Genomic DNA, 113,739 nt, shown 5'->3' with positions numbered 1-113,739 from the left:
ACCTGCTGGCCGCAGACCACGCTGGCCGAGGCGCCGTCCGCCGGCGTGCCACCGGCGCAGAGCAGCGGATCGTCGTAGCTGCCGGCGGTGTAGGTCAGCGACTGCGGCTGGTGCAGGTCGTAGAGCGACGGCGCCCGGAAGCCGGTGGCCAGCGAGCCGCGCAGCAGCCACTGCGCCGAAGGCTGGAAGCGCAGGCCGAGCTTGGGGTTGAAGGTCGAGCCGAAGTCGCTGTAGCGGTCGTGGCGCGCGGCCACCGTCAGGTCGAGCGAGCGGGTCAGCGGCACGCCCAGCTCGGCGAACAGCGCGTTCGAGTGGCGCGAGCCGCGGGTGTCGCCGTCCGGATCGAGCCCCAGTCCGGCGAGCTGGCCGGCGATGTCGAGCGTCTCGAAACCGGCCTGCTCGCGCCGGTGCTCGACGCCGACGGCCAGCGACAGCGGGCCGGCCGGCAGCATCGCCAGGTCACCGGCCAGGCGGGCGTCGATGAAGTCCAGGCGGCTTTCACCCCGCTGCACCGGCGCGACCACCTGGGCCGCCTCGATCGCCGCCTGTCCGGCCGCGGACTGCGCACCGAAGGGGTTGATGCTGCCGTTCCAGAGGCCGGCCTGGATCAGGCCGTCGTCGACATGGCCACGCCGCACGGACTCGGTGCTGCGGCTGACCGAACGGCCGACGGCCGCGCGGTAGTCCCAGGACGACTCGAGCTCCCCCTGGAGCTCGAGCAGGGCCCGGTCGGCCGTGCTCAGGTGGTGGTTGGTGCGCGGGCCGGCCGGCACCATGCGCCAGGCCACCAGCCCGCCGGGCACGGTGGCGTCGGGGTCGCCGCTGGACAGGTCGGGGATGGCGTAGGAGGCCGCCCCGGCCGGGAAATAGGGGCTGCTGGCCGGGAGCCAGTGGTAACCGGGGGCCGGGGCGATGCGGGTCGTCGCCTCGCTGCGGGCGCGCAGGTATTCGGCGTTCAGGCGCAGGCCCGGCGCCAGGCGCACGCTGCCGCGCAGCAGGCCGGTGCTCAGCTCCTGGCTGGGCAGGTTGTCCACGTCCCGCGAGTAGTCGTAGCGGCAGGAACCGCCGGTCTCGTCGGGCACCGAGGCCGGGGGTGCGCAGGCCGGCAGCGACGGCTCGTAGCCGTCCAGGTCACCCGGAAAGCTGAAGCCGCTGGTGCCGTCGGTGATGCGCCCGTCGAGCACGCCGGTGGCCGAGAAGCTCCGCTGCGACGCGGACAGCGCCCGCTGGCGGCGGTGGTCCAGCGCGCCGAAGATCGTGTAGCCGTCCTCGGCCAGCGAGCCGGTACCACCGGTCAGGCTGAAGCGGCGCACCGCGCCGCCGCCCTGCCCGGCCTGCTGCGCGTCCGCGCTCAGCTCGATCCCGGAGAAGCGGTCCTTGAGGATGAAGTTGACCACGCCGCCGACCGCATCCGTGCCGTAGATCGGCGAGGCGCCATCCCGCAGGATCTCGATGCGGTCGACCGCCGCCAGCGGGATCGCGTGCAGGTCGACCGCGGCCGAGTCGAAGGCGTGGGCCGCGAGCCGGCGGCCGTTGAGCAGCACCAGCGTCTTGTCGGCGTTGCGGCCCATCGGCGCGCTGAGCCCGCGCAGGTCGACCTCGGACTTGGCACCGGTAGAAAACCCGACGGAGCGGCCGATGCCGATGGCCGACTGGTTCTGCGTCACGTGCGTGAGCGCCTCCTCGGTCGAGGTGACGCCTTCGCGCAACAGGTCGGCAACGCGGATGATCGTGACCGGCACATGGGTCTGCGCCCCGACCCGCAGCAGGGACGAGCCGGTGACTTCCACGCGCTCGAGGGTCGACTGGGCGGCCGCCGGCGTGGAGTCGAACAGGGCGGCCAGCGCCAAGGCCAGCAGCAGGGGGCGGCACGTTCCCTGTGACGTGCCCTTGTTGTCGATGAGTACCATCAAGAGATTCTTGAGGCACGTCTCGACACGTGTCCAGTGCGTGTTGATTTGTTGCCGTCGGGAGTCGCCACGAGGGCCGGTGTCACGCAGGTGACAGCGCCAAATCGTTGCCCCGAAACAACAGGCACACCATCACTCGAGCTTGAAGCCCACGGTCAACGTGGTCGTGACCTGGGCGTCGCCCGCCCCGGCCGAGCAGCGGAAACGCCGCACCGCGCCGACGACCGGGCGGAAGTACTCGCGCGGCCCCGACAGGGCCTTCACGTCGACCACCTCCTGCCCGCGCACCACCAGCTGCACCGTCACGTCGCCGTCGATGCCGACCCGGTCCACCACACCGGCCAGCGCCGACTGCAGGATGTCCTTGTAGCCCGGGCAGACCAGCGCGACCTCCTGGCGGCTGACGGCCGGCGCTGGAGCGGGTGCGGGCACCGGGGCCACGGCGGGCCGGCTCTCGGCCGGGCGCTCGGGGGCCCGCTCGGGTGCCCGTTCCTGCACGATCGCCTGGACCACGGGGGCCGGCGCGGCCGGCGGTCGCACGTCGGGCGGCGGCACCACCGGCGGCAGCGGTGCCGGTGGCGGCACGGGCGCACGCTCGGTGACCCGGACCTCACGGGGCGGCGTGGGCGGCTTCAGCTCGGGAGGGGGTGGTGGTGGAGGCGGGGGCGGCTCGCGCCGCTCGGTGATGATCGCCATCTCGATGGGCTCGCGCACCCGCTCGACGACCTGGCGGGCCAGGCCCGACACCAGGGCCCAGAGGACCAGCGCATGCAGCAGCAGCACGGCGGCGATGCCGGCCCAGCGGCCGGGGGTGTTGACCCGGGGTCGATAGTCGAGCGCCATGGGATGTCTCGGGCTCAGCGGCCGGTGGAGGAGTCGGAGCCGATGACACCGAGCTTGCGCAGGCCCTGCTCGCGGGCGGCGATCATCACGGTGACGAAGGTGTCGTAGCGGGCGGCCCGATCGGGCCGCAGGTGGACCTCGGGCGGCACCGGCCGGGCGGCGGCCTCGGCCAGGCGCCGCACCAGCTCGGCCCGGTCGGCCACCGCCTCGCCCTGCCAGCGGATGGTGTCGTCCGCCTCGATGTCGATGCGCACCACCTCGGGCTCGACCCGCACCGGCGGCGGCGTGCCCACCGGCATCTGCAGCTCGACCGAGTGCAGCTGGATCGGGATGGTGATGATCAGCATCACCAGCAGCACCAGCATCACGTCGATCAGCGGCGTGGTGTTGATGTCCATCATCGGTTCCGGATCGTCGCCCTCGGCGTGTGCGCCGGGGCCCAGGTTCATGCCCATGGTGGCGTCCTGTCTGCGGTCAAGGCCGGGGCGGCGGTTCGGTGACGAAGGCCAGCTTGGCGATGCCCGCGCGCTGGCAGGCCTGCACCACGCGGCCGACGCCTTCGTAGGCGCCGCTGCGGTCACCCCGGATGTGCACCTCGGGCTGGGGCTGGCGCAGCGCCACCGCCTTCAGCCGCTCGAGCAGCGCCTCGCTCGACGCCAGCCGGGTGTCGAACCAGTACAGCCCGCCCTGGGCATCGACCGACACGACGATGTTCTCGGGTTTCATCGCCCGCACCTCGTGGCGCTCGCGCGGCAGGTCGACGGCGATCGAGGTGTTCACCACCGGGATGGTGATCAGGAAGATGATCAGCAGCACCAGCATCACGTCCACCAGCGGCGTGGTGTTGATGGTCGCCATCACCTCGTCGTCGTCCGACGAGAAGGGGCCGGGGGTCATCGCCATCGGCGGTCGCCCTGCTGCGGTCGGTGGCCGGCCCGCCGCTCAGCCACGGGGGCCCTGGGCCAGCAGCACCGCATGCAGGTCGCCGGCGAAGCCGCGCACCTGCTCCATGGCCAGCTTGTTGCGGCGCACCAGCCAGTTGTAGCCCAGCACCGCCGGCACGGCCACGGCCAGGCCGATGGCGGTCATGATCAGCGCCTCGCCCACCGGGCCGGCGACCTTGTCGATCGAGGCCTGGCCGGCCACGCCGATGGCCGTCAGCGCGTGGTAGATGCCCCAGACGGTGCCGAACAGGCCGACGAAGGGCGCGGTCGAGCCGACGGTGGCCAGCAAGGCCAGGCCGTCCTGCAGGCGCGACTGCACCCGCTCGATGGCCCGCTGGATCGACATCTGCATCCAGTCGTTCAGGCCGATGTGGGCCAGCAGGCCCTCGTGCTTGCGCGTGGCCTCGAGCGCGGCCTCGCCGATGAAGCGGAAGGGGCTGTCGGCGGCCAGCGCCTCGGTGCCCTGGCGCACCGTGCCGGCCTGCCAGAACGAGTCCTGCGCCTCGCGCGCCTGGCGCAGCAGGCGCGACTGCTCCATCAGCTTGGTGATCAGCACGTACCAGCTGCCCAGCGACATCAGCGCCATGATCAGCAGCACCGCCCGGGCCACCAGGTCGCTGCCGGCCCACAGCGCGGCCACGCCGTAGGGGTTGGCCACCACGGCCTCGCCGGCCACCTCCACGGCGGAGGCCGCCACCGGCTGGGCCGCGCACCAGCCGCTGCAGACGAGCAGGCCGCTCAGGGCCAGGACAGGGACGAGGCGACGGGAGAAGGAACGGGGCATGGGCACGATCGATGAGGTCAGGACATCCGGCGGCAGGCGGTCGGGCGCGCGGTGCGCCCGCGGCCGAGGGGGCGAGGATAAGGCATGGCCGCGGTGCTTCAGGCCGGCGCTTCAGGCCGATGCGTGCGGCAGCGCCTGCAGCAGCGCATCACGCTCGCGGCGAAAACGCGCCGCCTCCTGCGTCAGCCAGGCCGCGACCCGTGCGGTGGACGGCATCGGCTCCACCACCGAGATGAAGTGGTAGGACGCCGGCGAGCGCACCGGCGTCGGGAACGGCGCCACCAGGCGGCCGCAGCGCAGGTCGTCGTGCACCAGCGCCGCCCGGCCCATCGCCACGCCCTGGCCCGCCAGCGCCGCGCCCACGGCCAGCTGCGACAGGTTGAAATGGCGCCCGGCCGCCAGCGGCAGCGCCGCCGCGCCGACCTGGCCCATCCAGTGGTCCCACTCGTGGAAGGCCCCCGCGCCGTCCCAGGGGCTGGTGTCGTGCAGCAGCATCGAGGCCTTCAGGTCGGCCGGCGAGCGCAGCTCCGGGTGGGCGGCCAGGAAGGCCGGGCTGGCCACGGGCAGCAGCCATTCGTCGAGGAAGCAGGTCGCGTCCAGGTCGCGGTAGTCACCCAGGTCGAAGCGCACGGCGGCATCGACCGCGTCACGCACCATGCGTTCGTGGTCCAGCAGGTGGAACTCGCCGATCACGCGCAGCCCGACCTGCGGATGGGCACGGAAGAAGTCGCCCAGGCGCGGCGTCAGCCAGCCCATCGCGAACGACGGCGCGCAGCTCAGGGTGGTCGAGCGGTCGTCCGGCGGGCGCCGCAGCCGGTTCAGCGTCGCCTCGATCGCCTGGAACGACTCCTGGAGCACGGTGCCCAGCCACTGCCCCTCGGGCGTCAGCGCCAGCGAGCGGGGCGTGCGCAGGAACAGCGGCCGCTGCAGCCACTGCTCCAGCTGCTTGACCTGCTGGCTGACCGCACCCTGGGTCACGCACAGTTCCGCGGCGGCCTTGGTGAAGCTGCCGCACCGTGCCGCAGCATCGAAGCACCGCAACCATGCAAGCAGCGAGGGCGACATCCCGACTCCATGAGTTTCACTAATCCGTGGGTCAGTATAGATCCGTTGCCCGACCGGCGGCGCACGCCCACAATCGGAACCGAACCGAAACCCGACACGAGCCCCATGCCCCGTTTTCCCGCCACTGGCCCCGAGACGCCCGCAACTGCCGACCACACCGAGCCCGGATGCGGCTGGGTCACGGACGGCGACCCGCTCGACCTGGACGCGCTGCGCCAGGGCCGGCCCCTGCTGTGGTGCAACCCCGGCCTGCAGCCGGAGCAGCCGCCAGCCATTAGTCTGGCTGATATCGAAGCGGCGCAGCGGCGCCTGCGGCGCTTCGCGCCGCTGCTGGGCCGGCTGTTTCCGGAGCTGGCGGCCTGCGGCGGGGTGGTCGAGTCGGCGCTGCTGCCGGTGCCGCGGCTGGGGCAGGCGCTGGGCCTGGCCGACGATTTCGGCCGCCTGCTGATCAAGGCCGACCACGGCCTGCCGGTGGCCGGCTCGATCAAGGCCCGCGGCGGCTTCCACGAGGTGCTCGAGCACGTGGAGCGGCTCGCGCTGCAGGCCGGCCTGTTCGAGCACCCCGACAGCGACCCCCTGGTGCTGCTGGACCCGGCGGCCCGCGCGCTGCTGGCCCGGCACACCGTGGCCGTGGGCTCGACCGGCAACCTGGGCCTGAGCATCGGCGTGATGGCCGCCGCGCTGGGGCTGCAGGCGCAGGTGCACATGTCGGCCGACGCCAAGGCCTGGAAGAAGGCCCACCTGCGCCGGCGCGGCGTGACGGTGATCGAGCACGACGGCGACTACGCCTCGGCCGTCGCCGCCGGCCGCCAGGCCGCGGCGGCGGATCCGCACACCCATTTCGTCGACGACGAGCGCTCGCGCTCGCTGCTGCTGGGCTACGCCACCGCGGCCCTGCACCTGCACGGGCAACTGCTCGAGCTGGGCGTGGTGGTCGACGCCGAGCACCCGCTGCTGGTCTACCTGCCCTGTGGCGTGGGCGGGGCGCCCGCGGGCATCACCGTCGGCCTGAAGCACCTGTACGGGCCGGACGTGCACTGCTTCTTCATCGAGCCCACGCAGTCGCCGTGTTTCCTGGTCCACCTGGCCTGCGCGCCGGACGGCGCCGGGGCGCCGAAGTCGGTCTACGACCTCGGGCTGAGCAACCGCACCGAGGCGGACGGCCTGGCCGTGCCGCAGGCCTCCGAGCTGGCGGGCGGGCTGATGGCCCCGCTGCTGTCGGGCGTGGGCACGGTCGACGACGACACGCTGTTCCACCACCTGTTCCTGGCCCGCAGCACCGAGGGCCTGAAGATCGAGCCCTCGGCCGCCGCCGGCCTGTCGGGCCCGGGCCTGCTGGAGCACACCGCCGCCGGCGCCGCCTGGCTGCGGGCCCGAGGCCTGCAGCCCCACCGCACCCGGGCCACCCACCTGGCGTGGAGCACCGGCGGCCTGTTCGTCCCCGAGGACGACGACCGGCAGTTCCTCGAGCGGGGTCGGCGCATCGCCGACGCCTCGACCCATTCCCCAACCCTCTGAGATCGGTCACACCATGAAACTCAAGCTGCTGCTGGCCTGCTGTGGCGCCGTCCTGGCCATGATCACCTCGGCCCCGGCGAGGGCCGCCGGAGCCTATCCGGACAAGCCGATCCAGCTGGTGATCCCCTTCCCGCCCGGTGGCGCGACCGACGTGATCGGACGCATGCTGGGCAAGGTGCTGGCCGACCGGCTGGGGCAGAGCGTGGTCATCGAGAACCGGGCCGGCGCGGGCACCATCGTCGGGGCCGGCTACGTGGCCAAGGCCGCGCCCGACGGCTACACGCTGCTGGTGAGCTCGGGCACGACCTTCACCGTCAACCCGGCGATCCAGCCGCGCCTGCCCTACGACCCGGTGCGCAGCTTCGAGCCCATCGGCCTGGTCGGGCGCACCGGGCTGATCCTGCTGGCCAACAAGGACGTGCCGGCGCGCACGCCGCGGGAGTTCGTCGACCTGGTCAAGGCCGCGCCCGACCACTACCTCTACGGCTCCTACGGCAACGGCACCACCTCGCACTTCGCCGCGGAGCTGATGCTGCGCGCCACCGGCCTGAAGATGGCGCACGTGCCCTACAAGGGCAGCGCCCCGGCCATGGTCGACCTGATGGGCGGCCAGATTCCGTTCACCGTCGACACCGTCGCGGCCGCGCTGCCGCAGCTGCGCAGCGGCAAGATCAAGGCGATCGCGCTGACCACCGCGCGGCGCTCGCGCCTGCTGCCCGACGTGCCCACCTTCGCCGAGGCGGGTTACGCGGTCGACATGGACACCTGGCTGGTGGTCGCCGCCCCGCGCGGCCTGCCGCCGGCGGTGAAGGCCAGGCTGGAGAAGGCGCTCGCCGACACGATCGCCCTGCCCAAGGTGCGCGAGGACCTGATCGCCAGCGGCTTCGAGCCGGCCTGGGGCAATGGCGCGGCCGCCAGCGCGCTGATCGACAAGGAGCTGCCGCTGATGCGGGTCATCGCCCAGAAGGCCAACATCCATGTCGACTGAAGCCCGGCCGGCCGACGCGGACCGGCCGACGCTGCCCCCGGCCGCGCGCCCCGGCCTGCCGGCGGGCGAGGTGGACACGCCCGCGCTGCTGCTCGACCTGGCGGCCTTCGAGCGCAACCTCGACCGCCTGCAGGCCCGCGCCGACGCGGCGGGCGTGCAGCTGCGCCCGCACGCCAAGGCGCACAAGTGCCCGGACATCGCGCGGGCGCAGATCGCCCGCGGGGCGGTCGGCGTGTGCTGCCAGAAGGTCAGCGAGGCGCTACCCTTCGTGCAGGCCGGCATCGGCGACATCCACCTCAGCAACCAGGTGGCCAGCCCCGCCAAGGCCGACCTGCTCGCGCGGCTGGCCCGGCACGCCCGGATGAGCGTCTGCGTGGACAGCACGCGGCAGATCGACCTGCTCGCGGCCGCGGTGCGCACCCATGGCAGCACGCTCGGGGTGCTGGTCGAGATCGACATCGGCCAGGGCCGCTGCGGCGTGGCCGACGCGCCGGCCGTGCTGCGGCTGCTGGAGCACCTCGAGCGCGCCGCCCGCCAGGGCGCCGGCCTGCACTTCCGCGGCCTGCAGGCCTACCACGGGGCGATCCAGCACCTGCGGGACGCGGCGCAACGCCACCAGCAGGCCGCGCTGGCGGCCGCACGCGCGGCCCGGGTGCTCACCGCGCTGCAGCACGCCGGCGTGGCCTGCCCGGTGGTCACCGGCGGGGGCACCGGCAGCGTCGCCGCCGACCTGGCCAGCGGCCTCTACACCGAGGTGCAGCCCGGCTCCTACGTGTTCATGGACGGCGACTACGCGCTCAACGAACCCGGCCCGGCGGACCAGGCGCTGCGCTTCGAGCACAGCCTCTACCTGGCCTCGACCGTGATGAGCACGGCCGGCGGCACGCACGTGGTGCTCGACGCCGGCCTGAAGTCGCTGGCCACGGACTCCGGGCTGCCACGCGTGTGCGCGGTCGGCGGTGGCGCCACCGGCCACCGCTACCTCGCCGCCAACGACGAGCACGGCATCGTGCAGCCGGCACCGGGCGCGGCCACGCTGGCCGAGGGCGAGCCGCTGTGGCTGGTGCCCGGCCACTGCGACCCCACGCTCAACCTGCACGATCAACTCGTCGGCTGCCGCGACGGCCGCGTCGAATGCATCTGGCCGATCGCCGCCCGGGGCCTGAGCCGCTGAAGCGCGCGGCCGCATCCTCCCCTTCCCCACGACCTCGCCTTGCCCGCCCAGGACACCGATCCATGACCCCCCAGGACCTCGTCGCCCTCCCCGCCACCGAACTGCGCCGGATGATCGGCGCGCGGCAGATCTCCCCGGTGGAGCTGCTGGACGCCTGCATCGCGCGCATCGAGGCCATCAATCCGCTGGTCAACGCCATCACCGCCACCTGCTTCGAGCGGGCGCGCGACGAGGCCCGCGCGGCCGAGCAGGCGGTGATGGACGGGCACCCGCTCGGCCTGCTGCACGGCCTGCCGCTGGGCGTCAAGGACCTCGAGGCCACCGCCGGCCTGCTGACCACGATGGGCTCGCCGCTGTGGCGCGACCACGTGCCGGCGCAGGACAACCTGCTGGTCGCGCGCCTGCGGGCGGCCGGCGCCATCGTCACCGGCAAGACCAACGTGCCCGAGATGGGCGCCGGCGCCAACAGCCGCAACGCGGTCTGGGGCGCGACCGGCAACCCCTTCGATCCGAACCTGAACGCGGGCGGCTCCTCGGGCGGCTCGGCCGCGGCACTGGCGCTGGACCTGCTGCCGGTGTGCACCGGCTCGGACACCGGCGGCTCGCTGCGCATCCCGGCGGCCAAGTGTGGCGTGGTGGGCTTCCGCCCGTCGCCCGGCGTGGTGCCCAGCGCACGCAAGCTGCTGGGCTGGACACCGATCTCGGTGGTCGGCCCGATGGGACGCACCGTCGCCGACGCCTGCCTGCAGCTGGCGGCATCGGCCGGCCTGTCGGTGAGCGATCCGCTGTCGCATGCGCTCGATCCGCTGTCCTTCCTGAACCCGGAGGCGGTCGACCTGGGGTCGCTGCGGGTGGGCTGGACCGAGGACTTCGGCGCCTGCGCGGTCGACGACGGCATCCGCCAGGTCTTTCGCGACAAGATCGCGGCGATGGCCCCGCTGTTCGCCCGCTGCGAGCCGGTGCGGCTGGACCTGGGCGAGGTGCACCGCTGCTTCGACGTGCTGCGCGCCGAGAGCTTCGTCGCCGGCCTGCACGAGGCCTACCGGCGCGACCCCGACAGCCTGGGCCCCAACACCCGGGCCAACGTCGAGATGGGCGCGGCCATGAGCCTGCTCGACAGCGCCTGGGCGCAGGCCGAGCAGAGCCGCATCCTGGCGCGCTTCCAGCCGGCGTTCGACGATTTCGACGTCATCCTGTCGCCCACCACGCCCGTCTCGCCCTTCCCCTGGACCCGCCTGAGCGCCGACACCATCAACGGCGAGGCCCAGGAGAACTACTACCGCTGGCTCGCGCTGACCTACGTCGTCACGCTGACCACCCACCCGGCGATCAGCCTGCCCTGCGGGCTCGACCACCGCGGCATGCCTTTCGGGCTGCAGGTGGTGGGGCGCTTCCGCGCCGACCACCACACGCTGGGCGTGGCCCACGCGATGGAGCAGGCCTTCGCCGGCCACGCCGACCTGCGCCGGCCGCGCCCGTCGATCGACACGCTGCGGGCGGCCGAGCCGGCGCTGACCTCCATCGTCACCGCGCCGCCGATGCAGCCGCCCGTCGGTGGCAGCGGCGCCCCGCAGGCCCGGGCGTCGGCCGTCTGATGCACGAAACGATCCACCTCGTGACCCGAGTCCTGCCATGAGCCTCCACGAATTCGCCGTCATCGGCGCCGGCATCGCCGGCGCGTCGATCGCCAGCCACCTCGCCGAACAGGCCGACACCGTGCTGGTCGAGCGCGAGACCCAGCCCGGCTACCACACCACCGGGCGCTCGGCCGCGCTCTACATGGCGACCTACGGCACGCCGGCGATCCGGGCGCTGACCCGCGCCAGCCGGGCCTTCTACGACCAGCCGCCGCCGGCCTTCGGCCCGTCGGCGCTGCTCAGCCCGCGGGGCGTGGCCCATGTGGCCGCCCCCGGACAGCGGGAGCGGCTCGAGGCCTTCCACCGCGAGATCCAGGACCGTGGCGCCCCGGTGCGCTGGCTGGACCACGACGCGCTGATGCAGGCCGTGCCCTGCCTGCGGCCCGAAAGGGCCGTGGCCGGCGTGTTCGAGGACGGCGCCAGCGACATCGACGTGCATGCGCTGCACCAGGGCTACCTGCGCCAGTTCCGCCAGCGCGGCGGCCAGCTGCGGCTCGATGCGGGCGTCACCGCGCTGAAGCGCATCGACGGCGTCTGGATCCTGCGGCTGGCCGATGGCGACCTGCTGCAGGCCCGCACGCTCGTCAATGCCGCGGGCGCCTGGGCCGATGTCGTCGCAGGCCTGGCCAGCGTGCCGTCCATCGGCCTGCAGCCCTGCCGGCGCACCGCCTTCACCTTCGCGCCCCCGCCGGGCGTGCACGTCGGCGACTGGCCGGCGGTCGCGGGCATCGACGAGAGCTACTACTTCAAGCCCGATGCCGGCCAGCTGCTGGGCTCGCCGGCCAATGCCGATCCGGTGCCGCCGCACGACGTGATGCCCGAGGAGCTCGACGTGGCCACCGGCATCCACCACATCGAACAGGCCACGACCCTGCAGATCCGCCGGCCCAGCCACTGCTGGGCCGGCCTGCGCTCCTTCGTGCCCGACGGCGACCTGGTGATCGGCCACGACCCGCTGCAGGAAGGCTTCTTCTGGCTGGCCGCCCAGGGCGGCTACGGCATCCAGAGCGCCGAGGGCGCCGCCCGCCTGGCCCTCAGCCTGCTCAGGGATCGCCCGCTGCCCGAGCCGCTGCGGGCCGAAGGGGTGGACGCACGGGCGCTGTCACCCGCGCGGCTCCAGCGCCACGCGCCGGTGCGACCGGGCTGAGCGGGCGCGCACCCGACGCGCCACCCCACGGGTCAGGTCAGTCGGCCTGACCCGTGGCCACCGCCGGGTCCGGCAATTCCTGGCCACCGCGTCCGCCGCCCGCCCCCTCGATCACCAGCAGCACCAGCTCGGCGGCATCGGTCTGGCCGGGCAGCCGGCGGGCGCTGAACCGCAGCGTGCGCGGCGGCTGGCCGGCTGCCGCCAGCTCGATCGGGCGGCGCTCGAGGCCGCCCTCGCGCGGCAGGTCCTGCTCCAGCAGCGTGTGCAGCGCGGGCAGGTCCCACTGGCCGGCCCCCAGCGTGTAGAGCCCCTGGCCGACGGTGGTGTCGCGGCTGCCGCCGAAGGCCCGGTGGTAGGCCTGGTTGACCGACACCACCCTGTGCTTGCCATCGAGCACGATCAGCGGATCGTGCACGGTGTCGACGATGGCCTCGGCCAGGTCACGGGCCTTGCGGACCGCGATGGCGGCGATGCGCTCGGTCACGTCGGTGAAGGTCATCACCACGCCGTCGATGACGTTGTCGACCGTGCGATAGGGCTGGATGCGCGCCAGGTACCAGGTGCCCCGGGTGCTGCGCAGCTCACGCTCCACCGGCACGAGGGTGTCGAGCACCTGCGCGGCATCGGCCAGCAGGTCGTCGGCCTCCACCTCGCTGCGGATGTCGGCCAGCGGGCGGCCCACGTCGGTGGGCACGAGGCGGTAGACCCGGACCGCCTCGCGCGTGAAGCGGCGGATGTGCAGGTGACGGTCCAGGAAGATCGTGCCCAGCCGGATGTTGTCGAGCAGGTTCTTCATGTCGTCCTGCATGCACGCCATCTGCTCGATCTTGATCTGCAGCTCGGCGTTGACGTTCATCATCTCCTCGTTGACGGACTGCAGCTCCTCCTTCGAGGTCTCGAGCTCCTCGTTGGTGGACTGCAGTTCCTCGTTGGTCGACTGCAGTTCCTCGTTGGCGGACTTGAGCTCCTCGTTGGAGGCCTGCTGCTCCTCGAGCATGGCCTGCACGCCTTCCTTGGCACGCGCCAGCTCCCGCTCGAGGGCCTCCACACGCAGCACTTCGGCCTTGGCCGCGCCACGCGGGCGGCGGGCCTGGCCGGGCGTGGCCACGCCCCCCTGCGCCTGGAAGCTGACCAGCAGCAGGCTCTGGCTGTTGTCGGCGTCGGAGATCGGCCTGACGCTCAGGCGGATCACCTGGCTGTCGCCGTCGGAGCGGACCGCGAGGTCACGCTCGAGCAGCGGCAGGCCCTCGCTGACCACACGCATCAGGGTCTCGCGCAGCTCCAGCTGCAGGCCCTCGCGTGCCATCTCGACCACGCTGTGGGTCGGATGCCCCGGGGCCGGACGCAGGAAACGGCCGGTCTCGCCATGCACGTAGAGGATGTTGCCCTTGAGGTCGGTCATCACCGCCGCCGGGGCGAAGGCCTGCAGCAGCGCACGCCGCGTGATCTCGGCGAGCTGCGGCTCGCGCACCCGGCGCGCGACCTCGGGCGCCACCGCAGCGGTGCTGTCGCCGGCCCAGGACAAGCCGCTGCTGAGCAGCGCCCGGGTGGAGGCCGCGGTCGGCCGGGCGCGGTAGAACTTGCACTTGCGGTCGATCGGCTCGAACAGCTCGATGTGGTTGCCGATGCTCTCCGAGGGCGACAGCATCAGCACGCCCCCGGGCTTGAGCGCATAGTGGAAGGCGGGCACCAGCCGGTTCTGCAGGTCCGGCTCGAGGTAGATCATCAGGTTGCGGCAGGCCAGCAGGTCCAGCCGGGTGAACGGCGGGTCCTTGATCACGCTCTGCTCGGCGAACACCACCATCTCGCGGATCTCCTTGCGCACCCGGTAGCCGGCCTCCTCCCGGTTGAAGAAGCGGCGCAGCCGTTCGGGCGAGACGTCCTGGGCGATGTGGGGCGGGTACAGCCCGGCACGCGCCACCGCGATCGCCTCGTCGTCCAGGTCGGTCGCGTAGAGCTGCACCTTCATCGACGGGTGGGCATCGGCCATGACCTCGCGCAGCACGATGGCCACCGAATACGCCTCCTCGCCGGTGGCGCAGCCGGCCACCCAGACGCGCAGCACCTGGGTGGCCGGCTTGCCCTCCAGCAGGCCCGGCACGATGTCGTTCTTCAACACGACGAAGGCCTGCGGATCACGGAAGAAGCTGGTGACGTTGATCAGCAGCTCGCGGAACAGCGCCTTCAGCTCGGCGGGGTGCTCCTTCAGGAAGCGGGCATAGACCTCGACATCCTCGATGTTGTGCTGCGCCATGCGCCGCTCGATGCGGCGCCCGACGGTGCTCTTCTTGTAGAGCGAAAAGTCGTGGCCGGTGCCGGTGCGCAGCAGCGCCAGGATGCGACCCGGCCCGCCCTGGGCCACCAGCGCGCCCGCCGGGGTGACGGTCTGGGTGATGTTCTGGGTGATGGCCTGGCGGATCGGCAGCGGCCGGGTGCCGGTGCGCAGCGCCAGCGGCATCTTCTCGATGCCCAGCACCTGGCTGGCGCAGCCGGCGTGGATCGCGCTGGCGGGCATGCCGTCGTAGCGGGCGGTCGACGGCTCCTGCACCAGGCACAGCCCGCCGGCACCGGAGATCGCCCGCAGGCCCAGCGTGCCGTCGGTGCCGGTGCCCGACAGCACGATGCCCGCGGCCGCCTCGCCCTGGTCATCGGCCAGCGAGCGCAGGAAGGCGTCGATGGGCATGCGCTGGCCGCGCGGCTCGCTGGGCAGGCTCAGCTGCAGCACGCCATGGCAGATCACCATGTCGCGGTTGGGCGGAATGACATGGACGCGGTCCGGTGCCACCGGCATGCGGTCCTGCGCCTCGACCACCACCATCGTGGTGCTGCGCTGCAGGATCTCCGACAGGATGCTGGCGTGGCTGGGGTCGAGGTGCTGCACGACCACGAAGCCCATGCCGCTGTCGGCGGGCATCACACGGAAGAACTGCTCGAGCGCCTCGAGCCCGCCCGCCGAGGCGCCCAGCCCGACGATGGGGAAACGCGCGGGCGCAGGTGCGGGTGCAGGCGCCGGCAGCAGGACCGGTGCCGCCGCGGAGGACGGCACGGTGGCCGGTGCGACGGTCGATGGCGCGCCCGCTCCGGCGGTCTTCGCGCGGCGGGTCCGGGGGACGCGGCCTGCCGCTTCGGATGTCGGGTTCCTGCTCTGGTCTGTCACGCCTGTCCTCTCGGCCGCCGAGGGCCGGGTCTGTGCACGGCCACGGCCCGCCCGGGCCGGCGCCATGCCGATCATCGTGCCCGGACGGCCCGGGCGCCACCGCGTGCGCCAGCCCGGGAAGCTGCACCTTGCGCAGGCTCAACGGCGGGCCGTCGAACACCGCCGAGCATTGTGCGCGCCCCGCCGGAGATCCCGACCCGAGGGCCGTCGAGCCCATGGCCTCCCGCGACGAGGCCCGCGCACGTGCACGGCAGGCCGCCGGCGCCGCGGGAGCGCCGGCCCGGTCGCGCGCGCACCGGCTCACCGGGCAGCGGCCGACGACGGGCCACCGGCACCTGAATTCCGACCTGGGAGAGACGACACCATGACCCTGCTGTTCACCGATCGCACCGAAGCCGGCCGCCTGCTGGCCGAACGCCTGAAGACATGGCGGTGGACCACCCCGGCGGTGGTGCTGGCGCTGCCGCGAGGGGGCGTGCCGGTGGGCGCCGAGATCGCCCGCGCGCTGCACCTGCCGCTGGAACTGCTGCTGGTGCGCAAGATCGGCCTGCCGTGGCAGCCCGAGGTGGCAGTGGCGGTCGTGGTCGACGGAGAGCCCCCGGAAGTCGTCATCGACGAGGCGCTGCAGCACGAGACCGGGGTCGATCCGGACTACATCGAGTCGCGCATGGTGAAGGCGCTGTGCGAGATCGACCGCCGCCGGGCCCTGTACCGGCAGGCCGGTCCGCCGCAGGCGGTGCAGGGCCGCACCGTGATCGTCGTCGACGACGGCATCGCCACGGGCACGACGATGAAGGCCGCACTGAAGGCGCTGCGCCGTCACCACCCGGCCTGGCTGGTGCTGGCGGTGCCGGTGGCCTCGTCGCGCGCGCTGGACCGGCTGCGCCAGGACGCCGACCAGATCGTCTGCCTGCATGAACGGGCCCGCCTGGACACCATCGGCAGGCACTACGCCGATTTCCACCCGGTCCACGACGACGAGGTGCTCGCTGCCCTGGACCGCTGCACCGAACAACCCGAGCTGTCATCCCCCTGAGACTCGGGCCGGGCGGGAGGCGGGCCACCCGCCCTCGAGCCCCGGCAGCGGCACACGCGCCGTCACCCGCTGGGCGCCATCGGCCTGCTCGTGCAGCACCAGCCGGGCCCCCAGATGATGCACCTGATCGCTGAGGAGGCGGATCGGCTCGCTGCCCGGGTCGGCATCGATCGGCACCGGCCCGCCCGCGCCGGTGTCACCGACGGTCAGCACCAGTTCACCCACCTGGCGGCTCAGGCCGATACGGACCTCGGCCACACGGCGTTCGCAGGCCATGTAGGTCAGCAGGTCCTGCACCAGCCGGTAGAGCGCCACCGAGGTGCGCTCGTCGAGCAGCGGATCGACATCCTCGAGCTGCAGCGTGATCACGAGACCGAGCCTGCGGGCAGTGTCACGGGCCAGCCAGTCGATGGCGGCGTTCAGGCCCAGGTCATCGAGCATCGACGGGCGCAGGTCGCTGCTGATGCGGCGCACCGTCGCCATCGCGTCGTCGAGCACGCCCATCATCGCGTCGATGCGGCTGACCTGGGCCGGACGGGCCTGGCCCGGGCGCAGGCCGGCCAGATCCATCTTCACGGCACTCAAGCGCTGACCCAGGTCCTCGTGCAGCTCCCGCGAGAGGCGACGGCGCTCGGCCTCGCGCCCTTCGGTGACGGTGGAGGCGATGCGCCGGTCCATCTCGGCGCGCTTGCGCTCGGAGATGTCGATCATCGTGACCCGCAGGGACGCGCCCCGCCCGGCGTCGGGTGGCACGGGCAGACAGTCGAGCTGGCCATGGAAACGCTCACCGCTGCGCGACTGCAGGAGGAGCTCGATGCGATGCGGCCCCTTCGACCGCAGCGACTGCAGCAGATGGAGGTGCCAGCGATCGCCGTCGGCACAGGCGACGAACTTCGCGAAACGCCGCCCCAGCACGCGCTGTCGCTCCTCGCCCAGCAGCGCCACGCCGGTGAGGTTGGCCTCGATCACCATGCCGAGTTCGTCCAGCGTGAAATACCCCACCGGCGCGAAGTCGTACAGATCGACCAGCCGGTCACGGGCCGAGGCCAGATCGAACTGTGCCCGCCGCAACTCCTCGTTCTGCATCTCCAGTTCGATCTGGTGCACATGCAACTCGTGGGCCAGCGCCCGGTTCATGTCGGCGACGCTGGATGCCATCGGGCCGGACGATGGCAGTGAATTGCCCATGACTTGATCCATGAATTGAATGACCACCACCCCTTTTTTCATTATTGACCATGCCCCCAGCCGCCGCTTGATTTTCTGCAACGACCTGATGACGGTCGCGTTCGGAAAAAACTCAAATACGATTCGGAATATTCCGAATGCATGCCGGCAATTCCGATCGGAATTCAGCGCGCACGCCGATAGCCATCCTGGACTTGGGGCCTGAAACTTCGACACATCGGGAAAATCACCGAACACGATCAAAAACACTTCTGGGCTGGAGAAAACGATGGAGCAGGGATTGGGATGGCACGGCGATTGCAAAATGCACCCGCTGGACGGAGGCATCAGGCCGATCGGCAGGAATGATTCCGTCAGTCTGGTGGAATTGCTGAACCTGATCGATCACGACGCCGACACGACGTCGATCGACGGCTCCCCGATCGGGCTGCGCCGCGTGCGCTCGGGCATGGCGCTATACCACGAAGGCGCCGCGGTCGAGGCGATCTACTTCGTGCGCTCGGGCACCTTCAAGACCTTCAAGACGGCGGAGGACGGCTACGAGCAGGTGCTGTGCTTCACCGGCCGCACCGAGGTGCTGGGTTTCGACGCGGTCTGCGGCGGCCAGCACCCCGATTCGGCCGCTGCCCTGGAGGAGTCCAGCGTCTACGTGCTGCCGATCGCCCACCTCTTCACGCTGGCACAGCGCTTCCCGGTGCTGGAGCGGGCGGTGCTGCTGGCGGCCAGCGCGCAGATCACGCGCCGCGGCGAGATCGCCGAGGTCATGGCCGCCGTCTCGGCCGACGTGCGGCTGGCGCGCTTCCTGATGCAGCTGTCGCAGCGCATGGCCAGCTACGGCCAGTCGCCCCGCCGCTTCCACCTGCGCATGGGCCGGCGCGACATCGCCAGCCACCTCGGTCTGGCCCACGAGACCATCAGCCGGTCCTTCGGCGCGCTGGCGACCGCGGGCTGCGTGCGCGTGAGCAACCGCGAGATCGAGATCCTCGATCTCGAGGCGCTGCGGCAATACGCCCGCTGCACCCGGGCACGCGTGGACGAGCCCGGCCGCGCGGACCGTGGCGCCCGCTCCGCGGAGCGAGCGGGCGCCGCGGAAAGCACCGGCACCATCCGGCACTTTCTGCAGTCGCCCGGCCGGCGCAGCCATGCGGCCTCGAGGACCAGCAACACGCCGAGGGCCGCGCGGGACGCCGCCGTGCCCTGAGCCCACCATGCCGATCAGCGATCACCGCGGCAGGATCGCCGCCGACCAGCGAGCCCCGCTGGCCACCCCCGCCAGGCCGCAGGCCGGACGGCGACCGGGCCCAGCCCCTCGGGCCACAGGTCCGGTGTGCCTGTCGACGGGCACGACCGGGGTGCATTGAGCGATGGGCAAGCCACTGCAGCAAGCGACACCAGGCCAGCGGGATCCGCCCCGGACTGGCGACGCCCGCCCGGTCACGCATCCGGTGCTGGTGCGGCCGGGTCAGGCGCGGCCCGCCGAAGCCGTCGAGGCCACGCCGCTGCGGACCCTGCACACCCGCCTGGCCGGGCGCATCGAAGCGATGCTGGACCGCCTGCCCTGCACGCTGGCGGTCCGCTGGCCGGGCGGGCGCCTCGGCGGCTCGATGGCCGACGTGCGGCTGACGCTGCACGACCGGCACCTGCTGATGCCGCTGGTGCGGGGCGACATCGGCCAGGTCGCTGATGCCTACGTGCGCGGCGCCATCGACATGGTCGGTGCGCCACGGGACGTGATGGCGGTGGCCGCGGCACTCGTCGGTGACCCGGTCGAGCGAGGCCGCACGGGCACCTGGTCCGGCTGGCTGGCCCACTGGCGTTCACGCTGGCAGCACCACCGGCAGCGTGATGCACGCAACGTGCGCTTCCACTACGACGTCTCCGACGCCTTCTTCAGCCTGTGGCTCGACCCGCTGCGGGTCTATTCCTGTGCCTATTTCGAAGACCCGGCGATGACGCTGGCCCAGGCCCAGCAGGCCAAGCTCGAGCATGTCTGCCGCAAGCTGCAGCTGCGGCCCGGCCAGCGGCTGCTCGACGTCGGTGCCGGCTGGGGCGGCCTGCTGCTCTGGGCCGCCGAGCACCACGGCGTGCGGGCCCTGGGCATCACGCTGTCGCAGAACCAGCACGCCCATGCGACGGCGCTGATCGCCGCGCGCGGCCTGCAGGACCGGGTCGAGATGCGGCTGATGGACTACCGCGACCTGCCGCAGACGGGCGAGTTCGACGCGGTGGCCTCGGTGGGCATGTTCGAGCATGTCGGGCGGGCCCGGCTCGGCGGCTACTTCTCGACGCTGGCGCGGCTGGTGCGCCCCGGCGGGCTGGTGCTCAACCACGGCATCACCGCCAGCAGCCTGCGCCACACCCAGCTCGGCGGCGGACTGGGCGACTTCATCGACGAGCACATCTTTCCCGGCGGGGAGCTGTCGCACGTGGTGGTCGTGGCCCGTCACCTGTCGGCCAGCGGCCTGGAACTGCTCGACGCCGAGAACCTCCGGCCCCACTACGCCCGCACGCTCTGGGCCTGGTCGGACGCGCTGGAGCGCCAGCTCGACGCCGCCCGCGCCACGGCCGGCGACACCACGCTGCGCGCCTACCGGATGTACCTACCTGGCCGGCTGCGCGATGGGCTTCGAGCAGGGCTGGCTGTCGCTCTACCAGCTGCTGGCCGCGCGGCCCGACGGACAGCTCGAGCACGGACTGCTGCGCGGCGCCCAGAGCGACTACCCGTTCAACCGCCGCCACATGTACGGCTGAAGGTGCCGGCAAAAAAAAGGTCCGTCCGCTGTGCAGCGAGACGAACCTGAACATCCCGACATGGCCTGCGGACAGTCCACCACAGACATCCACACTTCCACAGGCCCCGGGACACCACCAGAGTCCTCATGTCCCTCGAACTGTTGCTCCTCCAAGGCCTTCAGTATCCCGACCCCGACCGGGCACCCGATTGAGAGCGCTCAAGCCAGGCCCGATCGACTCGCCCGGCCCCCGCGTGGCCACGCATTGCGCACACTCATCCGGGCCGTGCACGGCCGCTCGCATCATGCGCAGGATGCTCTGGCGAGCGGCGCCGGAGCCGTGCCCGTCTGCCGCAATCCTGTCCATGAACGACACCGATCCCCAACGCACCGGCCTGGCCGCCGAGCCCGATGCGGGTCCGTCACGCCACCGGTCGGCCATCGGCCATGAAATCGGCCACGAACCCGAGGTGGAAGCGGTCCCCCTGGTGGCCGGAGATGCCTTCATCGCCCTGGACCTGCAGCGTGACTTCCTGCCCGGCGGGGTGCTGGCCGTGCCAGGGGCCCATCAGGTGATCGAGCCGGTCAATGCCTGCATGGCCGCCTTCGCCCGGCTGGATCTGCCGGTCCATGCCAGCCGCGACGGGCATCCACCGCAGCATTGTTCGTTCCGGGAACAGGGTGGACCGTGGCCCGCGCACGGCATCGCGGGAGCCGCCGGCGCCGAGTTCGCCGACGGACTGCGCCTGCCCCACTCGACCGTCGTGATCTCCAAGGGAGGCGATGCCCGGGTCGACGCCTGTTCAGCCTTTGACCGCACCGGCCTGGCCACGCGGCTGCGTGCATGCGGCGTGAAACGGCTGTTCGTCGCGGGCGTGGCGACCGACCGCTGCGTGCTGCAGACGGTGCGGGCCGCGATCGCCGAAGGTTTCGAGGTCGTCGTGGTGAGCGACGCCATCGCCGCCACGGGCATCACGCCGGGGGACGGCCAGCGGGCCGTCGTGCGCATGCGCACGCTGGGGGCGATCTTCGTCACCAGCCACGGGATCGCGCCGCGCCGGCCCGTGCGCGTCTGAGCGTGGCGGGGCCATGCGGGTGCACGGCAGGGGCAGATCCCGGGAACCTTGCGGGGATGAGCGATCGAAAGAACACGCACAGCAGCCCGGTGCACCCGGAGCAGGCCTTCGATGAAGGCGCTGTCACCCCACACGTCAAGGAGGTCAAGCGAGATGTCAGCCAGCCTGAGTTTTGAAGTCCCGGTCGGTCCGTCGCGTGTCACCGTGTTCGTCTCGGATGCCACGCTGCGGGCCCGCTTCGACGGCGCCCAGGAGCGTTCGGCGCTGCCCGATCTGTACCGCCGCCACCGCCAGAGCCTCGAGGAGGCCGCCATCCGGCGCGTCCGGGCCGGTGGGAGGCAGCCGGTGGTGCTGCGGGTCACCGACCTGCAGCCGTGATCCAACCGGAGGCGACGCAGGGCAACACCAGCAATCCTGATGCGCAGGGAGCCGGCATGCGATGGCCGCGCGGACTCCCGGCGTTCGTCGGGAAAGAGTCGCCCGAAAAGAAAATCTGCCGGATGTCGCAGCGCGAAAGACAATGGATTCCTACCGGTTGCAGTTCTGCGCAGATCCGCAATGACTCATCGCTGCAGATGACCGCCAGGACGGCACCCGGGAAAACAGCGGGGTACCAAATATTACCTTGCCGAAGATCCATCAATTCCGGCAAATCGTCGTCGACCCGCTGAGCATCAAGAGGTCATATGCCGCTGCTAGAGCAGTCAGGCGATCCGCTCGACATCAGGAATACGATTACAATATTTACATTCAGCACGAAGCTGATCCTGCAACTGCCCATACTGTGGAACATCGACATCAAGCAGTTTCACCATGACGGTTGGACCATTTTCCGCTCCAGCATGCGAGCAATGATGGCACCGACCTCCGACTGCTGTTCGCCGGAGCGTTGATGAACGATGTACCGCCACTGGACAAGAGCCTGAATCCATTTGAAGTTTCACTGGGCAACATCATGCAGACGGCTCACGAGGCCATCGTGATGGTCGATGCGGGGCAGACGATCGTGGCGCTCAATCCGGCGGCCCAGCGCCTGTTCGGTCGCACCCAGGACCAGACGCTGGGGCTGCCGCTCGAATCCCTGATTCCACCCGAACACCGCACGGACCATGCCGCGCTGGCGCGCCGTTTCATCGACTCGATCGACATCGAGCTGCAGATGGCCCCACGGCGACTCGTGCATGCGCTGCACGCCAACGGGGAACGGTTCCCGGTCGAGGTCGCCGTCTCGCGCGTCGAGATGGCCGACGCCGGTGGTTCACGCCGCTATTTCGCGGCCTTGATCCAGGACCTCAGCCCGGTGCGGGCGCTGCAGGCGGAGGTCGAAGCCCTGAAGCAGCGCCTGAAGGCCGTCTTCGAGCTGGCCCCCGTGGCCCTGTGGATCGCCGACGGCGACCGGGTGGTGTTCGCCAACCGTGCCGCGAGCCGTCTGCTGGGCGTCGAGGCGGGGGAGGCACTGGCCGGCCGGTCGATCTACGAACTGCTGCAGGAGCCATTCCACGAGGCCCTGCGACAGGGGGTGCGGCAGGTGCTGGGCGACCTCGGCAGCCAGGCCATGGTGCCGGGGCAGCTCCAGCGGGCGGACGGATCGCCCTGCGAGGTCGAGATCGCGCTGGCCGCCCTGCCCGACCACGGCAGGACCACCGTGCAGATGGTGGTCTCCGACGTCACGCGGCGGCAGGCGCAAGCCAAGGAGCTCGAGAAATCGCGGCAGGCCCTGCGCCAGCTGTCGGGCAACGTGCTCGAGGCGCGCGAGGAAGAGCGCGGACGCATCGCCCGGGAACTGCACGACGAGCTGGGCCAGCGCCTGACGGCCCTGAAGATGGACCTGTCGCACATCGACCGCAGCGCCAGCGACCAGCGGGTCTGCACCATGCTGACGATGATCGACGAGACCATGGCCTCGGTGCGCCGCATCGCCAGCGACCTGCGCCCGCTGATGCTCGACGACCTGGGGCTCAACGCCGCGATCGAATGGCTGGCCTCGGACGCCTCGCGCCGGCTGGGCATCGAGGTGCAGGTGCAGCTGGGCTGCAGCGACCTGCCGACCGAAGAGCGGCTCGTCATCGCGATCTACCGCATGGTGCAGGAGGCCCTGACCAACGTGGGTCGGCATGCCCGGGCGAGCCGGGCCCGGATCGAGCTCCAGCGTCAGGACGACCATCTCGTCCTGACCGTCACCGATGACGGCGTCGGACTCTCTGCCTCGGCACTGCAGCGCGAGGGCTCCTACGGACTGATGGGCATGCGGGAACGGGCCCACATGCTCGGCGGCGAGTTCCACATCGGCAACGTCGACGGTGGTGGCAGCCAGGTGAGCGTGCGGCTGCCCCTGCCCCCCCCGCAGACCACCCCGCCTCCGAAGGCAGCGAGCCCCTCCCCATGAGCGCGACATTCGACCTCTCCCAGTTGCGCATCCTGATCGTGGATGACCACACGATCGTGCGCGAAGGCCTCAAGCGCATCCTCGAGGCCACGGGCACGCCATGGCGCGTGCTCGAGGCCGGCAGCGGCTTCCAGGCGCTCGACCTGATGCGGCTGCACGAGATCGACCTGGCCATCGTCGACCTGTCGATGCCGGGCATGAGCGGACTCGACCTGATCAAGCGGCTGCGCGGCGAGTACCCGCGCACCGGCGTGCTGGTGCTGAGCATGCACGCCGAGGAGCAGTACGCGCTGCGGGCCTTCAAGGCCGGCGCGAACGGTTACGTGACCAAGGACAGCGCCGCGGCCGAACTGGTCAACGCCGTGCACAAGGTGGCCAGCGGCGGCGCCTACATCACGAGCAGCCTGGCCGAGCGGGTGGTGCAGCAGCTCAACGGCGCGATCGACGCGCCGAGCCATGCCGGCCTGTCGGACCGGGAGCTCGAGGTGCTCAGGGGCATCGTGGCCGGCCAGCGGCTGACCGACATCGCCGAGGACCTGCACCTGTCGGTCAAGACGGTCAGCACGCACAAGAGCCGCATCCAGGAGAAGCTGCAGCTGCCGACGATGGCCGCCCTGATCCGCTACGGCATGGAGAACAACATCGCGTCACCGGACCGCGGCACGGGCGGAGACACCGGACCGGGCGAGCTGGGCCCGCCCTGAGCGAGGCGATCAAGCGGTGTCGCGGGCCGGTGCGGTGACTCCCGCACGCGTGGCCCTGACGGCCTTCACCAGCTCGCGTCGCGGTCGGGCGTGGCGCCGATGCGGTGGATCGACAGGTCGGCGCCTTCGTACTCCTCCTCCTGGGACAGGCGCAGCCCGACCAGCGTGCGGATGAGACCGTAGACCAGCAGCCCGCCCGCGAACGCCCAGGCCGCGATCGCGACCGTGCCCACCAGCTGGGCCGACAGGCTCACGCCACCCAGCCCGCCCAGCGCCTTCTGCCCGAACACGCCGCAGGCCATGCCGCCCCAGACGCCGCACAGGCCGTGCAGCGGCCAGACGCCCAGCACGTCGTCGATCTTCCAGCGGTTCTGGGTCAGCGTGAACATCAGCACGAAGATCGCACCGGCCACCCCGCCGACCACCAGCGCCCCGGCCGGATGCATCAGGTCGGAGCCGGCACAGACCGCCACCAGCCCGGCCAGCGGGCCGTTGTAGGCGAAGCCCGGGTCGTTGCGGCCCAGCAGCACCGCCACCAGCGTGCCGCCGACCATCGCCATCAGCGAGTTCACCGCCACCAGGCCGGAGATCTTGTCGATCGTCTGCGCGCTCATGACGTTGAAGCCGAACCAGCCCACGGCCAGGATCCAGGCCCCGAGCGCCAGGAACGGAATGCTCGACGGGGGGTGGGCGCTCATCGCGCCGTCCTTGCGGTAGCGGTTGCTGCGCGCGCCCAGCAGCAGCACCGCCGCCAGCGCGACCCAGCCGCCCACCGCGTGCACGACGACGCTGCCGGCGAAGTCGTGGAACTCGGCCCCGGTGAGCTCGCGCACCCAGGCCTGCACGCCGAAACGCCCGCCCCAGACCGCCCCTTCGACCAGCGGGTAGACCCCGCCGACGATGACCGCCGTGGCCAGCAGCTGCGGGCCGAAGCGGGCCCGCTCGGCGATGCCGCCGGAGACGATGGCCGGGATGGCCGCTGCGAAGGTCAGCAGGAAGAAGAACTTGACCAGCTCGTAGCCGTTCTTCAGCGCCAGCTGGTCGGCCCCGACCATGAAGTCCACCCCGTAGGCGACCGTGTAGCCGACGAAGAAGTACACGATCGTCGAGATCGCGAAATCGACCAGGATCTTGACGAGCGCGTTGACCTGATTCTTCTTGCGCACCGTGCCGAGCTCGAGGAACGCGAAACCCGCGTGCATCGCCAGCACCATGATGGCGCCCAGCAAGATGAACAGGGCATCCGTGCCCTGCCTGACCTGATCCATGATCGATGTCTCCATGTGCAGATGGCGCCGACATGGCGCACCACGCACCACTTCATCGCCAGAAACGCACCAAGAAAGCAAATCGAATGCCTGAAATCGGGCGCACCATGGCCCGCCACCAGCCCTGGACGCCCAATATTCGGGCAGAACATGGCCCAATGACGGTGCATACAGGCTGAGCCGCACCAGATCAATGCACGCCTGTGGCGTCTGCGGCAGGCACCGTGCGGGCCAGGCGGGTCCACGCCGGATCCACGCGCCGGCCCTGTGCCACCAGCCACGGGCCGTGGCTTGGCCGCCCGGCTACAGGATGGCCCGCAGGGCCTGGGCGGCCTCCTGCAGGGCCGGCAGCAGGCGCTGCAGCGCACTGCCCTCCGGGTAGGCGTGGGCCTGGAAGGTCATGCTCAGCGCGCCGGCGCAGCGGCCCTTGCGGTCGGTCAGCGCCACGGCCAGGCCGCACAGGCCCAGGTCGACCTGCTGCTCGGTCAGGCCGTAGCCCAGCTGCCGGGCCTGGGCCACCACCGCCCGGAAACGCTCGGCGTCCGTGATGGTGTGGGTGGTGAAGCGGCCAAAGTCGTGGGTGGCCAGCCACGCGTCGAGCGCCGGCTCATCGAGGGTGGCCAGCACCGCCGCCCCGGGCGACACCCCGTGCGCGGGCACCCGCGAGCCCACCTGGAAGCCGATCGAGATGATGCGCGGCGAGTTGCTGCGCACCAGGTAGACCACGTCATGGCCATCGAGCACGCTCAGGTTGGCCGTCTCCCCGGTCTGCATCGACAGGCGCTGCAGGAAGGGCTGGACCAGCCGGGGCAGGCGCGCTGCCTCCAGGTAGCTCTGGCCCAGCCGCAGCACGCTGGGCAGCAGCCAGTAGTGCTTGCCGTCGGTGTCGGCATAACCGTAGTGCACCAGGCTCATCAGGTAGCGGCGGGCGGCCGTGCGGGTCAGGCCGGTGCGCTGCCCGGCCTCGGTGGCCGTCATGCGCGGGTGGTCGTCGGTGAAGGACTCGATCACGCGCAGGCCCTTGCCGAGCCCCTCGATGAGCAGCGAGCGGTCGATGTCCGGGCGGGGGGTGCGGGTCATGTCTCAGGGAAAACCATTGGTTCGATCGATCAGCGATTGTCCACGATCGATGATCGATCGCTGACGCACCAGGCACCCTGGACCCTCCCCCTGCGGCGTCCTACATTCGCGCGCTTGCCTTGATCCAGATCCAGGCCACCCGGTCGACACGACCGCCTTTTTTCCTTTCACCCGGACCTCTCCATGGCCAGCCTCACAGAGCACGAACCCGACGGCGAGCACCAGACCAAGAAAGCCACCGCCAGCGGCTGGATCGGCTCGGCGCTGGAGTACTACGACTTCTTCATCTACGCGACCGCCGCGGCGCTGATCTTCCCGCAGATCTTCTTCCCCAAGGGCGATCCGAAGACGGCCATCGTCGCCTCGCTGGCCACCTACGGCGTGGGCTACGTGGCCCGCCCGATCGGTGCCTTCTTCCTGGGCCACTGGGGGGACACCCACGGCCGCAAGAACGTGCTGGTGCTGTGCATGTTCCTGATGGGCTTCTCGACCATCGCCGTGGGCCTGCTGCCCACCTACGACCAGGTCGGCCTGTGGGCGCCTGCCATGCTGGTGGTCCTGCGACTGATCCAGGGCTTCGCCGTCGCCGGCGAGATCTCGGGCGCCAGCTCGATGATCATGGAACACGCCCCCTTCGGCCGCCGCGGCTTCTTCTCCAGCTTCACGCTGCAGGGCGTGCAGGCCGGCCAGATCCTGGCCGCCGCCGTCTTCCTGCCGCTGGCCCACTACATGGAGCCCGAGGCCTTCAACCGCTGGGGCTGGCGCATCCCCTTCCTGCTGAGCTTCGTCGTGATCGTGGCCGGCTACATCATCCGCCGCGAGGTCCACGAGACGCCCGCCTTCACCGAGGTGGAAGCCAAGGCCACCGTGGTCAAGGCCCCGATGGTGCAGGCCGTCACCGAAAGCTGGCGCGACATGCTGCGCGTGGTCTGCATGGCGCTGATGAACGTGATCCCGGTAGTCACCTCGATCTTCGGTGCCGCCTACGCGGTGCAGCCCGGCTACGGCATCGGCTTCAGCAAGGACGTCTACCTGTGGATCCCGGTGGCCGGCAACATCCTGGCCGTGATCGTGATCCCCTTCGTGGGCAACCTGTCCGACAAGATCGGCCGCCGCCCGCCGATCATCGTCGGCGCGCTGGCCTCGGGCCTGCTGTCGTTCGCCTACCTCTACGCCATCAGCATCAAGAACGTGCCGCTGGCCGTGTGCATGTCGCTGCTGATGTGGGGCATCGTCTACCAGGGCTACAACGCCGTGTTCCCCAGCTTCTTCCCCGAGCTGTTCCCGACCCGCACCCGCGTGTCGGCCATGGCGATTTCGCAGAACCTGGGCACGCTGGTGACGGCCATGCTGCCGGCCGTGTTCACCGCCGTGGCGCCCCCCGGTGCCGACAACATCCCGCTGGTCGTCGGATCCATCACGCTGGCGGCCACCGCGCTGGCGGCGCTGGCGGCCTTCTCGGCCCGCGAGACCTATCGTGTGCACATGCACGACCTGGGCAACCCGAACGCGCTGCCGGTCAAGAAGGCCGAGTACGACCGGATGCGCAAGCACTCGGTGGCGAACTCCCAGTCGTTCAAGTCCTTCACCTGACCGGCACGCGCCGCCCGTCCCCCTCCTCCAGCCGAGAACCGCCATGCGTCGTTCCATTGCCACCGTCTCCCTGTCCGGCATGCTGCGCGAGAAGCTGCAGGCCATCGCCGCCGCCCGCTTCGACGGGGTCGAGATCTTCGAGAACGACCTGCTGCAGTTCTCCGGCAAGCCGGCCGAGGTGCGCTCGATCGCGGCCGACCTGGGCCTGGCGATCGACATGTTCCAGCCCTTCCGCGACTTCGACGGCAGCACGACAGCGCAGGTCGCGCGCAGCCTGGAGCGGGCCGAGCGCAAGTTCGACCTGATGGACGCGCTGGGCACCGACCTGCTGCTGGTGTGCTCGAGCGTGCAGCCCGATGCCCTGGGCGACACCGAGCGGCTGGCCGAGCAGTTCGCCCGGCTGGCCGAGGCCGCCGGGCGGCGCGGCAAGCGCATCGCCTACGAGGCGCTGGCCTGGGGCACGCAGGTCAAGCTGTTCTCGCAGGTGTGGGACGTCGTGCGCACCGTGGACCATCCGGCGCTGGGCATGACGCTCGACAGCTTCCACACGCTGGCCCTGCGCGACGACCCCGCGCCGATCCGCCAGATCCCGGGGGACCGGATCTTCTACGTGCAGCTGGCCGACGCGCCGTGGGTCAACACCGACGTGCTGACCCACAGCCGCCACTACCGCTGCTTCCCCGGCCAGGGCGAGATGGACGTGACCGGCTTCGTCTCGGCCATCGTCGACGCGGGCTACACCGGCACGATCTCGCTGGAGATCTTCAACGACGAGTTCCGCTCGGCGCCGGCACGCGCCAACGCGGTCGACGCGATGCGCTCGCTGCTGTGGCTGGAGGAGCAGGTGCGCCTGAGCCGCCCGGCCGAGCCGGCAGCACCGGTGGCGCTGTTCAACCCGCCCGCGCCCCCGGCGCTGGCGGGCTGGTCCTTCGTCGAGTTCGCCGTCGACACCGACGCGGCCACCCGCCTGGCGACGCTGCTGGGCACGCTGGGCTTCGTGCACATCGGCCGGCACCGCAGCAAGGACGTCGAGCTGTTCGGCCTGGGCGAGGTGCGCATCGTGCTCAACCGCGAGCAGGAATCGTTCGCGCGCAGCTACTTCGACCTGCACGGCACCTCGGCCTGCGCCACCGCGCTGACCACCGCAGACCCGCAGGCCGCGCTGGTGCGCGCCGAGGCGCTGGGCTGCACCCGCTGGAGCGGCCACATCGGCCAGGGCGAGCTCGACATCCCGGCGGTGCAGGCGCCCGACGGCAGCCTGCTGTACTTCTGCCCGCCGGCCGACGATGCCGGCCGGCAGGCCTTCGAGGCCGACTTCATCCTGGACGTCGAGGCGCTGCGCCAGCTCGGCACGCACGCCCCCACCCGCTCGGCCCGCATCGACCACCTGGTGCAGGCCGTGCCGGGCGGCCAGATCGACCCGTGGGTGCTGTTCCAGCGTGCGGTGCTGGGCCTGCAGCCGCAGCGCAGCACGGTGCTGCACGACCCCTTCGGCATCATCCGCAGCCGCGAGATCGAGTCCGCCGACAAGGCCGTGCGCACCTCGCTGATCGTCTCGGAGCGCGAGAACACCGCGGTCTCGCGCTCGGTGGCCCGCTTCGGCGGCGCTGGGGTGCAGCAGGTGGCCATCGAGGTCGACGACGTGATCGCGACCGTGGCCGCCCTGCGCCGCCAGGGCGCGGCGATGCTGCCCGTGCCCGGCAACTACCACGACGACCTGGACGCCAAGTACGCGCTGGCGCCCGACTTCCTGGCCGCGCTGCGCGACGGCGGCGTGCTCTACGAGCGGGATGCCCAGGGCGGCGAGTTCCTGCACGCCTATGCCGCGCCGTTCGACGACCGCTTCGAGTTCGAGTTCGTCGAGCGCCGCGGCGGCTACGACCTGTACGGCTCGACCAACTCGCCGGTGCGGCTGGCCGCGCTGGCCGAATGGCGCACGGCCCACGCCGTCCGCTGAGACCGGCCGGGCACGCCGGAGCCGACAAGGGCCTGCGGGCCCTTGCTTTTCACCCAACATTTCCATTACATTGGAAACATGGAATGCGGCAGCATGACGCAGGCCGCAGGGCTGAAGGAGCACCGACCATGAAACGATTCCATGTCCACACCCACGTCGAGGACCTGCAGGCGAGCATCGCCTTCTACTCGAAGCTGTTCGCCGCCGAGCCCGCCCGGGTCGAGGCCGACTACGCCAAGTGGATGCTCGACGATCCCCGCCTGAACTTCGCCATCTCCACCCGGGGCAGCCGGCCCGGCATCGACCACCTCGGCTTCCAGACCGACAGCCAGGCGGAGCTGGCCGAACTGAAGACCCGCGCCGAATCGGCCGACCTGGCCCTGCAGGAGGCCGGCGAGACCACCTGCTGCTACGCCCGCAGCGACAAGCACTGGATCATCGATCCGCAGGGCATCGCCTGGGAACACTTCCACACGCTCGACGGCATCCCGGTGTTCAGCGAGACCCCGGCCGACGCGGACGCCCCGTCGGCCTGCTGCCCGCCACGGGCGCCCCGGGGCCAGCCGGTGGCCATCGCGGTGACCTGCGGCCCGTCGTGCTGCTGAGGAGCGATCCATGACCGAACGGATCCGCAACGTGCTGTTCATCTGCACCGGCAACTCGGCCCGCTCCATCCTGGCCGAGGCGCTGCTGAACGACCTGGGCCGCCACGCGGGCTGGCGGGCCTTCTCGGCCGGCAGCCACCCCCGGGGCGAGGTCCATCCGCTGGCGCTGAAGACGCTGGCCGATCACCACCTGCCGACCGACGGCTGGCACAGCAAGGGCTGGCAGACCTTCGCCCAGGCTGGCGCCCCGGAGATGGACTTCGTCTTCACCGTGTGTGACCAGGCGGGCGGCGAGGCCTGCCCGGTCTGGCCCGGCCAGCCGGTGAGCGCGCACTGGGGCCTGCCGGACCCCGCGGCCGTCGAGGGACCGGATGCCGTGCGGGAGCGGGCTTTCCTCGACGCCTTCGTGACCCTCAGGCGCCGCCTCCAGCTGATGCTCGCCCTCCCCCTGGCCGGCCTCGACCGGCTGGCCCTCCAGAAACAGGTCCGTGACATCGGACGCCAGTGACCCCATGACGACCAACATCCTCATCCTGTGCACCCACAATTCCGCCCGCAGCGTGCTGGGCGAAGGCATGCTCAACCACCTCGCGCGGCAGCAGGGCCGCGACGTGCGGGCCTACAGCGCCGGCAGCACGCCCAGCGGACGCATCAACCCCCACGCGCTGGCCGCGCTGGAGCGGGCAGGCGTGGACGTCGGCGAGGTGCGCAGCAAGAGCTGGGACGAGTTCACCGCCGTGGACGCCCCGCGGATGCGCATCGTCATCACCGTGTGCGACAGCGCCGCGGCCGAGACCTGCCCGTGGTGGCCGGGCAGCCCGGTGCAGGTGCACTGGGGCTACGCCGATCCGTCGAACGCCCCCGAGGCCGACCGGCCCGCCGCCTTCGAGCGCACCCGACTGGCCATCGCCGAACGCATGCAGCGGCTGCTGGCCCTGCCGCTGGAGTCGCTGGACGACCGCGAGCTGCAGGCCCGGCTGGAGGCGCTGGCCGCCTGAACGCGGCAGCGCGCCACCCTGGGCCGGATCAAGGCGTCCGGTGCGCGGCGGGCTTATCGTCGGGTTGCGGGCCACCGCCCGGCCGCCGCACACCACCAGGAACGACGCCATGAACCTACCGGTCCCCTCGCCGCTGTCGCTGCTGCACGACGCCCCGCCTTTCCTGTTCTTCACCGGCAAGGGCGGTGTGGGCAAGACCTCGCTGGCCTGCGCCTGCGCGCTGGCCCTGGCCGACCGCGGCCGGCGCGTGCTGCTGGTCAGCACCGATCCGGCCTCGAACCTCGACGAGATGCTGGGCCTGGCGCTGACCGACCAGCCCCGGCCGGTGCCCGGCGCGCCGGGGCTGTGGGCGATGAACATCGACCCCGAGGCCGCGGCGCAGGCCTACCGCGCCCGCGTGCTCGAGCAGATGCCGGCCGACAGCGGCGAGCCGGATCGGCAGGCCGTGCGCGAGCAGCTCTCGGGGGCCTGCACCACCGAGATCGCGGCCTTCGACGAATTCGTCGGCCTGCTCGCCGGGGATGCCGCGGCTTACGACCATGTCGTCTTCGACACCGCCCCCACCGGCCACACGCTGCGCCTGCTGAGCCTGCCCAAGGCCTGGACCGGTTTCCTCGAGGGCAATGACCGCGGCGCCTCCTGCCTGGGCCCGCACTCGGGCCTGAAGATGCAGGAGGCCCGCTTTCGCGCCGGCATGCAGTCGCTGGCCGATCCGGCCCGCACGGCGATCGTGCTGGTGACACGGGCCGACGTGGCCGCGCTGCGCGAGGCGGCCCGCTCCCACGAGGAACTGCTTGCACTCGGCCTGAACCACCAGCGGCTGGTGGTCAACGCGGTGTTCCACGCCTCGCTGGCCGGTGACGCGGTGGCCGCGGCGCTGCAGGCCGGCGGCGAGCAGGCGCTCGCGACCATGCCCGACTCGCTGCGGTCGCTGCCGCAGGACCGGGTGCCGCTGCGCACCTTCGACATGGTCGGCCTGCCCGCGCTGCGGGCGCTGCTGACCCCCGCGGGCGACCCGCCGGTGGTCCGGCCGCTGCAGCGGCCTCCCCCGCCGCAGGCCTTGTCGCTGAGCGCGCTGGCCGACGACCTGGCACGCCAGGACCATGGTCTGGTGATGGTCATGGGCAAGGGAGGCGTGGGCAAGACGACGATCGCCGCGGCGCTGGCGCTGGCGCTGGTCGAGCGTGGCAAGACCGTGCACCTGTCGACCACCGATCCGGCCGCCCACCTGGCCACGACGCTGGAGGGCCGGGTGCCCGGTCTGCAGGTGGGCCGCATCGATCCGGTGGCCGAGACGCAGCGCTACATCGACAAGGTCATGGCCGGCAAGGGCCGCGACCTGGACGAGGCCGGCCGGGCGCTGCTGCTGGAGGACCTGCGCTCGCCGTGCACCGAGGAGGTGGCCGTCTTCCACGCGTTCTCGCGCACGGTGGGCGAAGCCCGCAGCGCCTTCGTTGTGCTCGACACCGCCCCGACCGGCCACACGCTGCTGCTGATGGATGCCACCGGCGCCTACCACCGCCAGATGGCCCGCGAGTTCGGCGCCGGCACCCGGCTGGTGACGCCGCTGATGCGGCTGCAGGACCCGGACTGCACCCGCGTGCTGCTGGTGACGCTGCCGGAGACCACGCCGGTCTCCGAGGCCGCCGCGCTGCAGGACGACCTGCGACGCGCGCAGATCGAGCCCTACGCCTGGGTGGTGAACCGTTGCCTGCTGGCCTCGGGCACGCAGGACCCGGTGCTGGGCGCGCGGCTGGCCGGCGAGGCCGCCCAGATCGAGCGGGTCACGCAGGGCCTGGCGCAGCGCACCTGCCTCGTGCCCTGGACGCCCCGCGCACCGGTCGGCGTCGCGGCGCTGCACGAGCTGGCCGCACCGCCCCGCGCCGACTGAGCGCCCGGACGGTGCAGCCGACACGTCACACGGCGGCAGGGCCACCGTGGCGGGCGCCGTGACCGCACGCCTGGTGGCCCCACCCCTGACGGCACACGTGCCCTGCACCCGGCAGGCCGCACCGGGCGATCAGGGCGGCAGGCGCCGGCGTCCGTCCACGAACACGGCCAGCTCCCCCGGGCCGAGCGCCTGCCACGACTCGTTGCAGGTCAGCGGCTGCGTGACCACCACCGCCACGCGGTCGGTCGGCGTGGTGTGGGCGGCGAAGTCCACGGTCACGTCCGCATCCTGCAGCTGCGCGGTCGGGAACGGGTGGCCACGCTCGACGTAGTGCAGATGCGTGCTGCAGTGCGCCCACAGGGCCTCGCCGTTGCTGAGCAGGAAGTTGAAGGTGCCGTGGCGGGCGGGCCCCGCGGCCAGCTCGGCCAGGGTCTGCGTCAGGTGCTCGACGCTGGGCAGGCTGGCGTGGTTCTTGGACAGCTCCTGCATCAGCCAGCAGAACGCCCGCTCGCTGTCGGTGTCGCCGACCGGGCGGAAGGCCGCGTGCAGCTTCGGAGCGAAGTCCACCAGATTGCCGTTGTGCGCGAACACCCAGTAGCGCCCCCACAGCTCGCGCATGAACGGGTGGGTGTTCTCCAGCGCCACCCGGCCCTGCGTGGCCTTGCGGATGTGGGCGATGATGTGGCGGCTGTGGATCGGATAGCGGCGGATCATCTCCGCCACCGGCGACTGCCGGGCACTGACCGGGTCGACGAACAGCCGCGCGCCCGCGCCCTCGAAGAAGCCGATGCCGAAGCCGTCCTTGTGCTCCTGGGCACGATGGGCGAAGCCGGTGAAGCTGAACACCAGATCGGTGGGGGTATTGGCGTTGAGACCGAGCAGCTGGCACATGCCGGGAGTGTGCCTCATGGGACGGCCTGCCCGGGCGCCCATCAGGCCTAGAAAGATCGTGCTCTCACCCGATGAACGGGCGGCTGTGCAGGCCTCATGGCCCGGTCACTGTCCTGGGCTGGACAACCAATCGACCAGCGTGGCGACACGAATCCGCGCGACGGGCGGACGACACCACCGTCACCGGCAGCGATCTCCGGACGGACGATGTGTCGCCGCGGCCAGATCACAAGGCGAAGGTGGACACGCCCGGCACCGCCGCGATCACCACCACACCGACCAGCAGGGCCACCAGATAGGGCCAGATCGCGGCGATCACATCATCCGGCTTGGCATCGCCGATGCGGCAGGCGATGTAGAAACCCACGCCGATGGGCGGCATCATCAAGCCCACGTTCATCGCCGTGACCACGACCATCGAGTAGTGGATGTCGTTGATGCCCAGCTTCTTGGCAATCGGGAACATGATGGGCGCCAGCAGCAGCACGGCCGGCAGGCCTTCAAGCAGGCAGCCCAGGATCAGGAAGACCACGATCGTGACCCCCATGAAGGCGATCCAGCCTCCCGGCAGCGTGGTCAGGAACACCGAGAGGTGCTGCACCACACCGCTCTGGGTGATGGCCCAGGCCATTGCCGAGGCGGTGCCCAGAATCAGCAGGATGGCACCACTGAGCGCGGCGGTCTCGACCAGCATCGCGTAGATCTTGCGCAGACCGATGCCGCCGTAGAGCACCTGCCCCACCAGCAAGGCGTAGAGGACGGCGATGGTGGACACCTCGGTGGCGGTGGCCACGCCGCCGCCTACGGCGCTGCGGATCAGGAAAGGCAGCACCAGCGCGGGAGCGGCGATGACCAGCAGGCGGCCGATCAGCGCCGCGGTCGGGCGCCGGGCGCCCTCGGTCTGCTCGTGGCGGGCCTTCCAGCGGGCCAGCACCAGCAGCGCACCCAGCAGCACCATGGCCACGAAGAAGCCGGCCTGGAACAGACCGGCGATCGAGACCCCGGCCACCGAGCCCAGCACGATCAGCACGATGCTGGGTGGCACGGTGTCGGCCATGGCGGCACCGGTGGCCAGCAGGGCGATCATCTCGGGTGGCTTGTTGCCACGCCGCTTCATCTCGGGGAACAGCGCGGGCGCGACGGTGGCCATGTCCGACACCTTGGAGCCCGAGATGCCCGAGACGATGAACAGCGAGCCCAGCAGCACATAGCTCATGCCGGCCTTGACGTGGCCGATCAGCGACGCCAGGAAGTCGACGATGGCCTTGCCCATGCCGGTGGCATCCAGCACGCAGCCCAGCATCACGAAGATGGGCACTGACACCAGCACGAAGTTGGCCATGCCCTCGTCCATCCGTCCGACCACCACCACCAGCGGCACGTCCGACGAGAAGGCCAGGAAGCTCATCACCCCCAGGCCGAAGCAGAAGGCGATGGGGACGCCTGCCGCCAGGCTCAAGGCCACCACGCCAACCAGGAAGATGACCAGGTTGAGCAGCCCGAGCTGCATCCACTGGGGCTTGAGGCCCAGGCACAGCATCGCCACGCCCGCCACCAGCACGACCGCGGCCAGCAGCTGCGGCCAGCGCACCGTGCGCAAGGCGTGGATCAGCACGATCAGCAGCATCAGCGCCACGCCGAAGACGATGGCCGCCACCCGGACCACGTTGGGCAGGCCCAGCGTGGGCGTGACGACGAACCACTCCTCGCGTGCATGCTCGATGGCCGGACCGATCAGCGCCAGCAGGAAGGTCGCCACGCAGACCAGCGAGAGTGCCTGCACGAAGGTGCGCAGCCGCTCGGGCAGCATGTCGACGAACAGCGTCAACCGCAGGTGCTCGTTGCGCTGCATCGCGATCGCCGCGCCCGACATGGCCAGCCAGATGAAGGCGATCGAGACCACCTCGTCGATCCAGTCGATCGGGCTGGAGAACATGTAGCGGGAGACCACGCCGCCGAGAAGAAGGCCGATGATGGCAAGCATCAGGGCTGCAGACAGGCCCTCCAACGGCCACATCCAGCGTGACGTGGCGTGGGCGCCCAGCGGAACCGCCGTCCCTCCATCCAGGTCGTCGGGCAGTTCGGGGATGACGGAACTAGCGTGGGCCATGGGCCTTCCTTCTTCTACTTCGGGTTCTGCGCGCGCCATGGGCGCGATTTCTCTCGGTGCGGGGCTGGTGGTCAGGCCAGGTCGCCAGCGTATTTCTCGAGCTTGTTCCAGGCCTCTTCACCCAGCTTGTTCTTCCACTCGGCATAGAAGCCGGCACTGCGCAGCAGGGTGCGGAAAGGCGTGGTGTCAGGGCGGTTGAAGATGATGCCGGCCTTCGCCAGGCTGGCCTCGGCGTCCCTGTTCAGGCGCGCGATGTCCTCGCGCTGGCGAAGCGCTGCGGCGTTCAGGTGGCTGGCCAGGGCCTCCTGCACTTCGCGCGGCAAGGCCTGCAACTTTCGGGCATTGCCGAAGATGAAGTGGCCGTCCCAGGTGTGGCCGGTCAGCGAGCAGTACTTCTGCACTTCATAGAGCTTGGCGCTCTGGATCAGCGCCAGCGGGTTCTCCTGGCCATCGACCACCTTGGTCTGCAGCGCCGAGTACAGCTCGCCGAAGGGGATGGCTGTGGGCGACGCGCCCAGCGCCTTGAACATCGACAGCCACATCGGGATGCCGGGCACGCGGATCTTGAAGCCCTTCAGGTCAGCCGGGCTGTTGATCGCCTTGCCGGCGGTGGTGATGTTGCGGTAGCCGTTGTCCAGCACCTTGTCGAAGGCCTGCAGGTTGACCTTGGCCATCGCCGCGCGCACATGGCCGCCGAGCTCGCCGTCCATCGCCGCCCAGACGGTGGCGTAGTCCTTGAACGCGAAGGCCACGCCGTTGATGCCGGCGGTGGGCACCAGGGTCTGCAGGTTGGTGCCGGCGGTGGACATCATGTCGATCGCGCCCGAGCGGGTCTGCGAGATCATGTCGGGCTCGCTGCCCAGCTGGCTGGCGGGATAGACCTGCAGGTCGACCCGGCCGCCGGTGTCCTTCTTCAGCAGCTCGGCCGCCTCCTTGATGCGCAGGGTTCCGGGGTGATCGGCCGGGAAGGCGGTGCCGTACTTCAGGGTGATCTGCGCACCCTGGGCCCGCACCGGACTGAAGACCGAAGCCCCCAGGCCCAGTGATGCAGCGAGCGATCCAAATTGTCTGCGGTTCAATGCCATATCAAGTCTCCAGAGTGGTCGGCGCGGTGCCGCGCCTGCGGGGTTGATTCAGTGGATTCAAGGGGCCGAGGCCAGCAAGGCCTCGGTGCCTCCGGACTGCAAGGCGGCCAGGTGCCGGCCCAGCCGGTGCGCCAGCGCGTCGGGCCAGGGCTCGGTGCCGAACACCGGGGCATGGCTCAGTGCAGCCCGGGCGAGCGCCTCGGGTGCGAGCGTCTGGCGCAGCACGGCGACCAAGGCTGGGGCGCCGGGATCGCTGACCGTCAGGCGCTGGCCGTGCTCGGCATGCCCCTGCAGCAGGTAGTGCATCCAGGCCGCCAGCGCACGCTCCAGCCACGGGCAGCTCGCACCCTCGGCCAGCCGCTCGCGCAGCGTGGGCAGCCAGCGCACGGCCACCTTCTGGGTCCCGTCCATTGCGATCTGTTCCGTGCGGTGGGCAAGGGCCGGGTTGTCGAAACGGTGCAGCAGCTGCTCGCAGTAGGTCGCGGCGTCGAAGCCGGCCGGCACGGTCACGGACGGCAGCAGGTCGTTGAACATCAGGCCACGCACGGCGGTCCGGATCAGCGGATCGGCCATCGCCTCGGCCACGGTCTCGCGGCCGCGCAACTGGCCGAGGTAAGCGATCGCCGAGTGGCTGCCGTTGAGCAGGCGCAGCTTCATCGCCTGGAAAGGGCGCACATCACCGGTGAGCAGCGCGCCGGCACGCTCCCAGGCAGGACGGGGTCCGGCAAAGCGGTCCTCGATGACCCACTGCGTGAAAGGCTCGCAGACGATGGCGGCTTCGTCACGCAGGCCCAGCCGCTGGCTGGCCCAGTCCAGCGACCCGGTCGTGGCTGCCGGCACGATGCGGTCCACCATGGTGTTGGGAAAGGCGATGCTGCCGTCCGTCAACCGCCCCCGCAATGCCGGGCAGGCTCGATCGGCATATTGGAGCAGCAGCTGCCGCAGCTGGTCTCCGTTGGCCGCCATGTTGTCGCAGCAGACCACCGTGACCGGCGCCGTGGCGGGGCGTCGCGACAGGCCGGCAGCCAGCACGCCCAGCGTGCTTCGCGGAGCGGCAGGATGGCGCAGGTCGTGCAGCAGGTCGGCGTCGTCCAGGTCCAGCTCGCCGGAGGCCGGCTGGAAGCTGTAGCCCTTCTCGGTGACGGTGGAGGTGATGACGTGCACGCCCGGATCGGCCAGTGCGGCCAGCACCGCTTCACCCTGCTCGGGCGCGAACAGCGCCGCTCGCAGCGCGCCGACGACCTGGGTGCGGGCCTGCTCGGCATGGCGCTCGGTCACCGACCAGAGCTGGTCCTGGGCGCGCAGCACGTCAGCCAGACGACGGCCGCGCAGGTGCACACCCACAATCCCCCAGCGCAGGTCGCCTTCGTTCAGCACCGCCTCGGTGTAGAGCGCCTGGTGAGCCCGATGAAAGGCGCCCAAGCCCAGGTGGACGATTCCATTGCGCAGCGCATCCCGCTCATAGCGGGGCATCTGCACATCAGCCGGGAGGCGCGCACTGGTGGAAGAGGTCAGTATATTCAAGGTGGACTCGCTAACTACCATGGTGCCATGGCAGATTTGCAGTCTATGGAAGACACATGACCCAATATGTCAGTAAAAACCCGGGGATTGATGTCAATCTTTGAATTAACTACCATGGCAGAACAGTGAGAACCATGACCAAAGCACCTCTTGCCACCGATGCCATCCTGCTCACCGCCCTGCGCGGCCTGAGCTTCGATCCGGAGCGCTCGTACACCCAGCAGGTCTACCAGCGCCTGCGTGACGCCATCGTGCGCGGCACACTGCCGCCACGCTTCAGCCTGTCGGAGGCGACCATCGCCGCCACGCTGGAAGTCAGCCGCACTCCGGTGCGCGAGGCCCTGGTGCAGCTGGCCGACGAGCAGCTGGTGCAGATACAGCGCAAGGTCGGCACGCTGGTCGCGCCGATCTCGATGAACCGCCTCGACGAAGGCCGTTTCGCCCGCAGCACGCTCGAATGCGCCAGCCATGTGCAGCTGGCGCAGACCATCACGCCCGTGCAGCTAGACGAGTTCGCTGGCATCGTGGACCAGCAGCGCAGCGCGGTTGCGAAGGGCGAGGTGGGCGAGTTCTTCCGACTCGACGAACTGATGCATCGCAGGCTCTTCGAGTTCGCCGGGCGCCCGCATGTGTGGGAGATGCTGCAGCCGATGAAGCGCCAGTTCGACAGAGTGCGCTGGCTGCTGCTGGATGGCGTGGCCGACCACGCCCAGCTCGCCCTGGCCGAACACGAACAGATCCTTGCACTGATGGCGGCCCGTGATGTCGGCCGCCTCGGCGCCGCCGTGGCTGGCCACATCGACCGTGTGGGCCGCCAACTCCCGCAGGTGCGTCAGCGTGCGCCTGACCACTTCGTCGACTGAACCGAGAGACTGCCCCGTGAAGATCGAACGCCTCGAAACCATCGTCACCTGCCCCGGCCGCAACTTCGTCACGGTGAAGATCACCACCGACGAGGGCGTCTACGGCCTGGGCGACGCCACGCTGAACGGCCGCGAGCTGTCGGTGCGCAGCTACCTGGAAGACCACATCTTCCCGTGCCTGGTGGGGCGCGACCCGCGCAACCTCGAAGACATCTGGCAGTACCTGTACCGGGGCGCCTACTGGCGCCGCGGGCCGGTCACGATGACGGCCATCGCCGCCATCGACATGGCGCTGTGGGACATCCTCGGCAAGCTTGCCGGCATGCCGGTCTACCGCCTGCTGGGCGGCAAGAGCCGCGACGGCGTGATGGTCTACGGCCATGCCAACGGACGCGATCACGCCGAGGCGATCGAGGCGGTTCAGCAGCACATCGAGGAAGGCTACAAGGCCATCCGCGTGCAGTCGGGCGTGCCGGGCATGGACAAGGTCTACGGCGTGGGCAAGGCCAAGGGCCACTACGAGCCGGCGCAGAAGGGCCTGCCACCCGAGGAGACCTGGGACACCGCGCTCTACCTGCGCCACACGCCCGAGCTGTTCCGCAAGGTGCGTGAGGCGGTGGGGTTCGACCCGCACCTGCTGCACGATGCGCACCACCGCCTCACGCCCATCGAGGCCGCACGGCTGTGCAAGGACCTGGAGCCCTACCGCATGTTCTGGGTGGAGGACGCCACGCCGGCCGACAACCAGGAGAGCTTCCGCCTGATCCGCCAGCACAGCACCACGCCGCTGGCGGTGGGCGAGGTCTTCAACTCGATCTGGGACTGCAAGGACCTGATCAAGGAACAGCTGATCGACTACATCCGCTCGACCATCGTGCACGCCGGGGGCATCACCCACCTGCGCCGCATCGCCGACTTTGCCGCCATGTACCAGGTGCGCACCGGCTTCCACGGCGCCACCGATCTGTCGCCGGTGACCATGGCCGCGGCGGTCAACTTCGGCCTGTGGGTGCCCAACTTCGGCGTGCAGGAGTTGATGCCGCACAGCGAACTGACCGACGAGGTCTTCCCGCACAACTACCGCTACGAGGACGGCTACCTGGTGATGGACGAGGTGCCCGGCCTGGGCGTGGACATCGACGAGGTGCTGGCCGCCAAGCACCCCTACGAGCGGGCCTACTTGCCCGTGGCCCGCCTGCGCGACGGCGCGATGTGGAACTGGTGAGCCGCCCCGCCCCGAGCACCCTGCCCCTCTTGCTGAAAGACTGATCCCATGCTGAGCATCGTCGTCGACGAACCCAACAGCCTCGCCGTGCGCGAGATGGCCCTGCCCGAACCCGCCGCCGGTGAAGTGCGCGTGCGCGTGCGATTCGCCGGCATCTGCGGCTCTGACCTGCACATCTTTCACGGCCAGAACCCCTTCGTGTCCTACCCGCGCGTGATCGGGCACGAGTTCTTCGGCCGCATCGACGCCGTGGGGGAAGGCGTCGATGCGGCCCGCATAGGCGAACGTGTCACGGTGGACCCGGTCATCAGTTGCGGGACCTGTCATGCCTGCCGCATCGGCCGGCGCAACGTCTGCAGCAACCTGAACGTGCTGGGCGTGCACCGCCAGGGCGGCTTCAGCCAGTATGTCTGCGCACCAGCGGACAATGCCTACCGCATTCCAGACAACGTCAGCGCCACCTGCGCCTCGATCATCGAGCCCTTCGCGGTGGCCGCCAACGTCACGGCACGCACGGGTGTACTCAAGGAAGACATCGCCCTGATCTACGGCGCCGGTCCGGTGGGCCTGAACCTGCTGCAGGTGCTCAAGAAGGTTCACGGCATCAAGGTCTACATCACCGACCGCCTCGATGAGCGCCTTGCACTGGCCCGCACCTGCGGTGCCGAGGAGGACGAGGTCATCAACACCACCGACATCACGCTGGCCGATGCCCTGAAGGCACGCGGCGTCGTCGGCGGACCGACCTTGATCTACGACGCGGTGTGCCACCCCAGCATTCTGGAGGAAGCCGTGCGCATCGCGGCCCCGGCAGCACGGATCGGCATCCTGGGCTTCTCGCCAACGCCGTCAGCCATCCCGCAGCAGGAACTGACCAAGAAGGAGCTGTCGCTGCATGCCTCACGACTCAACTGCGCGATGTTCCCGACCGTGATCGACTGGATCAGCCGTGGCCTGGTGCAGCCGGAACACATCATCACGCACCAGATCGACTTCCGCAACGTCAAGGAGGCGTTCGAGCTGGCCGAGCGCAACCCTCGCTACAGCTGCAAGGTACTGCTCGACTTCGGTTTCGACGAGACCACGAATGCCTGATCACGCCGGACTCGACGTCGTCACGGTCGGCGAAGCGATGGCCTTGCTGATCGCGCAGCAGGCCGGTGCGCTGGAAACCGTGCAGTCCTTCGCCCGCGCCACCGCCGGGGCCGAACTGAACGTGGCGGTCGGCCTGGCGCGCCTGGGCCTGCGCGTGGCCTATGTCAGCCGGCTGGGCGACGACAGCTTCGGCCGTCACCTGCGCGCCTTCATGGCACGCGAGGCCATCGACATCGGCCACGTAGCGACCGATCCGCTGCAGCCGACCGGCTTCATGCTCAAGTCACGGGTCACCGACGGAGGAGATCCGTCCATCGAGTACTACCGCCGAGGCTCCGCAGCCAGCCACCTGGGACCGCAGGACTTTCCGTTCGCCGCCTGGCACCGAGTGCGCCATGTCCATCTGACCGGCATCAGCCCGGGCGTGTCCGAGAGCCTGCGGGAACTGGTGTTCCTGATGGCCCGCACGGCCCGCCAGGAAGGCCGCACCGTCTCGTTCGACCCGAATCTTCGACCACGCCTGTGGCCTAGCGAAGCGGCGATGCGCGACACGCTGAACGCGCTGGCGGCTCACGCCGACTGGGTGCTGCCCGGACTCGCCGAGGGACGCCTGCTGACCGGAGCCGACAGCCCGGAGGGCATCGCCGACTTCTACCTGGCGCGAGGCACGCGCGTCGTCATCGTCAAGCTCGGGCCTGCCGGCGCCTACTACGCCGACAGCCAGGGCCAGTGCGGTACCGCGGCCGGCGTGCCGGTGCCATGCGTGGTGGACACCGTGGGCGCTGGCGACGGCTTTGCGGTCGGCGTGATCAGCGCCCTGCTCGAGGGCCGGCCCCTGGCAGAGGCGGCACGGCGGGGCAACCGCATCGGCGCACGCGTGGTGCAGTTTCCTGGCGACTGCGACGGCCTGCCGACCCGGCAGGAACTTCAGCTCGAGGCGCTCCGCTGAGCGGAAAATCGACAGGGGCCGGCCGCCTTCTGCTCCAGGCTCAGCCGATGAGCTGCCAAACCAGTCCGGCCACGCCGCTGGCCAGCACGACGGGGATCACCCCGGTCCTGAAGCGCAGCAGCGCCAGCGCGGCGGCGGCGCCGATCACCGCGCCGGCCCATTCGAAGCTGCCGGCGAAGCCCCGGGGCCAGAGCACGTGGAAGGCGAAGAAGACGGCGAGGTTGACGATCACGCCCACCACGGCCGCCGTGATGCCGGTCAGCGGCGCGGTGAACTTCAGCTTGCCGTGCGTGGACTCGATGAACGGTGCGCCCAGGAAGATGAACAGGAAGGACGGCAGGAAGGTGAAGAAGGTGACGACGCAGGCCGCCACGATGCCCGCCTGCGGCAGCGCCTGAGGCCCGAAGAGCGCCTGGCTCCAGCCGCCCACGAAGCCGACGTAGGACACCACCATGATCAGCGGGCCCGGCGTCGTCTCGCCCAGCGCCAGGCCGTCGATCATCTGCGGCGCGCTCAACCACTGGAAGTGCTCGACCGCCCCCTGGTAGACGTAGGGCAGCACGGCGTAGGCGCCACCGAAGGTCAGCAGGGCCGCCTTGGTGAAGAACCAGGCCATCCGGGTGAGCACCGCGTCCCAGCCCAGCGCCAGCGTCAGGCCGCCGATGCCCAGCGCCCACAGGCCCAGGCCGAACAGCAGCGCGCGCAGGAAACGGTCCCAGCGGAAGCGGGCGTGCTCCGGCGTGGGCGTGTCGTCGTCGATCACCGCCGGACCACGGGATCGGCCGGACGAGCCATGGCCGCCGCCGACGGCGAACTTCTGCGGGGCGACCCGGCCGCCGACGTGGCCGATGAGGCCCGCGGCCACCACGATCAGCGGAAACGGCAGTTCCAGCGCGAAGATGGCCACGAAGGCCGCCACCGCGATGCCCCAGAGCCAGCCGTTCTTCAGCGTGCGCGAGCCGATGCGCACCGCCGCCGAGACCACGATGGCCGTCACCGCCGGCTTGATGCCGTAGAGCACGCCGGCCACCGCCGGCACATGGCCCCAGGCCATGTAGATCCACGACAGCGCGATCAGGATCAGCAGCGAGGGCAGCACGAACAGCCCGCCGGCCACGATGCCGCCCCAGCCGCGGTGCATCAGCCAGCCGATGTAGGTGGCCAGCTGCTGCGCCTCGGGGCCAGGCAGCACCATGCAGTAGTTCAGCGCGTGCAGGTAGCGCCGCTCGGAGATCCAGCGCCTGCGCTCCACCAGGTCCTCGTGCATCAGCGCGATCTGCCCCGCCGGCCCGCCGAAGCTCAGGAAGCCCAGGCGCAGCCAGTACACGAAGGCTTGCCAGAACGTGGGGGCGACGGGTGCGGTGTCGGTGTGCGGTGCGTGGTCGGTCATCAGGTCGTCCCGGGGTCTGGTGCCAGGCCGGCCAGCACCGTGTCGAACAAGGGCAGCGCGGCGGCCAGCAGCGCATCGTCGTCGGCGTGCAGCGCCTGCAGGCCCCGCACCAGCAGGTCCAGGCCCGGGGCCTCGTCCTGCGGCGGGCCGCCCACGTCGAGCACGTGAACCAGCGCGGCCAGGCGCCTCAGGCCGGGCTGCGCCAGCAGGTCGAAGGCCTGCGCCACCACCTCGAAGGTCACCTGCTCGCCGACATGCGTGAAGCGGGCCCCGTCCAGGTCGAAGGTCAGCGCGTCGCGTGGCGCCTGGCGGGCATCGGCGAGCCAGACGAAGGTCGGCCGCCGATCCACGAAGCGGGTGATCAGCCAGGCCGTGGCGATCCGGTCCACCCACGGACGGGCACGTGTGGCCCAGGTGCAGCCCTGGTAGTGCGCCACGTCCAGCAAGGGCACGGCCTGCCCGGTGGCGACGGGCTCGCCGGGAGACCAGCGGCGCTCCAGTGCGGCCTGCAGCGCCGTCAGTCCGGCCCGGGCCTGCTCGGCAGGAGCGGCCGGAAAAAAATCGCAGGCCAGCAGGCCTTTCAGTTGCTGGTCCAGCTGGCGCAAGCCCCGCCGGGCCTCGGCCTCGGGGGCGGCGGACAGCAGCGAATGCGCCGCCTTCAGCGCCTGCTGGAACTCGGCGTAGTGCCCGGTGCGGTCGAACAGCGCACGGAAGACCGCCTCCTGGGCCTCGTCACGCGCGGGCACCTCCAGCAGGTGGGCCTGCGCACCGGCTGCGCGGATGGTGGCCTCCAGCGCCGGAAACGCCGCGGCCGAGCCGGCCTGCAGCGGCAGGATGTAGACCCCCTCGCGCAGCGTGGCGCAGTGGGTCGCCTTGAGCGCGCGCCAGACCTTCACCCGCAGCCCGCTGGGCGAGGTCGGCAAGGTGGCCGTGAGGATGAGCCATGACGTCATGAAGCAATCATCTCATGGAGAGACAAGTGTTCCATGAGTATTAAAGTCTGTTGCGCTCACCCGTTGCCAATGCTCACGTGGTCGTGATGCGACACGAGTCCCCACTCAACACACTGCCAGCTTGAATCCCTGCACCACCCGAGCCAGCTGATGCGCTTGTTGCCGCAGACTCTCGGCGGCGGCGGCACTTTCTTCTACCAAGGCGGCGTTCTGCTGCGTCACCTGGTCCAGTTGGTTCACCGCATCGCCCACCTGCTCGATGCCCTGCGACTGCTCCGCGCTGGCTGACGTGATCTCGGACACCAGATCGGCCACCCGCTGCACCTGCGTCACGATGACCTCCATGCGTTGCCCTGCACTGACCACCTGGTGGGAGCCGACCGAGACCTGTTCCACGCTCGCCGTGATCAGCCCCTTGATCTCGCGCGCGGCTTCGGCGCTGCGTTGAGCCAGCGCACGCACCTCTGCGGCCACGACCGCAAAACCTCGTCCCTGTTCACCCGCGCGGGCCGCCTCGACGGCGGCATTCAAGGCCAGGATGTTGGTCTGGAACGCAATCCCGTCAATGACACCGATGATGTCGTTGATGCGCTGACTGGACGCCTGGATCACACCCATCGTCTGGACGACCTCGCCCACCATCTGGCCACCAGATCGTACGGCGTCACTCGCCCCCAGAGCCAGTTGATTGGCCTGACGCGCGGTCTCGGCGTTCTGGGTCACGGTCGAAGACAGCTGCTCCATCGAAGCGGCCGTTTGCTGCAGGTTGCTGGCCTGCTCTTCCGTGCGCTGGCTGAGATCGGCATTGCCCATGGCGATCTGGGAGGACCCCGTGGCGATGGATTCGCTGCTCGCTCGCACCTGCCCCACGATGCCCACCAGCGACGCATTCATGTCTCGCAGCGCCTCCAGCAACTCGGCCAGCTCGTCGCGGCCTTGCACCTCGATGCTCGAGGTCAGGTCCCCGGCGGCAACGGTGCGAGCCACACGCACCGCCTGAGCGATCGGCCGAGTGATCGAGCGGGTCAGCCACCACGCGCACAGCCCCCCGGTCATCAGGGCCATGACACCCAGGCCCATCATCCACTCACGCTGGCCGTCCACCTGCCCGATCACCTGCGTCAACGCGGACTTCGCGAGCTCATCCTGCAGATCCAGCACCGCATGGGCGTGCTTCTGCAGTACCGCCAACGCGGGCAACGTTGCCGCCTTCATGTGGCTTTCCGCCCCCGCACGATCCCCCCCGTCCAGCAGCACCAGTGTCTGCGAGAAAGCTGCCACGAAGGCCTGACGCGACACCACCAGTTCGGCCAGCAGGGCCTTGCCTTTCGCCAGGTAGACCAAGCGTTCAAGCGTTTTCAGCGACTCGTCGACGGTCTGCTTGTTCCTGTCCATCTGCGCCCGCAACTCGCTGCGCTCGTTCGAGTCGCCAGCAAAGATCATCTTTGCCGTGATCAGTCCGTTTGCTTGCACAGTCTCGTTGAGCGTCGCCGCTGCCTTTGCCTTCACCATGTCCTGCTCCACCACGCGGTGGGCCAGGGTGCTGATGCGTGTCATCGACCACAGCGCTGCCCCCACCATGATGACCATCATCATCAGCACCAGCCCGAAGCCGCTGCCCAGACGCGCGCCCAGGCGCATCGAACGGAATTGATTCATGTTGACTCCCCACGTCACTGGCAGCACCCAGCCCCACCGGCCGACGCCCAGCTGCACCACTGTGCGACCGATGTCGACGGGGAGATCCATGGATCAAGTGGCGCCCCCCCCCGCTTTTCCTCGGTCGACTGGCCGTCACCTGCGCACGCTCAACCCAGCGCCAGATCGACCAGTTCCTCCGCAAAGGCGAACGAGGTCGACGCCCCCGTGCCACCGGTCACGATGCCCACCGCCACACCCGGCGCGGGCCGGGCCTTGTAGACCACGTCGCCGGCCGAGGCGTAGGTCCCCGTCCAGCGCTCGGTGATGCAGGCGCCGGGCAGACGCAACACACGATGCAGCTCGTCGGTGATGAGCTCGTCAATGTCGCTTCGACCGAACGGCGCCTCGGCATCGCCATAGACATGGCTGTCGCCGACCACCAGCGAACCATCGGCCGACTGCACGGCGATCAGGTGCACGCCATCACGCAAGTGCGCGGCTTGCTCGGTCTGCAGCAAGGCCTTCAGCGGCGCCGCCTCGGGCAGGTCGGCATAACCTTCGTAGCGCACCAGGCTCAGGTCCGACATGATCGAGCCCGGCAGCCGCACCGGCTGCGCCGGTCGCACCCGCATCATCTGCAGCGTGCACAGGCGGATGCCCGCCTGTGCGATCACCTCGGGGAACAAGGCGTCGAGCTCGTGCCCGGGACAGACCACACAATGCGCCGCATGGATCACGCCCTTGCTGGTGTGCACCTGCGGCAGGCTGATGCCCAGCACCGGCGTGTTCCAACGGAAGTCCACGCCCAGCGATTCAGCCAGCCAGCGGCTCAGGCGAGGGATCGCATCACGCGACTCGACACGGCGTTCGTGCGGGCTGTGCAGCACGCCCAGGCCGGCCTGCAGCACCGGCAGGTCGCGCGCAGCTTCAGAGACGCTGAGCAGGCGACAGCCCTCCCCCATCTCGGTGCGCAGGAAGGCTTCGAACACGTCCATCGCCTGCGGGCGCCGGGCCAGCACGTACAGGCCCTGGTGGATCACGTCGATGCCGGCCTGAGGTGCGATCCGCTGCCACACGTCACGCGTGCGCAGCGCACGGCGCCAGTGCTCGCCGCGACGCTGACCGGTGACGGTGACGAAACCGAAGTTGCGCACCGAGGCGCCCACGCACTGCGCGTGACGCTCGATCACCGCCACCCGCAGGCCACGCTGGCGCGCGGTGTAGGCCGTGGCCAGGCCGATGATGCCTGCGCCGATCACGACGAGGTCGTAGTGGGAGTCTGAAGTCATGGGCTGGTCTCGCGTGTCCGCTCTGCGGGTGTCGACTGGTGCACGGTGACGCGTCAAGGACGCTGGCCGCGGGCCAGGCGATGCTCGATCTCGTCCAGCACCGCGGGCAGGTCGGCCACGGTGTCGATCACGAAATGCGCACCGGCGGCGCGAAACACCGCACCGACACGCTCGCGCACCTCGGCGCGCTGCGCCTGGCTGGCGGCTTCACAATCGGCCAGGGTCCAACCGGCCGGGCTGCCCGAGAGCGCCACGCCCACGGTCCACATGCCGGCGTTCAGGCCCTCGGCAAGGCCGGGCACCGTATCGTCCACCTTCACGCAGTGCGAGACCGCACCGATGCCGAGTCGCTGCACGCACTCCAGCGCCATCCAGGGGCCGGGCCGTGCACCGGCGGTCAGGTCGTCGGCACACACGGTGCAATCGGGCACATAGCCCTGCTCGGCGGCCAGGGCCATCAGGCGGGTCATCACCCGGCGCGGATAGCCGGTGGTGGAGCCCAGTCGATGGCCCTGCTGGCGCAGTTCGTTCACCGTCTGCAGCGCCCCCGGAATCAGCGCGCTGTGCAGGCCCACCCGCTCGACCTGCAGCGGAATGAAGGTGTCATAGAGGTGGCGGATGTCGTCGTCGTTCATCGATCGGCCGAACTGCGCCGCCCAGCGCGCGCCCACGACCGGGTCGCGGCCCAGGGCCTCGATGTGCTGCCATTTGCCCAGGCCCATCGGGCCGCGGGCTTCGCGGAGCGTGAGGTCGAAGTCGAATGCGGTCCTGAAGGCATCGACAAAGATCTGCGTCGGGGCGAACGAGCCGAAGTCGACGATGGTGCCGGCCCAGTCGAAGATGACGGCTTCCAGGTGTTGGCGCATGGTGTGAAGTTTCCGTGGGTGAAGGGAGCCCTGGCGCGACACCGCTCAGCGGTGCGGCTGGCGCCAGGCCTGGTGTCGGCGCAGCAGCAGGTGGGCCAGGCCCGCGTGCAGCAGGCTGAACGTCGCGGTGGTCACCACGATCAGCGTGGCCATGGCCGCGGCCGGACCGAGCTCGCCGGCCTCGTCGAGGTTGAGGATGGCCACCGAGGCCGGCAGCGTGTGCGGCGCATAGAGGAACACCAGCGCCGACACCGTGGTCATCGCGTTGATGAACAGGTAGCGCGAGATGTCGAGCACCGCAGGCAGGCACACCGGCAGCGTCACGCGCCGGAACGTCACCCAGCGCGGCACCTTCAGCGAGGCCGACACCGCCTCGAACTCGCGGTCCAGGCTCTTGAGCGCGGTGAGCGCCGTGAGGTGGCAGGAGGTGTAGTGGTGCACCACGTTGACGATCACCAGGATCGTGAAGCTCTGGTACAGGCCGCCCAGCGGATGGCCCGGCTGGTTGAAGAACAGGATGTAGCCGATGCCCAGCACCAGGCCGGGCACGCCCATCGGCAGCGAGGCCAGGGCCTGCACGGCCGTGTGCAACCACGACCCGCGGCGGCCGGTCTTCTCCAGCAGGTAGGCGGTCACGAACACGAAGGGCGTGCCCGTCAGCGCGGTCAGCAGCGCCATCCACAGGCTGTGCAGGTAGGCGCTCAGCACACCAGCCTCGGCCAGGCCGTAGGCGTAGTGGTCCAGAGTGGGCGCGAGGTTGTAGGGCCAGAAGCTGATGAACGAGGTGGCCGCAGCCATGCCCAGCACGGCCACCATGGCGCCGGCCACCAGCACGGTGCAGATCAGCAGCGGCGTGTCGCGTCGCCCGTCGGGCTTGGGCACGTAGGGCACGGCCCGTGAGGTGAGACTGGCCTGCTGCCGACGCTGCACCTTCAGATCCACGGCGAAGGCCAGCAGCACCGGCATGAGCAGCACCATGGCCACCACCGCCCCGCGGCCGAAGTTCTGCTGGCCCACGGCCTGCACGTAGATCTCGACGGCCAGCACCTGGAAGTTGCCACCGATGACCTTGGGAATGCCGAACTCGCTGACCGAGTACGAGAACACCACCATCGCGGCGCTGATCAGGCCATATTTGGCCGAAGGCAGCGTGACGGTGAGGAACCGGCGCCAGCGTGTGGCGCGCAACGCATCGGCCGCCTCGTACAAGCGGCCGTCCGAAGTGGCCAGTGCCACGATCAGGATCATCAGCGCATGCGGAAAGCTGGCGAACACCGTGGCCATCACGATGCCCAGCGGGCCGTAGACGCTGGCGTCGCCCAGCCAGGGCTTGAGCACGCCCTGGGTGCCGAACCACTGGATGAAGGCGATCGCGCCGACCAGCGAAGGCCCGAGCAACGGCGACAGGCCCAGCAGGCGCCACAGTGCCTTGAACGGCATGCAGGAGCGCTGGATGGCATAGGCATACACGAAGGCCAGCGGCACGGTGATGCCGGTGACGACCAGGGCCACCCAGAGGGTGTTCCAGATCGCCGTGGCGGTGCCCGGCGCGCTGGCGAAGGCGCGGAACTGCGTCAGCTGCCAGCGCCCCTGGGCATCGATCAGGCTGTGGCTGAACAGCGCGCCCATCGGCAGCAGCAGGAACAGGCACAGCAGCGCCGCCGCCGCCAGCAGCAGCGCGGAGCTGCCACGCTCGCTGCGGCTCGGACGAGCGGCCCAGCCAGCACCCGACGTGAGGCTGCTGCTCATGCCGACACCTGCATCGGCAACAGCTTTCCGGCGGGAATGGCCAGGCGCAGCAGGGCACCGGGCTGGATGGGGCGACCGGCCAGGTAGTTGCTGGAGAACTGCGCCACGATCGGTGGCATGCCCCCCGCCACGGGCGTCAGCGTGACCAGCCAGAACGCGCCCAGGAACTCGCACTTGTCGGCATGGGCATGGAAGCTGTTGGCCACCGGAGCCCAGCCGTCGAGCAGGCTGATGTCCTCGGGACGCACATTGAAGCGGTAGCGCCGACCCGGCACCAGGCCGGCATGCGTGTGCAGCGTGAGGCCGCCATGCCGCACATGGTGCTCGTCGCTGGCCTGGGCGTCGATCAGGTTGCTGCGGCCGATGAAATCGGCCACGAAGTCATTGCTCGGCGCGTGGTACACGCCCTGCGGCGTCCCCACCTGCTGGATGCGTCCGCTGCGCATCACCACCACGCGGTCGGCCATCGACAGCGCTTCTTCCTGGTCGTGCGTGACCATGATCGTGGTCACGCCCAGGGTCTGCTGCAGCTTGCGGATCTCCGAGCGCAGGCGCACGCGCTCGATCGCATCCAGAGCCGACAGCGGCTCATCCAGCAAGAGCAGATCGGGCCGCGTGGCCAGTGCCCTGGCCAGCGCGATGCGCTGCTGCTGCCCGCCCGAGAGCTGCGAAGGGTACTTGTCCTCGGTGCCCGGCAGGCCGACCAGCGCCAGCATCTCGTCGACCCGCTGGCGGTGCGCCTCGCGGCCCGCGCGGCGCCGGTTCAGGCCATAGGCCACGTTCTGGCCCACATCGAGGTTGGGAAACAGCGCGTAGGACTGGAACACGATGCCGTAGTCACGCTCGGCGGGCGAAAGCCGGGAGATGTCGCGCCCGGCATGCACGATCTGCCCGCTGTCCTGATGCTCCAGGCCGGCGATGGTGCGCAGCAAGGTCGTCTTGCCACAGCCTGACGGGCCGAGCAGCACCACGAATTCACCGCGCGCGACCGACAGACTGAGGTCATCCAGCGCCGTGAAGGCACCGAACCGCTTGTGCAGGTGCTGGATCTGAAGATGGGACATGAACGCTCCGCCAGACAGGCAAGACCCGGCGGCACCGCAGGCAGGACGGCACCGCCGGATGGAATCACGGGAACCGGCTCACTTTTTCGGTTCGGACTTGGCGGCGTAGCGCTTCTGCCATTCGCCCAGGATGGCCTCGCGGTTCTTGCCCACCCACTGAAAGTCGTTCTTCACCAGGCGCTTCTCGTAGTCGGTCGGCACGTGCTTGAGGCGGGTGGCGATGCCGGGGATGGCGGTGATGACGAAGTTCTTCGCGTAGAGCTCGTTGGCCTCACGGCTGGCGGCCCAGTCGGCCAGCTTTCTGGCGGCCTCCAACCGAGGCGTGCCCTTGACGATGGCGATCGATTCGAGGTCCCAGCCCAGGCCTTCCTTGGGGAACACCACGTCGATCGGTGCCCCCTTCTGGCGGACCGTGTTGGCGCGGTACTCGAACGAGATGCCCACCGGGAACTCGCCCGCGCCCGCCATCACGCAGGGCTTGGAGCCGGAATGGGTGTAGACCGCCACGTTCTCGTGCAGCCCGTCCATGTAGTTCCAGCCACCCTTCTCGCCGAAGATCTGCAGCCAGGCCGTCACGTCCAGGAAGCCGGTGCCCGACGAGTTCGGGTTGGGCATCACAATCTTGCCCTTGAACTCGGGGCGCAGCAGGTCCTTCCAGCTCTCGATGCGCGGCAGACCCTGCTTGAGCGCCTCGGCCACGTTGTAGCAGATGGCGGCGCCCCACACGTCCATGCCGACCCAGCTCGGTGTGGCGCCCCCCGAATGGAAACGCGGGTTGATCGCCTTCAGGTTGGCCGGCGCATAGGGCTGCAGCAGGCCCTCACGCTCGAACACCACCATGCTGGAGGCGGCCACGCCCATCACCACATCGGCCACGGGCTTGCTCTTCTCGGCCAGCAGCTTGGCGGTGACGATGCCCGTGGAGTCGCGCGTCCACTTGATCTCGATGTCCGGATGCGACTTGTTGAAGGCTTCTTCATAAGCCTTGAGCTGGTCGGTCTCCAGCGCCGTGTAGACATTGAGCGTCGTCGGCTCAGCCTGTGCAGGCAGGACGGCGGCGACCGAGAGGCCGGCACACAGCAGGATGGGCGCGAGGATCTTCAGCTTCATGGCGGGGCTCCGTTGGGGATGAACGGACGGCAGGTTACGATCCCGAAGTGTCAGATTGTTGACAATCTACATTTGATGGAATCGCTCTACAATTCCCCTCGCCACCCCACCCGCGACACCCGATGAACGCCACGCTGCCCCACCCCGCCGAAAAGGCCCTGGCCCTCGTTCAGAGCACGTCGCTGACCCGTCTGGTGGTCGAGTCGATCGAGGACATGATTCTCGGCGGCGACCTGCTACCGGGCAGCAAGCTCAACGAGATGGCCCTGGCGCAGCGCTTCGGGGTTTCGCGCGGCCCCCTGCGCGAAGCCCTGCGCACGCTGGAGGAGTCGGGCCTGATCCGGCAGGAAAAGAACCGGGGCGCCCACGTGCGCGAGATCAGGCTGTCGGAAGCCGCCGACATCTATGACGTGCGTGCGGGGCTGGATGCGACGGCCGGCCGCCTGCTGGCCGGACGCATCACGGACGAACAGCTGCACACCCTGCGTGACATGACCGAGGCCATGCGTGGTGTCCAGCCCGCAGACGTCGATCGTTTCCACGAGCTCAACCTGGGCTTCCACGACTGCATCGTGGCGATGACCGGCAACCAGGTGCTGACCGAGCAATACCGCCGACTGTGCAAGCTGCTGGCCTTGTTCCGCCGCCGCAACCTGCTCGCCCCGCGGGCCATTCCACACTTCGCCGAAGAGCACTGCGCCATCGTCGACCTGCTCGCGGCCCACGATGGCAGGGGGGCCTCGGAAGCACTGTTCGCGCATGCGCAAGGCGGGCGCCAGCGCATGCTGAAAGGCGGCGAACTGGCCGGCATCGCCCCGGCGATCGAGAGCTGAATCGCTGCAGCAGATCAAGCAGGACCGTCAAGAACGGCCACGACGCGCCCCGCCGTCGACGTCCTGGCATACAGTGAGTCCACCGATCCTTCATCGTCGGTACAGGTCGGTACAGAGGACCACCATGACTAAAACGCAGCAGACGCTTCGCCGAGCACAGGTCACCGTCGAGCAGGTGCTTCCCGTGACCGGACTGGCCTACGTCCGTGACGCCACACGATCCTGGGCGATCACCCGGAGCACACGCGGCGTCGGCGTGGACACGCTGCACCCGGGCCAGACCGTGGACATCACGCTGGTTCGGGTCGCGGACTCGGAGTTCATCGGCGAATACGTCGTGCTGAACGACTAGCCGGCGCCCGGCCACCGCAGCGCACATCCGCTCCGGACCGACGACATCGAGTCGCTCCGTCGGGGCCGTACCCACCCCGGCACCCGGTGGAAATGCGCCTGGGTGCAGGCGGATGGCCGACCGCGTCAGCGGGCGTGCAGGGGCGATGGCGCGGCGTGGGCGTCCAGCTTGAAGCCGGCGACCACCTGCGCGAGATGGACCGCCTGGTCCTGCAGCGCCTGGGCGGCGGCGGTGGCCTGCTCGACCAGCGCCGCGTTCTGCTGGGTGGTCTGGTCCATGTGGTTGATGGAGCTGCCGATGTCGGCGATGCCCGAGCTCTGCTCGCTGCTGGCGCTGCTGATCTCGGCCACGATGGCGGTGACGCGGCGCACGCTCTCCACCACCTGGTCCATCGTGCCGCCCGCGTTGGCCACCAGGTGGCTGCCGGTGCTCACCTGGGAGACCGACTCGTCGATCAGGCCCTTGATCTCCTTGGCGGCAGCGGCGCTGCGCTGCGCCAGCGTGCGCACCTCGCTGGCGACCACGGCAAAACCCCGTCCCTGCTCACCGGCCCTGGCGGCCTCCACGGCCGCGTTGAGCGCCAGGATGTTGGTCTGGAAGGCGATGCCGTCGATCACGCCGATGATGTCCACGATCTTGCGGGCCGACGCCTCGATGCCGCCCATCGTCTGCACGACGCTGCCCATGACGTCGCCACCACGGCTGGCCACCTCGGAGGCCTGACCGGCCAGCTGGTTGGCCTGGCGGGCGTTCTCGGCGTTCTGCTGCACGGTGGCGGTCAGCTCCTCCATCGCCGCGGCCGTCTCTTGCAGCGAGCTGGCCTGCTGCTCGGTGCGGTTGGAGAGGTCCAGGTTGCCGCTGGCGATCTCGCGGGAGGCATGGCGCACCGATTCGGCCGACTCGCGCACCTGCAGCAGCATGGTCGCGATCTTGTCGACGAACTGGTTGAACGCGGTGGCGATGTGGGCCAGTTCATCGTTGCCGTGGGCCGGCAGCCTGCGGGTCAGGTCGCCATGACCCGAAGCGATGTCATGGAGCGCATCGCGCACGGAGTCCAGGCGGTGCAACTGCCTGCGCACCACCAGCGTCATCAGGACGCCGGCGATCAGCATGCACAGCACCGTGATGCCGGCGGCCATCTTCAGCAGGTCACGCACCGGCTGGGTGGCCTGGGCCCGATCGATCGCGATCGCCAGGGTCCAGGGCGTGCCCTCGACCCTGGCGGCATAGAGCATCAGCTCGGTGCCGTCGAGGGTGAGGTCCATCCGCCGGCCGCCGTCGGCCAGCCCGGTCACCAGGGCCGGGGTCAACTCGGGCGCCAGCGCCTCCACGGGCTTGAGCGTCAGCGCGGCATCGGCGTGGGCCAGGATCTTGCCTTCGCCGTCGAGCAGGAAGGCGAAGCTGTTGTCCATCGGGCGGATGGCCGCCACGGTCCGGGCGACGGTGTCCAGGTGCATGTCGGTGCCGAAGACACCGGCGGGCTGGCCCGCCGGGCCGAAGGGCTCGACGAAGCTGATGGTCAGCTTGCCGGTGCTGGCGTCCACGTAGGCCGGCGTGAGCGTGGGCCCGCCGGTCTGGATCGCCTGCCGATACCAGGGCCTGGCCGGGCCGTCGTAGGTCGCCGGCATGGGGTGGGTGAAGACCACGCGCTTGTCGGCGTAGACGATGTAGCCATCGTCGAAGGCGCCGGCCTGCTGGGTGGCCACCAGGAAGGGAACGGGATCGGCCTGCTCCACGGCCAGCTTCATCGAGCTGGTGATGCGCTGCTTCTCCTTGACCCAGCCGGTCAGCTCGGCCGCGTGAACCCGGGTGAGCTGCCCCACCCGCTGGTCCAGCGCCTCGAGGTTGTTGGCCCGCTCGACCCAGAAGGTGCTCAGGCCCAGGATCACGAGGGAGACCGCCGTGATGACGACGCACAGGGTGATCAGCCGGGCGCGCAGGGTTTGAAACATGAATGGACCTTTTCTGCCATGACGGTGACGGGGCGGACTGCCCATGGTCTGCTGACCTGCATTGAAGCCCGGTGCGCGGGATCGTGATGGGCGCAAAAGCTGAGGAGATGACGGTCTGTTGAAGCGAAGGTGTGGCCTTCGTCACGAAGGAGCCGAGCCCGCTCAGCCTGCAGGTCCAGACGGCAGGTCGCGGCTCGCCTTGTCCAGGTACATGCGCTCGTCGGCGAGCATGCGCAGGCTTTCCGGATCGTCGCCATCCACCGGGAACACCGCGACACCGATGGCCACGCCCACCGACAGCCGCTGTCCGGCCATCATGATGGGCCTCGAGATCGCGGCCCTGGCGCGCTCGCAGACGGGCCGGTGGCCCTGGGCGTCGTCCAGGCCGGTCAGCAGCAGCACGAACTCGTCGCCGCCGATGCGCGCCACCACATCGGCCTCGCCCACGCTCTGCAGCAGGCGCCTGCCGACGTCCTTGAGCACCTCGTCACCCACCGCATGCCCGTGGCGGTCGTTGACGGGCTTGAACCGGTCCAGGTCCAGGTAACACACGGCCACATGCGTGCCCTGTCGCCGGGCGCGGTCCAGGGCCTGCGGGATCAGCTTGTCCAGCAGCGACCGGTTGACCAGGCCGGTCAGCGCGTCATGCCGTGCGTTGAACTCGAACTGCTCCTGTCGCCGCAGCAGGTCCGTGATGTCGGCCAGCATCCACAAGGACTCCCGGGAGGCCGCATCGACCAGCACCCCCTGCAGGTCGATCCACACCAGGCGACCGTCCTGGCGACGCACCTGAAGCCGCGTGTGGAAGGACTCGCCCGCCATCAACCGGGGATAGGCATCCCGGCCCAGCGCCTCGAACGAGGCATCGTCCGCATAGAGCAAGCGTGAGCTGCGGCCCTCCAGCTCGGCTGCACGATAGCCGAAGAGGTCGCACAGCGTCGTGTTGACCCAGGTGAACTGCCGGTCCCTCAGCCGGGCCACGCCGACCCGCTGGTTGTTCAGCATCGCGTCCTGCGTGCTCCTGATCTCGCTGACCTGGGCCTGGGCGCGGCGCAGCTCGGTCACGTCGAACATGACCGAGCGGCTCATCTTGAAGCGCCCCTGCGCGTCGTAGATCGCGCTGGCACTGACGCTGACCGTGCGCCGCTGGCCCGATCGGTGCACCAGCTCGAACTCCAGGGCACGCACCCGACCGGTCTTCAGGAAGGAGGGAAAGTTGCTGTCGAACTTCGCGCGGCCGGCTTCGCTGAACGAATCCCGCGGGCCCAGCTTGCCGATCGCCTCGTCCAGGCTGCAGCCGATCCAGGACAGCATGGTGGCGTTGATGCGCACGTAACGCCCGCTCGAGTCGACCGAGTGATAACCGCAAGGCACGCCGTTGTAGAGATCGTCCAGCTCCTCGTTGGCCCGGCCCAGGGCCAGTTCAAGCTGCTTGCGCTCGCTGATGTCCTGCACCGTGCCGTGCAGCTCCACGATCTCGCCCTCGTCGGACCGGCGCGCCGCCCCCTTGGCGTGGATCCAGGCCGACTCGCCATCGGCGCGGATGATCTGCCCGTCGAGGTCATAGGGCGTGCCCAGGGTGGCGCAGTCCTGCACGGCCCGCTTCAGCCGGGACCAGGACGCGGGCTCGAAGTACGGCTCCATGGCCGCGAACGGGAGCGCCGGCCCGGACGGGTCGAGCCGGAAGATGTCGTGCAGCACGGCCGACCAGCTGCACTTGCCCGTCCTGGCGTCGCAGACCCAGTTGCCCAGCCTGGAGATCTGCTGGGCCTGCCGCAGCGAGGCCTCCAGGCGCTCGCGGATCGCCAGGTCGGCATGCAGCCGGGCGGTGGTCTGCCACACCACGCGGGCACCGGCCAGCAGCACGCCCAGCGCCACCAGCGACAGCACGCCGATCAGCGCGATGCTGGAGGCGATGTCGCCGTGCCGGTCGCGGGGTGCCGCGCCCACGATCACGTAGACGGGATGGGTGCCGATCCGGCGGTAGGCGTTGATGCGCTCGATGCCGTCCAGCGCGGTGGCGGCCACATAGCTGCCCTGCTGACGACCGGCCTGGATGATCGCGGCCAGGTCGGCGGACACCCGGGTGGAGCCGATCGTGTCGGCGGACTCGGGCACCCGGAAGACGAGCGCCAGCTCGCTCGTGCGCAAGGTGGCCGCCCCATGCGGTCCGAGATCGACCCTGGACAGCGGGGCCTGGAAAGACGCCACGGCGATGTTGGCGTAGACCATGCCCACGAAGCGGCCCTGTCCATCCTGCAGTCGCCGCGCCAGCACCAGCACCCACTTCTGCGCGATGCGCGCCAGCACCGGACCGGCCACGATGAGCCGGTCGTCGGCATTCGAGCGGGCCGCCTTGAAGAAGGAGCGGTCGGCCAGGTTCACCGCCTGCTCGCCGGGGTCCAGGCCGTGGATGACCGCACCCGCGGCATCGGTGATGCGCAGGCTGATGATCTCGGGATGCAGCCGACGCTGCTCCGCCAGGAAGGGCTCGACGGCGAGACCGGCCGGCCGGCGCTGCCCGAGCCGATCCAGGTAGAAACGGGCGCTGGTCTGCAGGCTCACGTCGACCTTCGCGAACATGCTCTCGACCACCTGGTCGATCAGCCTCGCGGTGTTCATCGTCGTCGTGAGGGTCTGTTCCCGGTACTGCGCGAATTCCCGGTAGACGGCCAGGCTCGCCACCGCTGCGACCAGACCCGCGATCAGCACCACGGCCAGCACGTAGACCGAGGCCCGCGGGGGCCTCACGGGCGAGCGGTCCCCGACCCGCGCCCCCACCCCATCGGGGCTCGACAAACAATCCATGACTCTCCGGCCCACGGCCTGCCCACTCGTCAACAACGTCAAGTGCCGGCACGCCCGGCCACTATATCGGCGCATTGCGGTCGGCCCCACCCCAAACGGACAGCGGACGCACAGCCGCCGCGGAAAACCTGAGGTCCGTCACGCCCTGCCGAGGCCGCCACCGGTCCGCAGCCGGCCGGGCGGGCGGTGCACGCCGGCGTCGCTCGACCCGGCAGAGGGACGTTCAGCCCGCGTCGCGCATGGCCTGCGCCAGTTCGCCCTGGCCGCGCTCGGCCAGGACATCGGCCGCGTGCAGGCGATCGCGGGCCTCCCGGTTCTGGCTGAGCTTGGCCTTGCCGGTGAGCGAGGTGATCTCGATCTCGAGGCCCACGATGCGGCCCAGCAGGTCGTCGATGAACGCGGGGTCGGCGTCGCCCATCTTCCAGGGCCGCGGCTCGGCCGCCTCGTGATGCCGGGTCAGGCGCGCCACCAGGCCACGCACGAAACGCTCGTCGTCGCGCACCGTGAGCCGGCCGTGCGCGTGCACCACCTCGTAGTTCCAGGTCGGCACCTGGCGGTGCGTCTCGTGCTTGCTCGGGTACCAGCCGGGCGACACATAGGCCTGGGCCCCGCGGAAGATCACCATGACCGCGCTGCCCGTCGGACAGCGCTGCCACAGCGGATTGGCACGCGCCACATGGGCCGACAGCCGGCCCAGCGGGCCGGCCCGGGCGTCGAACTCGAAAGGGATGTGGTCGGCGTCCAGGCCCTCGGGCCCCGACGTCACCAGCGCGCCCAGCGGGTGCGTGCGCATGATCCGGTGCAGGGCGTCGGGCTGGATCGGGACGAAGTGTGGCGGGAGGTACATGGTGGCGGCCGGCGTGACGGCATGGGGTGTGGAAGGCCTGCGGTCGGCGCCGGGCGGCGCCTCGACGACATGCTACGCCGCCGGGCGGCCGGCCGGAGCGGCCGGGGCGGCCGGCTCGACAGGCTCTTTCGGTGAGCCACCGTGCAGGGCCTGCGCCGCCTCGAACCACTGCACCAGGAACTCCACCGCCACGCGCAGCTTGGCCGAGCGCTCGAGGCGCACCGGGTAGACGGCCCAGACGTTGGCCGGCTGCAGGCAGCCCGGGAGCACCTGCACCAGCCGGCCGTCGGCCAGCAGCGGCGCCACCTGCCACACCGAGCGCAGCACGATGCCGCGGCCGTCGAGGGCCCAGCGCAAGGCCACTTCGCCGTTGTTGCTCGACAGCGGCCCCGACACCTTGACCGTCTGCTCGCGACCGTCGCACTGCAGCCGCCACACGCCGAAGGGATGGTCACGCTCCTTGATCGCCAGGCAGTCGTGCGACCTCAGGTCGTCGAGCGTGCGCGGCGCGCCGCGCTGCGCCACGTAGCCCGGTGCCGCGCACAGCACACGGTGGTTGTCGGCCAGCCGGCGGGCGATCAGGTGCGGCGCGATCTCGTCGCCCACGCGCACGTCCAGGTCGAAGCCTTCGGCCGCCACGTCCACCAGGCGGTCGAACAGCTCGAGCCGGACCTGCAGCCGGGGATGCCGCTCGGTCAGCGCGCTCAGCGCCGGGGCGACCTGCCCCCGTCCGAAGCCGAAGCTGCTGCTCACGCGCAGCGTGCCGCGGGGCTGTTCCCGGGTGCCGCCGATCTCCTGCAGCAGCTGGTCCACGTCGTCGAGGATGCGCTGCGCCCAGCGGTAGGCCCGCTCGCCATCCTCGGTCAGCGTGACCTGGCGCGTGGTGCGGTGCAGCAGCCGGGCGCCCAGCCGGGCCTCGAGCACGCGCACCCGCTTGCTGACGTAGGCGGGCGAGACGCCGAGGTCCTGCGCCGCCGCCGCGAAGCCCGAGCGCAGCACCACGGTGGCGAAGACCCGCAGATCGTCGTTGGAGGGCGATGGATTGCTCACGATTCGTGCATGGTCACATGACAGATCGAGGCATTGTCCATGAATCGATCAGCACCTAAGCTCTGCGCACCCCACCCCAGGAGACGACGAGATGAGCAGCACCTACCGCATCGCGGTGATCCCCGGCGACGGCATCGGCAAGGAAGTGGCGCCCGAGGGCGTGCGCGTGCTCGAGGCCGCCGCGCGGCGCTTCGGCATCACGCTGGAGCTGACCCCCATCGACTGGGCCAGCTGCGACCACTACCTGCAGCACGGCAGCATGATGCCGCCCGACTGGAAGCAGCAGCTGCAGGGCATGGACGCGATCTACTTCGGCGCGGCCGGCTGGCCGGCGACGGTGCCCGACAACGTCTCGCTGTGGGGCAGCCTGCTGAAGTTCCGGCGCGAGTTCGACCAGTACATCAACCTGCGCCCGGTGCGGCTGTTCGAGGGCGTGCCCTGCCCGCTGGCTGGCCGCAAGCCAGGCGACATCGACTTCCTGATCGTGCGCGAGAACACCGAGGGCGAGTACACCAACCTCGGCGGCGTGATGTATGCCGGCACCGAGCGCGAGATCGTGATCCAGGAGTCGGTGTTCAGCCGCCACGGCACCGACCGGGTGCTCAGGTTCGCGTTCGAGCGGGCCGCCGAGCGCGAGCGCAGGCACCTGACGGTGGCGACCAAGAGCAACGGCGTGGCCATCAGCATGCCCTGGTGGGACGGGCGTGCCGACGAGATGGCGCGCGGCTACCCGCAGGTCCAGGTCGACAAGCAGCACATCGACATCCTCGCCGCGCGCTTCGTGCTGCAGCCGCAGCGCTTCGACGTGGTCGTGGCCAGCAACCTGTTCGGCGACATCCTGTCGGACCTCGGGCCGGCATGCACCGGCACGATCGGCATCGCGCCGTCGGCCAACCTGAACCCGGAGCGCCTCTTCCCCTCGCTGTTCGAGCCGGTGCACGGCTCGGCACCCGACATCTTCGGCCAGAACATCGCCAACCCGATCGCGATGATCTGGTCCGGCGCGCTGATGCTGGACTTCCTCGACCGGGGCGACGGCGCCGGCAAGGCCGCCCACGACACGATCGTCCAGGCCATCGAGACCGTGCTGCGCGAGGGCCCGCGCACCCGCGACCTGGGCGGCAGCGCCAGCACGACCGAGGTCGGCCTGGCCATCGAGGCACTCGTGCTGCAGGCCTGACGCCCTCAGGGGGCGCGGGCGTGCGCGTGGGCGTGATGCACATCCGGCACGTGGGCGTGGTCGTGCGTCAGCGGCAGGTGCTGATGCTCGTGGCTGTGCGCCCCGACGGGCATCACCTCGTGGTGATGGTCGTGGTGACCATCGTCATGGGTGTGGGCGTGGTCATGCACCAGGGCTTCATGAGTGTGCTCGTGGCCATGGGACTCGGCCAGGTGCAGCACCACGCCGGCCAGCATGAGCAGGCCGCCCAGCCCCATCCACGGGCTCAGGCCACGCTCGCCCAGCGACATGGCCAGGGCCGCGCCGATGAAGGGCGCAAAAGCGAAGACCGATCCGGTGCGCGCGGCGCCGAAGGCGCGCTGGGCCAGCAGATAGAAGCGCAGGCTCAACCCGTAGCCCGTCGCGCCGATCACCAGCAGCGCCAGCGAGGCGGCAACGCCCGGTGAGGGCTCGGCGGCCATCACGGCGATGGCCGCGGTGGTGGCCGCACCCAGCACCGCCTTGCCCAACACCACCTGCCCGGGATCACGCTCCGCCAGGCCACGCGACAAGGTGTTGTCGACCCCCCAGGCCACGGTCGCCGCCATCACCGCCATCAGGCCCATGAACTGCATGGGGCCCGAGCGCCCCTGGTCCAGCACCAGCACCACCCCGCCGCCCAGCAACAGCAGCATCGCCAGCCAGACGCGGCGATCCATGGTCTCTCGATACAGCAGACGAGCCAGCACGGCCGTGAACAGCGCTTCCAGGGTCAGCAACAAGGCCGCGCTGGTGCCGCTGGTGTGCTGCAGACCCCAGGCCAGCGCCACCGGCCCGATGCCCGCGCCGAACAAAGCCATCGCGGCGAGCCGGGGCAGGTCCGCACGGGCGACGCGGGCCTCGCGCTCCCTGGGCAGGCGGGTCAGCAAACCCACCAGCGCCGCCCCGGCATACAACAAGGCCGCGGTGCTGAAAGCCCCCACGCCCGCACCGGCTCGCTGCACCAGCGGCGTGCTCACACCGAACAGCGCCGCAGCCAGCAGGGCCAGCGCGGCGCCTCGGAAGGCAGGCAGTGGCAGATGTTTCATGTCGAGGCCTCCACCTGATGACCGTCACCGCGCCCCATGCGGAGCCCCCCATGCGCTTCACCCGCCGCCTTGCCTGGCGTCATCCGGCCCGCGAACATCACTGCCCGGTGTGGTTGGCGGCGATGAAATTGCCCGGCAGCGAATAGAACAGGTACAGCGTGTCCTTGGCCTTGTCGGGCGCCGCCGGGTTCTTGAAGCTCAGCTTCCACTCCTTGCTGCGCTGGCCGTCCACCTGCTCGATCCTGTCGGCCTGGGTGACCGCCTGCCAGGACCGGTCGAGCTTGCCGCTCTCGACCAGCTTGTTCTTGTACTGCGTGGCGCACTGCACCACGGTGGCCTGCGCCGCGGGCTTGCTGCCGTGGAAGTGGCAGCTGGCATCGGCGCCGGCACGCGCAGCGGACGACAGGGTCAGGGTGGCCACGAAGGCGGTGGCGACGAGGAAGGTCTTGTTCATGGGAATCTCCACAGGATGAAAGGCGAGAGGAAAGCGCAGCGATGACCACGGGGGCGCGCTCAGAGCTGGTTGCGGCTGGGGTCCACCGTCCTGTCCACGTCCATGTCTTCATGCAGGTGACGGTGCTCCTGCGCCGGGAAGCGGAAACCATCGGGGTCGCTGTCGTGCAGGTAGCCATGCAGCTGCATCAGCAGCAGCAGGCCGCCGAGGGCGATCAGCAGCAGGTTGGCGGCGTGGGCGATGCGCCGGAAGGCGTGGGTGTGGCGCCACCAGGCCAGCACCGCCACCATGGCCGCCAGCGCGGCGATCTGCCCGAGCTCGACCCCCAGGTTGAAGCTGAGGATGCGCCACAGCATCGCGGCGGGGTCGTCGCCCAGCGGCAGCTGCTGCAGGCGGGTGGACAGGCCGAAGCCGTGCAGCAGGCCGAAGCCGAACACCATGCCCAGCAGGTTCGGCGACTTCTCCATCTCGAACACGCGCTGGAAGCCGCCGATGTTGTCGAAGCCCTTGTACATGACGCTGATCGCGATCACCGCATCGATCAGGAAGTAGTTCCAGGTGAGGCCGAAGAAGGTGGCGGACACCAGCGTGATGCAGTGGCCCAGCGTGAACACGGTGACGAACTTCGCCACGTCGCGCAAGGTGGTGAGGAAGAACACCACGCCGAACAGGAACAGCAGGTGGTCGTAGCCCGTCAGCATGTGGGTGGCGCCCAGGCCGACGTATTGAAGGTAGCCACCCTCCAGCATGCGCTGGCGATCCTCGGCGGAGATGCCGTGGGCCCACGACAAGGCGGGCAAGAGGGCGAAGGCGAAGGCGGCCAGCCACGGCCAGCGTGGCACCGATCTGGAAGACTGGAACATGAGACTCCGTGCAGTGATGACATTGCCGCGACGTCACGAGCGACGCCTCGCTCTCAGCGGGCGCATCGCCCTGAAGGCACTCGGCACCGCCGACCCATCGGCAACGAAAGGTTCAGGCGACGGGCAGCAGGCCCGTCAGGGGACCTTCACACGCAGGTGCGGGGTGGGCGCAGCGGCCCGTCCAGACAGGGGCTGGGAATTCGGCACGGCCCGAACACGGCGAGCGCGCCCTCCACGGCGGCCACGGAGCACCAGGTGGCGGCGGCAGGCAGCAGCACCGCGTGGTGCGCGGCGTCGTGGTGGACATGGGCCAGCGTCGCCCCGTCGTCGTCGCTCGGCGCACCCAGGGTCAGGGCGTCGTCATGCCGATGGCCCTGCCCTTCCTGGTGAATCCGTTCATGCGCCAACGCCTGCGCCAGCGTCACCACCTGTTCAGGCATGAACGCCAGCACCGGCTGCAACTGCAGCACGAGCAGGAGGAGGATGAACCAGCGACGAAGCATCTGAAAATGGTATCAGAGGCTGCGCGCGGCCGACCTCGCGGCCCGGCCGCGGACGAGACTTCCTGGGCCGGCGGGTGGAGCCGATGACGAGTGGCTCGGGGGCCTGCGCTGATCGTGTTGCAGACGCCAACCCGCTTGGAGGAGGCCTCGGCCGCACGGATCTCCAGTCGGGCTTCGACGGCATTTTTTCGGGTCTTTCCGGCAAGGATGAACGCCCCGACGCTATCCTCTGGAAGCGGTACGGCGCAGAAGGAGCGGCAAGACGTTGGACAGCCTGGACATTCCTGCAGCCCTCGAGGCCCGCCGACTCGCTCGCCTGCGGGCATTGAAGGTGCTCGATACCGGCAGCGAGCCGCTGTTCGACTCGCTGGCCGCCCTGGCCGCCTCCCTCTGCGCAGCCCCCGTGGCGCTGATCGGTCTGGTGGACCAGGACCGGCAGTGGATCCTGGCCCAGACCGGGCTGCCGGAGCCGCGCGAGGCCCCACGCAGCCTGGCGTTCTGTCACCACACGATCCAGGGTGACGAGATCCTGGAGGTGCCCGACGCGACGCGGGACGCGCGCTTCGCCGACCAGCCCGCGGTCACCGGCGAGCCCGGCATCCGCTTCTACGCCGGTGCGCCTCTGGTGACCCGCTCCGGCGACCGCGTGGGCACGCTGTGTGTCATCGATCGCCAGCCGCGGCGCCTCAGCGCGGCCCAGTCGGCCACGCTGGCGCAGCTGGCGGACGCGGCCGTGCAGGCGCTGGAGATGCGCGAACGCCTGACCGATCAGGCGCTGCAGCTGCGTGACGAGCAGCAACAGGCGGTCGCCGACAGCGAGGCCAGGCTGCGCGCCATGCTGGACGTGCAGGGCGAGATGGTGGCGCAGGCCACGGCCGAGGGGCTCCTGCTCTACGTGAACCCGGCCTACGCGCAGCAGTTCGGCCTGAGCGTGGCGCAGGTCGAGGGGACGAACCTGTTCGACTACGTGCACGAGGCCGACCGGGCCCTCGTCCAGGACCGCATCGACTGGGTGCTGTCCACCAGCGAGGTGCTGACCACCGAGAACCGGATGCAGCTGCCCAGCGGCGAGGAGTGCTGGATCTCCTGGACCAACACCCGGCAGATCGACGGTGCGGGCCGCCCGCTGCTGCACTCGACCGGCCGCGACGTCAGCGCCCGCGTGCGGGCGCAGCGTGAGCTGCGGCGCAGCCAGGACCTGCTCACGCGCACCGGGCGGGTGGCGGGCGTGGGCGGCTGGGAAATGGACCTGGGCACCGGCCTGGTCAGCTGGACCGAAGAGACCCGTCGCCTGCACGAGGTGGCGGCCGATTTCAGGCCGACGCTGGAGAACGCGCTGTCGTTCTACGAGCCGGAATCACGCCGCGTGCTCGAAGCCGCCGTCGACCGCGGCATCCACCACGGCGAAGCCTGGGACCTCGAGCTGCAGGTGCGCACGGCCTCGGGGCGGCTGATCTGGGCACGCGCCGTGGGCGAAGTGGAGTTCGACGCGGGGCGCCCGGTGCGCATGCTCGGCGCCTTCCAGGACATCACCGAGCGCCGCCAGCTGCGCCAGCACCTCGAGGAGCGCGAGGCCTTCCTGCGCCAGTTGACCGACAGCCTGCCGCTGCGCATCGCCTACCTGGACCGCGAGCGCCGCTACCGCTTCGTCAATGCGCAATGGAGCCGCGAGACGGGCGTGCCCGCGGCAGACGCCCTCGGGCGCCGCCGCGCGGAGCTGTTTCCCGACGCCCCCGATGCGCCCCTGGGCGAGCGCGCGCGGCTGGCGCTGCAGGGCCAGCCGCAGTGCTTCGAGTTCGAAGAGACCCTGCAGGGCCAGACCCGGCGCCTCGAGCACCGCCTCAGCCCCAACCACGCGATCGACGACGCCGGCGTGCTCGGCTTCTTCGTCGCCGGCGTCGACGTCACCCAGCGCAGCGCCGGCGAGCGGGCGCTGCGCGAGATCGCGGCGATCTTCGACAACACGCCCGACTTCGTGATCCAGGCCAACCGGGCACGCCGGGTGCGCTACATGAACCCGGCCGCGGCCCGTGCCATGCTCGGCCACCCGTGGGCGCCGAGCGACGAGCGGCTCGTCGCCGAGCTGCTGCCCGCCTCCACCGCCCGCCTGTTCGAGGCGCAGATCATGCCCGCGCTGGAGGCCCGCGATGTGTGGCTGGGCCAGTCGCACGCCCGCCTGGCCGGCGGGCGGGTGGTCCCGGTCAGCCACATGGTCATCGCGCACCGGGACGAGCTCGGTGCGATCGAGCGCTACTCCATCCTGATGCGCGACATCTCCGAGCTGGAAGCGGCGCAGTCCGAGAAGGACCGGCAAGCCGCGACGGTGCGCTCCGTGGCCAACTCGATGCCTTCGCCCGTCGCGGTCGTGGACCCGAGCGGACACTACCAGTTCGTCAACCGGGCCTTCGAGCAGAGCGTGGGCCGGTCGTCCACCGATCTGGTCGGGCGCACCGCACGCGAGGTGCTGGGCGAGGCCGAATTCGAGCGCCGCTGGCCCTGGGTGCAGCGCGCGCTGGCGGGCGAGCAGGTCCGCTTCGAGATCGACCAGAGCGGCCCGGGCAGCCAGCGCTTCGTGGCCGTCGACTACATCCCGCTGAGGACGAATGCCGGAGCGCTCGACGGCTTCGTGGTCGTGACGCAGGACGTCACCGCGCAGAAGCAGGAGGCCCTGCGGCTGGAGTCGCTGTCGCAGACCGATCCGCTGACCCGGCTGCTGAACCGGGCGGGCTTCGAGCAGCGGCTGCGCCACATGCTGAACGACCGGGTCGATGAGCCCATGGCCGTGCTCTACATCGATCTGGACCGCTTCAAGCCCGTCAATGACACCCACGGCCATGCCGCCGGCGACAACGTGCTGAGGCAGGTCGCCGTGCGGCTGATCCGGCTGGTGCGTCCCTCGGACGTGGTCGCCAGGCTCGGCGGCGACGAGTTCGCCATCGTGCTGCCGGGCATGCACGACGAGGCCAGCGCGGGCCGCACCGCCGAGGCCGTCGTGCTGGCCCTGCAGCAACCGTTCCAGCTCCATGCCACGGTGACCGTGCACATCGGCGCCAGCGTGGGCGGGGCCGTGGGCTGGGTCAACCAGCGCAGCTGGGGCGAGCTGCTGCACCAGGCGGACCTGCGGCTCTACCAGGCCAAGGGGACGGGGCGCAACCGTGCCCTCGTCGGCGCCTGGAGTGCCGCGGAGGTCTGAACCCTTCGACCCGGCCGCCCGCCAGGCAAGCGGTCAGGCCACGGGCGTGGGGTCCAGCATCTCGTGCTGCAGGCCCCACTGCTCCACGGCGGCCACCAGCACCATCGACTCCCCCTCGGCGACGTGGCGGTCGGCCTCGACGATGGCCACGCACAGCTGCAGCACCAGGCGGCGCAGCGCGGGCTCGTCGACCTCGGCGAGCAGGCCGGCCAGGGTCTGCGGGTCGATGCGGCAGGACTCGCCCCAGGGGCGGTGCGTGCTGAGCAGGTCGTCGCAGAAGTCGTGCAGCACCTCGCGCAGCGCCTCGCGGTCCAGGCCCAGGCGCTGGTGCACCTGCAGCGTCTCGACGGCCTGCAGCTCGATGCGGGAGAGGTCCCCGTCGGCCAGCAGGGCCAGGGTCACCAGGCGGGCGGCGGCTTCGGGGCTGTTGCGGGGGTAGCTGCGCATGGAAATGCTCCTGAAAGTCAAAGGGGTGGCGGGGGAAAGGCGAAGGGACTCAGCGCCCGGTCAGCAGCGGGCGGTCCTGCTGGCGGGCATGGCGACGGCGCAGGCCCTGGGCGGCACGGGCCAGGGCCCGCTCGAAGGCGGTGCGCCAGTCATCGGCCACCGCGGTGACCACCACCGGCGGGCCCTGGCGCGGACTGAGCTGCAGCTGGCAGCGCTTGTCCTGCCCGCCGCGCGGGCCGTTGTCGTCCACCAGCCGCACGCGGGCATGCGGCACCCACCAGGCCAGGCGGCGCAGCGCGCTGCGCAGGCGCTGCTGCAGGGTGTCGCGCAGCAGGGTGGTGGCGGGGTCGCGGGATTCGAACTCGATGTGCATCGCGGGGCTCCTTGGATCCGTCGTGTGGTGACGGGACGGCGTGACGATACGGCCGCATTGACTCCATTAAAAGCAGACAATGACTGAACGACATTTCGTCAAATACAGAACATGAACCATCCCTTCAGCTACCGGCACCTGCACTACTTCTGGGTCGTGGCGCACGAGGGCGGCATGGCCCGCGGGGCCGAACGCCTGGGCATGGCGGTGCAGACCGTCAGCGCCCAGGTGCGCGAGCTGGAGCGCAGCCTGGGCCACACGCTGCTGGAGCCGGCCGGCCGCGGCCTGCAGCTGACCGAGGCCGGCCGCGTGGCTCTGGCGCAGGCCGACCAGATCTTCCAGCTCGGCCAGGCCCTGCCCGAGCAGCTGGCGGCCACGGTGCGCGCGCCGCTGCAGCGGCTGCGCGTGGGCGTGTCGGACGCGATGCCCAAGCTGGTCGCCCATGCGCTGCTGGCGCCGGCGCTGGACACGCCCGCGCTGCACCTGCAGTGCCAGGTGGACGAGTTCGAGGACCTGCTGGCCGACCTGGCCCTGCACCGGCTGGACGTGGTGCTGGCCGACCGGCCCGCGCCGGCCAACCCCAACCTGAGGCTCTACAGCCACGCCCTGGGCAGCTCGGCCCTGGCCTGGTACGCGCCGCCCCGGCTGGTCGACGAGGCGAGCGCGGGCTTTCCGCAGTCGCTCGCACGGGTGCCGGTGCTGCTGCCCAGCGAACATGCGGCCGTGCGCGGCCGGCTGGACCTGTGGTTCGAGCAGCAGGGCCTGCGCCCGCACGTGGTGGGCGAGTTCGAGGACAACGCCCTGCTCAAGGCCTTCGGGGCGCACGGCATGGGCGTGTTCCCGGCCGACGAGCTGGTGGAGGACGAGCTCGCCAGCCGCTACGGGCTGAGCCGCGTGGGCGCCTGCGAAGGCGTGCAGGAGCACTTCTTCGCCATCGGCACCGAACGCCGGGTGCAGCACCCGCTGGTGCAGCGCCTGCTGGCCGGGCGCAGCTGAGGGCCGTGCAGGTGGAGGACCCGAGCGCGCCCGCCGGGTCCAGGGCGCCATCGCGGCGGGCCATCACCCGGAAAGCGCCCGGGCGCCGCGGGCGGCCGCCTCCATCTCGTGCATGTCCAGCACGTGTTCGCCGTTGCCCGCGAGCCGAGCGACCACGAGGTCGATGAAGGCACGCACGCGCACCGGCTGGGCGCTGCGGCTGCCGTAGTAGACGAAGTAGCTGTAGCGGTCGGGCATGTGGTCCACGAGCAGCGGCACCAGCCGGCCGGCACGGAGGTGGGGCGCCGCCGTCACGCCGGCGAGCTGCCCGATCACCCTGCCGGCCAGCACGGCGTGCAGCTCCAGGATCTCGTCGTTGGTGCACAGCGCGGGCACGACGGGCTGCTCCACCTCCTCGTCGCCCACCTTGAAGCGCCAGGGCACCACCCGCCCGGTGCCCGGGTTGCGGTAGACGCTGCACCGGTGCGCGGGCAACGCCGCCATGCTGTCGGGCACGCCATGCCTGCGCAGGTAGTCGGGTGACGCGCAGAGCACCAGCTGGACCGGGAACAGGCGCCGCGCGATCACGCCCTCGTGGGGCGAGAGACCCAGCCGGAAGCCCACGTCCACCCGGTCCTCGACCCAGTTGCCCACCCGATCCTCGAGCTGCACGTCGGGCACGACGCCCGGATGGCGCTCGCAGAACTCGTCGATCAGCCGCCAGAGCAGGCCCTGGAAGGTCGAGCGCGGCCCGACGATGCGCAGCGGCCCGGCGATCTCGTCCTTGGCCTGCCGGGCCGACAGCAGCGCCCGCCGCAGGCCCAGCAGCGACGGCTGGGCCTCGTCGAGGAACTGCCGGCCCTCGTCGGTCAGCGCCATCGAGCGGGTGGTGCGGTGGAAGAGCCTCACGTTGAGGTGCTGCTCCAGCTGCGCCAGGGCCTGGCTGGCGGCCTGGGGGCTGATGTTCAGCGCGGCCGCGGTCTTGCGCAGGCTGCCCAGCTCGGCCGCCGTGATGAAGACGGAAATGGTGCGGAATTCATTGATGGCCATGGGCAAGCTCCTGCCCCATTGTCCGGCTCTGATTGTCAATTCATCCAGTTTTTCAACACTGTTCACCACCTGGTCCGCTTCCTAGACTGCAAACCTCGCCTCAACGGCAGGATGAGCGTGCATCAGAGCGCGTTCACCCCATCCCCGGTCACCTTCCAGGAATCCCGAATGACATCCCACAACTCCCCGTACCCGAGCGATCGCCAGCCCGAACACCCGCCCGCAGTCCTGGCACGCCGCCACCTGCTGGCCACGGCGGCCACGCTGGGCGTGGCGCCCTGGCTGTTGAGCGCCTGCGCCAGCGCGACGAGCAGTGTCGGCGCAGCCGCGGCACCATCCACGGCCGGTGGACGCCGCCGGCTCGGCCCGCTCGAGGTCTTTCCGGTCGGCCTGGGCTGCCAGTGGCGACCGGGCGCCGCGCCCGGCGTGGTGGTCGACTCCTACAGCAGCCGCTTCGACCGCGCCGCCGCCATCCGCCTGATCCGCCAGGCGGTGGACCAGGGCGTCACGCTGATCGACACCGCCGAAGCCTATGGCCCCTTCCTGTCGGAGGACATCGTCGGCGAGGCGCTGCAGGGCCTGCGCGACCAGGTGGTGCTGGAGACCAAGTTCGGCTTCGACATCGATCAGGTCACCGGGCAACGCCTGCCCGGCGGCCGCAACAGCCGGCCCGAGCACATCCGCCGGGTGGTCGATGCACAACTCAAGCGCCTGCGCACCGACCACATCGACGTGCTGATCCAGCACCGGGTCGACCCGAACGTGCCCATCGAGGACGTGGCCGGCACGGTCAAGGACCTGATCGGCGCGGGCAAGGTGCGGCACTTCGGCATGTCCGAGCCCGGCCTGCAGACCGTGCGCCGCGCCCATGCGGTGCAGCCGCTGGCCGTGATCCAGAACGAGTACTCGATGCTGTGGCGCGGTCCCGAGGCCCAGGTGCTGCCCTTGTGCGAGGAACTGGGCATCGGCTTCGTCTGCTGGAGCCCTCTGGGCATGGGCTTGCTGGCCGGCGGGGTGAAGGCGGACTCGCGCTTCGCGATGGCCCCGGACATGGACTTCCGCGCCATCTCGCCGCGCTTCGCGTCCGAGGTGCTGCCCGCCAACATGGCGCTCGCCGATCTGGTGCGCACCTGGGCGCAGCGCAAGAACGCCACGCCCGCGCAGCTGTCGCTGGCCTGGCTGCTGGCGCAGAAGCCCTGGATCGTGCCCATTCCCGGCACCACAAACGCGGCCCACATGAGCGAGAACCTGGGGGCGGCATCGATCTCGTTCACCACGCAGGAACTGCAGCAGCTGAACGCGGCCGTGGCCGCGATCCGCATCCAGGGCGATCGCCTGCCGCCGGCCGTGGCGGCGATGTCGGGCGTCGAGGCACCGCCTCGGCCCTGACACACCGGTACGGGCCCCGCGATCGCAGGTGAGAACGGTGATGCTGCAGGCCGGCAGGCAAGGCGGCGTCGTGCACGCGGGGCCGCTCCAGGCTCAACGCGCGAGCCTCCCAGCGGCTGGACGGTTCCCTGGCCACCGAGTGTCGAACAAGCGCATGCCGAAGACCTGCGGGACTGGCTGGCGGCCTGAGGGGATCAGCGCGCGGGGGGCCCGCCGGGGAGAGATTGGCCACCTGCCCGATGGACGGGTGGCGAAAGACGCTGCAGCGGTGGTTGGCCAGGTCATCGAGCGATCTGGGGGCGCTGCGGGTGGTCCGGTGCAGCCGGCGCACGCCCAGGTGCGCCTCCACCATTGTCAATTTCAGATTGATTATTCTGCAAGCCATGCTGCACTAGTGGCTTGCCATCCGGCTGCCTACAGTGCAGGCCATGGACACCACCGCCCCCAGCCCGGCACCCGGTGACGATCGCCACCGCCAGGTGGTGCTCGCCCTGGTCCTGACCAGCTACCTGATGATCGTGCTCGACATCTCGATCGTCATCACCGGCCTGCCGCGGATCCGCGACAGCCTGGGCTTCAGCCCGGCCATGCTGTCCTGGGTGCACACCGCCTACACGCTGGCCTTCGGCGGCGCGCTGATGGCCGGTGCACGGGCCGGGGACCTGTTCGGCCGGCGACGCATGCTGATCCTGGGCCTGGCGCTGTTCGTCGCCTCGTCGCTGGCCATCGGCCTGGCCGTCTCGTCGACCCTGCTGGTGGTCGCCCGCGCGGTGCAGGGGCTGGGCTCGGCCATCCTGGCGCCGGCCACGCTGGCCCTGCTGTCGGTGAGCTTCGCCGAAGGCCCCGAGCGCACCCGGGCGCTGGGCTGGTACGGCGCCACCGCCGGCGTGGGCGCCAGCATCGGCATGGTGCTGGGTGGCGTGCTGGCCGACCTGCTGTCCTGGCGCGCCGGTTTCTTCATCAATGTGCCCATCGGTCTGGCGCTGCTGTGGACCGCCTGGCGCTTCGTGCCGCAGGACCGCCCGCGTGCCGGCCGGCTCGACCTGCCGGGCGCCGCCCTGTCCACCTCGGGCATGGTGCTGCTGGTCCATGGCCTGGTCGCAGCGGCCGAGACCGGCTGGCACTCGGCACCGAGCATCGTGTCGATCGGCCTGGGGAGCCTGCTGCTGGCCGCCTTCTTCGTGCACGAGTCGCGCACCGCACAGCCGCTGCTGCCGCTGCGCCTGTTCGACGACCGGGTGCGCTCGGGCGCCTATGCCGCACGCCTGCTGTTCCTGGCGGGGGTGATCGGCTTCTGGTTCTACCTGACGCAGTACCTGCAGGGGGTGCTGGGCATGCGGCCGATGCAGGCGGGGCTGGCCTTCCTGCCGGCCACCTTGGTGCAGCTCGTCGCGGCCATGGGCGTTTCGCCACTGGCACGTCGCTGGGGCCATGAGCGGGTGCTGGCCACCGGCGTGGCACTGGCCACCGTCGGCATGGCCTGGCTGGCTCGGATCGGGCCCGACACCGCCTACCTCGGCGGCGTGGCCCTGCCGATGGTGGTGCTGGGCATCGGCCAGGGCCTGGCACTGAGCCCGCTGACCATCGCCGGCGTGTCGGGCGTGGCACCGAACGACGCGGGCGCCGCCTCGGGCCTGGTCAATGCCTCGCACCAGCTCGGTGGCTCGCTGGGCCTGGCGCTGCTGGTCGTCGTCCATGCCGCCAGCGCCCGCCCCGGTGCCAGCGCCAGCGCCGAACTGGCCCACCGCGTGGCCACCTGCCTGGCGGTGAGCGCCGGCCTGCTGGGGCTGTGCCTGCTCGTGGTGCTGGCCTGCATCGTGCCCCGCCGGCCCGCCGCTTCATCCTGACCCCTTCGGAGATCCGCCATGGCCCCTCCCGTCAAGAGCTACGCCGCCCATTCGCCCACCAGCCGACTGGGCCTGTTCAAGCTCGAGCGCCGCAGCCCGCGCGCCGATGACGTCGTCATCGAGATCCTCTACTGCGGCGTCTGCCACTCCGACGTGCGCAACGACCGGGGCCATGCGCAGCAGCAGTACTGCGAGAACGGCCGCACCGACACCTACAACGGCACCGATCGCGTGGACGGCAGTCGCACCCAGGGGGGGTTGTTCCGAGCAGATCGTGGTCTCGCAGGACTTCGTGCTGAAGGTGCCCGACGACCTGGATCCGGCCGGCGCCGCGCCGCTGCTGTGCGCCGGCATCACCACCTGGTCGCCCCTGCGCCACTGGAACGTGGGCCCTGGCGCCGAGGTCACGACGTGAACCCCTACGTGCCCACGCTGGCCCATGGCGGCACGCTGGTGATGGTGGGCTACCTGGGTCCGCTGGAGCCGGCGCTGAACTCGGCCCCGCTGGTGCTCAACCGCCAGTCGGTGGGGGGCTCGCTGATCGGCGGCATCGCCCAGACGCAGCAGATGCCGGACTTCTGCAGCCAGCACGGCATCACCTCGGACGTGGAAATCATCCGCATCCAGGACATCAACGAGGCCTGCGAACGCCTGCTGAAGGCCGACGTGAAGTACCGCCTCGTCATCGACATGGCCTCGCTCCAGCAGGAGGTTCAGGCATGAGCAGCCAGGCGGGCGACCCGAGCGACGGCGTGATCGCGCGGGGCGCGGCGCCGGCCCGCTGAACCCATCCCCACCCCGGCTCACGCCGCTCCAGCCCAGGAGTTCCTCATGAAATCATGGATCACCGCCGCCGCCTTCGTGCTGTCGGCCGTCGAGCCCGAGCTCACCCTCACCCGCGCGGGCACCCGCAGCGTCAACGCGGCGCCCGCGCAGCATTTCACCGGCACCGTCCAGGTCGAGATGCTGCACACGCCGGTGGGCGCCGAGCGAGCCTCGGCCGGCACGGTGCGCTTCTCGCCTGGCGCCCGCACCGCCTGGCACCGCCACCCGCTGGGCCAGACCCTGGTGGTCACCGCCGGCACCGGCCGGGTGCAGCGCTGGGGCGCTCCGGTGGAGGTGATGCACGTCGGCGACGTGGTGCACATCCCCGCCCACGTCAAGCACTGGCACGGAGCCGCGGCCGACACGGCCATGACCCACATCGCCATCACCGAGGCCCAGGAAGGCCGGACCGCCGAGTGGATGGAGCAGGTCAGCGACAGCCAGTACGCGGTGGCGCCGGCCCCCGTGTCCCAGCCGGGGCCGACCACGCCAGGCGGGGGCCAGAGGCTGATGGCCGACATCGCCCCGGCGCTCGGCCAGCTGACCGACGAGGTGCTGTTCGGCCAGGTCTGGTCGCGCCCCGGGCTCTCGCAACGCGACCGCAGCCTGATCACCGTCAGCGCGCTGGTGGCGATGAACCGCCCCGACCAGCTGCGCAGCCACCTGGCGCTGGCCCGGCGCAACGGCGTGACCGACGCCGAGCTGATCGAGGCCATCACCCAGCTGGCCTTCTATGCCGGCTGGCCCAGCGGCGTCACCGCCGTGGGCGTGGCGCGTGAGGTGTTCAAGGCCATCCCGCCCTGAACCCGGGCCAGCAGCGATCGACCCGGGGAGTCACTGCAGGCATCGATGCGGCGCGAGACCTACGGCCGGCTCGTCGTGTTCACGGCGCCCCGGACCGTGACCCGGATGCCGAGGCCGGCACGCAAGCCTCGAACAGCAGCTCGCGCGCCCAGCGCTGCCCCGCGTCGCGGTGGCGGCGCTCATGCCACACCGCCAGCTTGGTGAAGCCGGGCACCGCCAGCGGCGGCTCGCAGGTGGCCAGGCCGCTTTCGCGCTCGATCAGCCGCGCCGGGGCGACGGCGATCAGGTCGGTGCGGCGCAGCAGCTCGGGCAGCATCAGGAAGCTGCCCACCGACGCCACCACCCGGCGCTGGCGGCCCAGCGTGGCCAGGGCGCGGTCGGTGGCGCCCTCAAACGGTGAGCCGCCGTAGGACACCAGCGCATGGTCGAGGGCGCAGAAGGCGTCCAGCGTCAGCGCGCCAGCGGCCAGCGCCGGATGGCCGCTGCGGGTGACGCAGACATAGCGCTCATCAAACAGATGGCGCGCATGCACGTCAGGCGGCGCGGCCTGCGGCGTGGTCAGCGCCAGGTCCACCTCACCGCGCTCGAGCTGGGCGGCCACGCGGCTGTCGTCCACCGGCTGCACCGCCACCCGCACGCCCGGGGCCCGGGCGCGCAGCGCGGTCAGCCAGGGCAACACCACCGCGCGCAGCGCGTAGTCGGTGGCGGCCACCGTCATGGTCAGCGCGGCAGTCGCCGGGTCGAAGCTCAGCGGCTGCAGCATCGCCGCCACCTCCAGCAGCACCTGGCGCACCGCCGGGGCCAGCGCCTCGGCCCGCGCGGTGGGCACCACGCCGCGCGCGCTGCGCACGAACAGCGGGTCGTCAAAGGCCTCGCGCAGCCGGGTGAGCATGCCGCTGACGGCCGGCTGCGTCAGCGCCAGGCGCGCGGCCGCGCGGGTGACGCTGCGCTCGTCCATCAGCGCGTCGAAGGCCTTCAGCAGGTTGAGGTCCAGGGTTCTGATATCAGCCATGCTGATGATTTTCATCTGAAAGCGTGATTGGCTTTATGGAAGAGGGCTCTCCATCATCCATGCACCGGTGGCCGACGCGCTGTCCCCAGCCATCCGGGTGAACGATTGAGAGACCCTATTCCCATGCAACAGAACGCCATCCTGTGGCCCGCCGGCTTTGTCCCGGGCACGACCGACAACTACTGCTCCAACGAGGTCATCGTCGCCGGCCTGAGTGCCGCCGAGGTCTGGCCGCTGCTGGCCACGCCCGCGCTGTGGCCGAGCTACTACGCCAACTCGGCCAACCCGCGCTTCCACGACGGTCGCGGCCCGGTGCTGGCCGACGGTGACCGCTTCTACTTCGAGACCTTCGGCTTCCCGGTCGAGTCGCAGTGCAAGGAATTCGTCGCACCTGCCGCCGGCCAGCCCGGCCGCGTGGCCTGGCACGGCTGGGCCGGCGAGCCCGGCGCCGCGGACCGGCTGGACGTGCACCACGCCTGGCTGGTGGAAGACCTGGCCGGTGGCCGCGTGCGCATCCTCACCCAGGAAACCCAGCGCGGCGCCCCGGCGGCCGCACTGGCGCAGGCCAAGCCCAACCCCATGATCAACGGCCACCAGGACTGGCTGGACGGCATCGTGGCCGAGGCCCGCCGCCGCCAACAGGCCGGCGCAGCCTGAGGCGGGGCGGACGATGGCACGCATAGCCTTTCTCGGCCTGGGCGCGATGGGCTCGCGCATGGCCCTGCGCCTGCTGAACGCCGACCATGCCGTGACGGTGTGGAACCGCAGCCCCGCGGCCTGCGCGCCGCTGGTGGCGGCCGGGGCGCAGGCCGCGGCCACGCCACGGTCGGCGGCCGACGGCGCCGAGTTCGTGTTCTCGATGGTGCGCGACGACGAGGCCGCACGCCACGTCTGGCTGGACGAGGTCGATGGCGCTGCCGCCGCGCTGGCGACGACGGCCCTGGCCATCGAATGTTCCACCCTCAGCCTGGACGGTGCGCGCTCGCTGGCGGATGCGCTGGCAGCGCGGGGACATCGCCTGCTGGAGGCGCCGGTTTCGGGCTCGCTGCCAGCAGTGGAGGCCGGCCAGCTGGTCTTTCTGCCCGGCGGCGAGGCAGCCGACCTGGCACGCGCGGCGCCGGTGCTGGCGGCGCTCGGCAGTGCGGCGCCGCTGCTCGGCCCGGTCGGACAAGGGGCACTGACCAAGCTGCTCATCAACAGCTTGCTGGGCGTGCAGGTCAGCTTGCTGGCCGAGTGGATGGCCGTGCTCAAGCGCCAGGGAACGGATGTCTCGCGCCTGCTGGGCGCCGCGGCCAGCACCGCGGTGTGGAGCCCGGTGGCGCACCGCCTGGCCGCCTCGATGCTGGCCGGCGACTTCCGGCCGCAGTTCCCGGTCGAGCTGATCGCCAAGGACTTCAGCTACGCGCTGCAACTGGGCGGGCCGGCTGAGCAGCCGGTGGTGGCCGCCGCCCAGGCCGTGTTCGAACGTGCCACCCGGCAGGGGCTCGGGGCGCAGAACATGAGCGCGGTAGCGCAGCTCTACAGCTGAGGCCCGCCCTGCCAGATGTCCGGCGCATCCCCATGCGCCCTGTCCTGAATCCCTTGATGCCCATGATCCAGCCACAACCCGCCCTGTTCCGCCCCTTCCATCTCAAGAGCCTGACGCTGCGCAACCGCATCGCCGTGCCGCCCATGTGCCAGTACTCGGCCACCGACGGCCGGGTCAACGACTGGCATGTGGCGCACTACGCCGGCATGGCCCGCGGCGGCGCCGGCCTGGTCATCGTCGAGGCCACCGCGGTCTCGCCCGAGGGCCGCATCACCCCGGCCTGCCTGGGCCTGTGGGACGACGCGCAGATCGAGGGCCTGGCCCGCGTGGCCGCGGCCATCAAGGCCGCCGGCGCGGTGCCGGGCCTCCAGATCGGCCACGCCGGGCGCAAGGCCAGCGCCCATCGGCCCTGGGAAGGCGATGACCACATCCCGGCGGGCGACCCGCGTGGCTGGGACACCCTCTCGCCCTCGGCCGTGGCCTACGGCGGCGGCCTGCCGCGCGTGCCGCGCGAGATGACGCTGGCCGACATCGAGCGCGTGCGCACGGCCTTCGTCGCCACCGCGCAGCGTGCGCTGGCTGCCGGCTTCGAGTGGCTGGAGCTGCACTTCGCCCACGGCTACCTGGCGCAGAGCTTCTTCTCGGTGCATGCCAACCAGCGCCAGGACGCCTACGGCGGTGACGCCACCGGCCGCAGCCGCTTCCTGCGCGAGACCTTCTCGGCGGTGCGCGCGGTCTGGCCCGAGCGCCTGGCGCTGACCGCGCGCTTCGGCGTGCTGGAGTTCGACGGCCGCGACGAGCAGACGCTCGCCGAAGCCATCGACCTGAGCCGCGCCTGGAAGGCCGACGGCCTGGACCTGCTCAACGTCAGCATGGGCTTCTCGACGCCCGAGGCGCGCATCCCCTGGGCGCCGGCCTTCCTGGCGCCGATCGCCGAACGGGTGCGGCGCGAGTGCGGGCTGCCGGTGGCCTCGTCCTGGGGCATCGACGACGTGCACGACGCCGAGCGCGTCATCGCCGAGCAGCAGATGGACCTGGTGATGGTGGGCCGCGCCTTCCTGGCCAACCCGCACTGGCCGCTGGTGGCCGCCCAGCGCCTGGGCTTGGCGCGGCCGACCTGGGTGCTGCCCGCACCCTACGCTCATTGGCTGGAGCGCTACCAGGTTCGATGACGGCACAGGGCCGACCGCTCAGGTCGGTCCCCTCGTCGACGCAGGTCACCGGTGGAGACCGCGTCGCCGGGCAGGACACCACGCAGACCGGCAGGCGCCGCCATGGGGTTCGCCATCAGCTTGCGGGCTCGGCCCCCGCGGCGCTGTCCGTGCCCATCGTCTCCAGGATGAACTCGCGCAGACGCTGCTGCGCCGGATTGCGCTCGGCGCGGCGCCAGGCCAGGTAGGTCTCCGCCACGATGTCCCGGCGCCACAGGTCGCGGAACTCGACCTGCTCGAAGTGCAGGTGCCTGGCCGAGGCCGGCACGATGGCGATGCCGATGCCGGCCTGCACCAGCGCCACGATGGCGTGCGTCTGACCCATGTGGTGGACGTAGCGCGGCTGCACGCCGGTGGCGGCGAACAGGCTCTTGATCTTGTCGTGGAAGTACTGGCCCTCCTTGCGGGAGTACATGATCAGCGGCTGCCCGGCGAGGTCGGCCAGGGTGATGCGGCGCTTGCCCGCCAGCGGATGCGCGGCCGGCAGCGCCAGTTGCATCGGCTCGCGCAGCACGCAGTGATAGAGCAGATCCGCGTCAGACGACAGGGGCCGCACGAAGGCCAGGTCCAGCGCCTTGTCGGCCAGCGCGTGCAGCTGCTGCGACGAGACCATCTCTTCCAGGACGATCTCGATGCCGGGCAGGGCCTGCTGCGCCCGCAGCAGCAGACCCGGAATCAGCACGTATCCCGACACCGCCGTGTAGCCCACGGTGACCCGGCCCGCATCGCCACGGGCCGTCAGCCGCGCGTTGACCACCGCGGCGTCGGCGAGCTTCAGCAGCTTCAGTGCGTCCTGGTGGAGCACGGCCCCGGCGGCGGTCAAGGCCACGCTGCGGCTGGTCCGCTCCAGCAGCAGCGCGCCAACCGATGCCTCCAGAAGCTGGATCTGGCGGCTCAGCGGCGGCTGCGTCATGTGCAGCCGCACGGCGGCCTTGCCGAAGTGCAGCTCCTCGCACACGGCCACGAAACAGCGCAACTGGAACAGGTCCATTCATCGATCCAATGTTCGTATTGATTGATCCAAATTTAGCCTTAGACCTTTATCGATTGTATTTCTACACTGCCTCTCAAACACCAGGGGCCGCCTGCAGGCGACACCCTCACCAGACCGCAGGACAGCGTTCGCCACAGGAGACAGACATGCCCCGGATCCCCCTCGCCTTCCCCTTCGTCGCCGCCATGGCGTCCATGCTGGCCACCGCCCCGGCCCTGGCGCAGTCCGCTCCCTGGCCCGGCAAGCCGGTGACGATCGTGGTGCCGTTCCCGCCCGGCGGCGGCACCGACACCGGCGCACGCCTGCTGGCCGAGCAGCTGACCCGCCGCTGGGGCCAGACCGTGGTGATCGAGAACAAGGGCGGCGCCGCGGGCCAGATCGGCGCGGACCTGGTGGCCAAGGCCAGGCCCGACGGGTACACGCTGCTCATGGGCAACGTCGGCACCCAGTCCATCAACCCGGTGCTCTACAAGAAGCTGCCCTACGACGCCAGCAAGGCCTTCGCGCCGATCACGCTGGTGGCCGAGCTGCCGCTGGCGATGATGGTCAACCCGCAAGTGCCCGCGAAGACCGTCCAGGCGTTCATCGCCCATGCCAAGGCCCGGCCCGGGCAGCTCAGCTACAGCAGCTCCGGCGCCGGCGGCGGGCCGCACCTGGCGGCCGAGATGTTCAAGGACAGCACCGGCAGCTTCATCGTGCACGTGCCCTACCGCGGCGGCGGCCCGGCGGTGTCGGACCTCATCGCCGGCCATGTGCAGCTCTCCTTCATGACGGTGTTCGAGGCCAGCGCTCACCTCAAGGCCGGCAAGCTGCGCGCGCTGGCCGTCACCAGCGACAAGCGCGTGCCCGCGCTGCCCGACGTGCCGACGCTGTCGGAGGCCGGCGTGCCGGGCTTCAACAGCATCTCCTGGATCGGGCTGCTCGCCCCCGCGGGCACGCCGCCGGAGGTCACGGACAAGGTGGCCACCGACGTGCGCGCCGTGATGGCGCAGGACGAGGTGAAGCGCAAGTTCTCCGACCTGGGCGCCATCCCCGCGGCCGGCACGCCCGCCAGCTTCGCCCGGCTCATCGAAGACGACCGCAAGCGCTACGCCCAGATCATCCAGGACCGCGGGATCACGGTCGAGTGAGTCCCTTTTCAGATTTTTTGAGGAGTCTTTCCATGAAGATCAGCACCACGCTGCGTGGCGTGGCAGCCATGGGCGCGCTCGCCCTGGCCGCCGGCGCACAGGCCCAGTCGACCTATCCCAGCAAGCCCATCACCATCGTCGTGCCGGCCTCGCCGGGCGGGGCCATCGACATCGCGGCCCGGCTCATCGGCACCCGGCTGGCCGCGGCCTGGGGCCAGCCGGTGGCCATCGAGAACAAGGGCGGCGCCGCCGGCATGCTGGGCTCGGACTTCGTGGCCAAGGCCGCACCCGATGGCCACACGCTGGCGCTGGTGGCCAGCAGCCATGCGATCAATCCCAGCATGTACAGGAAGCTGCCCTTCGACACGGTCAAGGGATTCGAGCCGGTGGTGCAGACGCACGTGGTGCCGCTGATGCTGGTGGTCCACAAGGAGCTGCCGGCGAAGAACGTCACGGAGCTGGTGGGCCACCTGAAAGCCAACCCGGGCCAGCTGAGCTACGCCTCCAGCGGCAACGGCGGAGCGCCGCACATGTCGGCCGAGCTGTTCCGGACGATGGCCGGCGTGGACATCACGCACGTGCCCTACAAGGGCAGCACCGCCGCGCACCCGGATCTGATCGCCGGGCGCACCGCGCTGATGTTCGACACCGTGGCGGCCGTGGCACCACAGGTCAAGGGCAACAAGCTGCGCGCGCTGGCCGTGACCACGACCAGGCGATCCAGCGTGTTCCCCGAGGTGCCGACCCTGGCCGAGGCGGGAGTCAAGGGTTATGACACGAGCACCTGGGGCGGCCTGCTGGCGCCGGCAGGCACGCCCAGGGACGTGGTGGCCAGGCTCAACGCCGAGGTCAACAAGGCCCTGGCGGCACCCGAGGTGCGCGAGAAGCTGATGGCCGCCGGCATCGAGCCCGCGGGCGGCACGCCAGCGCAGTTCGGCGCCTTCATCCAGACCGAGATGCAGCGCTGGGCCGAGGTCGCCCAGCGTGCAGGCATCCAGCCCGAGTGAACAACCGTCTTTCGGATCGAGTCCCTTGAACCCGGCGGGGCAAGACCGGTGGCCATGATCACGACCCGCTTTCCCCGCGCCTTCATCCACCGCAAGATCGTTTCACCATGACCAAGCCCACCCTGCTGCTGGCCGCCGACCTGCCCGACTGGACCCGCGCCGAACTGCGGTCGCTGTTCACCGTCCTCGAGCTGCCCGAGGATGCCGACGACGCGGCCTCGTTGCTGGCGCGACAGGGCAGCGCCATCCGCGGCATGGCGCTGCGCAAGACGAGGGTCGATGCCCGGCTGCTCGGCGCGCTGCCCGATCTGGAGATCATCTCCAGCTACAGCGCCGGCCTCGACAACGTGGACGTGCCAGCCGTCAAGGCGCGTGGCATCGTGCTGGAGAACACCTCGCACGTGCTGGCCGAGGATGTCGCCAACACCGCGATCGGGCTCGCGCTGGCGCTCACGCGTGATTTCATCAACGCCGATGCCTTCGTCCGCTCGGGGCAGTGGCCCCAGCGCGGTCAGTACCGGCTGGGCCGCTCGATCTCGCGCATGCGCGTGGGCATCGTGGGCCTGGGCACCATCGGCATGACGATCGCGCGCCGGCTGGCCGCCTTCGGTTCGCGCGTGGCGTACTTCGGCCCGACGCGCAAGCCCGTCGACCTGCCCTACCACGACGACGTGGTCGCCCTGGCCGCGGACAGCGACCTGCTGATCCTGACGTGTCCGCTGTCGCCCGCCACGCACCACCTGGTGGACGCCCGCGTGCTCGACGCGCTGGGGCCTCAGGGTTTCCTCGTCAACATCGCGCGCGGCCCCGTCGTGGACGAGCAGGCCCTGATCGCGGCCCTGGCTGCCGACCGGATCGCGGGCGCGGCGCTCGACGTCTTCGAGCACGAGCCCGAGGTGCCCGCGGCCCTGATGAATGACCGGCGGCTGGTGCTGACGCCACACATCGGCTCGGCCACCGAGGAGGCCAGGCGAACCATGGCGGAGCACGTCGTCGACTCGCTGGCCCGTCATTTCGGGCTGAGCAGCCCGCGTGCAGCCCGACCGTGAGCCCACCCGGAAACGGACGCTCGCTCGCCTGGATGAAGGCGAGGCGAGCGAACCATCAGCTTCTGATCGCGAGCCTCACGCGCATGCGGGCGATGGACGCGAGTCCGGACCCCCTTCAGCACGGCTCACGACGTCGTGAACGACATCGACAGGGCGGGTCACGGCGCCGGTGCTGTGGAGACCGGATGCCCTTGCCCTGCCTGTAGCGACCACCGGCGCCGGGCGGTGCCGGAGGCCACGGGCGGGGCTTCGAGAGTGGCGTGCACCTCAGCCTGCGCCAGCAAGGGTCGAGCGCCGTTCGATGATGCGAAACCCGACGTCCACCACGCGCTGAACCACTTCATGGCCCTGGCAGCGCTGCATCAGCAGTTGCGCCGCCAGCCGACCGATGGCCGCGCCATCGACATGCACGCTGGTCAGTGCAGGCTCCATGTGTGCGGCGAAATCGGCATCGCCGAAGCCACATACGGCCAGATCAGCGGGGATGCGCAGCCCGCGTGCTTGAGCCTCTGCCAGGACGCCCTGCGCCAGTTGGTCGGAACTGCAATACACGGCCTCCAGTGCCGGATCCTTCGCCAGCAGTTCGGCCAGCGCCTGGCGCCCTCGCGCCATGTTGCTGGGAGCCGGCACCACGGCCGTCGGCACCTCGTGCCCGACGGTGGAAACGAAGCCTTCTCGCCGGATCGACGCACGATGATCATCGCCGGTGGCGATGCCCAAGCGCTTCCAGCCCTTGCTGAGAAAGTACCCTGCGACCGCGCTGCCAACCTTCAGATGCGAGAAGCCCACCATCATGTCCACCGGACGGTCGCTCAGATCCCAGGTCTCGACGACCGGGATGCGCAAGTGCCGCAGCCGCTCCCGCGCAGCAGGTGAATGCACCAGTCCGGTCATGACGATGCCGTCCGGACGCCGGCTGATCAGCGTGTTGAGCAGCGCCTCCTCGCGGGAATGGTCGTAACCGCCCTGGCCAAGGATCAGTTGGTAGCCGGCCGCGTCGAGCGACTCGGTCAGTGCCTGAACGGTCGGCAGGAACTGTGCGACCGAGATGGCCGGCACCAAGGCGGCCACGGTCATGCTGCGCCTGGACTTGAGCCCGCCGGCCAACAGGTTCGGGATGTAGCCCGTGACCTCAACGGCTTGTTGAACCCGCGCGATGGTCTTGTCCGAGACCACGCCCGGATTGCTCAGCGCACGCGACGCGGTGATCAGTGAGACGCCAGCCTCGCGGGCAACGTCGTGCAGTGTGACGGACTTCGTGGGCTTCGGCAGCGGCGGCATGGAGTGGATGAGAGGGCGCAATGACTCCGTCCGATTATCAGTCTCTCGGACGTGCCGGCCGGATTGCCGTTGACTCGCCAAATTGACAACGTTACCATTGCATCAAATTCAATGTTTCTCCTGGTTTAAAGAAAAACTCGAAATTCATCACCCTTGGATGACAACGTTACCATTTCGAATGGATCGCGCATGAACAACTCACCGTCGAACGAAGTCGACCGCATCACCTCGGTCCGTGTCTCCTCGTGCTACCTGCCGCTGGCCACGCCGATCAGCGACGCCAAGGTGCTGACCGGCCGGCAGAAGCCGATGACCGAGATCGCGATGCTGTTCGCCGAGGTCCGGACCGCCAGCGGCCACGAGGGCCTGGGCTTCAGCTACTCGAAACGCGCCGGCGGCCCGGGCCAGTTCGCGCACGCCAGGGAAATCGCGCCGGCATTGATCGGCGAAGACCCCAGCGACATCGGCAAGCTGTGGACCAAGCTCTGCTGGGCCGGTGCGTCGGTCGGGCGCAGCGGCCTGTCGACGCAGGCCATCGGCGCGTTCGACGTCGCGCTGTACGACCTGAAGGCCAAGCGCGCCGGGCTCTCGCTGGCCAAGCTGCTGGGGTCCTACCGCGACTCGGTGCGCTGCTACAACACCTCGGGCGGCTTCCTGCACACGCCGCTCGAACAACTGCTCGTGAATGCCGCGGCGTCCATCGAGCGCGGCATCGGCGGCATCAAGCTGAAGGTCGGCCAGCCCGACATGGCGCTGGACATCCAGCGCGTCGAGGCGGTGCGCAAGCACCTCGGCGACGCCGTGCCCATCATGGTCGATGCGAACCAGCAATGGGACCGTCCGACCGCACAACGCATGTGCCGCATCTTCGAGCAGTTCAACCTCGTCTGGATCGAGGAACCGCTCGACGCCTACGACCACGAAGGCCACGCCGCGCTGGCGGCCCAGTTCGACACGCCGATCGCCACCGGCGAGATGCTGACCAGCGCAGCCGAGCATGGCGACCTGATCCGCCACCGCGCCTGCGACTACCTGATGCCGGATGCCCCGCGTGTCGGCGGCATCACGCCGTTTCTGAAGATCGCCGCTCAGGCCGAGCACGCCGGTCTGATGCTCGGCCCGCACTTCGCGATGGAGTTGCACGTTCACCTCGGCGCGGCGTACCCGACCGAGCCGTGGGTCGAACACTTCGACTGGCTGGAACCGCTGTTCAACGAGCGTCTCGAGATTCAGGGCGGTCGCATGCTGGTGCCGACCCGGCCTGGCCTGGGCGTCAGTCTGAGCGACCAGGCGCGTATCTGGACGCGCGAGCAGATTGAGATCACCAGTCCCGCCTAGCCAGCCCTGCCCTGCGAGTTCCCTGCAAACCATCAATGCGGCACATACCGCAAGCCACTGGAGACATCCGATGAAGAAGTTCCTGACCCAACTGGCCTTCGGGCTCGTCGCCGCGACCGCGGCCCACGCAGACACCTGGCCGGCCAAGCCGGTGACGCTGCTGGTGCCGTTCCCGCCGGGCGGTTCGACCGACATGATTGCGCGCACCCTCGGCACCAAGCTGCAGGAACGCCTGGGCGGCACCTTCATCGTGGAGAACAAGGCAGGGGCTGGAGGCACGGTCGGCGCCGCTGCCGCCAAGCGCGCCCCGGCGGACGGGCACACGATCTTCGTGTCGTCGCTGGGCCCATTCGTGATCGGGCCCCATCTGATCAGGAACACCGGCTACGACCCGCTGAAGGACTTCGACTACATCTCGATCGCGGTGCAGGCGCCGAACGTGCTGGCCGTGCCAGCCAGCTCGCCGCACAAGTCGCTGGCCGACGTGCTGGCCTACCAGAAGGCCAACCCGGGCAAGATGAGCTTCGCCTCCGCCGGCAACGGCACGAGCGACCACCTCACCGCCGAGCTGTTCTGGCAGGAGAGCAAGACCACCGGCCTGCACATCCCGTACAAGGGTGGCGCTCCGGCCATGTCGGACCTGCTGGGCGGCCAGGTCGACGCCACCTTCATGAACATCAACACCGGGCTGCCGAACATCAAGGCGGGCAAGCTGCGGGCGCTCGCGATCACCAGCGCCAAACGCTCGCCCCTGCTGCCGGAGGTGCCGACGATGGACGAACTCGGCCTCAAGGGCGTGACGGTCTACTCCTGGCAGGCGGTCGCCGCACCCAAGGGCCTGCCGGTCGACATCAAGACCAGGCTGCACGAAGCGATCGTCGCCAGCCTCAACGACCCGGCCGTCAAGCCCAAGCTGCTGGAACTCGGATTCGAGATCGTCGGCAACTCGCCGGAACAGTTCACCGCTTTCCAGGCGGGCGAGTTCGCCCGCTGGAAGAAGGTGATCGAAGTCGGAAAGATCACGGCCGACTGAAGGCGACTCGACGTGGCCAGGGCAACACCGACACCAGCCCTTCAGTCCCATCGGGCTGAGCGGCTGGCACGCGGGGTCATGAGCTCGACATCGCCCCCCTGAGCGGACCGCTGCGGCCCTGGGTTCGCCGTCTCGAAACGGTCGGTCGAATCTGGACCGGCGCTCAGCGGGCCGGCAAGGTGAACCGGTCCACCGAATGGAGCAGCTGGTCGGACTGCGCCCGGACCGACTCGGCGGCCGAGGCGCTCTGCTCGGCCATGGCGGCGTTCTGCTGCATGCCCGCGTCCAGCATCTGCATGGCCTGGTCGATCTGGTCTAGCGTGCCGGACTGGCCCGACAGCTCCCGGGTGACCTCGGCCACCAGCTGCGAGACCCGCTGCACGCTGTGCACGACTTCTCCGATGGTGGTGCCGGCCTGATGGACCTGGCTGACGCCCTGCTCCACCTGATTCACCGTGTCGCTGATCAGCGAGGCGATCTCGCGTGCCGCCTCGGCGCTGCGGGTGGCCAGGCTGCGCACCTCGCCCGCCACCACCGCGAAGCCCCGGCCCTGCTCGCCCGCCCGGGCCGCCTCGACCGCGGCGTTCAAGGCCAGGATGTTGGTCTGGAAGGAGATGCCGTTGATCACGCCGTTGATGTCGGCGATGCGGCGCGAGGCCTGCAGCACCCGGTCCATCTGCGCCACGACCTGGGCGACGGCCTCGCCACCGGCGGCCGCCTCGGTGCGGGCCTGACCGGCCTGGCTGTCGGCCTCGCGCATCTGCGTGCCGATCTGCTGGGCGGAACGGCTGATCTCGCCGACGCTGGCCACGGTCTGCTGCAGGGTCGCGGCCTGCTGCTCGGTGCGCGAGGACAGGTCGTTCGAGCCGCTGGACACCTCGGCCAGGCTGCTGGCCACCCCGTGGGAGTTCTGCCGCACCTCGCCCACCACCTGCGCCAGGTTGGCCTTCATGCGCGCGATGGCGGCGTTCAGCTGCCCCACCTCGTCACCGGTGTCCGGCAGCGACGGCCCGGCCAGGTCGCCCGCGGCGATGCGCTCGGCCTCCTGGATGGCCGCCTGCAGCGGCGGCAAGGTGGCGCGCCGCACCATCAGCAGGATGCTCACCAGCGCGGCAATGGCCAGGCTGTCCAGCGCCAGCACCAGCCACTGGATGAACTGGCTGGCCTGCTGGACCAGCGGGCCGAACTGGCCTGAAAGATCCCACACCCGCGCCATCAGCGGCTTGAGCTGCTCGGCCGTGGCCTGGCTCAGCTGCGGCGCGCTGTCCGCGCGCAGGATGTCGATCATGCGCTGCACCTGCACGCCGTCTTCGCCGGGCAGGTCCAGCACGCGGCCGAAGCCCAGCCCGCGGAACAGCCACTGCTCGGGCTTCATCAGTTCGCTGTCGACGCTGTTGGCGATCGCCAGGGCCTTCTCCAGCAGCCCGATCAGGTCCGCGCGCTGGACGGCGCCGGCATGGGCCCCCTGCTCCAGCACGCGGTCGAGCCTGGCCTCGACCTGGCTGACCAGCATCAGGTGCTCGCGCTCCAGGTAATGGAAGCGCGCCGCCTTGCCCAGCATGCGCACTCCAAGCAGGACCGTGACGGCGACGACCGCCAGACTGACCAGCCCCCAGGCGAACTTGCGCTGCAGTTTCATGTTTCCGACTTCCTGAACCTGACGTGGTGAAGCCTCCGGGCGCAGGATGCGCGCGGTGTGTCAGGCAGTATCGGCGCCGGATGGGTCGACTTGAGGTGCACGGCGCGCTCGCGGACTTCAGTCGAGAACTCGCTCGACTTGTTCATGGCTCACACCCCTTCAGGGGGTGGAGCCTCATCGAGACGCGGGGCGACTCACGCCGGCCTGCTCGATGAGCCCGTGCCCAGCCTCTGAGATACTGCGCTGAACACCACGACGGCGCCCCGTAACATCGCTAGGATGAGGCCGGACTCAGGAACACCGTCGCGACCATGGATGCCTCCACGCTATTGATCACCAACGCGCTGCTGTCGTCGGCAGCGGCCGTGGTGATGGGCGTGGTGCTGCTCACCCGCAAGACTTACCCGGGCTTTGGCTTCTGGACGGCAGGCATCGCCTGCCTGGCGCTTGGTGCGGCGCTGCTGGTGCCGGGCGTGCTGCCGCCATCGTGGGCCACCCGCATGGGCCGCAACGCCGTGCTGATGGGCGGCCACCTGCTGCTGCTTCGCGGCATGCTGGTGTTCCGCGGGTGGCGGGTCGGGTCGGGCCTGGAAGCCGGGATCGCGCTGCTGTTCCTGCTGCCCTTCGGCTACCTGAGCCTGGACGCCGGGCAGCTCGCCGGCCGCATCGTCTGCTACTGCCTGTTCTCAGCGGCGCTCAGCGGGGCCATCGTGGCGGTCACGCTGCGCCGGCGTCCGCCGCACTTCGGCTCCAACGACCGGCTGCTGGCGCTGTGGCTGCTGCTGTTCGCGCTGATCACGCTGGTGCGCGCCGCCCTGGAGCTGACCGACGTCAGCACGGCCTTCGAGAGCCTCAAGGGCTTCGGCAGCGCCTACGCGCTGGCGCAGATCCTGTCGGTGCAGCTGGTGACGCTGACGCTGGTCAGCATCAACTCGCAGCGCATCGAATGGGACTACCGCACCAACGCCGCCGACCTCGAGGAGCGCGAGCAGCAGCTGCGGCTGATGGGCGACAACCTGCCGGCCGGCTTCATCTACCGCTACGCGCTGGCCGACGGGCGTCGCCGTTTCGACCATGTCAGCAGCGGCATCACCCGCACCTGCGGCCTGGCGCCGGCCGACGTGATGGGCGACGCGCAACCGCTGTTCGCGATGCTGGCGCCGCAGGCGCTGCGACGCTACCTCGAGGACGAGGCCCGCAGTGCCGCCACCCTCACCGATTTCCACAGCACCCTGCGCTTCGACCTGCCCGATGGCCAGGTGCGCTGGCTGGACGTGCGCTCGCACCCGCAGCGCCGCGCCGACGGCTCGACCTTCTGGGACGGTGTGGCGCTGGACGTGACCGATGCCGTCGCGGCCCGGACCCGGGTGGAACGGCAGGCCGGCCTGTACCGCTGCCTGTCGCTGTGCAATGCCGCGGTGGCGCGCTGCGACAGCCAGACGGCGCTATTCAACGCGGTGTGCCAGGCCATCATCGACGCCGCCGGCATGCGCCTGGCCTGGGTGAGCCTGGCCGATGCGCACGCCCGCCTGCAGCGGCAGGCCCAGGCCGGCACACCGGATGACCTGCCGCTGCGCCTTCAACAGGCCGGCCAGGCGGCCGCACCGGACACCATGGCCCCCGACATCCAGGCCCTGCGCAGCGGCGAGCCGGTGTGGTGCCAGCAGTTCCAGAGCGATCCGCTGACCCGGGCCTGGCGGGCCCTGGCACCCCAGGCCGACCTGAAGGCGCTGGCGGCATTGCCGGTGCGCAGGGCCGGATCGGTGGTGGGCACACTGACCATCTGCGCCGGCGAGCCGCTGGCCTTCGACCCGCAGACGCAGATGCTGCTGATCGACCTGGCGGCCAACATCAGCTTCGCGCTGGACAACTTCGACCGCGAATCCGCCCGGCAGCAGGCCCAGCAGGCGCTGGTCGCACACCGACAGCAACTGGAGGACGCGGTGGCTCGCCGCACCAGCCAACTGGCCGACGCCCGCGAGCGCGCCGAATCCGCCAGCCTGGCCAAGTCCGCCTTCCTGGCCAACATGAGCCACGAGATCCGCACACCGCTGAACGCGGTGATCGGCATGGCGCACCTGATCCGGCACGAGGATCTCAGCCCGCGGCAAGCCGACCGCCTGACCAAGCTGGAAGTGGCCGCCAGGCACCTGCTGGAGGTGCTCAACGCCGTGCTCGACCTGTCCAAGATCGAGGCCGGCAAGACGACCCTGGAGACGGTGCCGCTGCGGGTGGAGTCCATCGTGGCCAACGTGCTGTCGATGGTCAGCGAGCGTGGCGAGGCCCGACAGCTGCGTCTGCTCAGCGAGGTGGACCCCATGCCTGGCGACCTGATGGGCGATCTGACCCGACTGCAGCAGGCCTTGCTGAACTACACCAACAATGCCATCAAGTTCACCGACCAGGGCAGCGTGACCCTGCGCGCCCGACTGCTGGCCCAGGACGCGCACAGCGCGCTGCTGCGCTTCGAGGTCGAGGACACCGGCATCGGCATCGACCCCGAGGCGCTGCCGCGGCTGTTCGAGGCCTTCGAGCAGGCCGACCGTTCCAGCACGCGGCGCGCCGGCGGCTCCGGCCTCGGCCTGGCCATCACCCGCAAGCTGGCCACGCTGATGGGCGGCGAGGCTGGCGCCATCAGCCGGCCCGATGGCGGCAGCACGTTCTGGTTCACCGCCTGGCTGCAGCGGGCGCCGACCAGGCACGCTGCGCCGGTGGCAGGCGCCGTCGACGATGCCGAGGACGCGCTGCGCCACCGCCACGCCGGCGCCCGGGTGCTGCTGGCCGAGGACAACCCGATCAACGCCGAGGTGGCCCAATCCATTCTGGAGGACGCGGGCCTGGTGGTCGACCTGGCCGGCGACGGTGAAGCGGCGGTGGCCATGGCGCTGAAGGGCGGCTACCGCCTGGTGCTGATGGACATGCAGATGCCCCGGCTCGACGGCCTGGAGGCCTGCCGCGCCATCCGCCAGCACTGGCCTGCCGCCGCGCTGCCGGTGATCGCGATGACCGCCAACGCCTTTGCCGAGGACCGGGCCCGATGTCAGGCCGCCGGCATGGACGACTTCATCAGCAAGCCGGTGGATCCCGCCGCCCTCTACCGCATGCTGCTGCACTGGCTGGACCGCAGCCTCGCCGACGTCGGCTGACTGCGCTGGCGGCCATGCGGCCTGTCCTGCGCGGCACCCCACGACCTCGTCGCCCAGAACAACGATTTCACCCAACGACCTGGTGCTGTCTCACCTAGAAGTCACATCCGCGAAATTGATCTCGTCGCCCCAAAGCTGCCAGTCAGATTCAATCTGTCGACTTGCAGGGTGAGCTTACGGTGCGCGTCCAGCCCCGATTGCGGCGACAACCAGCGCTGCGCATGGACCATGACTCCGGCGCCGACCTGAACGGTCGGACCTTCACGCCCGATGGACAGCCCGGCCAGCAGCCCCCCGCTGACCAGTCCGATCTTGTGCACCGCCAGACGCAGGGACACGAGCCACGACGGCGTCGACGCGTCGTCCGCCAGGGCCCGCATCACCTGCGGAATGCCCGACCCCATGGCGCCAGGTGCCAGGCGGCGTGTCCACCAGAGCACCGCAACGGTCAGTGCGGGTGTCCAGAACAAGGTCAACCAAGGCCCGAGCGGTCCGGCCTGATGCAACTGCTCAAACCCATGGCTGGCCGCTTCCGCCAGCAGCGTGAAGCCCACGACCACCAACCCGGTGACCACCGCGTAGGTCAGCACGATGGCACGGTCCAGCCACTGCCGCCCGGCTCGCAGTTCGGCGTCCAGGCGCTGCCAGAACTCGGGCTCGACGGCATGCACGGTCCGCATGCCGCGTCGCAGGGCCGACCGGATCAGCAGGCAGCGACCCAGCACCGCCTCACGTCCTGCAAGGAGGATCCTGGCGGTGATCGGCATGCGCAACAACTCCTGATGGACGGGCCGACACCCTGTTGCCGACAAGTCTCTATTGTATTTGAACAAATACAGTTCATGACAGTGCCACCCGCAGGAAATCGATTCACATCGATGCCAGAGGCGTCTGAGCGCCCTGCTCATCGGCCTTCAGCACCCGGATCAGCAGTTGCAGGTCATGGTCCAGACGAAGCAGCGTGTCGTGGTCCAGGCCCGCCAGCGCTTCAGGCAACACGCCCGCGAACGGACCAGGAGCCTCCTTCAGGCACTGCTCGCCCAGGGCCGTCAGCACCAGGTGCACCGCTCGCCGATCCGTCGGGTTGCGACTCGTCACCAAACGCCCTGAACCGACCAGGGCGCGCACGAGATTGCTGGCCGTGGTCTGGTGGATGTCCATCGCGCGGGCCAGATCGTTCACGCCGAGGCCGGGTTGCGCCTGCACCACGCTCAAGGCCCACAACTGGGCCCCGCCGATGCCCGCCTGCCTTTCCACCTGCTGGAAATGGGTCTTGACCGCGTTGAAGACCACACGGAAATGCCGCAGCACCCGGACGGCCGAATCCACGTGGATCGGATCGGACTCGGCAGAAGCCGTCAGTCGGGCTGTGGATGAGCGCTTCTCGGACATCCCGCGATGATACGGAGGCCCTGCGGTCGGACAAAAAAAGGATCCCCGCGGGGATCCTGAAACATCGCTCATCCTGACGGTCGGCCATGACGACCGGACGATTCAGACGCTTTGCAGTGTATTACATTTGCATCAATGCATTATGTTGCCTCGATGTCTGACCACAACTCCCCATGACGCAACCCACGACACTTCAGATCATCGGCGCCGGGCTGTTCGCGCTGGCACTGGTCCACACGTTCTCGACGAAGTACTTCGAGCATCTGGCCCATGCGCAGCCACGCCATGCCGGCATCTGGCATCTGCTGGGCGAGGTGGAAGTCGTCTTCGGTTTCTGGGCCATGGTGCTGATGCTGTTCATGTTCGGACTTGGCGGCAAGGCCGAGGCGACGGGCTACCTGGACTCGCGCAATTTCACGGAGCCGATGTTCGTCTTCGTGATCATGGTCATCGCAGGCACACGGGCCATCCTGCAGTTCGCCGCGTCGCTGGTTCGCACCGTGGCACGCTTCGTACCGCTGCCGCGGAGCATGGCGATGTATTTCTTGCTGCTGGCACTGGTGCCGCTGCTGGGCTCGTTCATCACCGAACCTGCAGCCATGACGCTGGCAGCGCTGATGCTGCGGGACTCGCTGTTTTCCAGACCGGTCTCGAACCCGCTCAAGTACGCGACACTGGGCGTGCTGTTCGTCAACATCTCGATCGGCGGCACGCTCACGCCATTTGCCGCACCGCCGGTGCTGATGGTGGCGGCAAAATGGAACTGGGACATCTGGTTCATGGTCGCGAACTTCGGCTGGAAAGCCGCGCTGGCAGTCGCCTTCAATGCCGGCGGCGCGATGCTGCTTTTCCGGAAAGAGCTCTCGCACATGGGCGAGCGAGTCGCCGACAGCGACACGCCAGAAGTTCCTTCCTCGATCATCGTGGCTCATCTGGCCTTCATGGCACTGGTGGTCGTGTTCGCCCACCACCCCGCCGTGTTCATGGGGCTCTTCCTCTTCTTTCTCGGATTTTCCACCGCCTACCAGCGCCACCAGGACGCGCTGATCCTGCGCGAAGCCCTCCTGGTGGCTTTTTTCCTGGCCGGACTGGTGGTCCTGGGGGGCATGCAGCAGTGGTGGCTGCAGCCGGTACTCATGGGGATGGATGCCACCACGGTGTTCTTTGGCGCCACCGCGCTGACGGCAATCACCGACAACGCGGCACTTACCTATCTGGGCTCTCTGGTTGAAGGCCTGAGCCAGGACTTCCAGGTGGCGCTGGTGGCCGGTGCCGTGACCGGCGGTGGACTGACCGTGATCGCCAATGCGCCCAACCCGGCCGGGGTGGCCATCCTGCGTGGGCAGTTCGACGATGGAGCGATCCATCCATTGGGCCTGCTGATCGCCGCCCTGCCCCCGACGATGGCCGCGGTGGTCGCCTTCCAGTTGCTCTGATGGGTCGTCACCCTCCGTGCCGGTACTGGAGCAGAACATGGAACCCGTACAGCAACAGCGGGCTGGGTCCGCTGGCGACATGCCAAGGCTCCCCGGTCGCCGGTAGATCACGGCGACGATGACGATCCCGCTCATGGCACTGAGCCGTGAGTGTGGACACCATGTGCAGCGGCGAAAGATGGGCGCAAAGGGGTCCGACGTGATGGGCCAGATCGTCGATGGCGAGGATGAGTACAACGAAGAGATTGCTGTCCAGCAGATTGCCCACGGCCATGTCGAACGATCCGATGCGCACCACGGACCGCAGCCCACTTGGCGAGGGCCCGTAGAACAGCAGCTCGGAGTGAAGCGCTGAGCCACGCACGTGTTTGATGGAAGCGCCCTGCGGCGCTCAACTCAGCGCCTCACCGGCTCCGACTGTCCCGTCGCCAGCGACCTTTTCAGCGCCATGGCGATGCGCGTGGCCTCAGCAGCATCATCCAGAGTCATCGGCAGCACGGCCGTCCCCCGACAGGCCGCCACGAACGTCGCCAGTTCCTGCTGGAAGGCCTTCTCGAAGCGTGCATGGAAGTCCGGCAGGACTGGATGCACGACGCCCTGCGCGGATCGGAAGGTCGTGCTGCCACTGCGAGCACCGTACCCCACCTGAACCGTGCCGGCCGTGCCGATGACCTCCAGCGTGGTCTCATGTCCGTGCGGCATCGTGCGGCTGGCGTACAGCATGGCCCTCGCCCCACCTTCGAACTCGATGATGGCCATGCCATTGTCGACGTCGTCACACGCAGCCAGCTCCGGGTGCATGGCGATCGTGCCGCTGGCAAAGACCCGTGTGGCCCGTGGGTTGCCGAGCATCCAGCGCGCCAGATCGATGTCGTGCACGCTGCAGTCCAGGAAGATGCCACCCGAGGTGGGGGCAAACCGAACGAAAAAGCCGTCCGGGTCATGGCGGTCACAGGTTTGCGATCGCACGAAAAATGGCCGACCCAGCCGGCCCGCGACGATGGCTTGGTGCGCCTCCACGAGATCGGGATCGAAACGTCGCTCGAAACCGACCATGCAGACCTGTGCAGGATGCATCCGCGCCAGCGCGGCCAAGTCGTCACACACCTCGGGGTCCAGCGACAGCGGCTTTTCAACAAACACATGCTTGCCGGCCTCCAGCGCCGCACGGACCTGTGCAGGGTGGTCGGACGAGGGCGTGGCCAGCACCACGGCATCGATCTCGGGATCGGCGAGCAGCGCATGGAAGTCGGTGTGCAGGCGTTCGACACCCAGGGACTGGCGTGCCCAGTCCAGCGCGCCGGCACTCCGGTTGCAAGCCGCCATCAGGCGGGCGTCGGGAATCTGTCGTGCGAGGCAGGCGGCGTGGCGGCGACCCAGCCGCCCCAATCCCGCAATGCCGACGTTCAGAGGATGTTCGTTCAAAGTCATGGCGGTACCTCTTTCAGCTCAGCCGCTTGCCGGCCATCTCGTCGAGCCGCGCTTCGAGCTGATGCGCGGACCATCCGGCCTCCAGTGCCTGCAGCACCACCACCTGCGGACTGGCCGGCGCCAGCCCACCGACCGGCGGATCCAGATCCAGGTTGGTCGGAAACGCATACCCCTCGGCCGAAGCCGCCACGACCCGTTCGAGCTCGGGCCCACTCAGACGTCCGTCCTGATGCAGGGCCAGCAGATGCGGATACAGGCACCGGACCATGCGGTCGCGGTTCACCGATTCCATCGCCCGACCGAAGGCCGACGAGATCTGCAGCAGGTTGGCCATGCGCTGGATGTCCGCCGACACGTTGCGACCGGCTCCGTGCAGGAGCGCCGGGTTGAAGAACACCACGTCGCCCTTGGTGAGCGGCAGCTGCACGCAGTTCGCCTCGAAGTAGCGGGTGAACACCTCCTGATCCGCGACCAGGTACCCGTGCTCGAATTTCTGCGAGTGCGGCAAGTAGAGCGTTGGACCGGCACTGAGCGGCATGTCCACATGCGCCACCGCTCCTTGAAGCGTCAACATCGGTGACAAAGCGTGGACATGGCGGGGGTAAGCCTGGGCCTGTGTGGAAGTGCAGAACCCAAGGTGGTAGTCGCGGTGCGGGGCCTGCGGAGCCCCACCGGGCCTCACGTTGTTCACCTGCGAGGTGATCTGGTAGCCCGGGCCCAGCCACGCACGGGCCGCCAGCGCGATCATGTCGTTGGCGTAATAGCGCGCAAACAAGGCCGGATCGGCCTCGCACAGTTTCTCCAGGGCATTCCAGACCCGATCATTGGCACCCGCCTTGGCGAAGTGGTCGCCGCCTGCGCCCGACGCCCGCTCGCGCTGGATCATTTCATCAAACCGCACCGACGCCTCATCCACCACGTCCGTGTGCGCGAACGCGCGCTGCAGCACCAGGATGCCCGGGCCCTCACGCCAGACCCAGGCCCATTCGGCCATCAGAGCCGCTTCGCCCAAGTCGCCAGCGCGCACACGCGTGCGCAGCGCCTCGCAGTCGTACAGAGGGACCCCCTTCTGAATGAGGCTCGCGCTCGGGCAGCCAAGGGCATCGGTCGGGGAACCGACCAGAGCCTTCAGCGCGTCCAGCGAAGCGTCCTCGCGCCTCAGCCAACCAGGTTCGGAACGGACTTGCATGGTGTCTCCAATGGGGTTGTCGTCGATCAAAGTCTAGAAGGCCGACCGTGAACGGATCGATCTCAAACACCTCAAAAACACCTCAGAATTCCCCCGCACACGTCGGGCAGAATGAACATCTTCCAGCCCCTGCCCCACGCCGTTCGACGCCATGGCTCACACCTACTTGATGAAGGAAGTCGCCCTGCAGGCTGGTGTCAGCGTGGCCACGGTGGACCGGGTGCTGCACGAGCGGCCGGGGGTTCGGCTGGCCACACGGCTGCGTGTGCAGCAGGCCTTCAAGGAGCTCGAGAAGCAGAGACAGCAGATGGGGCGCCAAGGTCGACGCTTCGTGGTGGACCTGGTCATGGATGCCCCTGCGCGGTTTTCCGGACTCGTGATCGACGCGCTCCAGGCCGCTGCAGCTCAGGTGCAGCCGGCGGTGTTCCGGGTGCGCGAGCACGTTGCCGACACACTGAACGTCACGGACCTCATCGACCGGCTGGACGCCATCGCCCGTCGTGGCAGCCACGGGGTTCTGCTCAAGGCCCCGAACCTCCCGGAAACCGCTGCGGCCATCGAACGACTGATCGCCAGAGGCATTCCAGTGATCACCCTGGTCACAGACATCGCCCCGTCCGCGAGAACGGCTTATGTCGGGCTGGACAATGCCGCAGCGGGTCGCACGGCGGCGTACCTGATGACGCAATGGCTTGGAGAGGAACACCAGAAGGTCCTCGTCTCCAGCAGCGGCCCATTCTTTCAGGGCGAAGAGGAGCGCATCCGGGCATTCACGCAAGCGCTCGTGCAGTGGCGACCCGCGTGGCAGTTGCACGTCGAACTCGACGGCAAGGGTCTGCCGGAATCCACCTACCGAGTCGTGTCGCAGGCGCTGGCCCGGTCATCGGGCATGACGGCGGTGTACTCCGTCGGTGGTGCCAACCTCGCAGTGGCCCGGGCCTTCGCGCACGCGGGTCAGGCCTGTCGGGTGTTCATCGGCCATGACCTGGACGCCGACAACCTCGGGATGCTGCGCGAACGCCAACTCTCTGCCGTGCTGCACCATGATTTGCGCCACGATCTGCACAGCGCGTGCCTGCAGTTCATGCAGGCCCACGGGCTGAAAGTGACGGCGCCACCGCCGACGCTTTCTCGTCCAGAGGTGATCACTCCGTTCAACCTGCCCATATCTTGGACGGGCAGGTGACTTGCCTAGCCGTTCAACCCGGCGAGGCATCGGAGCGCTGCAGCCCGGCGGACTGACACCGCCAGGCCGAGCGATGCCTCAAATCAGGCTGGCAGACGGCGGCTGGGTGCCCCAGTACGAGCACTTGTGGGCCGTGGCCGCATCCGCGCCGGGCACCAGTGGCGTGGCGAAACTCATCACCTTGCCCCCGTTGGCCGCCACCGTGGCCCACATCGGCAGGCCACTGCCGTTGGGGTTGCCGGTGCGCGCGAAGTTGGCCAGGTAACTGCGCATCGAAACCGACAGAGCCAGGTTCGACGCCGTTTGGTCCTGTGTGCGGAACTGGGAGAACCAGTACGACAGGTCGGCAGAGTGGAAATCACCCCAGGGGCCATAGAACGCAAGCTCCGGCCCTGGGGTGGTCGCAGGATCCTGCCCGGGAATGGCCTGCGCCGGAGTCTGCTCGGCAAACTCGTAGGACCAAGTGCTGGGCACCCACTGGCCGATGCGCTGGGCCTCGGCCACCATGCCGCAGAAGAAGCGGTAGTCGCCATAGGCACTGGTGAATGCGCGCGTGGGCACCGGGAAGTCGGTGCTGCTGTATTGCGCTGCGATGTCGGTGGGGGTCCCCACCTTCACCACCGAGGCGGCCACAAAGGCCCACGTGGCGCTGGCCAGGGGCGCGCTGGCGAAGTTCTTGGCGGCCGACGTAGCCTCGTCATGGTTGGAACCGACGATGGTGGGCACTTGGTTGAATCGGCCGGCGGCGAACGCCTCGGTCGTCGATTCCTTCAGCAGCTTGCCGTCGATCACCGGCGTCCACACGCCCGAGACCGGCCCGGTGCCTGCGCGCGCCGTGGCCGCAGGCAGCGTCCGCAGACAGGCCAGCACCTCGGCGTCGGTGCCGGTGCAACCCCACTTGCTGGCGTCGCTCTGACCGAAGGTCTCGGCGGTGGCCAGCGTGGGCTGGATGCGCATGTAGGCACCACTGCTGACCACGGCCTTGTCGAACAGTCCGGCCGCCAGCGGCGAGGCCAGGTGGGTATAGACCGAGTAGCCCCCGGCCGATTGCCCGAAGATGGTGGTGTTGGCAGGATCACCGCCAAAGCCCTGGATGTTGGCGCGAACCCAGGCCATCGCGGCCTGCTGGTCGAGCATGCCGTAGTTGCCCGAGCTGCCGCCGGCCTCAGCCGTCAGAGCGGGGTGAGCCAAGAAACCCAGCGCACCAAGCCGGTAGGCAATGGTCACCACCACCACACCGTTGTCGTTGGCCAGTGCCGAACCATCGAAATCGTTGGGCGTTCCCGCTCCCAGCCCGCCGCCGTGGATGTACATCAGCACCGGCAGCTTGCTGGCAGCGCTGGCCTTTGCGGGTTTGTAGATGTTCAGATACAGGCAGTCCTCCGCCACGGTGCAGCCCGACTTGGCTTCCTGTGCCGTGTAGGTGCCAGACCGAACCGCCAGGGCTGCGGGGGCCTTCCAGCGCCGGGCACCCACGGGCGACTCCGCATAGGGCACACCCAGGAACACGGTGACGTTGTCCTTCAAGGTGCCTTGCACGGGACCCTGGGCGGTACTCACCACAGTGGGTTGCGCGCTGGTGGCAGTGTCAGCCGGACTGTCGTCGGCGCCACCGCAAGCGCTGAGAGCAAGTACAAGCGCGGCAGCGCTGAGACCCCAAAGGGCCATACGAGGCCCATCGCTTGACTCCGCACGCTGGGCCTTGGCCCCTGGTTGATCTGCATCGAAAGTGTTCTCGGGCATGTTTGTCTCCAATGTTGTTGGCGGGCATGGGATCACCGAAACAGCGGCGGGCGCTGTCGAACGGCACTTCGAGGAACTGAGCGGTCACGGCCAGTCTTCACGAGGTCACAACGTTAAGAAAATGCCTCTCACCAATGTTTGCCAGCAGGGGCAGCGAGTTGACCTGCGGGGGCAATTCACGCTGTCCAGGGTTAGTCCGGAGAAGTGAAACCGGAACAACTTCGTATCGTGAGTTGGTAGTTACATGCCGACACCATGCCTTTGCATCACACCTCCCGCGAACCCTCCGTCTCGATGCACGTGGTGCGAATGAGCCGCGAGCATCTGGCCGTGCAAGGGGTAGACCCAGAAACCTTTGACCGCCTGGTCGGCATCGGGCCACTGGAGATGGCTCGCGTCGATGGATGGCTCGATGCACGCCGCTTTCGCCAAGCCCGCAAGCTGGTGGAGGCCACCGGGAGGCTGGCGGATCTGCGCGACCGCACTCCTCTGGCTTGGACGCAATGGACGTCGCGGCACTGGCCCGAGCTCACAGCGCTGTGGTTCAACTGTCCGACGCTGGGCGATGCCGCTCTGACCTACGCCCGCTATCGGCCTTTGGTCAACGAGGCCGATCCGATCGACTGTGAGGTCGAGGGCGACCAACTGGTGATGAGCTGCACGCTGGAACCCAATGCGGGATCGGGCCTGATCGCAGCGGTCAGCCAACTCACAGGACTGCAGGATCTGGTGCACTACTACCAGCAGCGCACAAGCTGGCCCATCAGCGCACATTTCGAGATCGGTGAGCTCGATCGCCCCTGCTCAAAGGCCTTGCTCGGCGAAATCCTGCAAGCACCTGTGACCCTGAACCCCAGCGCCCGAACCCAGCGGCTGGTGTTGCAAGGACGCGGACTGTGGGCCCCCGTAGAGGGTCACAACCAGTTCAGTAGCACTTGGGCTCGGCAGATACTGGACGCTCGCCTGCAGGCACTCGCACAACGTCGACCGATCGATCAGTTCGTCACCCGCATCGAGGATCTGGTGCAGACCCGCTGGCAGGAGGTTGGAACAGAAGGCGTCGAGGCAGACCTGAACGCACTTCAACGCGACGTGGCCTGTGTGCTGGGCATGTCCCGCTGGACGTTGCGCCGCAACCTGGCCGCACATGGCGTGGACTTCAGCTCCTTGGTGGAACATCTGCGCGCGCAGCAGCTGCCAGTCCTGATGGCAGACCCCACACTGTCGCTGCTGAACATCGGTGCCCGCTTGGGCTTTGCCTCACAAAGTGCATTCAGCCGCTACTTTCGGAATCGGTACGGCCATCCACCATCTCGCGATCCCACCTGGCTGCACCGCAGTTGAGTAGGACCTTGACCCAGGTCATTGCCGCGTACGCGGACGGATCTCAGGCGGGCGTCTACTCATGGCTTGGTCGGACTGCTGATCGTGCGCATGAGTCGCTGGAATTCGGGTGACTCGCGCACCATGCTGGCGCCGGTCTCGCGCAGAAGCTGCACGTCACGGGGAGGCAGATACAGCGTGGTCGGCATCGCCAGCAGTTGCTGTCGGACCTTGTCAGCCCGCGCGCCGACACCCTGGCTCTGTTCGGACCGCAAGAGACATGGCGCGGCGCACTGCCCCACGTCGAGGCCTATGCGCTGGCCGGAAACGGCGGGCCATGGTGGGCCGCCAGCAGCCGTGGCGCAGCCGGTGTACTGCACCACACAGCAGGTACGGCGGCCGTGGTGCACGGCCCGCGCGCCCCGGCGCTGCAGATCGACAACCACTGGGTGCTGCGCCAGGGCTGAACCGGCTTCAGGCCGTCGCGCGCCGCGACACCCCGGTGGGGATGACCAGGGGCGTGCCCGTCACCGGGTCGGGGATGATGCAGCTGGGCAGGTCGAACACCTGTTCCACCAGTTCGGTGGTCATGACCTGCGAGGGCGCGCCCTGCGCGACGATGCGACCGTCGCGCATGACCAGCAACTGGTCGGCGTAGCGGCAGGCCTGGTGCAGGTCGTGCAGCACCACCACCAGCGTGCGGCCGCGCTGGCGCTGCAGCTGGCGCAGCAGCTCCATCAGGCCGATCTGGTGGGCCAGGTCGAGGTAGGTCGTCGGCTCGTCCAGCAGCAACAGGGGCGTGTCCTGGGCCAGCGCCATGGCCAGCCAGACGCGCTGGCGCTGGCCACCCGAGAGTTCGTCGACGAAGCGATCGGCCAGCCCGGCCACGTCGGCCTGCACCATGGCTTGCTGCACCGCCTCTTCGTCGCGGGTGCGCCAGCCTGCAAGCCAGCCGCGGTGCGGATGGCGTCCGCGCGCCACCAGTTCGTGCACGCGGATGCCATCCGGGTGTTGCGCGGCCTGTGGCAGCACGCCCAGGATGCGCGCCACCTCGCGGGTGGGGCGGCGGTGGATGAGCGCCCCATCAAGCAGGACGCGCCCTTGCTGAGGCGTCTCCAGCCGCGCCAGGGTCCGCAGCAGGGTGGATTTGCCGCAACCGTTGGGGCCGATGATGGCGGTCAGGCCACCGTCTGCGATGGCCAGGTTCAGGGCCTGCAGCACCGGTGTGCTGCCGTAGCCGACGCTCAGCTGCTCGGCCTGCAGGCGGGGGGGGGTGGGCGCAACGGCGCAGGTATCTGGTCGCATGGCAGGTGGGTCAGGAAACAGGTTAGTGGGCTGCGGCAGGCTCAGCCGCCGCGCCGCCATTGCAGCGAGAGCAGCACCATCAGGTAGGCCCCCCCGAGCAGACTGGTGACCAGGCCGACCGGGATCTGGAAGGGCGCCAGGGCGGCCCGGGCCACCCAGTCGCTGGCGACGCACAGACAGGCCCCGGTCAGGGCCACGCTGGGCAGGTGGCTGACACCACGGCACAGACGCCGCGCCAGCGGCGGTGCCACCAGCGCCACAAAGCCCACCGGACCGGCCACCGAGATCACCAGGGCGGTCAGGGCGACCGCCACCAGCAACAGACCGTGGCGCGCGCGCCGCACCGGCAGGCCCAGGGCCTGGGCCATGGCGTCGCCCATTTCAAGCAGGTCCAGGCTGCGCGACTGCGCGGTGGCGGCGGCCACCAGCAGGCTGCCCAGGGTGAACAGGCCCGCCACCTCGGTCCAGCGCACCGCCTGCAGACTGCCGTGCAGCCAGAAGCGGGCGGCCACGGCGTCGTCGAGTTCGGCTCGCGTGAGCAGGTAGTCGTTGACGGCGGCGAGCATGGCCGCCAGCGCGATGCCGGTCAGGATCATCGCGCTGGCGGGCGAGCCACGCCGGGGTGTGAGGGCCTGCACCAGGGTGGCGGTGAGCAAGCCGCCGGCGAGCGCGCCCCAGGGCAGCGCAGCCGGGGCGGCCCCGAACAGCAGCACCGTCACCAGTCCGCCGGTGGCCGAGCCGGTGGTAAGCCCGACGATGTCGGGGCTGGCCAGGGGGTTGCGCGAGAGGCGCTGAAAAATCCAGCCGGCCACCGCCAGGCAGGTGCCGACGGCAGCAGCGGCCAGCACGCGGGGCAGCCGCAGTTCCAGCAACACCCAGCGGGCCAGGGCACCGGCCTCCGCAGGCCCGGCCCACCCGACCGGCCAGCCGGGGCTCGGGAGGCCCACGGTGAGCGAACCGGCGGCACAGGCCAGCAGCAGCAGGGCCAGAGCGCAAGCCACGTGGCGCGGCTGGGCGTTCACAGCGGTCCGGGGCTTCATCGCGCGCCTCCGGTGGTCCGCCGCACCAGCACCAGCAAAACCGGTGCGCCCAGCAGGGCGCTGACGATGCCGGCCTCGATTTCGTCCGGGCGTGCGATCAAGCGGCCCAGCACGTCGGCGCCCAGCACCAGCACCGGGCCGGCCAGCAGGGCATAGGCCATGATCCAGCGCCAGTGGGGTCCGACGATCAGCCGCACCAGGTGGGGCACGACCAGACCGATGAACCCGATCGGGCCGGCCGCGGCCGTGGCGGCGCCGCACAGCAGCACGACGGCCGCATGGCCGACGGCGCGCACCCGCCACAGGCGCTGGCCCAGCGCCTGCCCCATGTCGTCGCCCAGGCCCAGGGCGTCCAGCGCGTGCGCCTGTGACAGCGCGAGCAACACCCCCAGCACGACCAGCGGCCCGGTGGTGCCGAGCACGTCCAGCCCACGGCCTTCCAGCGAGCCGACGATCCAGAAGCGGTAGGCATCGAAGGTCTGGACATCGAACAGCGTGACCATGGCCGTGGCCGACGCCAGGCAGGCGCTGAGCGCGGTGCCCGCCAGCAGCAGGCGCACGCGTCGCTGCCCCGGTGGAGCGCGGCCGGCCAGCAGCTGCACGCCCAGGGAACCGGCGGCTGCACCGGCCAGCGCGAACAGGGCCAGGGTGGCGGGCGCGCGCAGGCCCAGCACAGACATGGCCAGCACCACCGCCAGCGACGCCCCGGCGTGGATGCCCAGCAGCCCCGGATCGGCCAGCGGGTTGCGGTTGAGCGCCTGCATCAGCGCCCCCGCGACCCCCAGCGCACAGCCCACCACCACGGCCAGGGCGGTGCGCGGCAGGCGAAACTGCCAGACGATGGTGGATGCCAGGTCGTCACCGGGTTGCCACAGGGCCTGCCACAGCACGGCCTCCGGCAGGGGGCGGTTGCCCAGCATCAGACTGGCCGCCGCCAGGCATGCCAGCGATGCCAGCAGCAGCACCAGACCGGCCAGGCGCCGGTGCGCGCGCTGGCGGTCCGGCGCCACCGCCGGCCCGTCCTGCCACAGCGGGCGGCTCATGGCGGCACCGCCCGGGCGGCGGGCCCGAGCGCCGTTTCCAGGGCCTGCAGCACCTGGCGGGCCGCGGTGGGGCCGGCGTTCATGAAGAAGGGGTCGTAGTCCACCCGCACGGCGCGCTGTTGCCGCACACCGCCGAGCAGCCCCCACAGCGGGGAGCCGGTGAGCGAGCGCACCGCCTCGCCCCGGGCGCCGTAGAAGATCCAGTCCCCATCGGCCAGGTCCAGCCGTTCGGCGCCCACGTCCTGCGAGGTGCGTTTGAATGCCTGCGCTGCCGGGCGGCGCAGGCCCATGTCGCGCGCAATGCCGCCCACGAAGGAGGACTGGCCCATGATGCGCAGGCGCCCGCCGCCGCTCTGGACGAACGACACCTCGGGCGGAGCCCCCTGCCAGGCCCGCCGGGCGCGCGCGGTCGCAGCGGCAAAGTCGCCGAGCCAGGCCTGGGCCTGCTCGCGCCGGCCCACCGCGTCGGCCAGCAGGCGAAAGTCGCTCTGCCAGTGGGTGCCGGTGCCCTGGGTCACCACGGTCGGCGCGATGCGCTGGAACAGCGCCAGCAGACCCGGCTTGAGCACGGTGCGGTGGACCAGGATCAGGTCTGGCCGCAAGCGGGCCAGGGCCTCCAGGTCGGGGGCGGTCCGGGTGCCCAGGTCGGCCGTCCCCGACAGCGCCGCAGCCCGCGCGCCGAGCGAGCGGCGCAGGTAGTCGGGCCAGAGGCTGCCGCGCTCGTCGCGCGTCGCGCCGGCGGGCATCAGACCCAGCGTCAGCAGGGCATCGGCCTGACCGGTGGACAGCGCGGCCACACGCAGCGGCGCACGGGCGATGACCGTCGCGCCTTGCCAGTGCTGCACCGTGCGGGGGAAGACCCCGTCGGCCTGCGTGCTGCCGGTGACGGGTTCGGCGTCCCGGGCCGCCAGCGCATGGCCAACGGCCAGCAGCCCGATCAGGCCGAGCAGCCGACGCCGGCTTGGAAAGTTCCGGTCCACGGCCGGGTGGCTCAGAAGTCGACCTGGACGGACGCCTTGACGGTGCGGGGCGCACCGGCGGCCAGTCGGGTGCCGGCGGCGGCCCAGTACTGTTTGTCGGTCAGGTTTTCGACGTTGAGCTGCCAGGTGGTGCGGCGGCCGAACGACTGGCCGGTGTAGCGCAGGCCGGCGGCGTACAGGGTCACGCCGTCCAGCCAGGCCTGGTTGAGGTCGTTCACCGGTCGGCGCCCGGTGTAGTAGGCCCCCGCGTTGACCGACAGGCCCGGCACCGCGGCCATGGCATAGCGCATGAACAGGCTGGCGGTGCGGCGGGCGGCGTTCTCGGGCAGCTTGCCGTCGTAGGCGGCACCGATGTGCTGGAACGAAGGGTCCAGCCAGAGCGCCGAGGCCTGCCAGTCCAGTTGCGGGCTCAACCGGCCCTGGGCCGACCATTCCAGCCCGGCGTAGTGCTGCTCACCCTCCGCGGTGAACACGTTGTCGGCGTTGGTGTAGTAACCCGGGCGCACGATGTCGAACAGGGCCATCGACATCAGGGTGCCACTGGGTGCGAGCCAGCGGGTGCCGACCTCCACCTGCCGACTCACGCCCGGTGCCAGGCGGGTGCCGACGTTGGCCGTGCCGGTGGGAGCGGTCTCGCCCTCTTCCAGCGACTGGGCGTAGGAACCGTAGACCGACCAGTTCGCCGAAGGCTTGTAGATCACCGCGGCCAGCGGCGTGGTCTTGCTGGGGCTGTATCGGATGCCGCCCTGGTTGCTGTCGTAGCTGGCGTGGCGCAGGCCACCGATGAGCTGCCAGCGCTCCCCCAGGGCCACGCGGTCGACCGCGTAGAGGCCGCGGTCCCGCGTGCTGTAGGCCTCGGTGGTGGGGCTGGTGGGCGCAGCGTTCCACACCACCAGGCTGGAAATGTCGGTCGGGTTGTAGAGGTTCTGCGATGCCACCCGGTAGGTTTGCTGGTAGATATCGCCCTGCTCCTTGGTGGTGTAGGTGGCACCGAAGGTGAGTTCGTGCTGCAGGCCACCGGCTTGCACCTGGCCCGCCAGCTCCAGCCGCGCCATGTCGGAGCTCAGGTTCAACCGCTGCGAGTTGCCCTGGATGTTGCCGGCCCCGGTCGCCACCGCGGCGGCGTTGGTGAAGCGGAAGATGGCCAGCTGGCGCTGGCGCTCCACCTCGGAGCGTCCCAGCTCGGCCGTCAGGGCCCAGTTCTCGGACAACGAATAGTCCGCCCGCACCAGGGCATTGATGGTCTTGGCGTCAAAGGTGGACCAGTCGGGCCCGACCAGTCGGGTCGGGTCCACCGCCGCCGGCAGGGTGATGACACCGTTCACGGCGGTCGGCAGGTTGACACCGGCCTGCTCGATCTGGCGCCGGTGGTCGTACTCCAGATCGGCCTGGAGCTTGAGCTTCGAGTTCACCCGCCAGTCGAACGCGGCGGAGAAAAATTCCCGTTTGCCGGTGTCCGCACCGTCGAGGTAGGTGCCGATGTTGCCGCTGGCCGCGTTGATGCGCAGGCCGTATTCACCCGACTCGCCGAAACGCCGCCCGAGGTCGGCATGCACCATGGCGCCGTCGTTCGAGTCCACGCTCAGCTCGACCGAGCCGACCGGCTCGGCGCCCGCGCGTTTGGTGACCAGGTTGACCACACCCGCCGGCGAGGTGAAGCCGTAGTACAGCGCCGACGCACCTTTGAGGACTTCGACACGCTCCTTGTTCTCCATCGGCGTCTGCGTGAAGTTCAGGTAGGGCAGCGAACCGTTGATGCGGTAGTTGGTCCGGTTTTCCACCGCGATGCCACGGAACACCAGCTGGTCCCAGGTTTCGCCGCCGTTCTGCTGGCGCGTGACCCCCGCCGTGTTGCGCAGCGCGTCGTACAGGCCGGTGGCGGCCTGCTCCTCCAGCACCTCGCTGGTCACCACGTTCACCGTGGACGGGACGTCCATGATGCTGGCGCCACGGAAGCTGCCCGCTTCCACGGTGGCGGGCCGGAAGCCTTCAGACCGCAGTGCCCGTGCGGACACGGTGACTTCCGCCAGGGTGGCGACGCGTGCGGGTGGGGCACGGCGCACCACCACCTGGTTCTGGTCGATGTCGGCCATCAGGCCGGTGCCCGCCAGCAGCCGGTCCAGCGCCTGCTGTGCCGACAGGCGCCCGCTCAGGGCCGGCGCCTGCAGGCCCTGCACCAGTTCGCGCAGAACCAGCAGCTGCAGGCCGGCCTGGCGGGCCAGTTCATTGAGCGCATCCCCCAGCGGCTGGGCCGGCAGCGCGAGGGTGTGGACGCGTGCCGCGGCGGTGTCCGGGGTGGCCTGAGCCAGTGCGGCACGGGGGGCGAGGCTGGTCAGCGCGAGGACAGCGGCCAGCGCTATCGGGGCGGACGGAAAGCGGGACAGGGACATGGAAAACACTCCGGGGGATCGGTCCAACTGGGTTGGTTACCCAGGAAGACGCACCAGCCAAGCGATGCTTGAGGTCGGTCCGGCAGAAATGTGCACGCGGTGCGCCGTGCACCGGCCGTCAGCGGCCAGCGACGATATCGGTCCGCCCGTCCGGTGCTGGCACCAGACGCACCGGCAAGGCCAGGGTCAGGCTGCGGCGCAGGGCCGGGACCTGCCGAAGGTCGAAACTGCCGTTCAGGCGCAGCGCGGCCACGGCGGGGTCGCGGATGCGCAAGCCGGTGTCGGCGTAGCGCTCGAATTCGGCCAGCACCTCGCCCAGTGGGACGTCGCTGAGCACGAGGCGCCCGTCACGCCAGGCCATGGCCGCGCCGGTGCGCACCGAATGCACCTGTGCGAAGCGGCCGCGCGCATCGGCCTCCACCGACTGGCCGGCGCCCAGCTCGACAAACTCGCCCTCGGTGACCGGGCCGCCGGCGGCGGCGCGCTCGCCTGCGGCAACCGCCTGGGCCACACGCACCCGCCCCTCCTCCACCACCACGTGAACCTGTCCGGCGGCCAGCCCGGCCTGGGTGTGGCGCACCGAGAACCGGGTCCCCAGCACGGTGATGCGCAGCGGCCCGGCCAGCACGTGGAACGGTCGCTGCGGGTCGCGCCGGATGTCGAACATCGCCTGCCCCTCCGGCAGGCGCACTTCGCGACGCTGCCGGTACAGCGCAACGTCCAGCCGCGTAGCCGTGTCCAGCCGCAGGGCACTGCCATCGGGCAACGCGACCGGCAGTTGCTGGCCACGCGCGGAAACCAGGCTGCGCTGGTAGGTGGGCTGGAGCTGCCATTGGCTCCAGGCCAGCCAGCCCGCCAGCGCCACCGAGGCCGCCCCCCCGGCACCCGCCAGCCGCGGCAGCAGACCGGCCCACCGGCTGGGTGCAAGCGGTGGCCGGCGCGATGCCGTGACCGGGGGCCGCAACACCGGCTGCGGCGCCGCAAGCCCCGCTTTCAGCGCCGCCACGTCGGACACCGGCAAGCCGTCCAGGTCGCGCCACAGGGCGGCCAGCCGGTCCAGCGCGACCACGCGCGCCGGGTCAGCGGCCAGCCAACCCTGCAGCTCGACCTGCTCCGGCGGCGTCAGGCCATCCTGGCGACGCACCAGCCACTGCGCGGCCTCGGCCTCCAGCCGTGGGCGCGCCTCACCGTCGCCGGACGGGACCGGCCCGGCGGCCTGGCCTGGGTGTGGCATGGGGTTGGGAGCGTTCATCAATGGGCGTGCTTGTCTGGGTAGACGCACCACCCGCCCGGTGGTGGAGGTGGTGGCGCGGCGCCAGCCTAGGATTTTGCGGCAGGGCGCCCGGGTGCGGTCCCGCCGTCCAGGCTGGCCTGGCAGCTCAGCAAGGCACGCGCCACGTGCTGCGCCACCATGTTCTTGCTGATGCCCATGCGCTGCGCCACCTCCTGGTGCGACAGGCCTTCGAAGCGGTTGAGCACAAAGGCCTCGCGGCAGCGGGGGGGCAGGGCTTCGATCGCCTGCAGCACAGCCCGGGCCTGCTGCCCCTGGGCCAGGGACTCCTCGGGCTGGCAATGCCGCGGCGCCGGCGGCTGCTCCTGCTCGCCGAGACCGGCCAAGTCTTCGTGCTGGCGGTGGGCATGGCGGCGGTGCTGGTCTATGACCAGGTTGCGGGCGGTGCGAAACAGCAGGGCGCGCATGTCCAGCACCACCTGCCCGGCCGACTGGGCGCCCAGCACGCGGGCAAAGCTCTCCTGCGTCAGGTCGGCCGCGGTGTGGTGATCACGCACGTGGCGGGTCAGGAAGTTCAGCAGTTCGCGGTGGTAGCGTTCCAGCACGGTATCAGCGGTTGGGTCTTTTCGATAATGGTTCTCATTATCAACGAATGGCTGGCACGGTGCTGGCGCGCGGCCGATGTCCCTGCGGCATCCGACAGGGCGCGCCGGGACCGCACAGACCGCTGATCAGCGCACCGCAGCCGGATCCACGCGATCACAGGCCTCGCCACTGCGCCGGCACTGGCCGTCGGCCTCCAGCCAGGGGTGGGCGTGGCCCGCGCAACCGGTCTGGCAGATCACGGCCTGGGCCTCGCGGGCACCCGCTTCGAGCCGCGGCCGCACCCGCGTGGCGGGCGGGCGGCGCAGCACGGTCGCGGCACCCAGGCCCCAGAACACCGCGGTGCGCAGCAGCACCAGCTCGGCCCGCAGGCGCAGGTTCTGGGTCACCAGTGCGGCTTCGCGGGCGGTGCGCGCTTCGAGGCGGCCAGGCCGACGTGCTCCGAAGGGCATGCCGGACAGGCGCAGGACGACGCAACGGACCACGCGCGGCGACACGCGCCCAGCAAGTCCGATGCCCAATGAAAAAAGGACCTAGCTCTCGCCAAGTCCTTGTTTTCGTTCTTAAATTTTGGTGGGCCCTGAGTGACTCGAACACTCGACCTACGGATTAAGAGGTCGTCGAACAGCGGACTTTCAGTCCATCGCACCGCACTGCGGGGGCACTTTCCCCATGCCTGGCAACACAAGAGCGCACTTCCAGCGTTGGCACCAGCCGCCAGAAGTCTCGCTCCGCAGCCCCGCAAACCGCCCCAAACCACCGACTAGGGACCACGGACCGCAGCCCACTTGGCGAGGGACCGTAGAACAGCATCAAGGCAACCGGGCACATTCGGACCGCACAGCGCACCGCCGCACCTGTCCGTCGAAGACCGTAGCGCGACCGAAGCTCGTCGTCGCATCACTTGACCACTGCCCCGGAGCCTCACTGCCTCACAGAGGCGATGCATCACACTGCCCAAACAGCACTCCCGCCTGAACACGTCTCATGCTCACCTAGAGAGAAGAACGTCACGTGCACTTTGTCGCAGGCAACAGTTTTGAAGCTGCGCACCCACCCCGGGGATCGTACGAAGCATCGAACTGCCCATAGACTGGCTCAGCAATCCGGAGGATAAAAATGAACAATGAGTCTTGGTACGTGGCCATCGGCCTAGCCTTTGTCGCCTTCCTAGGCGTGTTTGTCTGGCGCCTCTTCGGGACAGCGAACAAAGGCATACAGGCAGTTGCGGGAACCGCGACCGACGTAATAGCAACTGTAAAGCCCATCACGACAGCGGTGGGTAGCTCACTCGACGGCGTAGCCCGAACAGTACACGCTGGTGCAGACCTCATGGATGTACTGGTGGACTCAGTGAGGAACAAGCAAAAGGAGCGTGTCCAACTTGCCGCCGAGAATGCAGATTTGCTGGCACAGATTGAACAGTTGAAGACCCGTCGGATTGAAGCGCGCAGTGTCGAGCAGGCCTTGGAGATCGCATTTTTCAGGGTAGCAAGTACATATACCTCCTTCCAACGGAAGAACGAGGACGTTAATTCCGGTGGACTGTTCGGTCTGGATCGACCCACTCACCACCAGTACATTGGGGTCCTTACAGCCAACTTCACAATTAAGGCGGGCGTTGACTTAAACAAGTTGACCTTTGGTATTTCCTCAAGAGGCAAACCAATCCGCTTTCACGGTGCACACGTAGTGCAATTTGTTGGGCTCAAGGACCTGAAAATTTCACGCACTTTCCAAGAGGCTCGCTTGGTGTATCAGAAGACAGGGCGCAGGGAAGGCCAGGTAGAAGTCATGCGCGATAGCGGGTACCTCAAGTCTGCTGGGGATCTGCACTACGACGATGTGCTCAAGGAGATTCAAAACAGCGATCTGGCATCCTCACTTGCCGATGCGAACCAAAAAGTGACTCAGAGCTTATTCAACGCCATCATGGGCGTGGGTCAGTACGCATTCGAGCCAGTCGCTACCGAGCAGCCACTGACATTTCAACAGCTGTGCGACCACCTAAACTCAGAAGTAAATGAGGAGCTCACGAAACTTGAGTTACTGCAGCGAGATGTATTAGATCGATCCCTAATAATTGATGGGGAGATCTTCAACCTTGCGCTTGCAGGCCGAGGTACAGAAGGTCAGGCGGCACGTATGCCAACCGCGCCCGGCGTGCAGTGATAAATTACATGTAGCGCAAATGCAAGACAGGGATAATTCCAGCAATGACAACTGGTATTAATATTTTAAATCCATACACCGATCAACTCGCCGCGTTAGAAGCTGAGATTTCAATCGCAGAAGCAAGGGGAAAAGAGAAGAAGCGACTGCTGGATTGTTACAATGCCTTTGATCTCGACGAAAATGTCAGCGATATGCGTGCATCAGAGCGTCGTATCGACGCCCTGCACAAGGAACACGTCCGTATAAAAGAAGCCTTGGAAACAGAAGTCAGCCGAGAGAAGGCATTGACCATTCAGGCCTCAATCAGCCTAGATCCGCGCACATGGCTTTCCTCAGCTCGCTTAAAAAGCGTAGATGAGCTTAAAATATGCCGCAACACACAGAACGAATTATTAACACGGCAATTAAATAGAGATCACCATGAGGCGCAAGCTGCATAAGCGATGCCCCGGCTCTTGAAGTATCGGATAACCCGCTGTGGCGCACCTTTGAGCTTCTCCATGAAATCAAGCGCGATTCTCTTCAAGTCATACACGCTCTGCGCCGCAGGACGTGTTCTCAACTCAGTCTTCAGGTCACGATTCAAGATTTCGTCAGGATTCGCCTC

Annotated in this window: 97 protein-coding genes and 3 pseudogenes (1 of these 100 only partly in view); 48 read left to right on the top strand and 52 right to left on the bottom strand. The window is 69.7% G+C overall.

The features are described 5' to 3' along the window. The 6 genes from C7444_RS12110 to C7444_RS12085 form a co-directional block, all read right to left on the bottom strand. Positions 1–1,910, bottom strand: partial view of a TonB-dependent receptor gene (locus tag C7444_RS12110; protein ID WP_110401116.1) — the 5' portion only. It extends 811 nt beyond the left edge of the window; only the first 1,910 of its 2,721 coding nucleotides appear in the window; its start codon is at positions 1,908–1,910; its stop codon lies beyond the left edge, outside the window. A 132-nt stretch (positions 1,911–2,042) separates the two neighbouring features. Continuing rightward, positions 2,043–2,753: an energy transducer TonB gene (locus C7444_RS12105; RefSeq protein WP_110401115.1), complete on the bottom strand. Its 711-nt coding sequence runs from the start codon at positions 2,751–2,753 to the stop codon at positions 2,043–2,045. A gap of 14 nt (positions 2,754–2,767) precedes the next feature. Continuing rightward, positions 2,768–3,208 (bottom strand): ExbD/TolR family protein, encoded by a 441-nt coding sequence (locus tag C7444_RS12100; RefSeq protein WP_110401114.1) that lies wholly within the window; start codon positions 3,206–3,208, stop codon positions 2,768–2,770. A gap of 19 nt (positions 3,209–3,227) precedes the next feature. Further along, positions 3,228–3,656: an ExbD/TolR family protein gene (locus tag C7444_RS12095; protein WP_110401113.1), complete on the bottom strand. Its 429-nt coding sequence runs from the start codon at positions 3,654–3,656 to the stop codon at positions 3,228–3,230. A gap of 39 nt (positions 3,657–3,695) precedes the next feature. After that, positions 3,696–4,481, bottom strand: a complete 786-nt coding sequence (locus tag C7444_RS12090) for a MotA/TolQ/ExbB proton channel family protein (RefSeq protein WP_110401112.1) — start codon at positions 4,479–4,481, stop codon at positions 3,696–3,698. Between the two features lie 111 nt (positions 4,482–4,592). After that, positions 4,593–5,546, bottom strand: coding sequence for a LysR family transcriptional regulator (locus C7444_RS12085; RefSeq protein ID WP_110401111.1), 954 nt, complete (start codon positions 5,544–5,546; stop codon positions 4,593–4,595). Positions 5,547–5,651: 105 nt separating this feature from the next. Between C7444_RS12085 and C7444_RS12080 the strand changes: the two genes are divergently transcribed. The 5 genes from C7444_RS12080 to C7444_RS12060 all read left to right on the top strand — a co-directional run bounded on the left by C7444_RS12080 (position 5,652) and on the right by C7444_RS12060 (position 12,010). Beyond that, the gene (locus tag C7444_RS12080; RefSeq protein ID WP_110401110.1) at positions 5,652–7,064 is read left to right on the top strand and encodes a D-serine ammonia-lyase; all 1,413 of its coding nucleotides are present in this window, start codon (positions 5,652–5,654) and stop codon (positions 7,062–7,064) included. A 13-nt stretch (positions 7,065–7,077) separates the two neighbouring features. Next, positions 7,078–8,052, top strand: coding sequence for a Bug family tripartite tricarboxylate transporter substrate binding protein (locus tag C7444_RS12075; RefSeq protein WP_110401109.1), 975 nt, complete (start codon positions 7,078–7,080; stop codon positions 8,050–8,052). Then, a complete protein-coding gene (locus tag C7444_RS12070) occupies positions 8,042–9,226 on the top strand; it encodes a DSD1 family PLP-dependent enzyme (protein WP_110401108.1) in 1,185 nt (394 codons plus the stop codon). Before C7444_RS12075 ends, C7444_RS12070 begins: the two co-directional genes overlap by 11 nt. A gap of 62 nt (positions 9,227–9,288) precedes the next feature. Beyond that, positions 9,289–10,821, top strand: coding sequence for an amidase (locus tag C7444_RS12065; RefSeq protein WP_110401107.1), 1,533 nt, complete (start codon positions 9,289–9,291; stop codon positions 10,819–10,821). 37 nt (positions 10,822–10,858) lie between these two features. Continuing rightward, a complete protein-coding gene (locus C7444_RS12060; protein WP_110401106.1) occupies positions 10,859–12,010 on the top strand; it encodes an NAD(P)/FAD-dependent oxidoreductase in 1,152 nt (383 codons plus the stop codon). A gap of 37 nt (positions 12,011–12,047) precedes the next feature. On the opposite strand, the gene C7444_RS12055 is transcribed toward C7444_RS12060, so the two are convergent. After that, positions 12,048–15,056, bottom strand: a complete 3,009-nt coding sequence (locus C7444_RS12055; RefSeq protein ID WP_211317540.1) for a chemotaxis protein CheB — start codon at positions 15,054–15,056, stop codon at positions 12,048–12,050. A gap of 475 nt (positions 15,057–15,531) precedes the next feature. Here C7444_RS12055 and C7444_RS12050 point away from each other — a divergent pair, with 475 nt between their 5' ends. Continuing rightward, positions 15,532–16,203 carry a phosphoribosyltransferase gene (locus C7444_RS12050; RefSeq protein ID WP_110401104.1) on the top strand — a complete coding sequence of 224 codons (672 nt, stop codon included), beginning with the start codon at positions 15,532–15,534 and terminating at the stop codon, positions 16,201–16,203. Here the strand turns inward: C7444_RS12050 and C7444_RS12045 are convergent. Next, positions 16,192–17,361, bottom strand: a complete 1,170-nt coding sequence (locus C7444_RS12045; RefSeq protein ID WP_170130729.1) for a PAS domain-containing sensor histidine kinase — start codon at positions 17,359–17,361, stop codon at positions 16,192–16,194. The two genes, C7444_RS12050 and C7444_RS12045, sit on opposite strands and share 12 nt — an antisense overlap. A gap of 49 nt (positions 17,362–17,410) precedes the next feature. Here C7444_RS12045 and C7444_RS20255 point away from each other — a divergent pair, with 49 nt between their 5' ends. The 7 genes and pseudogenes from C7444_RS20255 to C7444_RS12010 all read left to right on the top strand — a co-directional run bounded on the left by C7444_RS20255 (position 17,411) and on the right by C7444_RS12010 (position 24,289). Beyond that, on the top strand, positions 17,411–17,596 hold the full coding sequence (locus C7444_RS20255; RefSeq protein ID WP_170130728.1) for a hypothetical protein: 186 nt from the start codon (positions 17,411–17,413) through the stop codon (positions 17,594–17,596). 156 nt (positions 17,597–17,752) lie between these two features. After that, positions 17,753–18,592: a Crp/Fnr family transcriptional regulator gene (locus C7444_RS12040; RefSeq protein WP_170130727.1), complete on the top strand. Its 840-nt coding sequence runs from the start codon at positions 17,753–17,755 to the stop codon at positions 18,590–18,592. 340 nt (positions 18,593–18,932) lie between these two features. After that, positions 18,933–20,142, top strand: a pseudogene (locus C7444_RS12035) (class I SAM-dependent methyltransferase). A gap of 346 nt (positions 20,143–20,488) precedes the next feature. Continuing rightward, positions 20,489–21,199, top strand: coding sequence for an isochorismatase family protein (locus C7444_RS12030; protein WP_110401101.1), 711 nt, complete (start codon positions 20,489–20,491; stop codon positions 21,197–21,199). Positions 21,200–21,352: 153 nt separating this feature from the next. Beyond that, entirely contained in the window at positions 21,353–21,577 is a 225-nt protein-coding gene (locus C7444_RS12025) for a DUF1488 family protein (protein WP_170130726.1), read from the top strand. Positions 21,578–22,091: 514 nt separating this feature from the next. Beyond that, a complete protein-coding gene (locus C7444_RS12015; protein WP_110401098.1) occupies positions 22,092–23,585 on the top strand; it encodes a PAS domain-containing sensor histidine kinase in 1,494 nt (497 codons plus the stop codon). Further along, a complete protein-coding gene (locus tag C7444_RS12010; RefSeq protein WP_110401097.1) occupies positions 23,582–24,289 on the top strand; it encodes a response regulator transcription factor in 708 nt (235 codons plus the stop codon). The genes C7444_RS12015 and C7444_RS12010 overlap by 4 nt, the downstream gene beginning before the upstream one ends. Before the next feature lie 65 nt (positions 24,290–24,354). Here C7444_RS12010 and C7444_RS12005 read toward each other — a convergent pair whose 3' ends face one another. Further along, positions 24,355–25,557, bottom strand: a complete 1,203-nt coding sequence (locus C7444_RS12005; protein ID WP_110401096.1) for an ammonium transporter — start codon at positions 25,555–25,557, stop codon at positions 24,355–24,357. Positions 25,558–25,860: 303 nt separating this feature from the next. Next, a complete protein-coding gene (locus tag C7444_RS12000; RefSeq protein ID WP_110401095.1) occupies positions 25,861–26,637 on the bottom strand; it encodes an IclR family transcriptional regulator domain-containing protein in 777 nt (258 codons plus the stop codon). 183 nt (positions 26,638–26,820) lie between these two features. On the opposite strand from C7444_RS12000, the gene C7444_RS11995 reads away from it, so the two are divergent. The 6 genes from C7444_RS11995 (at position 26,821) to arsA (ending at position 33,681) form a co-directional block, all read left to right on the top strand. Further along, positions 26,821–28,230 carry an MFS transporter gene (locus C7444_RS11995; protein ID WP_110401094.1) on the top strand — a complete coding sequence of 470 codons (1,410 nt, stop codon included), beginning with the start codon at positions 26,821–26,823 and terminating at the stop codon, positions 28,228–28,230. A 43-nt stretch (positions 28,231–28,273) separates the two neighbouring features. After that, positions 28,274–30,187, top strand: coding sequence for a bifunctional sugar phosphate isomerase/epimerase/4-hydroxyphenylpyruvate dioxygenase family protein (locus tag C7444_RS11990; RefSeq protein ID WP_110401093.1), 1,914 nt, complete (start codon positions 28,274–28,276; stop codon positions 30,185–30,187). A gap of 128 nt (positions 30,188–30,315) precedes the next feature. Next, entirely contained in the window at positions 30,316–30,792 is a 477-nt protein-coding gene (locus tag C7444_RS11985) for an ArsI/CadI family heavy metal resistance metalloenzyme (protein ID WP_110401092.1), read from the top strand. A gap of 10 nt (positions 30,793–30,802) precedes the next feature. Further along, on the top strand, positions 30,803–31,300 hold the full coding sequence (locus C7444_RS11980; RefSeq protein WP_110401091.1) for an arsenate reductase ArsC: 498 nt from the start codon (positions 30,803–30,805) through the stop codon (positions 31,298–31,300). Between the two features lie 4 nt (positions 31,301–31,304). After that, positions 31,305–31,790: an arsenate reductase ArsC gene (locus tag C7444_RS11975; protein WP_110401090.1), complete on the top strand. Its 486-nt coding sequence runs from the start codon at positions 31,305–31,307 to the stop codon at positions 31,788–31,790. 109 nt (positions 31,791–31,899) lie between these two features. Beyond that, a complete protein-coding gene (arsA, locus tag C7444_RS11970; protein WP_110401089.1) occupies positions 31,900–33,681 on the top strand; it encodes an arsenical pump-driving ATPase in 1,782 nt (593 codons plus the stop codon). A 129-nt stretch (positions 33,682–33,810) separates the two neighbouring features. Here arsA and C7444_RS11965 read toward each other — a convergent pair whose 3' ends face one another. The 4 genes from C7444_RS11965 to C7444_RS11950 all read right to left on the bottom strand — a co-directional run bounded on the left by C7444_RS11965 (position 33,811) and on the right by C7444_RS11950 (position 39,312). After that, complete coding sequence (locus C7444_RS11965) at positions 33,811–34,572, bottom strand: class II glutamine amidotransferase (RefSeq protein WP_110401088.1); 762 nt, start codon at positions 34,570–34,572, stop codon at positions 33,811–33,813. Between the two features lie 226 nt (positions 34,573–34,798). Continuing rightward, a complete protein-coding gene (locus C7444_RS11960; RefSeq protein WP_110401087.1) occupies positions 34,799–36,682 on the bottom strand; it encodes a TRAP transporter large permease in 1,884 nt (627 codons plus the stop codon). A 71-nt stretch (positions 36,683–36,753) separates the two neighbouring features. Beyond that, the gene (locus C7444_RS11955) at positions 36,754–37,767 is read right to left on the bottom strand and encodes a TRAP transporter substrate-binding protein (RefSeq protein ID WP_110401086.1); all 1,014 of its coding nucleotides are present in this window, start codon (positions 37,765–37,767) and stop codon (positions 36,754–36,756) included. 57 nt (positions 37,768–37,824) lie between these two features. Continuing rightward, positions 37,825–39,312, bottom strand: coding sequence for a mannitol dehydrogenase family protein (locus C7444_RS11950; RefSeq protein ID WP_110401085.1), 1,488 nt, complete (start codon positions 39,310–39,312; stop codon positions 37,825–37,827). Positions 39,313–39,425: 113 nt separating this feature from the next. On the opposite strand from C7444_RS11950, the gene C7444_RS11945 reads away from it, so the two are divergent. From C7444_RS11945 to C7444_RS11930, 4 genes are read left to right on the top strand one after another with little or no spacing between them, the layout of a single operon-like run. Then, the gene (locus C7444_RS11945; RefSeq protein WP_110401084.1) at positions 39,426–40,154 is read left to right on the top strand and encodes a GntR family transcriptional regulator; all 729 of its coding nucleotides are present in this window, start codon (positions 39,426–39,428) and stop codon (positions 40,152–40,154) included. A gap of 16 nt (positions 40,155–40,170) precedes the next feature. Beyond that, on the top strand, positions 40,171–41,379 hold the full coding sequence (gene manD, locus C7444_RS11940; RefSeq protein ID WP_110401083.1) for a D-mannonate dehydratase ManD: 1,209 nt from the start codon (positions 40,171–40,173) through the stop codon (positions 41,377–41,379). A gap of 48 nt (positions 41,380–41,427) precedes the next feature. Continuing rightward, positions 41,428–42,474 carry a Zn-dependent oxidoreductase gene (locus C7444_RS11935; RefSeq protein WP_110401082.1) on the top strand — a complete coding sequence of 349 codons (1,047 nt, stop codon included), beginning with the start codon at positions 41,428–41,430 and terminating at the stop codon, positions 42,472–42,474. Then, positions 42,467–43,423 (top strand): sugar kinase, encoded by a 957-nt coding sequence (locus tag C7444_RS11930; protein WP_110401081.1) that lies wholly within the window; start codon positions 42,467–42,469, stop codon positions 43,421–43,423. Before C7444_RS11935 ends, C7444_RS11930 begins: the two co-directional genes overlap by 8 nt. 40 nt (positions 43,424–43,463) lie before the next feature. On the opposite strand, the gene chrA is transcribed toward C7444_RS11930, so the two are convergent. The 8 genes from chrA to C7444_RS11890 all read right to left on the bottom strand — a co-directional run bounded on the left by chrA (position 43,464) and on the right by C7444_RS11890 (position 53,485). Beyond that, positions 43,464–44,813 carry a chromate efflux transporter gene (gene chrA, locus C7444_RS11925; RefSeq protein WP_110401080.1) on the bottom strand — a complete coding sequence of 450 codons (1,350 nt, stop codon included), beginning with the start codon at positions 44,811–44,813 and terminating at the stop codon, positions 43,464–43,466. Further along, complete coding sequence (locus tag C7444_RS11920; RefSeq protein WP_110401079.1) at positions 44,813–45,766, bottom strand: chromate resistance protein ChrB domain-containing protein; 954 nt, start codon at positions 45,764–45,766, stop codon at positions 44,813–44,815. The genes chrA and C7444_RS11920 overlap by 1 nt, the downstream gene beginning before the upstream one ends. A gap of 105 nt (positions 45,767–45,871) precedes the next feature. Further along, positions 45,872–47,515, bottom strand: a complete 1,644-nt coding sequence (locus C7444_RS20915; RefSeq protein ID WP_211317538.1) for a methyl-accepting chemotaxis protein — start codon at positions 47,513–47,515, stop codon at positions 45,872–45,874. A 59-nt stretch (positions 47,516–47,574) separates the two neighbouring features. Further along, complete coding sequence (locus tag C7444_RS11910) at positions 47,575–48,696, bottom strand: TIGR03364 family FAD-dependent oxidoreductase (RefSeq protein WP_110401078.1); 1,122 nt, start codon at positions 48,694–48,696, stop codon at positions 47,575–47,577. Between the two features lie 53 nt (positions 48,697–48,749). Further along, positions 48,750–49,562, bottom strand: coding sequence for a phosphonoacetaldehyde hydrolase (gene phnX / locus C7444_RS11905; RefSeq protein WP_110401077.1), 813 nt, complete (start codon positions 49,560–49,562; stop codon positions 48,750–48,752). Positions 49,563–49,607: 45 nt separating this feature from the next. Beyond that, positions 49,608–51,311, bottom strand: coding sequence for a putative 2-aminoethylphosphonate ABC transporter permease subunit (locus tag C7444_RS11900; RefSeq protein ID WP_110401076.1), 1,704 nt, complete (start codon positions 51,309–51,311; stop codon positions 49,608–49,610). Next, on the bottom strand, positions 51,308–52,375 hold the full coding sequence (locus C7444_RS11895) for a putative 2-aminoethylphosphonate ABC transporter ATP-binding protein (RefSeq protein WP_110401075.1): 1,068 nt from the start codon (positions 52,373–52,375) through the stop codon (positions 51,308–51,310). Before C7444_RS11895 ends, C7444_RS11900 begins: the two co-directional genes overlap by 4 nt. 78 nt (positions 52,376–52,453) lie before the next feature. Further along, on the bottom strand, positions 52,454–53,485 hold the full coding sequence (locus tag C7444_RS11890; protein ID WP_110401074.1) for a putative 2-aminoethylphosphonate ABC transporter substrate-binding protein: 1,032 nt from the start codon (positions 53,483–53,485) through the stop codon (positions 52,454–52,456). A 122-nt stretch (positions 53,486–53,607) separates the two neighbouring features. Between C7444_RS11890 and C7444_RS11885 the strand changes: the two genes are divergently transcribed. Both C7444_RS11885 and C7444_RS11880 read left to right on the top strand, forming a co-directional pair. Further along, the gene (locus C7444_RS11885; protein WP_110401073.1) at positions 53,608–54,318 is read left to right on the top strand and encodes an FCD domain-containing protein; all 711 of its coding nucleotides are present in this window, start codon (positions 53,608–53,610) and stop codon (positions 54,316–54,318) included. A 124-nt stretch (positions 54,319–54,442) separates the two neighbouring features. Next, entirely contained in the window at positions 54,443–54,670 is a 228-nt protein-coding gene (locus C7444_RS11880; RefSeq protein ID WP_110401072.1) for a hypothetical protein, read from the top strand. A gap of 125 nt (positions 54,671–54,795) precedes the next feature. On the opposite strand, the gene C7444_RS11875 is transcribed toward C7444_RS11880, so the two are convergent. The 4 genes from C7444_RS11875 to C7444_RS11855 form a co-directional block, all read right to left on the bottom strand. Further along, positions 54,796–56,622, bottom strand: coding sequence for a methyl-accepting chemotaxis protein (locus tag C7444_RS11875; RefSeq protein ID WP_110401071.1), 1,827 nt, complete (start codon positions 56,620–56,622; stop codon positions 54,796–54,798). A gap of 162 nt (positions 56,623–56,784) precedes the next feature. After that, positions 56,785–59,430 carry a diguanylate cyclase domain-containing protein gene (locus C7444_RS11870; RefSeq protein WP_146219388.1) on the bottom strand — a complete coding sequence of 882 codons (2,646 nt, stop codon included), beginning with the start codon at positions 59,428–59,430 and terminating at the stop codon, positions 56,785–56,787. A gap of 223 nt (positions 59,431–59,653) precedes the next feature. After that, positions 59,654–60,277: an FMN-binding negative transcriptional regulator gene (locus C7444_RS11860; protein ID WP_110401069.1), complete on the bottom strand. Its 624-nt coding sequence runs from the start codon at positions 60,275–60,277 to the stop codon at positions 59,654–59,656. Positions 60,278–60,349: 72 nt separating this feature from the next. Continuing rightward, entirely contained in the window at positions 60,350–61,327 is a 978-nt protein-coding gene (locus C7444_RS11855; RefSeq protein ID WP_170130725.1) for a LysR substrate-binding domain-containing protein, read from the bottom strand. Between the two features lie 91 nt (positions 61,328–61,418). Between C7444_RS11855 and C7444_RS11850 the strand changes: the two genes are divergently transcribed. After that, positions 61,419–62,507: a tartrate dehydrogenase gene (locus tag C7444_RS11850; RefSeq protein ID WP_110401067.1), complete on the top strand. Its 1,089-nt coding sequence runs from the start codon at positions 61,419–61,421 to the stop codon at positions 62,505–62,507. A 5-nt stretch (positions 62,508–62,512) separates the two neighbouring features. Here C7444_RS11850 and C7444_RS11845 read toward each other — a convergent pair whose 3' ends face one another. From C7444_RS11845 to C7444_RS11830, 4 genes are all read right to left on the bottom strand, one after another. Further along, positions 62,513–63,574, bottom strand: coding sequence for a DMT family transporter (locus C7444_RS11845; protein ID WP_110401066.1), 1,062 nt, complete (start codon positions 63,572–63,574; stop codon positions 62,513–62,515). Positions 63,575–63,671: 97 nt separating this feature from the next. After that, a complete protein-coding gene (locus tag C7444_RS11840) occupies positions 63,672–64,028 on the bottom strand; it encodes a DUF6488 family protein (protein WP_110401065.1) in 357 nt (118 codons plus the stop codon). Between the two features lie 59 nt (positions 64,029–64,087). Continuing rightward, positions 64,088–64,891, bottom strand: coding sequence for a HupE/UreJ family protein (locus tag C7444_RS11835; RefSeq protein ID WP_110401064.1), 804 nt, complete (start codon positions 64,889–64,891; stop codon positions 64,088–64,090). Positions 64,892–65,037: 146 nt separating this feature from the next. Next, positions 65,038–65,394, bottom strand: coding sequence for a hypothetical protein (locus C7444_RS11830; protein ID WP_110401063.1), 357 nt, complete (start codon positions 65,392–65,394; stop codon positions 65,038–65,040). Between the two features lie 265 nt (positions 65,395–65,659). Here C7444_RS11830 and C7444_RS11825 point away from each other — a divergent pair, with 265 nt between their 5' ends. Beyond that, positions 65,660–68,587, top strand: a complete 2,928-nt coding sequence (locus C7444_RS11825) for a PAS domain-containing protein (protein WP_110401062.1) — start codon at positions 65,660–65,662, stop codon at positions 68,585–68,587. A 33-nt stretch (positions 68,588–68,620) separates the two neighbouring features. Here the strand turns inward: C7444_RS11825 and C7444_RS11820 are convergent, their stop codons facing one another. After that, complete coding sequence (locus C7444_RS11820) at positions 68,621–69,034, bottom strand: TerB family tellurite resistance protein (RefSeq protein WP_110401061.1); 414 nt, start codon at positions 69,032–69,034, stop codon at positions 68,621–68,623. 49 nt (positions 69,035–69,083) lie between these two features. Then, positions 69,084–69,407: an HPF/RaiA family ribosome-associated protein gene (locus tag C7444_RS11815; RefSeq protein WP_110401060.1), complete on the bottom strand. Its 324-nt coding sequence runs from the start codon at positions 69,405–69,407 to the stop codon at positions 69,084–69,086. Between the two features lie 111 nt (positions 69,408–69,518). On the opposite strand from C7444_RS11815, the gene C7444_RS11810 reads away from it, so the two are divergent. Next, entirely contained in the window at positions 69,519–70,403 is an 885-nt protein-coding gene (locus tag C7444_RS11810) for a LysR family transcriptional regulator (protein ID WP_110401059.1), read from the top strand. A gap of 63 nt (positions 70,404–70,466) precedes the next feature. Here the strand turns inward: C7444_RS11810 and C7444_RS11805 are convergent, their stop codons facing one another. Continuing rightward, positions 70,467–71,432, bottom strand: a complete 966-nt coding sequence (locus C7444_RS11805; RefSeq protein ID WP_110401058.1) for a LysR family transcriptional regulator — start codon at positions 71,430–71,432, stop codon at positions 70,467–70,469. Between the two features lie 168 nt (positions 71,433–71,600). Between C7444_RS11805 and C7444_RS11800 the strand changes: the two genes are divergently transcribed. From C7444_RS11800 to C7444_RS11785, 4 genes and pseudogenes are all read left to right on the top strand, one after another. Next, positions 71,601–72,821 carry an aldo/keto reductase gene (locus C7444_RS11800; protein WP_245909531.1) on the top strand — a complete coding sequence of 407 codons (1,221 nt, stop codon included), beginning with the start codon at positions 71,601–71,603 and terminating at the stop codon, positions 72,819–72,821. Between the two features lie 428 nt (positions 72,822–73,249). Further along, positions 73,250–74,668: an MFS transporter gene (locus C7444_RS11795; protein ID WP_110401168.1), complete on the top strand. Its 1,419-nt coding sequence runs from the start codon at positions 73,250–73,252 to the stop codon at positions 74,666–74,668. Positions 74,669–74,686: 18 nt separating this feature from the next. Beyond that, positions 74,687–75,391, top strand: a pseudogene (locus C7444_RS11790) (MDR/zinc-dependent alcohol dehydrogenase-like family protein). A gap of 108 nt (positions 75,392–75,499) precedes the next feature. Next, positions 75,500–76,297 carry a (R)-mandelonitrile lyase gene (locus C7444_RS11785; RefSeq protein ID WP_110401057.1) on the top strand — a complete coding sequence of 266 codons (798 nt, stop codon included), beginning with the start codon at positions 75,500–75,502 and terminating at the stop codon, positions 76,295–76,297. 79 nt (positions 76,298–76,376) lie between these two features. On the opposite strand, the gene C7444_RS11780 is transcribed toward C7444_RS11785, so the two are convergent. Next, a complete protein-coding gene (locus C7444_RS11780) occupies positions 76,377–77,309 on the bottom strand; it encodes a LysR family transcriptional regulator (RefSeq protein ID WP_110401167.1) in 933 nt (310 codons plus the stop codon). Between the two features lie 123 nt (positions 77,310–77,432). Here C7444_RS11780 and C7444_RS11775 point away from each other — a divergent pair, with 123 nt between their 5' ends. The 3 genes from C7444_RS11775 to C7444_RS11765 all read left to right on the top strand — a co-directional run bounded on the left by C7444_RS11775 (position 77,433) and on the right by C7444_RS11765 (position 80,009). Beyond that, positions 77,433–77,966: an SRPBCC family protein gene (locus tag C7444_RS11775; protein WP_445683276.1), complete on the top strand. Its 534-nt coding sequence runs from the start codon at positions 77,433–77,435 to the stop codon at positions 77,964–77,966. A gap of 13 nt (positions 77,967–77,979) precedes the next feature. Continuing rightward, entirely contained in the window at positions 77,980–78,837 is an 858-nt protein-coding gene (locus C7444_RS11770; RefSeq protein WP_110401056.1) for an NAD(P)-dependent oxidoreductase, read from the top strand. A gap of 62 nt (positions 78,838–78,899) precedes the next feature. Further along, positions 78,900–80,009: an NADH:flavin oxidoreductase/NADH oxidase gene (locus C7444_RS11765; RefSeq protein WP_110401165.1), complete on the top strand. Its 1,110-nt coding sequence runs from the start codon at positions 78,900–78,902 to the stop codon at positions 80,007–80,009. A 115-nt stretch (positions 80,010–80,124) separates the two neighbouring features. Here the strand turns inward: C7444_RS11765 and C7444_RS11760 are convergent, their stop codons facing one another. Further along, positions 80,125–81,039, bottom strand: a complete 915-nt coding sequence (locus tag C7444_RS11760; protein ID WP_110401055.1) for a LysR family transcriptional regulator — start codon at positions 81,037–81,039, stop codon at positions 80,125–80,127. A 149-nt stretch (positions 81,040–81,188) separates the two neighbouring features. Between C7444_RS11760 and C7444_RS11755 the strand changes: the two genes are divergently transcribed. The 3 genes from C7444_RS11755 (at position 81,189) to C7444_RS11745 (ending at position 84,228) form a co-directional block, all read left to right on the top strand. Continuing rightward, the gene (locus C7444_RS11755) at positions 81,189–82,172 is read left to right on the top strand and encodes a Bug family tripartite tricarboxylate transporter substrate binding protein (protein ID WP_110401054.1); all 984 of its coding nucleotides are present in this window, start codon (positions 81,189–81,191) and stop codon (positions 82,170–82,172) included. A 32-nt stretch (positions 82,173–82,204) separates the two neighbouring features. Beyond that, entirely contained in the window at positions 82,205–83,179 is a 975-nt protein-coding gene (locus C7444_RS11750) for a tripartite tricarboxylate transporter substrate binding protein (protein WP_110401053.1), read from the top strand. Positions 83,180–83,286: 107 nt separating this feature from the next. Further along, positions 83,287–84,228 (top strand): 2-hydroxyacid dehydrogenase, encoded by a 942-nt coding sequence (locus C7444_RS11745; protein WP_110401052.1) that lies wholly within the window; start codon positions 83,287–83,289, stop codon positions 84,226–84,228. 267 nt (positions 84,229–84,495) lie between these two features. Here C7444_RS11745 and C7444_RS11740 read toward each other — a convergent pair whose 3' ends face one another. Then, entirely contained in the window at positions 84,496–85,509 is a 1,014-nt protein-coding gene (locus C7444_RS11740; RefSeq protein WP_110401051.1) for a LacI family DNA-binding transcriptional regulator, read from the bottom strand. 189 nt (positions 85,510–85,698) lie between these two features. On the opposite strand from C7444_RS11740, the gene C7444_RS11735 reads away from it, so the two are divergent. Then, positions 85,699–86,847 carry an L-talarate/galactarate dehydratase gene (locus tag C7444_RS11735; RefSeq protein ID WP_110401050.1) on the top strand — a complete coding sequence of 383 codons (1,149 nt, stop codon included), beginning with the start codon at positions 85,699–85,701 and terminating at the stop codon, positions 86,845–86,847. A gap of 70 nt (positions 86,848–86,917) precedes the next feature. After that, positions 86,918–87,880: a Bug family tripartite tricarboxylate transporter substrate binding protein gene (locus C7444_RS11730; protein ID WP_110401049.1), complete on the top strand. Its 963-nt coding sequence runs from the start codon at positions 86,918–86,920 to the stop codon at positions 87,878–87,880. A 163-nt stretch (positions 87,881–88,043) separates the two neighbouring features. Here C7444_RS11730 and C7444_RS11725 read toward each other — a convergent pair whose 3' ends face one another. After that, on the bottom strand, positions 88,044–89,519 hold the full coding sequence (locus tag C7444_RS11725) for a methyl-accepting chemotaxis protein (protein WP_110401048.1): 1,476 nt from the start codon (positions 89,517–89,519) through the stop codon (positions 88,044–88,046). Positions 89,520–89,830: 311 nt separating this feature from the next. On the opposite strand from C7444_RS11725, the gene C7444_RS20630 reads away from it, so the two are divergent. Further along, positions 89,831–92,665 carry a response regulator gene (locus C7444_RS20630; protein WP_245909530.1) on the top strand — a complete coding sequence of 945 codons (2,835 nt, stop codon included), beginning with the start codon at positions 89,831–89,833 and terminating at the stop codon, positions 92,663–92,665. Between the two features lie 101 nt (positions 92,666–92,766). Here the strand turns inward: C7444_RS20630 and C7444_RS11710 are convergent, their stop codons facing one another. Together C7444_RS11710 and C7444_RS11705 are read right to left on the bottom strand one after the other, a co-directional pair. Next, positions 92,767–93,432: a chloride channel protein gene (locus C7444_RS11710; RefSeq protein WP_245909529.1), complete on the bottom strand. Its 666-nt coding sequence runs from the start codon at positions 93,430–93,432 to the stop codon at positions 92,767–92,769. A gap of 103 nt (positions 93,433–93,535) precedes the next feature. Next, positions 93,536–94,057, bottom strand: coding sequence for a MarR family winged helix-turn-helix transcriptional regulator (locus tag C7444_RS11705; protein WP_110401047.1), 522 nt, complete (start codon positions 94,055–94,057; stop codon positions 93,536–93,538). Between the two features lie 173 nt (positions 94,058–94,230). Between C7444_RS11705 and C7444_RS11700 the strand changes: the two genes are divergently transcribed. Both C7444_RS11700 and C7444_RS20000 read left to right on the top strand, forming a co-directional pair. Then, positions 94,231–95,493 (top strand): putative Na+/H+ antiporter, encoded by a 1,263-nt coding sequence (locus C7444_RS11700; protein WP_110401046.1) that lies wholly within the window; start codon positions 94,231–94,233, stop codon positions 95,491–95,493. Positions 95,494–95,626: 133 nt separating this feature from the next. Beyond that, the gene (locus C7444_RS20000; RefSeq protein WP_146219387.1) at positions 95,627–95,848 is read left to right on the top strand and encodes a hypothetical protein; all 222 of its coding nucleotides are present in this window, start codon (positions 95,627–95,629) and stop codon (positions 95,846–95,848) included. Between the two features lie 41 nt (positions 95,849–95,889). On the opposite strand, the gene C7444_RS11695 is transcribed toward C7444_RS20000, so the two are convergent. Together C7444_RS11695 and C7444_RS11690 are read right to left on the bottom strand one after the other, a co-directional pair. Further along, positions 95,890–96,924 carry a Gfo/Idh/MocA family oxidoreductase gene (locus C7444_RS11695; RefSeq protein ID WP_110401045.1) on the bottom strand — a complete coding sequence of 345 codons (1,035 nt, stop codon included), beginning with the start codon at positions 96,922–96,924 and terminating at the stop codon, positions 95,890–95,892. A gap of 13 nt (positions 96,925–96,937) precedes the next feature. After that, positions 96,938–98,113, bottom strand: a complete 1,176-nt coding sequence (locus C7444_RS11690) for a phytanoyl-CoA dioxygenase family protein (RefSeq protein WP_110401044.1) — start codon at positions 98,111–98,113, stop codon at positions 96,938–96,940. A 151-nt stretch (positions 98,114–98,264) separates the two neighbouring features. Here C7444_RS11690 and C7444_RS11685 point away from each other — a divergent pair, with 151 nt between their 5' ends. Continuing rightward, entirely contained in the window at positions 98,265–99,299 is a 1,035-nt protein-coding gene (locus C7444_RS11685; protein ID WP_110401043.1) for a LacI family DNA-binding transcriptional regulator, read from the top strand. A 78-nt stretch (positions 99,300–99,377) separates the two neighbouring features. Here the strand turns inward: C7444_RS11685 and C7444_RS11680 are convergent, their stop codons facing one another. Then, entirely contained in the window at positions 99,378–100,967 is a 1,590-nt protein-coding gene (locus C7444_RS11680; RefSeq protein WP_259372557.1) for a carboxylesterase/lipase family protein, read from the bottom strand. 384 nt (positions 100,968–101,351) lie between these two features. Here C7444_RS11680 and C7444_RS11675 point away from each other — a divergent pair, with 384 nt between their 5' ends. Further along, positions 101,352–102,386, top strand: a complete 1,035-nt coding sequence (locus C7444_RS11675) for a helix-turn-helix transcriptional regulator (RefSeq protein WP_211317537.1) — start codon at positions 101,352–101,354, stop codon at positions 102,384–102,386. A gap of 59 nt (positions 102,387–102,445) precedes the next feature. Here the strand turns inward: C7444_RS11675 and C7444_RS20795 are convergent, their stop codons facing one another. Beyond that, a complete protein-coding gene (locus tag C7444_RS20795) occupies positions 102,446–102,574 on the bottom strand; it encodes a hypothetical protein (RefSeq protein ID WP_259372556.1) in 129 nt (42 codons plus the stop codon). A 9-nt stretch (positions 102,575–102,583) separates the two neighbouring features. On the opposite strand from C7444_RS20795, the gene C7444_RS11670 reads away from it, so the two are divergent. After that, positions 102,584–102,832, top strand: a complete 249-nt coding sequence (locus tag C7444_RS11670; protein ID WP_170130723.1) for a DUF1513 domain-containing protein — start codon at positions 102,584–102,586, stop codon at positions 102,830–102,832. 7 nt (positions 102,833–102,839) lie between these two features. Here the strand turns inward: C7444_RS11670 and C7444_RS11665 are convergent, their stop codons facing one another. The 8 genes from C7444_RS11665 to C7444_RS11630 all read right to left on the bottom strand — a co-directional run bounded on the left by C7444_RS11665 (position 102,840) and on the right by C7444_RS11630 (position 111,346). Then, a complete protein-coding gene (locus C7444_RS11665; protein ID WP_110401039.1) occupies positions 102,840–103,670 on the bottom strand; it encodes an ABC transporter ATP-binding protein in 831 nt (276 codons plus the stop codon). 41 nt (positions 103,671–103,711) lie between these two features. Beyond that, positions 103,712–104,710 carry a FecCD family ABC transporter permease gene (locus C7444_RS11660; protein WP_110401038.1) on the bottom strand — a complete coding sequence of 333 codons (999 nt, stop codon included), beginning with the start codon at positions 104,708–104,710 and terminating at the stop codon, positions 103,712–103,714. Beyond that, positions 104,707–105,753 carry a FecCD family ABC transporter permease gene (locus C7444_RS11655; RefSeq protein ID WP_110401037.1) on the bottom strand — a complete coding sequence of 349 codons (1,047 nt, stop codon included), beginning with the start codon at positions 105,751–105,753 and terminating at the stop codon, positions 104,707–104,709. Before C7444_RS11655 ends, C7444_RS11660 begins: the two co-directional genes overlap by 4 nt. Further along, on the bottom strand, positions 105,750–106,733 hold the full coding sequence (locus C7444_RS11650; protein WP_211317536.1) for an ABC transporter substrate-binding protein: 984 nt from the start codon (positions 106,731–106,733) through the stop codon (positions 105,750–105,752). Before C7444_RS11650 ends, C7444_RS11655 begins: the two co-directional genes overlap by 4 nt. A gap of 11 nt (positions 106,734–106,744) precedes the next feature. After that, positions 106,745–109,123: a TonB-dependent siderophore receptor gene (locus C7444_RS11645; protein WP_110401036.1), complete on the bottom strand. Its 2,379-nt coding sequence runs from the start codon at positions 109,121–109,123 to the stop codon at positions 106,745–106,747. A 118-nt stretch (positions 109,124–109,241) separates the two neighbouring features. After that, positions 109,242–110,375 (bottom strand): FecR family protein, encoded by a 1,134-nt coding sequence (locus C7444_RS11640; RefSeq protein ID WP_245909527.1) that lies wholly within the window; start codon positions 110,373–110,375, stop codon positions 109,242–109,244. Between the two features lie 68 nt (positions 110,376–110,443). Continuing rightward, complete coding sequence (locus C7444_RS11635; protein ID WP_110401034.1) at positions 110,444–110,959, bottom strand: RNA polymerase sigma factor; 516 nt, start codon at positions 110,957–110,959, stop codon at positions 110,444–110,446. Between the two features lie 126 nt (positions 110,960–111,085). Then, positions 111,086–111,346 carry a hypothetical protein gene (locus C7444_RS11630; RefSeq protein WP_146219386.1) on the bottom strand — a complete coding sequence of 87 codons (261 nt, stop codon included), beginning with the start codon at positions 111,344–111,346 and terminating at the stop codon, positions 111,086–111,088. A gap of 730 nt (positions 111,347–112,076) precedes the next feature. On the opposite strand from C7444_RS11630, the gene C7444_RS19995 reads away from it, so the two are divergent. Both C7444_RS19995 and C7444_RS19990 read left to right on the top strand, forming a co-directional pair. Then, positions 112,077–113,129, top strand: coding sequence for a hypothetical protein (locus C7444_RS19995; RefSeq protein ID WP_146219385.1), 1,053 nt, complete (start codon positions 112,077–112,079; stop codon positions 113,127–113,129). Positions 113,130–113,173: 44 nt separating this feature from the next. Continuing rightward, positions 113,174–113,572 (top strand): hypothetical protein, encoded by a 399-nt coding sequence (locus C7444_RS19990; protein ID WP_146219384.1) that lies wholly within the window; start codon positions 113,174–113,176, stop codon positions 113,570–113,572. On the opposite strand, the pseudogene C7444_RS20395 reads toward C7444_RS19990, so the two are convergent. Next, a pseudogene (locus C7444_RS20395) lies at positions 113,548–113,739 on the bottom strand (hypothetical protein); the annotation flags it as partial. The gene C7444_RS19990 and the pseudogene C7444_RS20395 overlap by 25 nt on opposite strands.

The organism is Sphaerotilus hippei, from assembly GCF_003201595.1.
Lineage (GTDB): Bacteria > Pseudomonadota > Gammaproteobacteria > Burkholderiales > Burkholderiaceae_C > Sphaerotilus > Sphaerotilus hippei.
The sequence above is the reverse complement of the archived record's forward strand: the minus strand, read 5'-3'. Positions and strand labels throughout refer to the sequence as shown.

What these genes read in the sequence shown, in the direction of transcription:
- C7444_RS11980 (WP_110401091.1), top strand. Translation starts at nt 30,803, where the DNA reads ATGACCGAACGGATCCGCAACGTGCTGTTCATCTGCACCGGCAACTCG.
- C7444_RS20915 (WP_211317538.1), bottom strand. Translation starts at nt 47,515, where the DNA reads ATGGATCTCCCCGTCGACATCGGTCGCACAGTGGTGCAGCTGGGCGTC.
- C7444_RS11995 (WP_110401094.1), top strand. Translation starts at nt 26,821, where the DNA reads ATGGCCAGCCTCACAGAGCACGAACCCGACGGCGAGCACCAGACCAAG.
- C7444_RS11920 (WP_110401079.1), bottom strand. Translation starts at nt 45,766, where the DNA reads ATGACGTCATGGCTCATCCTCACGGCCACCTTGCCGACCTCGCCCAGC.
- C7444_RS20000 (WP_146219387.1), top strand. Translation starts at nt 95,627, where the DNA reads ATGGCACTGAGCCGTGAGTGTGGACACCATGTGCAGCGGCGAAAGATG.
- C7444_RS11725 (WP_110401048.1), bottom strand. Translation starts at nt 89,519, where the DNA reads ATGAAACTGCAGCGCAAGTTCGCCTGGGGGCTGGTCAGTCTGGCGGTC.
- C7444_RS12030 (WP_110401101.1), top strand. Translation starts at nt 20,489, where the DNA reads ATGAACGACACCGATCCCCAACGCACCGGCCTGGCCGCCGAGCCCGAT.
- C7444_RS11775 (WP_445683276.1), top strand. Translation starts at nt 77,433, where the DNA reads ATGCAACAGAACGCCATCCTGTGGCCCGCCGGCTTTGTCCCGGGCACG.
- C7444_RS11750 (WP_110401053.1), top strand. Translation starts at nt 82,205, where the DNA reads ATGAAGATCAGCACCACGCTGCGTGGCGTGGCAGCCATGGGCGCGCTC.
- C7444_RS12105 (WP_110401115.1), bottom strand. Translation starts at nt 2,753, where the DNA reads ATGGCGCTCGACTATCGACCCCGGGTCAACACCCCCGGCCGCTGGGCC.
- C7444_RS12050 (WP_110401104.1), top strand. Translation starts at nt 15,532, where the DNA reads ATGACCCTGCTGTTCACCGATCGCACCGAAGCCGGCCGCCTGCTGGCC.
- C7444_RS11695 (WP_110401045.1), bottom strand. Translation starts at nt 96,924, where the DNA reads ATGACTTTGAACGAACATCCTCTGAACGTCGGCATTGCGGGATTGGGG.
- C7444_RS12095 (WP_110401113.1), bottom strand. Translation starts at nt 3,656, where the DNA reads ATGGCGATGACCCCCGGCCCCTTCTCGTCGGACGACGACGAGGTGATG.
- C7444_RS11795 (WP_110401168.1), top strand. Translation starts at nt 73,250, where the DNA reads ATGGACACCACCGCCCCCAGCCCGGCACCCGGTGACGATCGCCACCGC.
- C7444_RS11900 (WP_110401076.1), bottom strand. Translation starts at nt 51,311, where the DNA reads ATGAGCAGCAGCCTCACGTCGGGTGCTGGCTGGGCCGCTCGTCCGAGC.
- C7444_RS20795 (WP_259372556.1), bottom strand. Translation starts at nt 102,574, where the DNA reads ATGCCGACCACGCTGTATCTGCCTCCCCGTGACGTGCAGCTTCTGCGC.
- C7444_RS11860 (WP_110401069.1), bottom strand. Translation starts at nt 60,277, where the DNA reads ATGTACCTCCCGCCACACTTCGTCCCGATCCAGCCCGACGCCCTGCAC.
- C7444_RS11960 (WP_110401087.1), bottom strand. Translation starts at nt 36,682, where the DNA reads ATGGCCCACGCTAGTTCCGTCATCCCCGAACTGCCCGACGACCTGGAT.
- C7444_RS12070 (WP_110401108.1), top strand. Translation starts at nt 8,042, where the DNA reads ATGTCGACTGAAGCCCGGCCGGCCGACGCGGACCGGCCGACGCTGCCC.
- C7444_RS12090 (WP_110401112.1), bottom strand. Translation starts at nt 4,481, where the DNA reads ATGCCCCGTTCCTTCTCCCGTCGCCTCGTCCCTGTCCTGGCCCTGAGC.
- C7444_RS11655 (WP_110401037.1), bottom strand. Translation starts at nt 105,753, where the DNA reads ATGAGCCGCCCGCTGTGGCAGGACGGGCCGGCGGTGGCGCCGGACCGC.
- C7444_RS11685 (WP_110401043.1), top strand. Translation starts at nt 98,265, where the DNA reads ATGGCTCACACCTACTTGATGAAGGAAGTCGCCCTGCAGGCTGGTGTC.
- C7444_RS19990 (WP_146219384.1), top strand. Translation starts at nt 113,174, where the DNA reads ATGACAACTGGTATTAATATTTTAAATCCATACACCGATCAACTCGCC.
- arsA (WP_110401089.1), top strand. Translation starts at nt 31,900, where the DNA reads ATGAACCTACCGGTCCCCTCGCCGCTGTCGCTGCTGCACGACGCCCCG.
- C7444_RS12025 (WP_170130726.1), top strand. Translation starts at nt 21,353, where the DNA reads ATGTCAGCCAGCCTGAGTTTTGAAGTCCCGGTCGGTCCGTCGCGTGTC.
- C7444_RS11680 (WP_259372557.1), bottom strand. Translation starts at nt 100,967, where the DNA reads ATGGCCCTTTGGGGTCTCAGCGCTGCCGCGCTTGTACTTGCTCTCAGC.
- C7444_RS20255 (WP_170130728.1), top strand. Translation starts at nt 17,411, where the DNA reads ATGACCACCACCCCTTTTTTCATTATTGACCATGCCCCCAGCCGCCGC.
- C7444_RS11800 (WP_245909531.1), top strand. Translation starts at nt 71,601, where the DNA reads ATGACATCCCACAACTCCCCGTACCCGAGCGATCGCCAGCCCGAACAC.
- C7444_RS11850 (WP_110401067.1), top strand. Translation starts at nt 61,419, where the DNA reads ATGAGCAGCACCTACCGCATCGCGGTGATCCCCGGCGACGGCATCGGC.
- C7444_RS11950 (WP_110401085.1), bottom strand. Translation starts at nt 39,312, where the DNA reads ATGGTAGTTAGCGAGTCCACCTTGAATATACTGACCTCTTCCACCAGT.
- C7444_RS12075 (WP_110401109.1), top strand. Translation starts at nt 7,078, where the DNA reads ATGAAACTCAAGCTGCTGCTGGCCTGCTGTGGCGCCGTCCTGGCCATG.
- C7444_RS12010 (WP_110401097.1), top strand. Translation starts at nt 23,582, where the DNA reads ATGAGCGCGACATTCGACCTCTCCCAGTTGCGCATCCTGATCGTGGAT.
- C7444_RS11700 (WP_110401046.1), top strand. Translation starts at nt 94,231, where the DNA reads ATGACGCAACCCACGACACTTCAGATCATCGGCGCCGGGCTGTTCGCG.
- C7444_RS12015 (WP_110401098.1), top strand. Translation starts at nt 22,092, where the DNA reads ATGAACGATGTACCGCCACTGGACAAGAGCCTGAATCCATTTGAAGTT.
- C7444_RS11675 (WP_211317537.1), top strand. Translation starts at nt 101,352, where the DNA reads ATGAGCCGCGAGCATCTGGCCGTGCAAGGGGTAGACCCAGAAACCTTT.
- C7444_RS11945 (WP_110401084.1), top strand. Translation starts at nt 39,426, where the DNA reads ATGACCAAAGCACCTCTTGCCACCGATGCCATCCTGCTCACCGCCCTG.
- C7444_RS12085 (WP_110401111.1), bottom strand. Translation starts at nt 5,546, where the DNA reads ATGTCGCCCTCGCTGCTTGCATGGTTGCGGTGCTTCGATGCTGCGGCA.
- C7444_RS11875 (WP_110401071.1), bottom strand. Translation starts at nt 56,622, where the DNA reads ATGTTTCAAACCCTGCGCGCCCGGCTGATCACCCTGTGCGTCGTCATC.
- C7444_RS12000 (WP_110401095.1), bottom strand. Translation starts at nt 26,637, where the DNA reads ATGACCCGCACCCCCCGCCCGGACATCGACCGCTCGCTGCTCATCGAG.
- C7444_RS11815 (WP_110401060.1), bottom strand. Translation starts at nt 69,407, where the DNA reads ATGCACATCGAGTTCGAATCCCGCGACCCCGCCACCACCCTGCTGCGC.
- C7444_RS11870 (WP_146219388.1), bottom strand. Translation starts at nt 59,430, where the DNA reads ATGGATTGTTTGTCGAGCCCCGATGGGGTGGGGGCGCGGGTCGGGGAC.
- C7444_RS11770 (WP_110401056.1), top strand. Translation starts at nt 77,980, where the DNA reads ATGGCACGCATAGCCTTTCTCGGCCTGGGCGCGATGGGCTCGCGCATG.
- C7444_RS11760 (WP_110401055.1), bottom strand. Translation starts at nt 81,039, where the DNA reads ATGGACCTGTTCCAGTTGCGCTGTTTCGTGGCCGTGTGCGAGGAGCTG.
- C7444_RS19995 (WP_146219385.1), top strand. Translation starts at nt 112,077, where the DNA reads ATGAACAATGAGTCTTGGTACGTGGCCATCGGCCTAGCCTTTGTCGCC.
- C7444_RS11640 (WP_245909527.1), bottom strand. Translation starts at nt 110,375, where the DNA reads ATGAACGCTCCCAACCCCATGCCACACCCAGGCCAGGCCGCCGGGCCG.
- phnX (WP_110401077.1), bottom strand. Translation starts at nt 49,562, where the DNA reads ATGCGCCAACACCTGGAAGCCGTCATCTTCGACTGGGCCGGCACCATC.
- C7444_RS12080 (WP_110401110.1), top strand. Translation starts at nt 5,652, where the DNA reads ATGCCCCGTTTTCCCGCCACTGGCCCCGAGACGCCCGCAACTGCCGAC.
- C7444_RS12100 (WP_110401114.1), bottom strand. Translation starts at nt 3,208, where the DNA reads ATGGGCATGAACCTGGGCCCCGGCGCACACGCCGAGGGCGACGATCCG.
- C7444_RS11820 (WP_110401061.1), bottom strand. Translation starts at nt 69,034, where the DNA reads ATGCGCAGCTACCCCCGCAACAGCCCCGAAGCCGCCGCCCGCCTGGTG.
- C7444_RS11810 (WP_110401059.1), top strand. Translation starts at nt 69,519, where the DNA reads ATGAACCATCCCTTCAGCTACCGGCACCTGCACTACTTCTGGGTCGTG.
- C7444_RS11845 (WP_110401066.1), bottom strand. Translation starts at nt 63,574, where the DNA reads ATGAAACATCTGCCACTGCCTGCCTTCCGAGGCGCCGCGCTGGCCCTG.
- C7444_RS12065 (WP_110401107.1), top strand. Translation starts at nt 9,289, where the DNA reads ATGACCCCCCAGGACCTCGTCGCCCTCCCCGCCACCGAACTGCGCCGG.
- C7444_RS11710 (WP_245909529.1), bottom strand. Translation starts at nt 93,432, where the DNA reads ATGCCGATCACCGCCAGGATCCTCCTTGCAGGACGTGAGGCGGTGCTG.
- C7444_RS11735 (WP_110401050.1), top strand. Translation starts at nt 85,699, where the DNA reads ATGAACAACTCACCGTCGAACGAAGTCGACCGCATCACCTCGGTCCGT.
- C7444_RS11705 (WP_110401047.1), bottom strand. Translation starts at nt 94,057, where the DNA reads ATGTCCGAGAAGCGCTCATCCACAGCCCGACTGACGGCTTCTGCCGAG.
- C7444_RS20630 (WP_245909530.1), top strand. Translation starts at nt 89,831, where the DNA reads ATGGATGCCTCCACGCTATTGATCACCAACGCGCTGCTGTCGTCGGCA.
- C7444_RS12060 (WP_110401106.1), top strand. Translation starts at nt 10,859, where the DNA reads ATGAGCCTCCACGAATTCGCCGTCATCGGCGCCGGCATCGCCGGCGCG.
- C7444_RS11885 (WP_110401073.1), top strand. Translation starts at nt 53,608, where the DNA reads ATGAACGCCACGCTGCCCCACCCCGCCGAAAAGGCCCTGGCCCTCGTT.
- C7444_RS11660 (WP_110401038.1), bottom strand. Translation starts at nt 104,710, where the DNA reads ATGAAGCCCCGGACCGCTGTGAACGCCCAGCCGCGCCACGTGGCTTGC.
- C7444_RS11780 (WP_110401167.1), bottom strand. Translation starts at nt 77,309, where the DNA reads ATGGCTGATATCAGAACCCTGGACCTCAACCTGCTGAAGGCCTTCGAC.
- C7444_RS11975 (WP_110401090.1), top strand. Translation starts at nt 31,305, where the DNA reads ATGACGACCAACATCCTCATCCTGTGCACCCACAATTCCGCCCGCAGC.
- C7444_RS11745 (WP_110401052.1), top strand. Translation starts at nt 83,287, where the DNA reads ATGACCAAGCCCACCCTGCTGCTGGCCGCCGACCTGCCCGACTGGACC.
- C7444_RS11805 (WP_110401058.1), bottom strand. Translation starts at nt 71,432, where the DNA reads ATGGCCATCAATGAATTCCGCACCATTTCCGTCTTCATCACGGCGGCC.
- C7444_RS11895 (WP_110401075.1), bottom strand. Translation starts at nt 52,375, where the DNA reads ATGTCCCATCTTCAGATCCAGCACCTGCACAAGCGGTTCGGTGCCTTC.
- C7444_RS11910 (WP_110401078.1), bottom strand. Translation starts at nt 48,696, where the DNA reads ATGACTTCAGACTCCCACTACGACCTCGTCGTGATCGGCGCAGGCATC.
- chrA (WP_110401080.1), bottom strand. Translation starts at nt 44,813, where the DNA reads ATGACCGACCACGCACCGCACACCGACACCGCACCCGTCGCCCCCACG.
- C7444_RS11785 (WP_110401057.1), top strand. Translation starts at nt 75,500, where the DNA reads ATGAAATCATGGATCACCGCCGCCGCCTTCGTGCTGTCGGCCGTCGAG.
- C7444_RS11965 (WP_110401088.1), bottom strand. Translation starts at nt 34,572, where the DNA reads ATGTGCCAGCTGCTCGGTCTCAACGCCAATACCCCCACCGATCTGGTG.
- C7444_RS11990 (WP_110401093.1), top strand. Translation starts at nt 28,274, where the DNA reads ATGCGTCGTTCCATTGCCACCGTCTCCCTGTCCGGCATGCTGCGCGAG.
- C7444_RS11835 (WP_110401064.1), bottom strand. Translation starts at nt 64,891, where the DNA reads ATGTTCCAGTCTTCCAGATCGGTGCCACGCTGGCCGTGGCTGGCCGCC.
- C7444_RS11935 (WP_110401082.1), top strand. Translation starts at nt 41,428, where the DNA reads ATGCTGAGCATCGTCGTCGACGAACCCAACAGCCTCGCCGTGCGCGAG.
- C7444_RS11645 (WP_110401036.1), bottom strand. Translation starts at nt 109,123, where the DNA reads ATGTCCCTGTCCCGCTTTCCGTCCGCCCCGATAGCGCTGGCCGCTGTC.
- C7444_RS11765 (WP_110401165.1), top strand. Translation starts at nt 78,900, where the DNA reads ATGATCCAGCCACAACCCGCCCTGTTCCGCCCCTTCCATCTCAAGAGC.
- C7444_RS11890 (WP_110401074.1), bottom strand. Translation starts at nt 53,485, where the DNA reads ATGAAGCTGAAGATCCTCGCGCCCATCCTGCTGTGTGCCGGCCTCTCG.
- C7444_RS11755 (WP_110401054.1), top strand. Translation starts at nt 81,189, where the DNA reads ATGCCCCGGATCCCCCTCGCCTTCCCCTTCGTCGCCGCCATGGCGTCC.
- C7444_RS11930 (WP_110401081.1), top strand. Translation starts at nt 42,467, where the DNA reads ATGCCTGATCACGCCGGACTCGACGTCGTCACGGTCGGCGAAGCGATG.
- C7444_RS11690 (WP_110401044.1), bottom strand. Translation starts at nt 98,113, where the DNA reads ATGCAAGTCCGTTCCGAACCTGGTTGGCTGAGGCGCGAGGACGCTTCG.
- C7444_RS11840 (WP_110401065.1), bottom strand. Translation starts at nt 64,028, where the DNA reads ATGAACAAGACCTTCCTCGTCGCCACCGCCTTCGTGGCCACCCTGACC.
- C7444_RS12045 (WP_170130729.1), bottom strand. Translation starts at nt 17,361, where the DNA reads ATGGCATCCAGCGTCGCCGACATGAACCGGGCGCTGGCCCACGAGTTG.
- C7444_RS11955 (WP_110401086.1), bottom strand. Translation starts at nt 37,767, where the DNA reads ATGGCATTGAACCGCAGACAATTTGGATCGCTCGCTGCATCACTGGGC.
- C7444_RS11665 (WP_110401039.1), bottom strand. Translation starts at nt 103,670, where the DNA reads ATGCGACCAGATACCTGCGCCGTTGCGCCCACCCCCCCCCGCCTGCAG.
- C7444_RS12005 (WP_110401096.1), bottom strand. Translation starts at nt 25,557, where the DNA reads ATGGATCAGGTCAGGCAGGGCACGGATGCCCTGTTCATCTTGCTGGGC.
- C7444_RS11985 (WP_110401092.1), top strand. Translation starts at nt 30,316, where the DNA reads ATGAAACGATTCCATGTCCACACCCACGTCGAGGACCTGCAGGCGAGC.
- C7444_RS11740 (WP_110401051.1), bottom strand. Translation starts at nt 85,509, where the DNA reads ATGCCGCCGCTGCCGAAGCCCACGAAGTCCGTCACACTGCACGACGTT.
- C7444_RS11880 (WP_110401072.1), top strand. Translation starts at nt 54,443, where the DNA reads ATGACTAAAACGCAGCAGACGCTTCGCCGAGCACAGGTCACCGTCGAG.
- C7444_RS11830 (WP_110401063.1), bottom strand. Translation starts at nt 65,394, where the DNA reads ATGCTTCGTCGCTGGTTCATCCTCCTCCTGCTCGTGCTGCAGTTGCAG.
- C7444_RS11730 (WP_110401049.1), top strand. Translation starts at nt 86,918, where the DNA reads ATGAAGAAGTTCCTGACCCAACTGGCCTTCGGGCTCGTCGCCGCGACC.